The sequence below is a fragment of the Vibrio sp. Vb1337 genome (assembly GCF_033338715.1).
Classification (GTDB): Bacteria; Pseudomonadota; Gammaproteobacteria; order Enterobacterales; family Vibrionaceae; genus Vibrio; species Vibrio alginolyticus.
This window is the reverse complement of record NZ_JAWOTD010000010.1, coordinates 57,672-173,014: the sequence shown is the minus strand read 5'-3', so window position 1 is coordinate 173,014 and position 115,343 is coordinate 57,672. Positions and strand designations below refer to the sequence as shown.

General features: G+C 45.1%; 105 protein-coding genes and 1 riboswitch (2 of these 106 cut by a window edge). Of the genes, 47 read left to right on the top strand and 58 right to left on the bottom strand.

From position 1 onward, the window contains the following. The 3 genes from gloB to R7E42_RS13465 all read left to right on the top strand — a co-directional run. Positions 1-24, top strand: partial view of a hydroxyacylglutathione hydrolase gene (gene gloB, locus R7E42_RS13475; RefSeq protein WP_017636045.1) — the 3' end only. Its footprint begins 735 nt before the window's first position; only the last 24 of its 759 coding nucleotides appear in the window; its start codon lies off the left edge, out of view; it ends in the stop codon at positions 22-24. A gap of 254 nt (positions 25-278) precedes the next feature. Continuing rightward, positions 279-1,862, top strand: a complete 1,584-nt coding sequence (locus R7E42_RS13470) for a LysM peptidoglycan-binding domain-containing protein (RefSeq protein WP_017820746.1) — start codon at positions 279-281, stop codon at positions 1,860-1,862. After that, on the top strand, positions 1,859-2,545 hold the full coding sequence (locus R7E42_RS13465; RefSeq protein ID WP_318072749.1) for a YIP1 family protein: 687 nt from the start codon (positions 1,859-1,861) through the stop codon (positions 2,543-2,545). The genes R7E42_RS13470 and R7E42_RS13465 overlap by 4 nt, the downstream gene beginning before the upstream one ends. Position 2,546: 1 nt before the next feature. Here R7E42_RS13465 and R7E42_RS13460 read toward each other — a convergent pair whose 3' ends face one another. The 21 genes from R7E42_RS13460 to rpsB form a co-directional block, all read right to left on the bottom strand. Beyond that, positions 2,547-3,392 carry an endonuclease/exonuclease/phosphatase family protein gene (locus tag R7E42_RS13460; RefSeq protein WP_213898531.1) on the bottom strand — a complete coding sequence of 282 codons (846 nt, stop codon included), beginning with the start codon at positions 3,390-3,392 and terminating at the stop codon, positions 2,547-2,549. Positions 3,393-3,532: 140 nt separating this feature from the next. Next, complete coding sequence (gene glnB, locus R7E42_RS13455; protein ID WP_005380372.1) at positions 3,533-3,871, bottom strand: nitrogen regulatory protein P-II; 339 nt, start codon at positions 3,869-3,871, stop codon at positions 3,533-3,535. A 188-nt stretch (positions 3,872-4,059) separates the two neighbouring features. After that, positions 4,060-4,374 (bottom strand): c-type cytochrome, encoded by a 315-nt coding sequence (locus R7E42_RS13450; protein ID WP_005391816.1) that lies wholly within the window; start codon positions 4,372-4,374, stop codon positions 4,060-4,062. A 70-nt stretch (positions 4,375-4,444) separates the two neighbouring features. Continuing rightward, positions 4,445-5,755: a tRNA lysidine(34) synthetase TilS gene (gene tilS, locus R7E42_RS13445; RefSeq protein WP_262631819.1), complete on the bottom strand. Its 1,311-nt coding sequence runs from the start codon at positions 5,753-5,755 to the stop codon at positions 4,445-4,447. 107 nt (positions 5,756-5,862) lie between these two features. Next, complete coding sequence (gene accA, locus R7E42_RS13440; RefSeq protein ID WP_005380365.1) at positions 5,863-6,822, bottom strand: acetyl-CoA carboxylase carboxyl transferase subunit alpha; 960 nt, start codon at positions 6,820-6,822, stop codon at positions 5,863-5,865. Between the two features lie 46 nt (positions 6,823-6,868). After that, on the bottom strand, positions 6,869-10,348 hold the full coding sequence (dnaE, locus tag R7E42_RS13435; protein ID WP_006741668.1) for a DNA polymerase III subunit alpha: 3,480 nt from the start codon (positions 10,346-10,348) through the stop codon (positions 6,869-6,871). Positions 10,349-10,429: 81 nt separating this feature from the next. Beyond that, positions 10,430-11,065, bottom strand: coding sequence for a ribonuclease HII (gene rnhB, locus R7E42_RS13430; RefSeq protein ID WP_025768249.1), 636 nt, complete (start codon positions 11,063-11,065; stop codon positions 10,430-10,432). Between the two features lie 9 nt (positions 11,066-11,074). Beyond that, positions 11,075-12,214, bottom strand: a complete 1,140-nt coding sequence (lpxB, locus tag R7E42_RS13425; RefSeq protein WP_017636041.1) for a lipid-A-disaccharide synthase — start codon at positions 12,212-12,214, stop codon at positions 11,075-11,077. Positions 12,215-12,333: 119 nt separating this feature from the next. After that, a complete protein-coding gene (gene lpxA / locus R7E42_RS13420; RefSeq protein WP_005380357.1) occupies positions 12,334-13,122 on the bottom strand; it encodes an acyl-ACP--UDP-N-acetylglucosamine O-acyltransferase in 789 nt (262 codons plus the stop codon). 1 nt (position 13,123) lies between these two features. Then, a complete protein-coding gene (gene fabZ, locus R7E42_RS13415; RefSeq protein ID WP_005380349.1) occupies positions 13,124-13,576 on the bottom strand; it encodes a 3-hydroxyacyl-ACP dehydratase FabZ in 453 nt (150 codons plus the stop codon). A 232-nt stretch (positions 13,577-13,808) separates the two neighbouring features. Beyond that, positions 13,809-14,840, bottom strand: coding sequence for a UDP-3-O-(3-hydroxymyristoyl)glucosamine N-acyltransferase (gene lpxD, locus R7E42_RS13410; RefSeq protein WP_005380347.1), 1,032 nt, complete (start codon positions 14,838-14,840; stop codon positions 13,809-13,811). 6 nt (positions 14,841-14,846) lie between these two features. Next, entirely contained in the window at positions 14,847-15,356 is a 510-nt protein-coding gene (locus tag R7E42_RS13405; RefSeq protein ID WP_005391804.1) for an OmpH family outer membrane protein, read from the bottom strand. Between the two features lie 13 nt (positions 15,357-15,369). Continuing rightward, positions 15,370-17,784, bottom strand: a complete 2,415-nt coding sequence (gene bamA / locus R7E42_RS13400) for an outer membrane protein assembly factor BamA (RefSeq protein WP_005380335.1) — start codon at positions 17,782-17,784, stop codon at positions 15,370-15,372. A gap of 44 nt (positions 17,785-17,828) precedes the next feature. Then, positions 17,829-19,187: a sigma E protease regulator RseP gene (rseP, locus tag R7E42_RS13395; RefSeq protein WP_005380334.1), complete on the bottom strand. Its 1,359-nt coding sequence runs from the start codon at positions 19,185-19,187 to the stop codon at positions 17,829-17,831. Continuing rightward, positions 19,187-20,392 (bottom strand): 1-deoxy-D-xylulose-5-phosphate reductoisomerase, encoded by a 1,206-nt coding sequence (ispC, locus tag R7E42_RS13390; RefSeq protein WP_054574847.1) that lies wholly within the window; start codon positions 20,390-20,392, stop codon positions 19,187-19,189. Before ispC ends, rseP begins: the two co-directional genes overlap by 1 nt. Before the next feature lie 50 nt (positions 20,393-20,442). After that, positions 20,443-21,285, bottom strand: coding sequence for a phosphatidate cytidylyltransferase (locus R7E42_RS13385; RefSeq protein ID WP_005385351.1), 843 nt, complete (start codon positions 21,283-21,285; stop codon positions 20,443-20,445). 12 nt (positions 21,286-21,297) lie between these two features. Next, positions 21,298-22,053, bottom strand: a complete 756-nt coding sequence (locus R7E42_RS13380) for an isoprenyl transferase (protein ID WP_318072748.1) — start codon at positions 22,051-22,053, stop codon at positions 21,298-21,300. Positions 22,054-22,149: 96 nt separating this feature from the next. After that, entirely contained in the window at positions 22,150-22,707 is a 558-nt protein-coding gene (frr, locus tag R7E42_RS13375; protein WP_005380330.1) for a ribosome recycling factor, read from the bottom strand. Positions 22,708-22,807: 100 nt separating this feature from the next. After that, positions 22,808-23,533, bottom strand: coding sequence for a UMP kinase (gene pyrH, locus R7E42_RS13370; protein ID WP_005380329.1), 726 nt, complete (start codon positions 23,531-23,533; stop codon positions 22,808-22,810). Between the two features lie 147 nt (positions 23,534-23,680). Further along, positions 23,681-24,526 carry a translation elongation factor Ts gene (tsf, locus tag R7E42_RS13365; protein WP_005380328.1) on the bottom strand — a complete coding sequence of 282 codons (846 nt, stop codon included), beginning with the start codon at positions 24,524-24,526 and terminating at the stop codon, positions 23,681-23,683. A gap of 132 nt (positions 24,527-24,658) precedes the next feature. After that, the gene (gene rpsB, locus R7E42_RS13360) at positions 24,659-25,387 is read right to left on the bottom strand and encodes a 30S ribosomal protein S2 (protein ID WP_005380327.1); all 729 of its coding nucleotides are present in this window, start codon (positions 25,385-25,387) and stop codon (positions 24,659-24,661) included. A 385-nt stretch (positions 25,388-25,772) separates the two neighbouring features. Between rpsB and map the strand changes: the two genes are divergently transcribed. The 3 genes from map to R7E42_RS13345 all read left to right on the top strand — a co-directional run bounded on the left by map (position 25,773) and on the right by R7E42_RS13345 (position 29,910). Then, on the top strand, positions 25,773-26,651 hold the full coding sequence (gene map, locus R7E42_RS13355) for a type I methionyl aminopeptidase (RefSeq protein WP_005380326.1): 879 nt from the start codon (positions 25,773-25,775) through the stop codon (positions 26,649-26,651). Between the two features lie 108 nt (positions 26,652-26,759). Continuing rightward, a complete protein-coding gene (gene glnD, locus R7E42_RS13350) occupies positions 26,760-29,384 on the top strand; it encodes a bifunctional uridylyltransferase/uridylyl-removing protein GlnD (protein ID WP_017636037.1) in 2,625 nt (874 codons plus the stop codon). 142 nt (positions 29,385-29,526) lie between these two features. Continuing rightward, positions 29,527-29,910, top strand: a complete 384-nt coding sequence (locus R7E42_RS13345; RefSeq protein ID WP_005380322.1) for a DUF3461 family protein — start codon at positions 29,527-29,529, stop codon at positions 29,908-29,910. 90 nt (positions 29,911-30,000) lie between these two features. On the opposite strand, the gene truC is transcribed toward R7E42_RS13345, so the two are convergent. Continuing rightward, complete coding sequence (truC, locus tag R7E42_RS13340; protein WP_005380319.1) at positions 30,001-30,771, bottom strand: tRNA pseudouridine(65) synthase TruC; 771 nt, start codon at positions 30,769-30,771, stop codon at positions 30,001-30,003. A 4-nt stretch (positions 30,772-30,775) separates the two neighbouring features. Further along, complete coding sequence (locus R7E42_RS13335) at positions 30,776-31,090, bottom strand: YqcC family protein (protein WP_213871633.1); 315 nt, start codon at positions 31,088-31,090, stop codon at positions 30,776-30,778. A 76-nt stretch (positions 31,091-31,166) separates the two neighbouring features. On the opposite strand from R7E42_RS13335, the gene R7E42_RS13330 reads away from it, so the two are divergent. Next, the gene (locus R7E42_RS13330; protein WP_005380317.1) at positions 31,167-32,204 is read left to right on the top strand and encodes a DUF3549 family protein; all 1,038 of its coding nucleotides are present in this window, start codon (positions 31,167-31,169) and stop codon (positions 32,202-32,204) included. Between the two features lie 13 nt (positions 32,205-32,217). Next, positions 32,218-32,517 (top strand): DUF3301 domain-containing protein, encoded by a 300-nt coding sequence (locus R7E42_RS13325; protein ID WP_005380315.1) that lies wholly within the window; start codon positions 32,218-32,220, stop codon positions 32,515-32,517. Here R7E42_RS13325 and R7E42_RS13320 read toward each other — a convergent pair. Continuing rightward, positions 32,477-32,962, bottom strand: coding sequence for a GNAT family N-acetyltransferase (locus R7E42_RS13320; RefSeq protein ID WP_005380314.1), 486 nt, complete (start codon positions 32,960-32,962; stop codon positions 32,477-32,479). The genes R7E42_RS13325 and R7E42_RS13320 overlap by 41 nt on opposite strands. Before the next feature lie 932 nt (positions 32,963-33,894). On the opposite strand from R7E42_RS13320, the gene R7E42_RS13315 reads away from it, so the two are divergent. The 8 genes from R7E42_RS13315 (at position 33,895) to R7E42_RS13280 (ending at position 41,059) form a co-directional block, all read left to right on the top strand. Further along, positions 33,895-34,188: a hypothetical protein gene (locus R7E42_RS13315; protein ID WP_005391777.1), complete on the top strand. Its 294-nt coding sequence runs from the start codon at positions 33,895-33,897 to the stop codon at positions 34,186-34,188. Continuing rightward, positions 34,185-34,634, top strand: a complete 450-nt coding sequence (locus R7E42_RS13310) for a YaiI/YqxD family protein (RefSeq protein ID WP_005380310.1) — start codon at positions 34,185-34,187, stop codon at positions 34,632-34,634. Before R7E42_RS13315 ends, R7E42_RS13310 begins: the two co-directional genes overlap by 4 nt. A gap of 194 nt (positions 34,635-34,828) precedes the next feature. Then, positions 34,829-35,818: a ketoacyl-ACP synthase III gene (locus R7E42_RS13305; protein WP_170894013.1), complete on the top strand. Its 990-nt coding sequence runs from the start codon at positions 34,829-34,831 to the stop codon at positions 35,816-35,818. Beyond that, the gene (locus R7E42_RS13300; protein ID WP_065274761.1) at positions 35,815-36,801 is read left to right on the top strand and encodes an NAD-dependent epimerase/dehydratase family protein; all 987 of its coding nucleotides are present in this window, start codon (positions 35,815-35,817) and stop codon (positions 36,799-36,801) included. Before R7E42_RS13305 ends, R7E42_RS13300 begins: the two co-directional genes overlap by 4 nt. Beyond that, entirely contained in the window at positions 36,770-37,633 is an 864-nt protein-coding gene (locus tag R7E42_RS13295; protein ID WP_225466438.1) for an MBL fold metallo-hydrolase, read from the top strand. Before R7E42_RS13300 ends, R7E42_RS13295 begins: the two co-directional genes overlap by 32 nt. Continuing rightward, the gene (locus R7E42_RS13290; RefSeq protein ID WP_225466437.1) at positions 37,621-38,889 is read left to right on the top strand and encodes a F390 synthetase-related protein; all 1,269 of its coding nucleotides are present in this window, start codon (positions 37,621-37,623) and stop codon (positions 38,887-38,889) included. Before R7E42_RS13295 ends, R7E42_RS13290 begins: the two co-directional genes overlap by 13 nt. Beyond that, complete coding sequence (locus tag R7E42_RS13285; protein WP_225466436.1) at positions 38,877-39,989, top strand: ATP-grasp domain-containing protein; 1,113 nt, start codon at positions 38,877-38,879, stop codon at positions 39,987-39,989. The genes R7E42_RS13290 and R7E42_RS13285 overlap by 13 nt, the downstream gene beginning before the upstream one ends. Continuing rightward, on the top strand, positions 39,986-41,059 hold the full coding sequence (locus R7E42_RS13280) for a hypothetical protein (RefSeq protein WP_213868620.1): 1,074 nt from the start codon (positions 39,986-39,988) through the stop codon (positions 41,057-41,059). Before R7E42_RS13285 ends, R7E42_RS13280 begins: the two co-directional genes overlap by 4 nt. Before the next feature lie 106 nt (positions 41,060-41,165). Here the strand turns inward: R7E42_RS13280 and R7E42_RS13275 are convergent, their stop codons facing one another. The 3 genes from R7E42_RS13275 to R7E42_RS13265 all read right to left on the bottom strand — a co-directional run bounded on the left by R7E42_RS13275 (position 41,166) and on the right by R7E42_RS13265 (position 43,371). Continuing rightward, a complete protein-coding gene (locus R7E42_RS13275) occupies positions 41,166-42,752 on the bottom strand; it encodes an AbgT family transporter (RefSeq protein WP_005380301.1) in 1,587 nt (528 codons plus the stop codon). A gap of 229 nt (positions 42,753-42,981) precedes the next feature. Further along, positions 42,982-43,107, bottom strand: coding sequence for a type B 50S ribosomal protein L36 (gene ykgO / locus R7E42_RS13270; RefSeq protein WP_005380299.1), 126 nt, complete (start codon positions 43,105-43,107; stop codon positions 42,982-42,984). Positions 43,108-43,110: 3 nt separating this feature from the next. Beyond that, on the bottom strand, positions 43,111-43,371 hold the full coding sequence (locus tag R7E42_RS13265) for a type B 50S ribosomal protein L31 (RefSeq protein WP_005380295.1): 261 nt from the start codon (positions 43,369-43,371) through the stop codon (positions 43,111-43,113). 123 nt (positions 43,372-43,494) lie between these two features. Between R7E42_RS13265 and tsaA the strand changes: the two genes are divergently transcribed. The 5 genes from tsaA (at position 43,495) to R7E42_RS13240 (ending at position 47,373) form a co-directional block, all read left to right on the top strand. Beyond that, positions 43,495-44,190: a tRNA (N6-threonylcarbamoyladenosine(37)-N6)-methyltransferase TrmO gene (tsaA, locus tag R7E42_RS13260; RefSeq protein ID WP_005380294.1), complete on the top strand. Its 696-nt coding sequence runs from the start codon at positions 43,495-43,497 to the stop codon at positions 44,188-44,190. A gap of 111 nt (positions 44,191-44,301) precedes the next feature. Beyond that, the gene (locus R7E42_RS13255; protein ID WP_213964426.1) at positions 44,302-46,017 is read left to right on the top strand and encodes a proline--tRNA ligase; all 1,716 of its coding nucleotides are present in this window, start codon (positions 44,302-44,304) and stop codon (positions 46,015-46,017) included. 178 nt (positions 46,018-46,195) lie between these two features. Beyond that, positions 46,196-46,864, top strand: coding sequence for a tellurite resistance TerB family protein (locus R7E42_RS13250; protein ID WP_017820764.1), 669 nt, complete (start codon positions 46,196-46,198; stop codon positions 46,862-46,864). A 111-nt stretch (positions 46,865-46,975) separates the two neighbouring features. After that, entirely contained in the window at positions 46,976-47,185 is a 210-nt protein-coding gene (locus tag R7E42_RS13245; protein WP_033905529.1) for a YaeP family protein, read from the top strand. Then, positions 47,182-47,373 (top strand): DUF4250 domain-containing protein, encoded by a 192-nt coding sequence (locus tag R7E42_RS13240; protein WP_033905530.1) that lies wholly within the window; start codon positions 47,182-47,184, stop codon positions 47,371-47,373. The genes R7E42_RS13245 and R7E42_RS13240 overlap by 4 nt, the downstream gene beginning before the upstream one ends. Positions 47,374-47,477: 104 nt before the next feature. Here the strand turns inward: R7E42_RS13240 and R7E42_RS13235 are convergent, their stop codons facing one another. Next, a complete protein-coding gene (locus R7E42_RS13235; protein WP_033905531.1) occupies positions 47,478-48,842 on the bottom strand; it encodes a sodium-dependent transporter in 1,365 nt (454 codons plus the stop codon). Positions 48,843-49,220: 378 nt separating this feature from the next. On the opposite strand from R7E42_RS13235, the gene R7E42_RS13230 reads away from it, so the two are divergent. Beyond that, positions 49,221-51,767 carry an Ig-like domain-containing protein gene (locus R7E42_RS13230; RefSeq protein ID WP_318072747.1) on the top strand — a complete coding sequence of 849 codons (2,547 nt, stop codon included), beginning with the start codon at positions 49,221-49,223 and terminating at the stop codon, positions 51,765-51,767. Positions 51,768-51,857: 90 nt separating this feature from the next. On the opposite strand, the gene R7E42_RS13225 is transcribed toward R7E42_RS13230, so the two are convergent. Beyond that, positions 51,858-52,601: a YggN family protein gene (locus tag R7E42_RS13225; RefSeq protein WP_005380283.1), complete on the bottom strand. Its 744-nt coding sequence runs from the start codon at positions 52,599-52,601 to the stop codon at positions 51,858-51,860. Between the two features lie 61 nt (positions 52,602-52,662). Next, on the bottom strand, positions 52,663-53,142 hold the full coding sequence (locus tag R7E42_RS13220) for a GreA/GreB family elongation factor (protein ID WP_005380280.1): 480 nt from the start codon (positions 53,140-53,142) through the stop codon (positions 52,663-52,665). Positions 53,143-53,218: 76 nt separating this feature from the next. On the opposite strand from R7E42_RS13220, the gene R7E42_RS13215 reads away from it, so the two are divergent. Continuing rightward, positions 53,219-55,144: an ATP-dependent DNA helicase RecQ gene (locus R7E42_RS13215; RefSeq protein WP_005380279.1), complete on the top strand. Its 1,926-nt coding sequence runs from the start codon at positions 53,219-53,221 to the stop codon at positions 55,142-55,144. On the opposite strand, the gene dinB is transcribed toward R7E42_RS13215, so the two are convergent. Both dinB and R7E42_RS13205 read right to left on the bottom strand, forming a co-directional pair. Then, a complete protein-coding gene (dinB, locus tag R7E42_RS13210; protein ID WP_025768236.1) occupies positions 55,141-56,205 on the bottom strand; it encodes a DNA polymerase IV in 1,065 nt (354 codons plus the stop codon). The two genes, R7E42_RS13215 and dinB, sit on opposite strands and share 4 nt — an antisense overlap. 76 nt (positions 56,206-56,281) lie before the next feature. Beyond that, positions 56,282-56,515: a DUF2789 domain-containing protein gene (locus R7E42_RS13205; RefSeq protein WP_005380277.1), complete on the bottom strand. Its 234-nt coding sequence runs from the start codon at positions 56,513-56,515 to the stop codon at positions 56,282-56,284. 187 nt (positions 56,516-56,702) lie between these two features. On the opposite strand from R7E42_RS13205, the gene R7E42_RS13200 reads away from it, so the two are divergent. Then, positions 56,703-57,920, top strand: coding sequence for a response regulator (locus R7E42_RS13200; RefSeq protein ID WP_005380276.1), 1,218 nt, complete (start codon positions 56,703-56,705; stop codon positions 57,918-57,920). 158 nt (positions 57,921-58,078) lie between these two features. Here R7E42_RS13200 and nqrM read toward each other — a convergent pair whose 3' ends face one another. The 9 genes from nqrM to bolA all read right to left on the bottom strand — a co-directional run bounded on the left by nqrM (position 58,079) and on the right by bolA (position 66,123). Beyond that, a complete protein-coding gene (nqrM, locus tag R7E42_RS13195) occupies positions 58,079-58,312 on the bottom strand; it encodes a (Na+)-NQR maturation NqrM (protein ID WP_005380273.1) in 234 nt (77 codons plus the stop codon). A gap of 22 nt (positions 58,313-58,334) precedes the next feature. Then, entirely contained in the window at positions 58,335-59,339 is a 1,005-nt protein-coding gene (locus tag R7E42_RS13190) for an FAD:protein FMN transferase (RefSeq protein WP_005380272.1), read from the bottom strand. Positions 59,340-59,496: 157 nt separating this feature from the next. Next, a complete protein-coding gene (gene nqrF / locus R7E42_RS13185; protein ID WP_005380271.1) occupies positions 59,497-60,720 on the bottom strand; it encodes an NADH:ubiquinone reductase (Na(+)-transporting) subunit F in 1,224 nt (407 codons plus the stop codon). 33 nt (positions 60,721-60,753) lie between these two features. Further along, the gene (nqrE, locus tag R7E42_RS13180; RefSeq protein ID WP_005380270.1) at positions 60,754-61,350 is read right to left on the bottom strand and encodes an NADH:ubiquinone reductase (Na(+)-transporting) subunit E; all 597 of its coding nucleotides are present in this window, start codon (positions 61,348-61,350) and stop codon (positions 60,754-60,756) included. A gap of 7 nt (positions 61,351-61,357) precedes the next feature. Next, positions 61,358-61,990 carry an NADH:ubiquinone reductase (Na(+)-transporting) subunit D gene (locus R7E42_RS13175; RefSeq protein WP_005380269.1) on the bottom strand — a complete coding sequence of 211 codons (633 nt, stop codon included), beginning with the start codon at positions 61,988-61,990 and terminating at the stop codon, positions 61,358-61,360. Next, on the bottom strand, positions 61,990-62,760 hold the full coding sequence (locus R7E42_RS13170; protein WP_005380267.1) for a Na(+)-translocating NADH-quinone reductase subunit C: 771 nt from the start codon (positions 62,758-62,760) through the stop codon (positions 61,990-61,992). The genes R7E42_RS13175 and R7E42_RS13170 overlap by 1 nt, the downstream gene beginning before the upstream one ends. Continuing rightward, positions 62,750-63,994 (bottom strand): NADH:ubiquinone reductase (Na(+)-transporting) subunit B, encoded by a 1,245-nt coding sequence (locus R7E42_RS13165; RefSeq protein WP_005380265.1) that lies wholly within the window; start codon positions 63,992-63,994, stop codon positions 62,750-62,752. The genes R7E42_RS13170 and R7E42_RS13165 overlap by 11 nt, the downstream gene beginning before the upstream one ends. A 5-nt stretch (positions 63,995-63,999) precedes the next feature. Continuing rightward, positions 64,000-65,340, bottom strand: a complete 1,341-nt coding sequence (locus tag R7E42_RS13160; RefSeq protein ID WP_318072746.1) for a Na(+)-translocating NADH-quinone reductase subunit A — start codon at positions 65,338-65,340, stop codon at positions 64,000-64,002. 474 nt (positions 65,341-65,814) lie between these two features. After that, positions 65,815-66,123 (bottom strand): transcriptional regulator BolA, encoded by a 309-nt coding sequence (gene bolA / locus R7E42_RS13155; protein ID WP_005380262.1) that lies wholly within the window; start codon positions 66,121-66,123, stop codon positions 65,815-65,817. Between the two features lie 243 nt (positions 66,124-66,366). Here bolA and R7E42_RS13150 point away from each other — a divergent pair, with 243 nt between their 5' ends. The 4 genes from R7E42_RS13150 (at position 66,367) to R7E42_RS13135 (ending at position 70,092) form a co-directional block, all read left to right on the top strand. Then, entirely contained in the window at positions 66,367-67,521 is a 1,155-nt protein-coding gene (locus R7E42_RS13150; RefSeq protein WP_005385302.1) for a methyltransferase, read from the top strand. Positions 67,522-67,553: 32 nt separating this feature from the next. Next, on the top strand, positions 67,554-68,123 hold the full coding sequence (locus R7E42_RS13145; protein WP_005380259.1) for a YajG family lipoprotein: 570 nt from the start codon (positions 67,554-67,556) through the stop codon (positions 68,121-68,123). Beyond that, the gene (locus R7E42_RS13140) at positions 68,123-68,668 is read left to right on the top strand and encodes a peptidylprolyl isomerase (protein ID WP_005380258.1); all 546 of its coding nucleotides are present in this window, start codon (positions 68,123-68,125) and stop codon (positions 68,666-68,668) included. Before R7E42_RS13145 ends, R7E42_RS13140 begins: the two co-directional genes overlap by 1 nt. A 71-nt stretch (positions 68,669-68,739) precedes the next feature. Then, the gene (locus R7E42_RS13135; protein ID WP_005380257.1) at positions 68,740-70,092 is read left to right on the top strand and encodes an AmpG family muropeptide MFS transporter; all 1,353 of its coding nucleotides are present in this window, start codon (positions 68,740-68,742) and stop codon (positions 70,090-70,092) included. Between the two features lie 63 nt (positions 70,093-70,155). Here the strand turns inward: R7E42_RS13135 and R7E42_RS13130 are convergent, their stop codons facing one another. The 4 genes from R7E42_RS13130 to R7E42_RS13115 are packed head-to-tail and all read right to left on the bottom strand — an operon-like array spanning position 70,156 to position 73,392. Then, positions 70,156-70,815 (bottom strand): ChrR family anti-sigma-E factor, encoded by a 660-nt coding sequence (locus tag R7E42_RS13130; protein ID WP_005380256.1) that lies wholly within the window; start codon positions 70,813-70,815, stop codon positions 70,156-70,158. After that, on the bottom strand, positions 70,812-71,396 hold the full coding sequence (locus R7E42_RS13125) for an RNA polymerase sigma factor (RefSeq protein WP_017636022.1): 585 nt from the start codon (positions 71,394-71,396) through the stop codon (positions 70,812-70,814). The genes R7E42_RS13130 and R7E42_RS13125 overlap by 4 nt, the downstream gene beginning before the upstream one ends. Before the next feature lie 44 nt (positions 71,397-71,440). Beyond that, the gene (locus R7E42_RS13120) at positions 71,441-72,799 is read right to left on the bottom strand and encodes a DUF4397 domain-containing protein (RefSeq protein WP_318072745.1); all 1,359 of its coding nucleotides are present in this window, start codon (positions 72,797-72,799) and stop codon (positions 71,441-71,443) included. Then, a complete protein-coding gene (locus R7E42_RS13115; protein WP_213962821.1) occupies positions 72,796-73,392 on the bottom strand; it encodes an LON peptidase substrate-binding domain-containing protein in 597 nt (198 codons plus the stop codon). Before R7E42_RS13115 ends, R7E42_RS13120 begins: the two co-directional genes overlap by 4 nt. A gap of 323 nt (positions 73,393-73,715) precedes the next feature. On the opposite strand from R7E42_RS13115, the gene R7E42_RS13110 reads away from it, so the two are divergent. From R7E42_RS13110 to csdA, 4 genes are all read left to right on the top strand, one after another. Continuing rightward, a complete protein-coding gene (locus R7E42_RS13110) occupies positions 73,716-74,561 on the top strand; it encodes an outer membrane protein OmpK (protein ID WP_005391741.1) in 846 nt (281 codons plus the stop codon). 108 nt (positions 74,562-74,669) lie between these two features. Then, on the top strand, positions 74,670-75,560 hold the full coding sequence (gene panE / locus R7E42_RS13105) for a 2-dehydropantoate 2-reductase (protein ID WP_270054936.1): 891 nt from the start codon (positions 74,670-74,672) through the stop codon (positions 75,558-75,560). Next, the gene (locus R7E42_RS13100) at positions 75,557-76,156 is read left to right on the top strand and encodes a DJ-1 family glyoxalase III (RefSeq protein WP_213867032.1); all 600 of its coding nucleotides are present in this window, start codon (positions 75,557-75,559) and stop codon (positions 76,154-76,156) included. Before panE ends, R7E42_RS13100 begins: the two co-directional genes overlap by 4 nt. Then, positions 76,156-77,367: a cysteine desulfurase CsdA gene (gene csdA, locus R7E42_RS13095; protein WP_262606832.1), complete on the top strand. Its 1,212-nt coding sequence runs from the start codon at positions 76,156-76,158 to the stop codon at positions 77,365-77,367. The genes R7E42_RS13100 and csdA overlap by 1 nt, the downstream gene beginning before the upstream one ends. A gap of 33 nt (positions 77,368-77,400) precedes the next feature. On the opposite strand, the gene R7E42_RS13090 is transcribed toward csdA, so the two are convergent. From R7E42_RS13090 to R7E42_RS13070, 5 genes are all read right to left on the bottom strand, one after another. Then, positions 77,401-78,321: a diguanylate cyclase gene (locus R7E42_RS13090; RefSeq protein WP_318072744.1), complete on the bottom strand. Its 921-nt coding sequence runs from the start codon at positions 78,319-78,321 to the stop codon at positions 77,401-77,403. A gap of 309 nt (positions 78,322-78,630) precedes the next feature. Then, positions 78,631-79,059, bottom strand: a complete 429-nt coding sequence (gene csdE, locus R7E42_RS13085; protein ID WP_047102627.1) for a cysteine desulfurase sulfur acceptor subunit CsdE — start codon at positions 79,057-79,059, stop codon at positions 78,631-78,633. Between the two features lie 19 nt (positions 79,060-79,078). Further along, a complete protein-coding gene (gene tcdA / locus R7E42_RS13080) occupies positions 79,079-79,888 on the bottom strand; it encodes a tRNA cyclic N6-threonylcarbamoyladenosine(37) synthase TcdA (protein ID WP_005380241.1) in 810 nt (269 codons plus the stop codon). Positions 79,889-79,987: 99 nt separating this feature from the next. After that, the gene (gene mltA / locus R7E42_RS13075; RefSeq protein WP_005391723.1) at positions 79,988-81,091 is read right to left on the bottom strand and encodes a murein transglycosylase A; all 1,104 of its coding nucleotides are present in this window, start codon (positions 81,089-81,091) and stop codon (positions 79,988-79,990) included. Between the two features lie 273 nt (positions 81,092-81,364). Then, on the bottom strand, positions 81,365-81,820 hold the full coding sequence (locus tag R7E42_RS13070; RefSeq protein ID WP_005380234.1) for a DUF2850 domain-containing protein: 456 nt from the start codon (positions 81,818-81,820) through the stop codon (positions 81,365-81,367). Positions 81,821-81,982: 162 nt separating this feature from the next. On the opposite strand from R7E42_RS13070, the gene argA reads away from it, so the two are divergent. Together argA and R7E42_RS13060 are read left to right on the top strand one after the other, a co-directional pair. Further along, complete coding sequence (gene argA / locus R7E42_RS13065) at positions 81,983-83,320, top strand: amino-acid N-acetyltransferase (RefSeq protein ID WP_012841478.1); 1,338 nt, start codon at positions 81,983-81,985, stop codon at positions 83,318-83,320. Positions 83,321-83,737: 417 nt separating this feature from the next. Then, positions 83,738-83,926, top strand: a complete 189-nt coding sequence (locus R7E42_RS13060) for a hypothetical protein (protein WP_005380230.1) — start codon at positions 83,738-83,740, stop codon at positions 83,924-83,926. Between the two features lie 34 nt (positions 83,927-83,960). On the opposite strand, the gene recD is transcribed toward R7E42_RS13060, so the two are convergent. The 3 genes from recD to recC all read right to left on the bottom strand — a co-directional run bounded on the left by recD (position 83,961) and on the right by recC (position 93,601). Next, on the bottom strand, positions 83,961-86,108 hold the full coding sequence (gene recD, locus R7E42_RS13055) for an exodeoxyribonuclease V subunit alpha (protein WP_318072743.1): 2,148 nt from the start codon (positions 86,106-86,108) through the stop codon (positions 83,961-83,963). After that, positions 86,108-89,782 (bottom strand): exodeoxyribonuclease V subunit beta, encoded by a 3,675-nt coding sequence (gene recB, locus R7E42_RS13050; protein WP_318072756.1) that lies wholly within the window; start codon positions 89,780-89,782, stop codon positions 86,108-86,110. The genes recD and recB overlap by 1 nt, the downstream gene beginning before the upstream one ends. Positions 89,783-90,109: 327 nt before the next feature. Next, the gene (recC, locus tag R7E42_RS13045; protein WP_318072742.1) at positions 90,110-93,601 is read right to left on the bottom strand and encodes an exodeoxyribonuclease V subunit gamma; all 3,492 of its coding nucleotides are present in this window, start codon (positions 93,599-93,601) and stop codon (positions 90,110-90,112) included. 252 nt (positions 93,602-93,853) lie between these two features. On the opposite strand from recC, the gene R7E42_RS13040 reads away from it, so the two are divergent. Further along, positions 93,854-95,677, top strand: coding sequence for a DUF3413 domain-containing protein (locus R7E42_RS13040; protein WP_250654376.1), 1,824 nt, complete (start codon positions 93,854-93,856; stop codon positions 95,675-95,677). A gap of 75 nt (positions 95,678-95,752) precedes the next feature. On the opposite strand, the gene R7E42_RS13035 is transcribed toward R7E42_RS13040, so the two are convergent. Continuing rightward, entirely contained in the window at positions 95,753-96,727 is a 975-nt protein-coding gene (locus R7E42_RS13035; protein ID WP_017636010.1) for a TDT family transporter, read from the bottom strand. A gap of 109 nt (positions 96,728-96,836) precedes the next feature. Here R7E42_RS13035 and R7E42_RS13030 point away from each other — a divergent pair, with 109 nt between their 5' ends. The 5 genes from R7E42_RS13030 to dapD all read left to right on the top strand — a co-directional run bounded on the left by R7E42_RS13030 (position 96,837) and on the right by dapD (position 101,738). Continuing rightward, complete coding sequence (locus tag R7E42_RS13030) at positions 96,837-97,763, top strand: LysR substrate-binding domain-containing protein (RefSeq protein ID WP_025768221.1); 927 nt, start codon at positions 96,837-96,839, stop codon at positions 97,761-97,763. Between the two features lie 128 nt (positions 97,764-97,891). Continuing rightward, positions 97,892-98,191, top strand: coding sequence for a YebG family protein (locus R7E42_RS13025; protein WP_005380208.1), 300 nt, complete (start codon positions 97,892-97,894; stop codon positions 98,189-98,191). 156 nt (positions 98,192-98,347) lie between these two features. Beyond that, a riboswitch (Fluoride riboswitch) is annotated at positions 98,348-98,423 on the top strand. Between the two features lie 259 nt (positions 98,424-98,682). Further along, entirely contained in the window at positions 98,683-99,375 is a 693-nt protein-coding gene (locus R7E42_RS13020) for an iron-sulfur cluster assembly scaffold protein (RefSeq protein WP_009707467.1), read from the top strand. 23 nt (positions 99,376-99,398) lie between these two features. After that, complete coding sequence (locus tag R7E42_RS13015) at positions 99,399-100,382, top strand: GGGtGRT protein (protein WP_167415412.1); 984 nt, start codon at positions 99,399-99,401, stop codon at positions 100,380-100,382. 324 nt (positions 100,383-100,706) lie between these two features. Then, positions 100,707-101,738 (top strand): 2,3,4,5-tetrahydropyridine-2,6-dicarboxylate N-succinyltransferase, encoded by a 1,032-nt coding sequence (gene dapD / locus R7E42_RS13010; protein ID WP_025768219.1) that lies wholly within the window; start codon positions 100,707-100,709, stop codon positions 101,736-101,738. A 70-nt stretch (positions 101,739-101,808) separates the two neighbouring features. On the opposite strand, the gene glpQ is transcribed toward dapD, so the two are convergent. Both glpQ and glpT read right to left on the bottom strand, forming a co-directional pair. Then, the gene (glpQ, locus tag R7E42_RS13005; protein WP_025768218.1) at positions 101,809-102,864 is read right to left on the bottom strand and encodes a glycerophosphodiester phosphodiesterase; all 1,056 of its coding nucleotides are present in this window, start codon (positions 102,862-102,864) and stop codon (positions 101,809-101,811) included. A gap of 56 nt (positions 102,865-102,920) precedes the next feature. After that, positions 102,921-104,285, bottom strand: coding sequence for a glycerol-3-phosphate transporter (gene glpT / locus R7E42_RS13000; protein WP_005380199.1), 1,365 nt, complete (start codon positions 104,283-104,285; stop codon positions 102,921-102,923). Positions 104,286-105,182: 897 nt separating this feature from the next. Here glpT and R7E42_RS12995 point away from each other — a divergent pair. From R7E42_RS12995 to R7E42_RS12975, 5 genes are all read left to right on the top strand, one after another. After that, the gene (locus R7E42_RS12995) at positions 105,183-106,037 is read left to right on the top strand and encodes an MIP/aquaporin family protein (protein WP_005380195.1); all 855 of its coding nucleotides are present in this window, start codon (positions 105,183-105,185) and stop codon (positions 106,035-106,037) included. A 59-nt stretch (positions 106,038-106,096) separates the two neighbouring features. Next, entirely contained in the window at positions 106,097-107,614 is a 1,518-nt protein-coding gene (glpK, locus tag R7E42_RS12990; protein WP_005380193.1) for a glycerol kinase GlpK, read from the top strand. Positions 107,615-107,773: 159 nt separating this feature from the next. Then, complete coding sequence (locus tag R7E42_RS12985) at positions 107,774-108,565, top strand: DeoR/GlpR family transcriptional regulator (RefSeq protein ID WP_005380192.1); 792 nt, start codon at positions 107,774-107,776, stop codon at positions 108,563-108,565. A gap of 175 nt (positions 108,566-108,740) precedes the next feature. Further along, positions 108,741-110,300 carry a glycerol-3-phosphate dehydrogenase gene (glpD, locus tag R7E42_RS12980; protein WP_017636005.1) on the top strand — a complete coding sequence of 520 codons (1,560 nt, stop codon included), beginning with the start codon at positions 108,741-108,743 and terminating at the stop codon, positions 110,298-110,300. A gap of 279 nt (positions 110,301-110,579) precedes the next feature. After that, a complete protein-coding gene (locus R7E42_RS12975) occupies positions 110,580-111,533 on the top strand; it encodes a CorA family divalent cation transporter (RefSeq protein ID WP_005380188.1) in 954 nt (317 codons plus the stop codon). 73 nt (positions 111,534-111,606) lie between these two features. Here the strand turns inward: R7E42_RS12975 and R7E42_RS12970 are convergent, their stop codons facing one another. After that, the gene (locus R7E42_RS12970) at positions 111,607-112,791 is read right to left on the bottom strand and encodes an NnrS family protein (RefSeq protein ID WP_167415414.1); all 1,185 of its coding nucleotides are present in this window, start codon (positions 112,789-112,791) and stop codon (positions 111,607-111,609) included. 182 nt (positions 112,792-112,973) lie between these two features. Here R7E42_RS12970 and R7E42_RS12965 point away from each other — a divergent pair, with 182 nt between their 5' ends. Then, positions 112,974-113,525, top strand: coding sequence for a gamma-glutamylcyclotransferase family protein (locus R7E42_RS12965; protein ID WP_042521366.1), 552 nt, complete (start codon positions 112,974-112,976; stop codon positions 113,523-113,525). Between the two features lie 38 nt (positions 113,526-113,563). On the opposite strand, the gene R7E42_RS12960 is transcribed toward R7E42_RS12965, so the two are convergent. Then, on the bottom strand, positions 113,564-114,151 hold the full coding sequence (locus R7E42_RS12960) for an outer membrane beta-barrel protein (RefSeq protein ID WP_005380175.1): 588 nt from the start codon (positions 114,149-114,151) through the stop codon (positions 113,564-113,566). Between the two features lie 427 nt (positions 114,152-114,578). Between R7E42_RS12960 and ebgR the strand changes: the two genes are divergently transcribed. Then, positions 114,579-115,343, top strand: the 5' portion of a protein-coding gene (gene ebgR / locus R7E42_RS12955) for a transcriptional regulator EbgR (protein ID WP_005380173.1). It continues 222 nt past the right edge of the window; the window shows 765 of its 987 coding nt (coding positions 1-765); it begins with the start codon at positions 114,579-114,581; the stop codon falls past the right edge of the window.

Below are 115,343 nucleotides of genomic sequence, written 5' to 3'. Positions count from 1 at the left end.
CGCGAGTGGAAGAACGAATTTTAACCATTTTCTGCTTGTAAGTTTGCAAGACCCCAGTATTATCAGGGACTGATTTTTCGAGAAGCGCCACTGGCGCTTCTCTTACGTTTGGGGTTGATATAAATCTATTTGAATTTCTCCCCATTGCATAATTAGAAGCTCTTTGCCTCTATAAATTAGTTAGTGTTTAAAAGATGTCTATTATCTTGCGACTGCCACGCACATTACGTTGCGCGACAGGCAGGTGAAGATAAACAGGCCCTAAATAGGCTGAATCCATGCGTTTGAAGTATACTTGGGCGTTGGCGTTGTTATTATCTGGCTGTCAATTGACTCAGTCAGATTCAACGTCTTCTACACCAGAAACCAATAAATCTGAGCAGACTGCAAAGCAAAATGCAGTAAAAGCTCAACCGGGCAATAAATCGTCACTAGCAAAAAAATCCGCTAACGACGCGCCTAAAGTTCTCTCCCCCCAAGAACAAGAAGATGTGTGGCAACGTATCGCCATGCAGCTGGACATGGATATCCCAAACCACAAGAAAGTGGACTACTACCGTACGTGGTATTTAAAGCACCCAAATCACCTTTACACGGTATCTAAGCGTGCGACTCCTTTTCTATACATGATCACAAAACGTATCGAAGAGCGCGGACTCCCAATGGAGCTTGCATTACTTCCTGTAGTGGAAAGTTCATTCGATGCCTTTGCCTACTCACATGGTAGCGCGGCTGGGTTGTGGCAATTTGTCCCAGGCACCGGAAAAATGATGGGATTAGAGCAAAACTACTGGTATGACGGTCGCAGAGATGTGGCAGCAGCAACGGATGCAGCGCTGGACTACCTAGTACAACTAAACGAGCGTTTTGATGGTAACTGGGAACATGCAATCGCCGCTTATAACAGCGGTGGAGGCCGAGTTTCTAGCGCAATTCGTAAGAATAAAAAGCTCGGTAAACCTATCGATTTCTTCTCATTAGACTTACCAAAAGAGACCAGCAGTTACGTTCCTAAGCTATTGGCCTTGGCTGACGTTATCGCAAACCAAGACAAGTACGGACTTAATATTCCTGCAATTCCAAACAAGCCTGTTCTAACGCTTGTTGATCCAGAAGAGCAGTTAGATCTGGCTATTGCCGCAGATTATGCCGGCATTAGCGTAAAAGAGTTGCAGAGTTACAACCCAGCATACAACCAGTGGTCGACAGCGCCTGAGGGGCCGCACCAACTTTTGATTCCCGTAGAGAAAAAAGAGACTTTTCTCACCAAGGTGGAGAAAAATCGCGGTAAAGGGATGAAGGTCGCTCGCTACAAGGTGAAATCTGGTGACTCTTTAAGCGTGCTAGCTAATAAATACGGCACAACCACGAAAGTCATTCGACGTGCCAACGGCCTATCGAATAACAACATTCGTATTGGTCAATACCTATTGATTCCGACATCAACAAAAGACGATGCAAAATATGCATTAACGGCACAAAACCGATTAAACAAGACTCAATCTCGTGCTCGTGGTCAACTCAAGCTCACCCATGTCGTTCAGTCTGGAGAAAGTTTGTGGTCAATCGCACGTAACAATAAAGTGTCGTATAAATCGTTAGCTAAATGGAATGGTATGGGCCCTAAAGATCCATTGCGTGTGGGTCAAAAGCTAGTGATTTGGAAAGACTCAGACAAAGGTTCTGTGATCCGTACCGTTTTCTACAACGTTCGCTCTGGCGACACCATTAGCGGCATTGCAAGCAAGTTCAAAGTAAAAACGAACGACATCGTGAAATGGAACTCGCTACACAAGAAAAAATACTTACAACCGGGTCAAAAGCTTAAGTTGTACGTTGACGTAACGAAGGTAAGTGTATGAACCCATCAAGCAATCCACTTGTGATGCTGTTGGACATTTTTCGTTCTCCAACATCTTGTTTTCTTGCGCTTTATCAACGCGGTGGATGGGGATGGCAACCGTTCATCTTCCTGATGCTTAGTCCGTTTTTATTCTGGGGTGCTTACTTTTCGAATGTCGATTTCACGTGGCTCAGTGACCAACTTGCTGCGCAATTTCAGCAAATCGACCCGAAGCAGATTGAGCTATTAGAACCAAACACGCTAATGGCAAGCGCGATCATCAATGATGTATTCAACCGCTTTGCCACCTTACTATTGCTCGCGCTTTGGTTCTTTCTTGCAACAAAGGCAAGCAAACAACAATACGGTTACTGGAAATGGTTTGCCGCATCGTGTGCTATCTTATTCCCAGCAGTATTGGGCGATGTAGCAAGCTACGCGAGCTTGCTACTCAAGCATGGTCAGGTAATGACTTACGCTGCCGATTTAAATAGCCTCAATGGTCTATTAAAGCTGCCTCTTACTAACGAATGGTCTCATTTCGCTAGCTCGTTACCTTTGCTTCTGCCTTGGTACATTGTGCTCGGCTACGGCGTTGTACTGACGTGGACGGAGTTTGAACGTGGCCAAGCTTTGGTGATAGCAAGCCTGCCATGGGTATTATTCTACGTTATTTGGGCACTTTATATTGTGGTAACCTAAGCTAGTTATTTAACGTAAATGACAATAACAATGGGTTATGATCGGAAGCGTCGCTCTGCGGCGCTTTTGCGTACTTAAGCGTCAGACCTCGGTAAAACACATGGTCCAGTGGTAACCCTGTTATAAATTGGACTCGATGATCCGGCAAGAACGTCACCTCTTGTAAGTCCGCAGCCTTTAAGGCCTGCCTCATCGCATTAACGCGAGATTCACTCCAGCTATTGAAGTCTCCAGCAAATAGAATTGGCCCCACATGGTGCTTTAAAAGCATTTCAAGCGCCGTTAACTGCGATACATACTCTTTTGTACCTACGGTGAAGTTAATCGCATGTACATTCACCACTGCGAGTTTCTCGCCATTACTCAAGTGATACTGGCTATATAATGCAGACTTAGGTAAGCGAAGCCACGGCTCTTTAGAGGTGTAAGCGCAGGCTTTTTCTGGTTGCCCTTGAGCAATACTAATTACACCGGCACCGCTACCCAGCGCCTTAAAAGCACTCACTTGATTACTAACCCAGCGACCATCCACCAACCACTGTTTAAATGATGGTGTCATGCTGGCTTCTTGCAATAACAGCAGCTGCTTATCAGCAGAGAATTCATTGAGTGCACTTTGCCAATTCGTTCGGTTCTGTTTGTAGATATTCCAGACAAGTACATTGATTTCACCGCCCTGATCCAAAGCTTTTGAGCCGCTAAATTCGATACACCTAATATCCTGCGTCAACTCTGAGCCTGTTTGAGTAATGATTTGCGGCTGATCTGGTACGGTGAAAATAACCTGGAAGCCGACCAATACCGCCATAATAAGAAAAGCTAACGCCAGAAAAAAACGCTTAAACATACGACAAACCTGAATGTAGGCACCCGAAATCTAGAACAACCAATCTCGGGTTAAATGATTTCACTAATAAGCAAACAACAAAAAAGGAGCCACTTGGCTCCCTTTTAGCATAATAAATACGAAACAGGTGACAAGAAACCTTAGATCGCGTCTTCGTCTTCTTCACCAGTACGAATACGAACCACACGCTCAATATCAGTGACGAATATTTTACCATCACCAATCTTACCAGTTTGCGCGGTTTCAATGATTGTCTCTACGCATTTATCAGCCACATCTTCCGTTACAACGATTTCGAGCTTCACTTTAGGTAGAAAGTCCACCATATACTCTGCACCACGGTAAAGCTCTGTGTGACCTTTTTGGCGACCAAAACCTTTCACTTCAGAGACGGTCATCCCTGTAATGCCAACTTCAGCTAGCGCTTCTCGAACATCATCCAGTTTAAATGGCTTGATAATCGCTTCAATTTTTTTCATGTTCATCCCTTAAGCTTCAATCGATTGCGCTTATTATCGTTTAGCGTTTCGCAACATTCAATGTTTGTCTCTGCTCCACCAGCGAAAATCCAGGCTGAGCAAATTAACATAGCGAATATCGTGAGTTGATATAACCCAATGAGGACTGCTCAATGCCCAATCGTCCAAGCTTTACTTCAGGCTCACGTTTACTTCAAACTTGCGTAGTAAGCCGCTAGGTTAGCGATATCTTCATCAGACAACAATGAAGCTTGAGCTTGCATCACAGCAGCAAGCCCACCTGTTCGCTCTTTATTTTTATAAGCTTTAATTGAACTGATAATATATTGCTCATTTTGCCCTTTCAGATTTGGGTAACCCGGAATGACAGCAATACCATCAGCGCCATGACACGCCGCGCATACTCCCGACTTTGCTTGACCTGCTGTAGCATCTCCCGCAGCTAGAGCTTGCCCACTAAACATGGTTAACGCCACCATTGCACCCATGATTGTTTTCTTCATTGCTTCACCTAATCAATTATTATTTAAGGATTTTTATATTTTATAATCGACATTGTGGCATGAATTTTCATTACCTGCGCCAAATAAGTTCACAATCTTGACCATTAAACGCCTGATCAACGAACAGATCTGCCACAGCAACGACTCGATCTTGATACATCAAAATCGGAATTTGACGACGCAGCCAGCTTGGCACATTGTATTCTTGGAACAACTTCTTCAGTTTTCGACTGTGATTACGCGTGGTTGGATGCGCTGATAAGCCTTCCGGATTAAAGGTCACGCGAAGCAATTCTGGCTGACTCGGAAGCGCAATCGTTGCGTTGCTAGAACTCGTCGTTAAGGTCAGCTCCCCTAGCCGCTCTGGAAGCGATAAAACGGTATCGACTTGAATCGTACTTTGCCACTCAGTGACGTCAGCGATTTCCGTTACCCAATAGAGACGATTTCGAAAACGGCGCACTTCACCTTGTTTAAGTTGTAGTTTGGGGTTGGCATCTTGCTGAGCTAATGCCACTTCATTCCAGATGAGATTGAGTTGTACCTGAGTCGGCATACTAGTATTAAGATTAGCTAGCCACATACGAATCAAGCGCGCACGAGCTAACTCACTGTGCTTAGCCAGCTCTTCAATACTCAAACTTAGATCCGTTTGTAAAGCGCGTTCAAACACCGCGCTCAATAGTTCATCCAATAGCGCTTCTTGTTGAGCACATAAACTTGCACTGCGCTGAACCGCTTGATGGATACTCGGCCAACGACCAGACAATTCAGGAATAACACAATGACGAAGAAAGTTACGATCATAACGGGTATCTTGATTGCTTTCGTCTTCCACCCACTCCAAACCTAATTTAGTAGCGGCTTCTTCGATGGTCTTCCGCTTGATAGTAAGCAATGGTCGAACTAGGGACCCACTAGAAAACGGCATACTCTCCGCCATCGAAGATAACCCTTTAGGCCCGCTGCCGCGCTTAAGCGCAAGGAGAAAAGTCTCTATTTGATCGTCGGCATGTTGACCAGTCAACAGTATATCACCTTCTTGAATGTACTTAGTTAAGGCTTGGTAGCGAGCTTTACGAGCAAGAAGTTCAATACTTTCACCATTGCTGATGTCTAAGCTCACTCGCTCGATCGAGCACGATATCCCCACTTGTTGTGCCCAAAGTAAGCATTTATCGGCCCAATTATCGGCATTCGAGCTTAAACCATGGTGCACATACACAGCGTGACACTCTATCGAATGCGCTTGTTGGTAGCGACTGAGTAATTCGAGTAAAAGACGTGAATCCACTCCTCCGCTAAACGCCAAGACAACCTTAGTGCCTAATTGATAGTAGCGGCCGAGAACTTGAGCAAAATGCGGGTAAAGCGATTCCATAAGCGATCCGATAGGTACAAAAAAAGGGCTGGACTCTCATCCAACCCTTTCTATTTTAACTGTTATCACTTGAGATATCAGCTAACGCTTAATAGCAATCACCGAAATTAACAGTAACCGTAGCTCATTAGACGCTGGTAACGACGCTCACGTAGCGTCTCTTCATCCAATTGTTCTAGATCTTCTAGCTGACGAAGTAGTGTCGCTTTCATATTCGCTGCCATTTGAACATGATCGCGATGAGCGCCGCCTAGTGGCTCTTCAATGATTTCGTCGATCAGTTCAAGCTCTTTAAGACGCGGAGCAGTTAGACCCATTGCCTCTGCCGCTTGTGGCGCTTTGTCTGAATCACGCCATAAGATTGAAGCACAACCCTCAGGAGAAATTACTGAGTACGTAGAGTACTGAAGCATGTTCACGTAGTCGCCTACACCGATTGCTAGTGCACCACCAGAACCGCCTTCACCAACAACGTTACAGATTACTGGCACTTTAAGACCAGACATCACTTTTAGGTTTTTCGCGATAGCTTCAGATTGACCACGCTCTTCTGCGCCCACACCTGGATACGCGCCAGCCGTGTCAATAAATGTGATGATCGGCATGTTGAAACGCTCTGCCATTTCCATCAAGCGTAGAGCCTTACGGTAGCCTTCTGGTTTCGGCATACCAAAGTTACGTTTCACCTTTTCTTTGGTCTCACGACCTTTTTGGTGACCAATGATCATCACAGGGCGGCCTTCAAGGCGAGCCATGCCACCCACAATCGCTTTGTCGTCTGCAAACGCGCGGTCACCCGCTAATTCATCAAACTCCTCAAAAGCGTGTTGGATGTAATCCAGCGTGTAAGGACGTAGTGGGTGACGAGCCAGTTGAGCTGTTTCCCATGCACCTAGGTCACTGAAGGTTTTTTTCTTCAGCTCTAAGCTTTTCTTCTCAAGCTGTTCGATTTCTTTATCCAGGTCAATCGCAGAATCACCACCGTGACGAGAGACATCACGTAGTGCTTCAATTTTCGCTTCTAGTTCTGCAATTGGCTTTTCAAATTCAAGAAAGTTTAGGCTCATCTATGAATCCTTGTTTACTCAGCGTCTAACATATTGCGCTGAATTTTTAGTTAAATTCGAGTTCTACCTGGCTTTTGCCAAGTAACTGTTTTAAATCGTCGAGTAATGTATCACTTGGCGTTACTCGCCACTCGGTGCCCAATGTTAACCGCGCTCTGGCGTCGGCACGCTGGTAGTATACATTGACGGGTACGGTTCCGGCTTTGTGCGGTTCTAAAATACGGCTGAACTGCTCAAAAAACTGATCGTTGATCTGAGTTGCATCTATCGATACCGACAAACCACGAGCGTATTTCTCGCGCGCACTGCCGAGATCCATAACTTCACGCGCCGACATTTTAAGGCCACCGTTGAAGTCATCAAAGCTGACCTGTCCAGAAACGACCAAAATTCTGTCTTTTTCGAGAAGTTCAGCGTATCGATCCAGTGCATCTGAGAACAACATCACTTCCATGCGACCACTTCGGTCATCCAGTGTCATAATGCCAATTCGTGTACCACGCTTAGTCGTCATTACACGAGCTGCAATAACCAGACCTGCCACCGTGACAGATTGGTCGCGGCGAGTGGGCGTTGCGTCTTTTAGTCGACAACTGGTGTATTTGTTTAGTTCCTTTACGTAGGCGTTAATTGGGTGCCCTGTCAAATATAGACCTAGGGTATCACGCTCGCCCTCTAACCACACTTTTTCTGGCCAAGGCGGAACCTGCGTATACTTATGCTCTACTTCTTCAGGTGCATCCGTTAGCACACCAAACATATCCGTTTGACCAAACGCCTCAGCTTGGTGATGTTGACTTGCTGCTTTTACCGCATCATTGAGTGACGCCATCATCGCCGCACGGTGTGGGCCTAGTCGATCCAACGCGCCCGCGTAAATCAGCTTCTCTATCACTCGTTTATTGACGCGTTTTAGATCAACTCGAGCACAGAAATCAAATAGGTCTTTAAAGTGACCACCTTTATTTCTCGCCTCAAGAATCGCATCGATAGGGCCCTCACCAACCCCTTTTATCGCACCAATACCGTAAACAATTGCGCCATTTTCATCAACATTAAAGCGATATAGGCCAGAGTTGATGTCTGGTGGCAGCACGGTAAGCTTCATACGGAAACACTCATCGACCAAGCCAACGACTTTTTCCGTGTTATCCATATCGGCTGTCATTACCGCAGCCATAAATTCGGCAGGATAATGTGTTTTCAGCCAAAGAGTTTGATAAGAAACCAATGCATAAGCAGCAGAGTGCGATTTGTTAAAACCATAACCGGCGAACTTCTCTACCAAGTCGAAGATTTTCATCGCCAACTCGCCATCGATACCGTTCTTTATCGCACCTTCTTCAAAGATAGCACGTTGTTTTGCCATCTCTTCTGGCTTTTTCTTACCCATTGCACGACGAAGCATGTCCGCACCACCTAGCGTGTAACCTGCTAAGATCTGCGCAATCTGCATTACCTGCTCTTGATACAGGATGATGCCGTAGGTTGGATCAAGCGTCTCTTTTAGCGACTCGTGTTGCCACTTTTCATCTGGATAAGAGATCGCTTCTCGACCATGTTTACGGTCGATAAAGTTATCTACCATGCCCGATTGCAAAGGACCCGGACGGAAGAGTGCTACCAATGCGATGATGTCTTCGAAACAGTCTGGCTGAAGTCGTTTAATCAGCTCTTTCATGCCTCGAGATTCAAGCTGGAATACTGCTGTCGTTTCAGAGTTTTGCAACAAACGGAAAGAGGCAGGGTCTTCTAACGGTATGGATTCAATTTGAACCGGTTCTTTCCCTTCTCGCTCTAGGCGTGGGTTAATCAGTCCTAACGCCCAGTCAATAATGGTTAAGGTACGTAAACCCAAGAAGTCAAACTTAACTAGGCCAGCGGTCTCAACATCGTTTTTATCAAATTGAGTAACCGGAAAGTGACCTTCAGCGTCTGCATAAATTGGCGCAAAATCGGTAATTGTTGTAGGTGATATTACAACACCACCAGCGTGTTTACCGGCGTTTCGCGTACAGCCTTCCAAAATATGACACATGTCGATGAGTTCTTTAACTTCCTCATCGGCCTCATACAATTCAGGTAGTGCAGGTTCAGCTTTAAACGCTTTATCTAGCGTCATACCTGGATCGGGCGGGATCAGCTTTGAAATACGATCAACAAAACCAAATGGGTGGCCCAATACGCGGCCAACGTCACGGATTACCGCTTTTGCCGCCATGGTACCAAACGTGATGATCTGAGACACCGCGTCACGACCGTACATTTCCGCAACGTGGTCAATAACCTGGTCACGTTTATCCATACAGAAATCGACGTCGAAATCGGGCATCGAAACACGTTCTGGGTTCAAGAAACGTTCGAACAGCAAGTCGTATTCTAGTGGATCCAGATCGGTGATTTTTAGTGCGTAAGCCACCAAAGAACCAGCACCGGAACCACGTCCAGGACCGACAGGAATTCCATTATCTTTTGACCACTGGATGAACTCCATTACGATCAAGAAGTAACCAGGAAATCCCATTTGGTTGATAACATCTAGCTCTATCTGAAGACGTTCATCATATTCAGGGCGGCGACGTTTTCTCTCTTCCTCATCTGGAAATAGGAACTCTAAACGCTCTTCCAACCCCTCTCGGGATTTCATGACTAGGAACTCAGTCTCTTTCATCCCTTCGGTTGGGAAAGCTGGTAGGAAGTACTCCCCTAAGCGCACAGTCACGTTACAACGCTTCGCTATCTCGACACTGTTTTCTAACGCTTCAGGAATATCAGCAAACAGCTCGCACATTTCTTCTTCTGTACGAAGATATTGCTGCGGACTGTAGTTTTTTGGCCTACGCGGATCTTCTAATGTGTAACCATCGTGAATCGCTACGCGTATTTCATGAGCATCAAATAGGTCTGGACTCAGGAATACAACTTCATTGGTCGCCACTACTGGCAAGTCTTGCTGCTCTGCCAATTCAACCGCAAAGTGAAGATAAGTTTCTTCATCTGGACGACCGGTACGAAGTAGCTCAAGATAAAAGCGATCTGGAAAATGCTGTTTATAGAAATCAACACACCCTTGCACTATTTGACGGTTGCCTTTCAAAAGGCCGCGACCAATTTCTCCGCTTTTACCGCCGGATAATACAATCAGGCCTTCAGACATTTCAGCCAACCAGGCTTTGTCAATCACTGGGTGGTGTTGAACATGTCCACGTAAGTACGCTTTTGATATCAATAACGTCAGGTTCTTATAACCTACATTATCCGCCGCAAGCAAAGTCACTTGTGTCAGCTCTTCACCAAACTCGTCCGACTGCATTTTAAAGTCAGCACCAATGATCGGTTTAACACCACTGCCATGCGCCGTCCCGTAAAACTTCACCAAACCACATAGGTTGGTAAAGTCGGTCAACGCCATTGCGGGCATACCGAGCTCAGCAACTTTCTTTACGATTGGCGGAACTTTGTTGAGGCCATCCACCATCGAGAAGTCACTATGAACACGCAGGTGGATGAATTTGGGATCTGACATTAACAGGTACCGTGTAACTCTATTTTGTTGGGGATTCTAACCTAAAGAGGTTGGGTTTATAACACCAATTAGATCGTTTGATTATTCTATGCTTAACGCTTTTTTTACTGGCTTGAAACTCTTGCGGTGTTCACTGATCACTCCGTGTTGCTCAATCGCTTCAAAGTGCGCTTTAGTTGGGTAACCTTTGTGCTTCGCGAAGCCAAATTGTGGATGAAGTTTATCCAACTCTTCCATCTCTTGGTCACGCACGACTTTGGCAATAATGGAAGCCGCACTGATTTCGGCAACACGTAGATCGCCTTTTACTACAGCTTGAGCATCCATTGGCAGCTCCGGACAACGGTTACCATCAATCAACACCAAATCAGGTTGAACCTGTAACCCCGCCACTGCACGCTGCATCGCAACCATAGTCGCCTGTAAAATATTCAGTTGATCAATTTCTTCAGGAGAACAACGCCCGACCGCCCACGCCAATGCTTTTTCTTTGATTTCAGGAAGCAACGCCATGCGTTTCTTTTCGGTCAATTTTTTCGAATCGTTCAACCCTTCAATAGGATTGTGAGGATCAAGGATAACCGCAGCGGTGACGACGTCTCCCACCAAAGGGCCACGTCCGACCTCGTCGACTCCGGCCACAAGCTGATAACCTTGCGGATATTCAAACGGAGGGAGTTCAACTTTGGTTTTGGTCGCTTTTGGTTTAACAGCCATGATAAATCTCTATTTCTCAATCAGTTTTAGAACTGCGTTTGCGGCTTGTTGGTCCGCATCTTTACGAATCCAATGATGCATTTCCGTAAATTTATCTAACATCGGTTTATTGTCGCTTTCCAATAAGCGAGAAACCTCAGTAAACAAATTGTCTGGTGTGCACTCATCTTGTAGATATTCTTTGACGAGCTCATCATCCGCCAAGATATTCGGCAATGACACATACTTCGTTTTCAATAGACGTTTAGCTAAGAAAGCAGTAAATGCATTCACACGATAACCCACCACCATTGGACGCTTGAGAAGCATACACTCCAACGCTACGGTACCGGAGGCCAACATCACGGCATCGGATGCGGTGATGACGTTGCGTGCGGTGTCATCAACTAACTTGAAGTCCAACTCTGGCGCTAGCTCTTTCCATGCTTGTTCAAACTGCTCACGGCGTTTTTGATTAACAAGCGCGACAACAAACCCCAGTTCTGGAAATTTTTTATGGAGTAACTTGCAGGTTTCAATAAATGGCTCTGAGAGCATTTTTAACTCGCTACCACGACTGCCTGGCAGGACAGCAAGCCACTTTTTATCTTGTTCTAAACCAAGCAACTCACGTGCAGGCGCTTGTTCTGATTCTAGTGGGATGGCATCAGCCAAGGTATGACCAATGAACTCGCAAGGTACATTAAATTTGTCGTAGAACGCTTTCTCAAACGGAAGAAATGCTAGCACCAAGTTCGTTGCCGCTTCTATTTTAAAGATGCGCTTCTGACGCCAAGCCCAAACAGACGGACTCACGTAATGAACGGTTTTAATGCCCGCTTGCTTGAGGTCAAGCTCCAGGCGTAAGTTGAAGTCAGGAGCATCGATCCCGATGAAAACATCAGGCGGATTCTGAGTAAAATACTGAACGAGCTCAGCTTTCACTTTAAGAAGTCTCGGTAAGCGGCCTAAAACCTCGACTAATCCCATCACCGCAAGCTCTTCCATATCAAACAGAGACTCGCAACCTTGGGCTATCATTTTCGGACCACCAATGCCTACGAACTCTGCGTCTGGATATTGTTGCTTTACTGCTTTGATAAAGCCTTCACCTAGCGTATCGCCAGACAATTCTCCGGCAATGATGCCAATACGTAATGGTCTTTCCATATCTACTTCGCTATTTTTCCTGTGCGCTATGGATAACGGTTTGCCTTATCCATAAAACACAAAAAGATCGTAACCTCAAATTTGGTCACGATCTTTTTATTTATTGGTTCATTCGCCAATTAACGAATAATGCCACGTTCCGTCGTTTCCAGAATATCTGAGAAACGCTTCACAGCCGGCCACTCTTGAGCCATTTCAGCCAGAATAGGCTTCACTTCTTCTAGCGTCTTACCTGAACGGTAGATTTCTTTATACGCTTTTTGTAGCGCACGAATCTCTGGTTTCTCAAAGCCATTACGCTTCAAGCCAACAAGGTTCAAGCCGAATGGAGTAGCGTGGTTACCTTGCGCGAGTACATAAGCTGGGACATCTTGCACCACAGCTGAACAGCCGCCAATGTATGCGTAAGCGCCCACTGTACAAAACGGATGAATCGCAGACAGTGCCATCACACCGGCATAGTCATCAACAGTAACGTGACCACCAAGAATCGAGTTATTACCGATATGAGTGTGGTTACCAATAACAACATCATGCGCAACGTGTGCATTCACACACAATAAGTTGTCATCACCAATGATCGTGGTTGCTTTGTCTTGCACTGTGCCGCGGTGAACTTGGACCGCTTCACGAATGACGTTACGGTCACCGATAACCACAGTTGTGTCTTCACCACCGTATTTTTTGTCTTGGTTTTCTTCACCAATGACAGCATGTGGGAAAATACGGTTATCTTTGCCAATAGTTGTGTGACCTTTGATCACAACGTGAGACATCACTTCTGTGCCTTCACCAATTTCAACCGTAGAGGTGATGTACGTAAAAGGACCTACTGTTACGTTAGCACCAATTTTGGCGCCCTCTTCTACCACCGCTGCCGGGTGGATTTTAGCGGTTTCATGAATCATATTAAAACTCTCGACGAGCACACTTCAGTTCTGCAGAACATACCACTTCGCCGTCAACTTTTGCTACACCGCTAAATGCAGCAATGCCGCGACGTTCTTTCAGAAATTCTACCTCAATAACCAATTGGTCGCCCGGAACCACTGGTTTACGGAATTTCGCGCCGTCTACGCTTGCAAAGTAGTACAGTTCATTTTCTGTTGGTGCACCAAATGATTTAAATGCAAGTAAGCCTGTTGCCTGAGCCATTGCTTCTAAAATCAAAACACCTGGGAATACTGGTAGTTGAGGAAAGTGACCTGTGAACTGAGGTTCGTTAACCGACACGTTTTTAATCGCGTGAAGGTACTTCTCTTCTTGGAAGTCTATCACTCGGTCGATCAATAAGAATGGGTAGCGATGAGGTAGTAGCTCTTGAATTTCAGAGATGTTCATCGTTTTCTTTTCAGTAGTCAAAGTCGTCTTCCTATATCAATTTTTTGCCGCCAAGATGGCAAACGTGGCAACAGGTCGTAAAGCCGAATCGCTTTGCAATATACTAGCAAAATACGCACCATCTTGGAGTTAAATCTACTTAGAGCGCGTCATTATAGAAGAAAAAGACCCGCATTTCGCGAGTCTTCGTACAGAATATGGAACTAGAGCCTGTTAGCTTTCACGTTAAATACAGAGCGAAAGATAACTTGTTCTAAATTTCTTCTTTCTGTTCCAGCTGTTTTTCAACCGCTTTCAGGCGCTTATTCATCTCATCAATACGGTGAACTCGAGTTGCAGTTTTACGCCACTCTCTGTTCGTTTGTAGTGGAATACCTGATGAGTAAAGGCCTTTTTCTTCGATACTGCGCATTACCATGCCCATACCTGTAATCGCCACACCATCTGCGATAGTGATATGGCCATTCAGAACAGACGCGCCGCCAATCTGGCAGTACTTACCAATTTTTGTACTGCCCGCGACAATAGTACCACCAGGCATCACGGTACCATATCCGATCTGCACGTTGTGCGCGATTTGAAGTTGGTTATCCAGAATGACATTGTCTTCAATGATAGTATCTTCGAGTGCACCGCGGTCAATCGTAGTACAAGCACCAATCTCAACGCGGTTACCGATACGCACTGAACCAAGCTGAGGAATTTTGATCCACTCGCCTTTGTCATTCGCGTAACCGAAGCCATCAGAGCCAATGACGGTACCCGATTGAACGAGACAGTCATCACCCAATGACACTTCATGGTAGATAGTGACATTAGCCCAAAGCTTGGTGTTATTCCCTAGCTTGGCGTTCTTACCGATAAAACAACCAGCACCAACACTTACGTTGTCGCCGAGTTCCACGCCCGTTTCAATCACAGCGTTAGCGCCGATTGTAACGTTCTCACCCATCTTAACGTCAGCGGCAATCACAGCACTTGGTGCAATATCGTCTGCCGGTTTTGGTGTGGTATCCATCGCTTGAACCACACGAGCAAATGCGACATAAGGGTCTGAAACCACTAGCGCATTTCCAACGCATTGATCTTTATGCTCAGCCTTTACCATAACAACGGTAGCTTGGCACTCAGAAAGGTGTTTTGCGTATTTTGGGTTAGACAAGAAGGTTACGTCACCTTCTTGTGCTTTATCCATTGGAGCAACACGGCTTACAACGAGAGACTCGTCACCAAACAGCTCACCCCCGGTAATTGTCGCCAATTCGGCTAATGTTAATGTCTTCATAACTTCTTATTTTAGAGCTTTAATTACGTCTTCAGAAATATTGTATTCTGGCTTGCCGTACTGCAAAGCAGAGATATCAATCACAAGATCGTAACCATTTTTGTCTGCGACTTTCTTAACTGCATCTTGAATCGTTTTGAAAAGCTTCGCTTTTTCTTCAGCTTCACGACGCGCACTTGCTTTTTCAAGTGCTTGTGCTTTCACTTTGTACTCGCTGTCTAACTTCGCGATATCGATACGTAGCTTTTCAACTTCGTCTTGACCCAAAAGCTCACCGTCACGTTGTAGCTTCTCAATCTTTGTTTTAGCTTGGGCTTGGATTGACTTCAGTTCATCAGCTTTGCTTTTGAAGTCTTTCTGCATTTTTTGTAGTACAACTTCACGTTGAGGAAGAGCTTGAAAAACTTGAGCTGTATTTACGTAAGCAATTTTCTGTGCAGCTTCTGCCGCATTTGCAAACATTGAAGAGCTCAGTACAAGAAGGCCAATCCCAGCCGCTTTGATCATTTTATTCAAAATATTTTCCTCTTTAGAAAGTTCTACCGATAGTGAATGTGAAGAACTCTTCATCATCGCCATCAAATTTCTTAATTGGTTTCGCTAGTGAGAATACTAGTGGCCCCATTGGAGACATCCACTGCAACGCCGCACCGTAAGAAGAGCGGTAGTTGGTTGGATCTGAGTAATCGTAGTAGTAGTTAGCACCCGAAATGTTGCTATTTTCTCGGTAATCAAACTCGGTATCCCAAACACTTGCCATATCAAAGAAGATACTGGTACGAATTTGGTTTTGTACTTCCTCTGATGCGAACGGCGTTGGAACGATCAATTCAATACTTGCTAATGCGACTGCGTTACCACCCACTGAATCATCTGTCGCAATATCTGTACCATTGTTTGAGCCGGATGTATCGCGGTACACCGCTTTTGGACCAACAGAGTTTGAGCCAAAGCCACGAAGCGACGTAAAACCACCGGCGTAGTAGTTTTCATAGAATGGGAACAAGTTATCGTTACCATCCGTTTGACCGTAACCATTACCGTAACCTAAGCGGCCACGGAACAAGAGGGTAAACTCGTGCTTTTTAGTCAATGGCACATACTGGCGAACATCGTACTGCATTTTGAAGTATTGAACGTCAGAGCCAGGTACGGTCATTTTATAGAATGCACGCTGATGGTTACCTGCCGTAGGGAAATAGCCACGGTTTAAGTTATTACGTGTCCAAGAGATATTGAAGTCGAAGTCGTTCGTATTCAATGCCCCACTTGAATCTATATTATCTTTTTGCGCTTCTAAGAACTGCTCTACCTGCAAGTAAGGCGATAAGTTACCGATCTTGTTGTGCGTATAACCGACACCGAATTCAAAACGGTTCAACTCATCGAATGGGAAGCCCCACGTTAAGCTCGCGCCATAGCTTTCGTTGGTATAGTCAACGATATTGGCTTCTTTAGCTTCAAATTCGTTATAGAAAACCTTACCACCTAAGCTTACACCGTCTAAGTTCCAGTACGGATCACGGTAATCAAGACTGATGTTTTTCTGGTAGTCATTCATCATCGCGTTGATACCAACACGGTTACCGCTACCAATAAAGTTATCTTGTTGCAGGCCAACCTGGAAGCTCACACCCGATTCTGTACCGTAGCCAACACCGAAGTTAACGCTACCAGAGTTCGCTTCTTTGACAGAGTAAACTAGGTCAACTTGATCATCACTACCAGGAACTCGAACCGTCTGTACTTCAACATTTTCAAAGTAGCCCAAACGATTTAGACGAGTTTTACCCGTTTCAATCGATTTCGAGTTCAACCAACTGCCTTCCATCTGACGCATTTCACGACGAAGGACTTCATCTTTGGTTGAGTTATTACCCGTGAAGCGAATATCACGAACATAAATTCGGTTACCCGGGTCTACGTTAACGACCAAAGAAACTTCTTGATTCTCGTCGTCAAACTCTGGAATGGTATTCACTTGAGGATAAGCATAACCGGACTCACCAAGCACACGCTTAATCCCTTCTTCCATTGAAGTCACCAACGAGCCGTTGTATGTCTCATTGTCTTCAAATGGCACAAGTCTTTCGAACGTCGCTTCCTCACCAATCAAATCACCACGGAACTTCACGTCCTTAACGGTGTAAACCTCGCCCTCTTCTAGACCAAGAGTAATGTATACCCCTTTCTTGTCAGGAGAGATTGCAACTTGTGTCGAATCAACGTTAAATTTTAAGTAACCACGATCCAGATAGAATGATTTGAGTGCTTCAATATCACCTGCAAGAACTTGCTTTTGATACTTTTCATCAGAAAGGAAATTCCACCACGGCACATCAACATTTAAGTTAAAGCGCGAAAGCAGCTCTTCATCACTGAACACTTCATTACCGATAAAGTTGATTTGCTGAATTTTTGCCGACACACCTTCAGTAAAGACAAACTTAAGATCAGAACGATTACGTGGTAGTGGAGTCACCACCGCTTTTACTGTTGCGTTGTATTTACCTACGCTGTAGTAAAAGTCTTCTAAGCCTTTTTCAATGTTGCTTAGCGTGGTGCGGTCAAGCGCTTCACCTTCACGAACGCCAGACGCGTTCAGGTTTTCTTGTAGCTGCTCGTCCTTGATTGCTTTGTTACCTGAAAAAGAGATGCTTGCAATGGTAGGACGTTCTTTGACTTGAACCATCAGAACACCACCGTCACGCAACACTTTCACATCTTCAAAGTTACCAGATGCATACAGGGCGCGGATAATTTCTGCAACATCGCCTTGGCCAATGGTATCACCGACACGTACAGGCATTTTCAACAATGCAGCACCCAGTGCTACACGCTGCAATCCATCGATTTCAATATCTTGAACTACGAAGTTCTCTGCTCCATTTGCAGATACACTGGTCGCCAGTAAACTTGCAAATAGAATTCGCTTAATCGCCATACTTGTTCTAATTATTCCTTGCTACTGCTTTTGTCTCTGAACTATCACAGACGAGTAAAATCATTAAATAGCGCTAACGCCATGAGCGAGAAGATGATCGCACCACCAATTCTAAAGCCCATTTCCTGCACTTTCTCAGGAACAGGACGTCGAATGACTGCTTCAATTGCAAAAAACAACAAATGACCGCCATCCAACATTGGTAAAGGAACGAGATTAATAATACCTAGGTTAACACTAATTAGAGCCAGAAAACCTAAAAAGTAGACCAAACCATAATCTGCTGTCGCGCCTGCGCCTTTGGCTATTGATATTGGTCCACTCAGATTATTCAGACCAACGTCTCCAACAATCAGCTTCTTAAGCATGCTGATTGTCAAACCAATGACTTGGCCAGTTTTGTCTACTGCTTTACCTATTGACTCGAATACACCAAACTGAAGATCGAAGCGATAACTTTCTGGCCATTCTGCGACTTTAGGTGCAATACCTGCAAAACCAACGACTTCTTTGTTAGCTAGCTCACGGCTACCGGGCGTCAGCGTCAATGTTTGCTCATAACCCTGACGTAACACCGTCAATTCAAGCGGTGTATCAGGATTAGAACGAACCGCTTCAACCACTTGCTTCCATTCGGTTACGCGTTGTTGACCAATTGCGACAACCTCATCACCTGGAAGCACACCGGCTTTTTCCGCCGCTCCACCTTGCGAGACCTGCTCGATAACTCGATACACCTCCGGTGTATACGGAGCAAAACCTAACGACTGCATCGCTGACTGAGTTTCTGGGTCGAACTTCCACTCACGTAAATCGAGCGTTTTCGTTACTTCTGAACCAACTTCATTCGCTGACGTTAGTGTTACCGTCATCAAATCATCGCCAATATGAGAAATCAATCCCATATTTACTGATTCCCAATCCGGAGTTTTGATACCAGATATCGATTTAAGTTCCATTCCAGATTCAATTCCAGCTTCCGCAACAATCGAATTGGGCGTAACTTCACCAATTACAGGCTTAACAGCAGGGATACCAATTAGAAATACCAGCCAATAGGCAAAAATTGCGAAAAGAAAATTAAAGATGGGGCCAGCCGCAACAATAGAGGTTCGCTTCCATAACGGCTTCTTATCAAACGCTAGGTGCTTCTCATGTTCTGGCACCTCATCGACACGACTATCAACCATTTTCACATAGCCGCCGAGAGGGATCATTGAGATGCTGTACTCCGTTCCGTCTTTGCCTACTTTACTCCAAATAGACTTGCCGAAACCGATTGAAAACTTTTCAACTTTAACGCCGCAACGGCGAGCAACCCAAAAATGCCCAAATTCGTGCACGGCAACAAGAATGCCCAGTGCGACGATAAAAGAAATGAGATTCCACAATATACCAGTCATCAGCTACGCTCGCGTATGGTTTCTAGGGCAATAGTTCGTGCCATTCTATCTAGCTCGAGCAAGCTTTCCAAGCTATTCGCATTCTCAGCTTTGCAGCTTGCGTTGATTTTATTCAACACAGACTCATTGATGCGAGCAATATCGGTAAAACCTAGTCTGTTATTTAAAAATGCATCAACAGCGACTTCATTAGCTGCATTCAATGCTGTTGTTGCGTGTTGACCTTCATAACAAGCATCAATTGCGAGTTTTAAACATGGGTAACGAGCAAAATCAGGCTGCAAAAACGTCAGCTCACCAACTTTCGTGAAGTCTAGCGGCTTAACCCCAGCTTCCACTCTTGACGGGTATGACATGGTGAGCGCAATTGGCGTCGCCATATCCGCTTCTCCCATTTGTGCCAAGACCGAACCATCACGATACTGAACCATAGAATGAATTACCGATTGAGGATGAATAACCACCTTCAGTTGTTCGCGAGCAGCATTAAATAGCCACTTAGCTTCGATATACTCAAGGCCTTTATTCATCATCGTGGCAGAATCAACAGAAATTTTTGGCCCCATCGACCAGTTTGGATGAGCAATCGCCTGCGCGGGTGTCACCTGCTCCAGTTCTGCGATGTCAGTGTAACGGAAAGGACCACCAGATCCAGTCAACAAAATATGAGAAATGCCATGTTCTTGTAAATTGCAACGACCTAGATTGGTTTGTACTTGCTGTGGTAAACATTGGAAAATGGCGTTGTGTTCACTGTCGACGGGAAGTAGCTCTGCGCCAAATTCTTCTACAGCATCAATAAAAAGCTGGCCTGACATTACAAGTGCTTCTTTATTTGCCAACAAGACTCGCTTACCTGCTTTCACGGCAGCCATAGTAGGCAATAAGCCGGCTGCTCCTACAATAGCAGCCATTACACTGTCGACCTCGTCCAGCGAAGCAATATGGCATAGCGCATCAACACCACCTAGCACTTCGGTACTTGGTGAAACCGAGTGTAGCTCAGCTTGAAGTTGAGATGCCGCAGCTTTATCTGCCATGACCGCATATTTAGGTTGCCACTGACGACATAGACCGATCATCTTTTCAACGTTAGTGCTTGCCGCTAAGGCAACGACAGAAAACAGATCTGGGTTTTGTTCGACCACTTTAAGCGTGCTTGCACCAATTGATCCAGTAGCACCAAGAATCGTTAACTTTTGCATGTTGTAAGACCGTTAGAAAGCTCAGGAGCGACGACGCCGCTCCTGATAAATTAGAATACGTAGTAAAGAAGAGCAAAAACTGGGAATGCTGCGGTTAGGCTGTCGATACGATCTAGCACACCACCGTGCCCTGGGATAATGTTACTGCTGTCTTTAATGCCTGAGACACGTTTGAACATACTTTCAACCAGATCACCAAGCACTGAAATAACGACAGTCACTAGCGTAATCAGCACCATATGGACAGGGCTAGTGAACTGGATGTCGAACCAATCAGCAAATGCCCACGCTACGATTAATGCCGTGATAATGCCACCAATTAGCCCTTCAATGGTTTTATTGGGGCTTACATGAGGAGCCATCTTACGTTTGCCTAAGCTTTTGCCTGCAAAGTAGGCGCCGCTATCTGCAGCCCATACCAAGAAACAAACGTACAACACAAGCTTTGCGCCGTGGTATGGATCTACAGTGATGTCATACGCTCTGAGAATAATCACACTCCAAAGGAATGGGATTAATGTCAGAAAACCAAATACATGACGTAAAACAAAATTACTTTGCCAAGATTTCGTCGTTTTGGGGTAAGTAATCGCCATTAAGCTAGCAATAATCCACCAAACAAAACCAATACCCAAGACGACATAATGAGGTGTCGTTAAGTGATTGAGGCTATATGCATCAGGCGAGATGTATAGAAAACTAAGTCCGGTAATAATGATTGCCGGCACAAGGGCAGCAATGCGAGAGTTGCTTCCTGTAAACTGAGTCCACTCCCAAAAACCTAATAGCGTTATTGCAGTTAAAGCGGCAATAAAGCCCATTAGCGGTAATTTAAAAATGCCTAAAATAACCAGGGGAGCTAAAATTAGTGCTGTTATTATTCTCTGTTTCAAACTAACTAGTCCTTATTGAGCTGCCATCAATGCCTTTATTTGTTCACCTGTACAGCCAAAACGACGTTCTCGGTTGATAAACCAAGTCACAGCTTCTACCAAACTGTCTTCATCGAATTCTGGCCAGTACTCTGGTGTAAAGTACATTTCTGCATAAGCCATTTGCCACAACATAAAGTTGCTGATGCGGCACTCTCCACTGGTGCGAATTAAAAGATCCACTTCCGGTAGGTCTGCCATGGTCAAATGCTCAGTGATTAGCTGCTCATTGATATCCTCTACACGAATTTCACCGTTACGTGCTTTTAGCGCTAACGTTTTAGCAGCTTCTGTGATGTCCCATTTACCGCCATAGTTGGCTGCAATGTTGAGCACCATACCCGTGTTATCTGCCGTTAGGTTTTCTGCTTCTACAATTTTCTTTTGTAGACGCTCACTAAATCGACTGGTATCACCGATCACGCGCAACCGTAAGTTATTTTTGTGTAGTTTTTTTACTTCACTAGACAGGACCGTGATAAACAGTTCCATCAAAAGACCCACTTCTTCCTCCGGACGACGCCAGTTTTCACTACTAAAAGCAAACAGCGTCATGGCTCTAATGCCTAGTTTTGAAGCAGCAGCCACGGTCTTACGAACGGCACTAACGCCTTTTTTATGACCAAATACGCGAGGTTTTCCTTTGGACTTAGCCCAACGGCCATTACCGTCCATAATGATGGCAATATGCTTAGGAAGGGAATCAGAGAAGGCTTGAGAATTTTGCATAGGGAGTTAATTGAGTTCCATCAGTTGGATAGACTAACATAAAAAAACGCTGAGCTGTGAGCACAGCGTTTTCCAACAGTGATGTGTGTGGGAGTATTAAACTTCCATCAACTCTTTTTCTTTTGCAGCAAGAACTTCATCGATCTTCTTAACTGCAACGTCAGTTAGCTTTTGAATTTCGTCTTGTGCTTTACGGTCTTCATCTTCAGAGATTTCTTTATCTTTTAGAAGCGCTTTAAGATCGTTGTTTGCGTCACGACGGATGTTACGAACAGCAACACGACCACCTTCAGCTTCACCACGAACGATCTTAACTAGGTCTTTACGACGCTCTTCCGTTAGCGGTGGAAGTGGAACGCGGATGATAGTGCCAGCTGACATAGGGTTTAGACCAAGGTCAGACGTCATGATCGCTTTTTCTACTTTCGGCGTCAGCTCTTTATCAAAAACCGTGATTGCAAGTGTACGCGCATCTTCAGCAATAACGTTTGCTACTTGGTTTAGAGGTGTTGCTGCACCGTAGTATTCTACAGAAATACCAGATAGTAGGCTTGGGTGTGCACGACCTGTACGAATTTTAGAAAGGTTGTTCTTAAGCGCTTCAACGCTTTTATCCATGCGCTCTTGCGCGTCTTTTTTGATTTCGTTAATCACAGTTTCACCTTAAAAATGTCATCTTTCCTGAAGAAAGCCTAAAACGGTTGAGCAAAGCAAGCACCACCCTAACGCTTTGGAGTGGCACCTTAAGCCAAGCTTATTCGTTGATGAGCGTGCCTTCTGCTTCGCCCATAACCACGCGACGTAGTGCGCCTGGCTTGTTCATATTAAATACGCGGATTGGCATTTTGTGGTCACGAGCTAGCGTAAACGCCGCCAAGTCCATAACTTTCAGCTCTTTATCCAGAACTTCTGCATAAGATAGCTTATCATACAGCTCTGCGTCTGGGTTTGCTACAGGGTCAGCAGTAAATACACCATCAACTTTCGTCGCTTTTAGTACAACATCCGCTTCAATTTCGATACCACGTAAACAAGCAGCAGAATCCGTTGTAAAGAACGGGTTACCAGTACCAGCAGAGAAGATGACAACTCGGCCTTGGCGAAGCTCACGGATCGCATCAGCCCAATTATAGTCGTCACATACGCCTTTTAGAGGGATTGCAGACATAACGCGCGCATTTACGTATGCACGGTGAAGAGCATCACGCATCGCTAGGCCATTCATTACTGTAGCAAGCATACCCATGTGGTCACCAACTACGCGGTTCATACCAGCTTCAGCTAGGCCTGCACCACGGAACAAGTTACCGCCACCGATAACTACACCAACCTGAACACCCAGTTCAACCAGTTCTTTAACTTCTTGTGCCATACGATCAAGGACCGCAGGATCAATACCAAAACCGTCTTCACCTTGAAGAGCTTCACCACTCAGTTTTAATAGAATACGTTGATACGCTGGTTTAGGGTTCGTAGTCATGGAGTTTACCTTCCAAAGAGAGTTGTTGATTAACAGTCATGAATAGACACAACTTCAGTTATGGCTATTCATCACGGCTAATCGTTCACTGCTCATAAAAAGACCGTAGCCTTGGCTACGGTCTAATCTTTATACAGTCTCTAAGGATTAACCTTTTTGAGCTGCTGCAACTTCTTCAGCGAAGCTCATTTCTTCTTTCTTCTCGATACCTTCACCTACTTCTAGGCGAACGAACGTAGAAACTGAAGCGCCTTTTTCTTTCAGCATTTCGCCTACAGTTTTCTTAGGCTCCATGATGAAAGCTTGACCTGTTAGAGAGATCTCGCCAGTGAATTTCTTCATGCGGCCAACAACCATCTTCTCAGCGATTTCAGCAGGCTTGCCTTCGTTCATTGCGATTTCAACTTGAACCGCTTTCTCTTTTTCTACTACGTCAGCTGGTACGTCTTCTGGGTTAACGAACTCTGGCTTAGAAGCAGCAACGTGCATTGCAACGTGCTTAAGAGTTTCTGCGTCGCCTTCACCAGCAACAACAACACCGATTTTCTCACCGTGACGGTAAGAAGCGATTGCAGTGCCTTGAACGTATTCTACGCGACGGATAGTGATGTTTTCACCAATTTTAGCTACTAGAGCTACACGTGCGTCTTCGAATTGTGCTTGTAGTTCTTCAACAGAAGCTTTTGAAGCTAGAGCTGCAGCTGCAACTTCTTCTGCGAATGCAGTGAAGTTACCGTCTTTAGCAACGAAGTCAGTTTGGCAGTTAACTTCAAGAAGAACAGCAACGCCGTTTTCTTCTTTGATGATGATTGCGCCTTCAGCTGCAACGTTACCAGCTTTCTTAGCTGCTTTCGCTGCGCCAGATTTACGCATGTTTTCAATTGCTAGTTCGATGTCAGCGTTTGCTTCTACAAGCGCTTTCTTACATTCCATCATGCCAGCGCCAGTACGCTCGCGAAGTTCTTTAACTAGAGCAGCAGTTACAGTTGCCATTCTGTCTTCCTCGTTTGATTCGAAATAAGGTAAAAAACAGGGGCCTAACATTGTCGGCCCCCATTGCTAACTATAACTTAGTTTATGCTACACAAAGGTTTCACATAGACCAAGTGTGACACAGAGCCGCTATTATTCAGCTTCTACGAAACCGTCTTTTTCAGCAACTGCAGCTACGTCTTTGTTACGACCTTCAGATACTGCTGAAGCAGCAGCGTTCAGGTATAGCTGTACAGCGCGGATCGCGTCGTCGTTACCTGGGATTACGTAGTCAACGCCGTCTGGGTTAGAGTTAGTATCTACCACAGCGTATACTGGAATACCTAGGTTGTTAGCTTCTTTAATTGCAATGTGTTCGTGATCAGCGTCGATTACGAATAGAGCGTCTGGTAGGCCGCCCATGTCTTTGATACCACCAAGAGATTTCTCTAGCTTCTCCATTTCGCGAGTACGCATTAGAGCTTCTTTCTTAGTTAGTTTGTCAAAAGTACCGTCTTGAGATTGAGTCTCTAGTTCTTTTAGACGCTTGATAGACTGACGAACTGTTTTGTAGTTTGTAAGCATACCGCCTAACCAGCGGTTGTTTACGTAAAACTGGTTGCTTGCGATTGCAGCTTCTTTAACAGCTTCAGATGCAGCGCGCTTAGTACCTACGAATAGAACCTTACCTTTCTTCTCGCCAACTTTAGCTAGTTCAGCTAGAGCGTCGTTGAACATTGGTACAGTTTTTTCTAGGTTGATGATATGAACTTTGTTACGAGCGCCAAAGATGAATGGCTTCATTTTTGGGTTCCAGTAACGAGTCTGGTGACCGAAGTGAACACCAGCTTTTAGCATATCGCGCATTGATACAGTTGCCATTTTAAAATCCTCTATGGGGTTAGGCCTCCACATTCCCCATAACTCCGACCAAGCTTCTGCTCAGCACCCCGGAATATGTGACGGAATGTGTGTGATTTAAAGATAAAAGGTTATTCGGATGAAGCTTGCTTCGCCGCTTAACTTTGCTAAGCGAAGAGAACAGTCCTCTATTCCGGCGCGCTTTATACCATATTTTAGCTCACTGTGGCTAGTAAAAATTATTTCTTCACCGTGCCACTTTCTCTTATTTTATAAGCAAAACTTTAAACATATGATCGAATTAAGAATGATGCATATTCCTATCTAACTTGGGTTAACGCCCCGATGTCTGATAGAATGCGGCCATTCGCACGTTTACGTGCTTAGGAATAAGTAGAGAAAGCCAATGTCAATCAAGATTAAAACTGCTGAAGAAATAGAACGCATGCGCATTGCGGGCAAGCTAGCCGCAGAGATTCTAGAAATGATCGAACCACACATCAAAGTTGGTGTGACGACAGAAGAGTTAAACAAAATCTGTCATGAGTACGCTCTAGAAAAAGGCGCATACTCTGCTCCGCTTGATTACCATGGTTTCCCTAAGTCGATCTGTACTTCAATCAACCATATCGTATGCCACGGTATTCCAGCGGAAAAAGACGAAATCGGTAGCAACGGCCAAATGAAGCCAGCGGTACTAAAAGATGGTGACATCTTAAACGTTGATATTACCGTAATCGTTCCAAATGATGAGAATGCCGATCTGAGCGTGCGTCCTCAGGGTTACCATGGTGACACTTCTAAGATGTTCCTAGTCGGTGATGTTTCGCCTGCAAACAAACGTCTATGCATGGTAGCTCAAGAAGCACTGTATGTTGGTATGCGTACCGTTAAGCCAGGTTCAACAGTTGGCGACATCGGTACAGCTATCGAGAAGTACATCAAAGAGAACAACAAGAACAATCCTCGCAACAAGTTTTCTATTGTAAAAGACTTCTGTGGTCACGGTATCGGCGATGAGTTCCATGAAGAACCACAAGTGGTTCATTACAAGAACAAAGACCGCCGCGTATTAAAAGAAGGCATGTGCTTTACTATTGAGCCGATGATTAACGCTGGTAAATTTGGTTGCTCTGTTGATGCACAAGATGACTGGACTGTTTACACGGGCGACGGCAAGAACTCTGCGCAATGGGAACATACCATTGTTGTAACAAAAGAAGGTTGTGAAGTACTGACGCTTCGTAGCGACGATACGATTCCTCGCCTAATGAAAAACGCGTAAAGCTGACGACCACTCGTTGTTTACTATATCCCTGCTTCGGCGGGGATATTTTTTATCTGCCGCAAATTTGTTAGATTGTTATTAGATTAGCTTGCACGGATGGCAAATATGACACTTCAGTCCCCTCTTACCTTTTCCGATGAACAAATCAATATCGGTGAACTCAAACAAGAATTAGAGAAGTTTAGCTCTAATCAAAACCAAGAGTTTCTCAATCATCATCCGGTAACAAGCTTGGTTTTAGCCAGAGCTGAATATATGGATCTGCTTCTCAATCGTTTGTGGCAACATTTTGGTTTCAAGGATATTTACAACATTTCCCTAGTTGCCGTTGGTGGCTACGGACGCGGTGAGCTGCATCCACTCTCCGATATCGATATTTTGATTCTGTCGAACAATAAACTGCCAACCGCGTTAGAAGCAAAAATCAGCGAATTCATTACGCTGTTGTGGGATTTAAAACTCGAGGTCGGACACGCTGTTCGCACCGTTACTGAATGTGCTGAAATTGGTAAAGCCGATCTAACGGTCGCGACAAACCTGCAAGAAGCGCGATTGCTGTGTGGAAGCGAGGACACCTTTCAGGCACTGAAGAAAGTCGTGTTATCAGACTCCTTCTGGCCAAGTGAGACGTTTTACCGCGCTAAAATTCAAGAGCAGCGCGAACGCCATGCACGTTACCACGACACGACCTACAACTTAGAACCGGACATTAAATCAACCCCTGGCGGGCTACGCGATATTCATACATTAAGCTGGGTCGCTCGACGTCACTTTGGTGCGACTTCATTGTTGGAAATGAGCCGATACGGATTTTTAACTGACGCAGAATACCGAGAATTAGTTGAATGTCAGGACTTCCTTTGGCGAGTACGTTTCGCTCTGCACATGGAGCTTCGCCGCTATGACAACCGCTTGACCTTTGCTCATCAAGCACAAGTTGCGGAAAATCTAGGCTACGTCGGAGAAGGCAACCGAGGCGTAGAAATGATGATGAAAGAGTTCTACCGCACGCTTCGTCGTGTGGCAGAGCTCAATAAAATGCTACTCAAACTCTTTGACCAAGCGATCATTAATGGTGGGGCGACAGAAAGTGCCGAGATTCTCGATACGGACTTTCAACGTCGCGGTTCTTTAATTGAAGCGCGGAAACCCGCATTGTTCCAAGCTCGCCCAGAAACTATTCTGGATATGTTCTTACATATTGCTAACGACTCAACTATTGAAGGGGTGAGCCCACCAACGCTGCGTCAACTGCGCACCGCTCGCCGTCGGCTCAACAAGTTTTTGCACACTATTCCTGCTGCACGTGAAAAGTTCATGGCGTTATGTCGTCACCCTAATGCTCTGCACAAAGCATTCAGTCTCATGCACCGATTAGGGGTTATGGCGGCCTATTTACCGCAATGGAGTCAGATTGTTGGTCAAATGCAGTTTGACTTGTTCCATGCCTACACAGTTGATGAACACAGTATTCGCTTACTTAAACACATCAACACTTTTAGTGACCCAGAAAATCATGCGAAGCACCCTATTTGCTGTGACGTCTACCCACGGATGCAAAAGAAAGAGCTGCTGATTATTGCCGCTATTTTCCATGATATCGGGAAAGGTCGTGGCGGCGATCACTCGATTATCGGTGAAGGAGAAGCGTACGACTTCTGCATTGAGCATGGTTTATCGAAGCCCGAAGCGAAACTTGTCGCTTGGTTGGTAAGACATCATCTATTAATGTCTGTCACCGCACAGCGCCGAGATATTTATGATCCTGATGTCATTACCGAGTTTGCCAAAAAAGTCAGAGACGAAGAATCTCTCGATTATCTTGTATGCCTGACAGTTGCAGATATTTGTGCAACCAACCCAGAACTTTGGAATGCTTGGAAACGAACTTTACTTGCGGAGCTGTATTACTCCACACAACGTGCTTTACGTAGAGGCCTAGAGAACCCTGTCGATGTGCGTGAGCGAATTCGCCACAATCAACAAATGGCCTCCGCAATGCTGCGCAAAGAGGGGTTTGCCGCGCGCGAAATTGAAGTATTGTGGCAACGCTTCAAAGCTGACTACTTCCTTCGTCATACCCATACGCAAATCGCGTGGCACTGCGAACACTTACTTCGCATGGAAGATCCGACTAAGCCTTTGGTGTTGATCAGTAAAAAAGCCACTCGTGGCGGCACTGAGGTGTTTGTATATACGAAAGACCAGCCTGCTTTATTTGCGACAGTCGTGGCGGAGTTAGATAGGCGTAATTTTAATGTACACGACGCGCAAATCATGACCAGCAAAGATGGGCACGTGATTGATACCTTTATGGTACTCGATCAACATGGCGAAGCGATCGATGAGTCTCGTCACGCGGCGGTGATTAAACACCTCACCCATGTACTGGAGGCGGGCCGACCAACCAAGATTAAAACGCGCCGTACTCCGAACAAACTTCAGCACTTTAATGTGAAAACCAAAGTCGACTTCTTACCAACCAAAGGTAAAAAACACACTTTAATGGAGTTTGTCGCGCTAGACACACCAGGGCTGTTGGCCAAAGTAGGCCGTACGTTTGCTGATTTAAATATCAACCTTCACGGTGCCAAAATCACCACCATTGGTGAGCGAGCAGAAGACTTGTTTATTTTAACCAGTGATGCAGGAGGAAGATTAAGTGAAGAACAGCAAGATGAGCTAAGAGAGAGATTGATCGAAAAGTTATCTGATGAGGTCGCAGCTTAGATAAAACCTGCCAATCTTTTCGGTTCAGGGCGAGAGCGATCTTGCCCACAAGTTAAGCATTTTGGCTAAATATCAGCTATCTAGCTCATACATAGGCTGCTACAGTTATATCAATATCAATTCGATGTAATAGAGGTAGCCTATGTATCCCCACCTCACTGGTTTGGGTATTCACGACCCTAAGCAGATTGAACGTTATTCCCTACGCCAAGAAGCACACAAAGACGTACTCAAGATCTATTTCCACAAGCAAAAAGGCGAACTATTCGCTAAAAGCGTTAAATTCAAATACCCACGCCAAATCAAAAATGTTCTTGTTGATAGTGGCAGTCACAAATATAAAGAAGTAACGGAAATCAACCGTAACCTCACATTAGTCATTGATGAACTGAATAAAATCACTAAGCCAACGAAACAACCTGAGGTTGATGTCAAAGAGAAAATTCTCTCAGACCTTCGTCATTTAGAAAAAGTCGTTTCGAGCAAGATCGCAGAGATCGAGGCGGATCTCGAAAAACTAAAGTAAAACGTTAAGTCTTAAATATTAAAAAGGGTTAGCATTGATGCTAACCCTTTTTATTTGTACCCAATCATTATCTAGATCTAACTGCACCGATTATCGGTTAATCATCGATTCATCCCACTCAAATCGAGTAAACAATTGCTGCCAAGTTTCATCAAGATTGGCCGTCATAACAATCTCTTGATCGGTAAATGGATGGACGAACCGTAACTCTGAAGCATGCAGTAGCAGACGATGAGATTCAAACTCTGTGCGATACAGCTTGTTGTGCTTTCCATCCCCGTGCGTTGTATCACCCACGATCGGATGGCGTAGATGTGCCATATGACGACGAAGTTGGTGCTTACGCCCCGTTTTAGGTTTCATCTCAACTAAGCAATAACGCGTTGTAGGAAATTTACCCGTCGAATAGGGAACCTCCACTTTAGCCAGCGGCTTATATTCCGTCACCGCTTCTTGCGCTTCTTTTTCTTGTGAAGCGAACTTATCAGCAATCTTGTCTAACTCGACTTTGAGCGCGTAATCCAATACGCCCTCTTCCTCAATCCAACCGCGTACTATTGCGTGGTATGTCTTTTCCATTTTATGTTCAGCAAACATCGGCATGACTTGTGATGCGACTTCACTCGACAACGCAAACACAAGCACACCAGATGTTGGACGATCCAGACGATGCAATGGGAACACATGCTGACCAATTTGGTCGCGCAAAGTTTGCATGACAAACTGAGTTTCGTGTTTATCTAACCAACTGCGATGCACTAACATGCCTGCAGGCTTATTGACCGCTACAAAATATTCATCCTGATAAACGATCTCCAGCTCAACTGGTTCTGAAGATCGCGTTAGTTCTTGTTCTAGCATTCGTTTACTTACACAGTTCGTCAATGGTTCGGATTGTAACAAGCAGCTCGGCGAACTGCGGTTCCTGCTTCCACGCTTCTGAAAAATAGGGCTCGAGAGAAAACCCTCTTGGCAGTGGTTGGTTATTTTTCACTAGTGCGTGCATTCTGGCTATAAAAATCCACTGCAACCATTCATGAGGGTGCAATGTATCAATCGCAAATGGCTCTGTACTTTGTAAGGCTTGCTCTGAAGGCATAGTATATTGCCATAAGTTATGCTCTCTAAGCTGCGCTTCAAGTTGGTGAAGTAAGTCGACCAATTGAGTATTTGTTACCATTAATTCTATCTCGAACCTTGAATTAGCCGAGAATGATACCATTTCTTGTGAAAAGAACGTTAGGACGTCGTATTTAATGGAAAACATTCAAACCCTCACTCAACTGTTGAACAACAGCCACTGTGATTATCAAATCTTCGATCTTGGTCGCCGTATCAAAACCATCGCTAAGAAAGAGTTTACCGATGTAGAAAAAGGTCAAGCACCTTACCCATTTCCAATGCAGCGTAAAGCACACCTTGCCATCGCTTATTGGAATGAACAAAAGCAACCTTGGATTTGGTTTCTAAAGTTTGAATTGGACGAGCGCGGTTTGTTAAAGCAAGCGGATATCGGCAATTTCATTAAATACGTCGTGGAGGCTATGGGAACACGCCTCAATGATGATATCACTGAAGAGCAACAACAAAAGCTGTCTAACAACCCATACACTTTCAAACCTTCCGAAGATAAAATGGCCGTGTTTCATAGCCAGGTCCGCGCAAACCTCAATCTTCCTACCAGCCAATATTACGAGCATACCCAGCATTACTTCTCTGGAGGTTTAGGCTGGGATAATTGGCAAACTGTAGGTCTGCAAGGTATCACAGACATAGCCGCTCGCCTGGACAAAGAGCAAAACGGGGTAATGATACGCAAAGCGTTGAACCACCTACCAAATGAGCCACTTTATGCCCTATTAGGTGCGCTTGAGCACGTAGAGCTTCAAGAGCGTTTAGCAGAACGTATCGCGGAAAAGGCACAGCAAGAAATCGCAAGTAGCGAACCTGATCTCTTCCTACTTTCAGCACTTATCCGAGCCCTTGCTGGTGCACCAACAGAAGTCGCCTCTCCAGTATTAGATGCGATATTGCATAGCCCTCGTTTAAGCCATCAGGAGGTATTGATTGGTGTGGCGGGTCGCGCTTGGCACTTACTCGCCAATGAAAAGGTAGCAGAACAGTTTTTGCTGCGTTTAGCTCAAACCGGTAATCAAGCCCTATTTAATCAGTTATTTGCCGATTTAGTGATGCTGCCAGAGTTAAGGATGGTGTTATTGCCTTTACTGCATTCAAATCCATCAGAGGAACTAGCAAATGCGCTAGTAAGCTTACAACAAACAACAAAAAGCTAAGAAAGGTTCAGGAATGATTGGTGATCTTTTAGCAATTTTAGGGCTCTGCTTTTTCTGTTACCTGTTTTGGCAACAGCGTCGCCAAGCCGAACTCGCAAAAGCGGCCATCACGCGTAAATGTGAGCAATTGGATCTCCAATTAATCAGCATCGCCTTTGGTGCCCATAAACTAAAAACGCCAGACGGAGTCTGGCGTTGGCATACGGTGTATCAATTTGAGTTTTCATCTCTTGGTGACGATTGCTACCAAGGAGAGTTAACCATGGTCGGTTTCAGGCCGCAGAACTTTCACCTACCACCGCATCGCTTGTAAATTCCATTTCAAAGTAAGGACCATATATATCCTTACTTTCTTTTGTTTCAACAAATCCCAGCTTTTTCAGTACTGCCATAGAAGCTTGATGATTGCTATTCACGTTAGCTTTCACCTTATTCAAGCCCAATTCACGGCACGCTTTGGGGAAAAATGCTTTTAGTGCTTCTGTTGCTAACCCTTTACCCCAATATGATTTATCAAAAATAAACCCTAATTCAGGTTCGGAATCGAGATTAGCAATGAACACGTGCCCCATATAGTCACGACTGGTGCTCTCTAGCACTGCCATACTATAAATGTTCTCATCATCCAGTATTTTCTCAAACATCTGTTTGGCAGACGCAACTGTATACGGACCATTCAATTCAGCACGGTTTTTCGCACAGCAATTCAGCATGACGAATTCTAGTTGCAACGACTCATTGTAGGGTAGAAGAAGCATTCTTCTGGTTACTATGGCCACATCTGTTCCTTGATTACAACAAACTTAATCTATCCGCAGATCACAAACTCGATGAGCTGAACATGCTCAATGATTGCGGGCATAACACCTTGTAGAGAAGCCGAAAGTTAAACCAACTGGTTGGAAAGGATATTGATCTGAGTTGTTTTTTATTAAGTGTTATTAGGAATTTATATATTTTGTGATATTGATATCCCCAAGTAACATCGAGATGCTTAATTCAATGAGAACACTGGATATCTTTTTTGTATAAGAAAGACCCCGACACATAAGTATCGGGGTCATGGTCTTACTCGCAGCAGTCCGGCTACTAAAAGTGCTCCATGCATCATCCATAATAGTGGCTGATTCCGTCAGCTTATTCCTTACGTCGCCGTCCTAGCGGTGTCCTTATCATCCTGACTGCTAACATTCCTCGTTAGCACACGTCACTTGTTCCTTGAGCGGTGTCCCTTGCATCTTCCTGATGCTGTCCGTAACCTCAATCCTAGAGGGGTCCATTGTCTATCCTTAGTCATCAACATCCTATTGATGATCGTATCCTTACAATGTCCTACGCTCCATGCTTGATTAATCATCCTGACCAACCAAATCGTCTTCCTGACGATAACCAAATCCTTGGTGCTTTCCTGTTCCATGTCTGCTTCCTGCTGACAACTCTCAATTTACGCCTTTTCCAAAAATAGACAATCTATCTAAGATAAATATTTGGCTCTCACATTGGTTAATAAGTTGTTAAATCATTATTTATCATAAACTTAAGCTCTTTATCTTCTCTTTTTCCGCTTACGAAATCGTTTTCTCTCACAACCTATGTAAGAGATCTCTCACACTACACTCTCCAAAATGCCATTCGCCAAATCAGCGCACTCAACGTATGATGATAGATATATCGTTGTTAAGGATTAAAAATGTTAACTCAAGACGTTACTAAAGAATTAGAAGCGGCAATGGAACAGTTGCAACAACAAGGAAAAGAGCCAACCGTAGCGTTAGTGAAAGCACGCTTGAAAACGCCAGTTCCAATGCCAGCATTAATCACCGCAATAAAAAGTTGGAAGAGTGCTCAACGCGTACCCAAGGTTGAAATCGCAGCACAACACCACACCGATAATGATCGTCTTGAAGCCCTAGAGCGCACCGTAAAAATGCTAGCCATTCGTATTGAAGAGTTAGAAGCGAAACTCAGTGAGAAATCATCATGAAGTTATGGGTAGATGCAGACGCGTGTCCAAAAGTTATTCGCGAAACCATTGTGCGTGCCGCCGAGCGTACGGGGATTGAATGTACGTTTGTCGCTAACCACGTTGTCCCTGTGCCGAAAAGAGACAACATCCACTCGCTGCAAGTCCCTGCGGGATTTGACATCGCAGACAACGAAATCGTCAAGCGTGTGGAAGCCAACGATTTGGTGATCACGTCAGATATTCCGCTTGCAGATGAGGTTATCTCTAAAGGCGCTCAAGCCCTCAGTTCTCGTGGCGAGCTCTATACAAAAGACACCATCAAAGCTCGCCTAAATATCCGCGACTTTATGGAAACCATGCGTTCAAGCGGAATTCAGACAGGTGGGCCCGCCGCGCTTTCTCAAACCGATCGACGCGAATTTGCAAACCATTTGGATCGTATTTTGGCGAAATTTAAGAAGTAACCCTCACTCTATTCATATTGAGCCAGCAAATCAAAGCCTGGCTCATTCCTGAAAATTCATTCTCAGCATTGCACCCAAAGCGTGCTCTTACTCCCATTTGTTTTGTTCTGTTTATTTTTCATCTCGCTCGCCATAGCTTCAATATGCAACGTGGTTTATTTTGAACGACGTTTTTAATAAGTGTATAGAGAATAATGGGCTTTAACATCGTTTCCAGTGGAAGCTACCTGCCAACGAATCAATGGTCTGATCGAGAGATGGATCGCTTCCTAAAATTAGCGCCAGGGACCAGCCGAAATAAATTCGACGTTGAATATCGTCATGTAGCCAATACAAAAGAGACCGCTATTTACATGGCGGTGCAGGCAATAGAGCAGTGTTTAGGAAACACACATACCTTAAGCTCCGTTGATCTTCTTATCTACGCTAGCGGCACACACCACCAGTCTCTACCCTACGACGCCTCAGCGGTTCTCGCCGCGTTAGACGCTCCAACATGGCTAGAAAGCTTTGATTTGAACAGCACCTGTTTATCCTTTCTCTCTGCGCTTGATCTTGCTCAGAGTCTATTCTTAGCAAAACGGTACCGTCGGATTCTTATTGTCACCAGCGAACTCGCCACTGGCATCACACTGAATCGAAATTTTACGCTCAAACCAGAAGTTGCAACCTTATTCGCGGACGGTGCCGCCGCATTTTTGCTCGAAGAACACAACGATGATGGATTGCTCACCAGTCACTTTGAAACGCATCATACCGGGTATTCATTTTGTCAAATTAAGGGCGGAGGCAGTCATATCAATCCGCATACCTCCGAGCATCAAGCCTATTTAAAAAGTTGCCAGTTTGAGATGGAGGGCAAAGCACTCTTTAAACATGTGCGTAAAGCCTTACCAGCGTTTCTAAAAAAAGGGTTTGACGCCTCTCCGGTAACATTCAGCGATATTGATTATTTTCTTCCTCATCAAGCCAGCGCGCATGGATTAAAAAAACTGCCTTCACTCACCGGGCTACCAACAGAGAAAACCGTTAATCACTTTTCGACTTTGGGAAACCAAGTCGCCGCCTCACTCCCAATTAACTTACACTGGCTGCGTAATCAGCCAGAAGCCGCAGGAAAACATGTGTTATTAGCTGGCACCGCCGCAGGGTTGTCACTAGGGATGGGAGTGCTAAAACTATGAAGATATTGGTCACTGGTGGCAGCGGGATGTTGGGTAGCGCAATTCTGAGAATGTTTCACCAGCAGCATGAACTGCACTTTACAGCACGAAATACAGTCATCGCTAAACAACTCGCCGAGCAATTCGATGTTATCCCCCATATAGTCGATTTAAGAGACCACTCAGCAGTTCATGCGGTATGCCAAGGTATGGATGCAATCATCCATTGTGCCGCTCTCTCAAGCCCATGGGGAAAGTGGCAGGCGTTTTATCAAGCCAATGTAGATGCCACCAAAAACCTCGTCAATGCGGCTAATACCCATCAAATCTCGCGTTTTATCCATATTTCCTCCACCAGCGTCTACTTTGACCATCAAGACCGTTGGAATATTCGAGAAACCGACGCCATAGCTTCATACTGGTGTAATGATTATGCACACACAAAATACCTATCGGAAATTGAAGCCGTAAAAGGCCAAAGCAAAGCGATCATTTTAAGACCGCGTGGCATTTTTGGACCCAATGATCGCGCGATTATCCCAAGAGTGCTTAAGGCGATAAAAAACAACACTCTGCTTCTGCCATCAGGTAGAAATCCTGTGGTTGATCTGACCTATGTCGACAACGTTGCCCATGCAGCGATGCTCGCTTGCACTCAGGCAGACCAACTTCAGCATGGTGATGTGTTCAACATTTCCAACAACGAACCAATGCCAATTGAGACTGTTCTGCAAGCTTTATGTGAGGGGTTAAACCTAAAAGTAACGTTACAATCATTACCATACGGTGTGGTATCACCATTATTAAAGCTCAGTGAGCAAATACGAAGGCACTTACCACATCAGCCAGAACCAAGGCTCACCTCATACAGCGCAGGATTGTTTAACTATCATCAAACTCTGGATATCAGCAAGGCTAAACAAACACTGAATTACCAACCGCTTTTTTCAATTCAAGAAGGAATACAGCAGTATGCAAACTGGTCTAAAAATAAAAATCTTTGAGGCTGGACACTGCGTACACCCAGGCTTTGTTGTCAAACCAGGCTCTGGTATCAAGCCTAGAGCATTTCCGGCAGCCGTTGCGTTAATTCAGCACCCAACGCAAGGCAACATCCTGTTCGACACGGGATATCACGAGCATTTTTTTAGCGCGACTCGTCCCTTCCCTGAACGTTTTTATGCTTGGACAACACCTTGTCGCTATAAAAAAGAACACGGAATTGTTGCGCAGTTAGCAAAAGAAAGTCTCAAACCTCATGATATTGAACACTTAGTGCTCTCCCACTTCCATGCTGATCACATTGCTGCCGTGTCTGAGTTTTCCCACTCTCAATTGCATTGCCAACAAAAAGGGGTAGATGCAATTACTAAAAGTGGTCGAATTGGAGGCGTAAGAAAAGGATACCTAAAAGCTCTACTTCCTCCACAGCTTGAACCTAACTTATTCATTCATAGTAATTTTTCCGTACCAATCAGCCAAATTCTTCCTCAGTGCCAAGGTGTTAATTTGCTCTGTAAAGACATGTTCGACGACGGATTCATTTATATGGTTAGCTTGCCAGGCCATGCAGCTGGCCAAGTGGGCTTGCTGGTTAAAAGAGACCAAGGTTGGCTATTCTTACTCGCCGATGCATGCTGGTTAATCGAGAGCTTGAGTGAAAATATTGATCAGCATTGGCTGGCGAACATGCTTTGCGATGACACAAATGCCTATAAAAACACCCTCTCCGAATTGAGAAGTTGCTACCAACAAACCCACCACTTTGTTCGCTTCGTGCCTTCACATTGTCAGGAAACTATCCAGCAGCTAATCAAAGAAGGATGGATGAAGTGAGAACGCTTATCTCAGAATTCTGGCGAACCCGCTACCGCCCCTTCGGCTCAAGGGAACAAGTCGAAACATGGCAGCAACGACATTTAACGCAACACCTAGATTGGGTATGCTGTCATTCACCGTATTACCGCTCACTTCAAGGTGCAGCACTTAGTGATTTCCCTATCATGAATAAGCAAACCATGATGGAGAGCCTCTCGGAGTTGAATACGAAAGGCCTAGATGCTGAACAGCTAATGCAACAAGCACTCGAAGCAGAACAGTCACGCAACTTCGCCGCTTCGAAAGTTGGCGATGTTACTGTTGGGCTTTCTTCGGGCACATCAGGCATGCGCGGGTTATTTCTTGCTGACAAACAGGAAACGCAACTGTGGGCTGGCAATATATTGGCTCGCCTGTTGCCCAACCTATGGCAAAAGCACCGAATTGCGCTAGCCTTGCGCGCCAACAGCCCACTGTATAAATCCGTCGCGAAAGGGCCTGTAACATTTTTTTATGCCGATTTAACCAAACCTTACCAAGAATGGATAAAAGAGCTAGATAAGTTCCAACCCACGCTTTTGGTTGGTAGTGCGCAAGCTCTTCAGCTCTGCGCCCAGTTCAGCGGTCAATTTGGTCAACCCGCAATTCAACCACAGCGGATCATTTCTGGTGCAGAAGTCCTAACCGAGAGTGACCGTCACTTTATTTCTCAACGGTTCGACAGCGAACTCCATGAAGTCTATCAATGTACTGAAGGTTTTCTTGCATGTACGGATCAGCATGGACAAATGCGCTGGAATCAAGATGTTATTTACATCGAAAAACATTGGCTGAATACCGAACGTACTCATTACAGCCCAATCATTACGGATTTTCGTCGTAAAACTCAGCCAATTATTCGTTATCAGCTCGACGATATTATTGAGAATAAACAGGATAATGGCGTATTTGAACCTCTTGGCGCAATTGCCGGACGATGTGGTGATCGCCTCACGCTAAACGCAAACCACGTCCCAGTGACGGTGTTACCAGATCTCATCTACCGCGCTATAACACTATCCGCCCAAAGTCGCGTGGATTACCGAATCACCCAAACAGGGTCACAAGCCATTCAAATTGAAGCGGATGTTCACCACCATCGGGTTATACATCAAGCCTTGATAAAGTTGTTTGACCAATTGCGGCTTGATCCTGTCAGATTTAGTTACCGCCCTGCGCCTATTTGGACGCCAATGAATAAACAACGACGTGTGGTGAACATATGCGGGTCTTAATCACCGGAGCCCGATCACCAGTTGCACTAGAGTGGGCAACCATGTGTATGCATCATGGACATGAAGTAATTCTCACCGATTCGCTAAAAAAACCTCTAGGATCGTTTTTGCGAGGCATCGAGTCTTATATCCCCACCGCTTCACCTCGATTTGCGTTTCCCACCTATCAACAGCAGATCCTAAAAATCATTACTCAGATGCGTATTGATATAGTGATACCCACTTGTGAAGAAGTGTATTACTTGGCTCATGTTGCCAAACAATGCCCAGAAGTAGATTTTTTTCTGCCCAATGTGGGACTACTCAATGCCCTGCACAACAAGTTGACCGTCTTTGAACAGCTTCAAAGTTTGCCAGAAATCACACTTCCAAAAACTCGTTTGGTCGCTGATAAAAGTGAGATTGAAATTAATAAGAGAACCGTTCTAAAGCCCGTTTACTCTCGGTTTGGCGGGCAAGTCATAAGAGATGTGACGACTCAGTCTATTTCTGCCGCCACGATATCGCCCCTTTTCCCTTGGGTTCAGCAACAAAAAATCCATGGGACTCCGGTGTGTAACTATGCCATTTTTGAACATGGTGACCTTAAAGCACACCAAGCTTATGTGCCGAAATACTGTGTAAACGGCTCGGCCGCCAGTGCTTTTCAGCCGATCTCGTGCGAACGACTAGATAGATTTATCGCAGCTTTTGGTAAACGTCATACTTATCATGGGCAAGTGTCGTTTGACTTCATCAAATCACAAGATGAACTCTACGTGATTGAATGTAACCCAAGAGCCACCAGTGGTTTGCACCTACTCTCGTCTCGATGCAACCAACTGCTCCCTAATATGGAGTTTACCAGTCCTTCCGAGCAGCGATTGCATCATTTAGGTCCAATAACACTCATCGCTGAAGGCGGGTTATCCCTATTTAAGGCTCGAACTTGGCAAGATTGGTGGTCTGGAGTGAATGTGATGCAACAGCATAACTTACCGGTCGGGAGCCAAATCCGGAGTATGTTTGAATTACTCCGGTTAGCTAGGCAGAACAAGACGAAGTGGAGCGACGCTTCTACCGTTGATATTGAGTGGAATGGAGAGGCATTGAACTCATGACACTTTCCTCTCAAGAATGGCATCAAACCTTTATCACTCTTATGCAGTCAAATCCTATTGATGAATGCACAGCAAGCTTTGGTTGCTACTATATCGATGATGTTGCCATTCCTTACTCCGTAACACCAAAAATACCAAACAACTGTTATTCAGTCTCCCCTATGACACTGCTTAGTGGCTACGCCGCAGAAGAGCTTCACAAAGTCAAAAATATGGCTGTTCGATGGGTATGTAAGTTACTTATTAATATGACTAAACCAATCTTATCATTGGCTGGATTGGATCAAGTCCAAACGCTCAACAATCAGTGCTTGTCCACCAATATGTATAGCGAACAATGGGCAGCCTTAAATCTCGATGAACTGCGTCGCGTCGCACTCGATAAATATCCCACCTTTCCCTTGGTACTTCGCTCCATTAACCAACGTCAACAATCACGCTTTATTCAGCGATTAGAGCAGCAGCAATGGCAAAGCTTGGTAACACGACAAGTGTATTTACTTGATGATTGGCAAGCGTTCAGCTTCAACCGAGATTTAACGAAAGACTTCAAACTGCTTAATGATAAAGATTGGCAGTTTAGACCACTTACCACTGATGAAGAGTTTCAGCGTGCCAAAGAGTTATATGACATGCTTTACCTTGATAAATACAGCATCAATAACATCCAGTTTTCAACCCAATATTTAAAACAGGCGAGCCAGAACAAATTAGTAAAGTTAGTGGGACTGTTTTATCAAGAAGAGATGCTGGCTACGTTAGGCATTGTAGAAATTGATAATGATATGACTTGCCCAATTTTTGGCTACGATACCAATAAGCCACAACGCCTCGCATTGTATCGTCGAATATCGGCCTATACCATCCGCCACGCAATGATATTCCAGCGTCGCTTTAATATGAGCTCAGGTGCTCCGGCTTTTAAACGCAACAGAAAAGCCCAGCCAGAAATTGAATTTAGCTATGTGTATATTGCGCACTTACCCTGGTACAAACGCATAATTTGGAAAAGCTTGTGCTGGCTCACTCAGCACTTTTATCGCCCTTTGTTGATACGTTTTCAGCTATAATCCGACATCTATAATCAGGTAAGCCTGCGTACACAGTCTCAATCGATAAAAAAGCCTGCGACGTTCGCAGGCTTTTTATAATGGAGCTGTGTGAGGTAACCGTTTTCTACGGTGTGTAGTATGTTGCTGCGCCAGGGCCTACTGGTAAACCAAATACGAATACCCATAGGTAGAACAGCACACTCCAACCTACAATGAAGCAGATTGAGTAAGGTAGCATGGTCGCGATCAGCGTACCGATACCTAAGTTCTTCATGTAACGAGTCGCTACGGCAAGAATCAAACCAAAGTAGCTCATCATTGGAGTAATGATGTTTGTCGTCGAGTCACCAATTCGGTAAGCAGCCTGAATCGTTTCCGGTGCATAACCAACAAGCATCAACATAGGAACAAAAATCGGAGCCGTTACTGCCCACTGTGCCGATGCCGAACCAATCATTAGGTTGATAAATCCACACATCAGGATGAAGGCAAAGAACAACATTGGGCCAGTTAAGCCAATTTCTTGCAGGAAGCTAGCGCCAGCAACCGCGAATACCTGACCGAAGTTAGTCCATTTAAAGAAAGCAACGAACTGAGCCGCAAAGAAAACTAATACAATGTACATGCCCATAGAAGACATAGATTTCGCCATTGCATCAATTACATCGCGATCCGTCTTCATCGTGCCAACAACTTTACCAAACACAAAGCCTGGAATAGCAAAGAACACAAAGATGAATGCCACGATACTTTTCAGGAATGGTGAACCTGCAATTGTACCTGCATCAGAACGTAGAATGCCGTCTTCTGGAACAACCGTCCAAGCAAGCAGCGCTGAAACAACCAGTACAGCAACACCTGCTAGTTTTAGGCCTTTCTTCTCAATGTCTGTTAAGCCACCCATTTTGTCGTTCGACAAATCTTCTGAGGCTTCTTCTTCACTGTATTTGCCAAGCTTTGGCTCAACAATTTTTTCAGTAACAAACGCACCTGTGATTGCAATGAAGAATGTCGACACAAACATGAAGTACCAGTTAACTTCTGGACCAACAGTGTAAGTTGGGTCAATCATTTGCGCCGCCGTTTCAGTAATGCCTGACAACAGCGGGTCAACCGTACCAATAAGTAGGTTTGCTGAGTAACCACCAGATACACCAGCGAACGCCGCAGCAAGACCGGCAAGTGGATGACGACCTAAAGAATGGAACAGCATTGCAGCCAGTGGAATAAGTACCACATAGCCAAGCTCTGATGCCGTATTTGAAATGATACCCGCGAAAACGACCGTCACTGTTACCATGCGTTGAGATGCACCCATGACTAAGCCACGCATTGCTGCAGATAGCAAGCCTGAGTATTCAGCAATAGCAACACCCAACATCGCAACCAATACCGTACCCAAAGGTGCAAAGCCGACAAAGTTTTTCACTAGATTGGTAACGATTAGTTCAAGGCCATCAGCGTTAAGCAAGCTAACGACATGAATCATGCCATCCGCGGCACGACCTTTTGCACCCTCAGGACGAGGATCAACTACGGAAACTTCGAAGTATCCTGCAATACCCGACATCACCAGAATGGCTAAACAGAAAATGGCAAATAGTGTGATCGGGTGGGGTAATAAGTTCCCCAAATATTCGACAGTATCCAAAAAGCGCGTAAACAGCGGCTTCTTAGGCGAGTTTTGTTTAATTGAATCAGATGAACTCATCTGTTCCCTCCTTGTTTTTATTCCTATGCAAATGTGACAAAAATGTCAAAAAGCGTGCGAAGGGTACTTGAGTAGAAGGTCAAATAAAAGCCCTAAATGTTACAAACTGTGACGAATAGAGGCATTTATAACCAACATTGAATAAAAATGTAGATATTTCATCCATGTAAGATAATTAACTCAACATTATCAATTAAACAAAACCATAAGTTAGATATATGCAGGCTGATTACTTTTGCACAGCTTTGAATCTCGGGTTCGTTTTACAAATGACATAAAGACGCCCTCTCCGTTTTACAATCTGACAATCCGGATGACGACTTTTTGCACTTTTTAATGATTTTACTACCTTCATGATTTATTCCTTTTCGCTCTTAAATTGACCAAAACGACGGTTGAAGTTCGCAATGCGACCTTCGGTTTGTACAACGCGCTGTTTACCGGTGTAGTACGGGTGAGAAGCTGACGACACATCTAACGTAAAGTAAGGGTAAGTTTTGCCATCTTTCCATTCGATGGTTCTCTCCGTTTTCAACGTAGAACCAACGACAAAGTACTTATCTACACTGGTGTCGTGGAACACCACAGGACGATATTCAGGGTGGATTCCTGGTTTCATAATACTTTTCCTTTTAACTAAATTGTTATGTTATAACATTTTAATTAATAATCATTATCAACAAGAAAAGCAAGAGAAATTTGTGATACTTTTCATCTCAATGAATTCTTAAAGATGTCCACCATGTATTCCATCGAACCCATCGGCGTCATTGAGACACCGTACAAAGAAAAGTTTGCAGTTCCGCGCCAACCACGCTTAGTACCAGAGGCTAAAGCACGCGTAAAACTGTTAGGTGCAGCAAATAGCCCTGAAGCAGTGCGTGGGCTAGAACAGTTCTCTCACGTTTGGTTGTTGTTTCTATTTGATCAGAACCTGGAAGCTGGTTGGAAACCAACTGTACGTCCGCCACGATTAGGCGGCAATGAACGAATTGGTGTCTTTGCCTCGCGCTCGACTTTCCGTCCAAACGGAATCGGAATGTCAGCCGTTGAAGTGAAAGGAGTCACTAAGCAAGGCGATCAAATCTATCTTGATTTAGGCAGTGTAGATCTCGTGGATGGGACACCGATTGTGGATATTAAGCCTTATATCCCCTATTCGGATTCTATTTCGGAAGCACAAGGCGGATACGCAGACCAAGAGCCAGAAAAGTCACAAGTCACCTTTTCTGCTCAAGCATTAGCAACGATAGAAAATCGATCCGATACTGACTATGTAAGATCAGTCATTGAACAAGTTCTGGCACAAGATCCTCGCCCTGCATATAAGAAAAACAAGCCGGACGACAAAGAATATGCGGTAAATTTGTTCGACTTGAACGTAAAGTTCACAGCAACAAGCAACTTAATAACGGTTACCGCTATTGAAAGCTTTTGACAAACGCAATTGGCTGATATTATAGACGGCTAACAAATTTCCCTTTCGGGAACTCCCATACTCCTGCTTATTCAAGCTTGAGTATCTAACTTAAATAAACGGATAAATTTAATGCGTACCAGTAATTATCTTCTTTCTACTCTGAAGGAGACTCCAAACGACGCAGAAGTAGTGAGCCACCAGCTCATGCTACGTGCAGGTATGATCCGTAAGCTGGCTTCAGGTTTATACACCTGGCTACCTACTGGTCTACGTGTACTGCGTAAAGTCGAAAACATCGTTCGTCAAGAAATCGACAATGCAGGCGCAGTCGAAACTTTGATGCCCGTTGTTCAGCCGTTTGAACTATGGGAAGAGACAGGCCGCAGCGAAAAGATGGGTCCTGAGCTACTTCGCTTTACTGACCGTCATGTTCGTCCGTTTGTACTTAGCCCAACCGCTGAAGAAGTGATCACTAGCCTTGTTCGCAATGAAGTGAGCTCTTACAAACAGCTTCCGCTAAACCTGTACCAAATCCAAACTAAATTCCGTGACGAACGACGCCCACGTTTTGGCGTAATGCGTTCACGTGAATTCTCAATGATGGATGCGTACAGCTTTGACATTGATAAAGACGGACTACAAAAGTCATACGACGCAATGCATGATGCTTACTGTAAAGCATTCGATCGCATGGGTCTGGATTACCGTCCTGTACTTGCAGATAGCGGTGCTATCGGTGGTAGCGGCTCTCAAGAGTTCCACGTACTGGCTGAAAGCGGCGAAGATATCATCGCATTTTCTAGCGAGTCAGATTACGCGGCAAACATTGAAAAAGCAGAAGCACTAGCTCCAGCCTCTGAGGCTGCGGCACCAACACAAGAAATGACGTTGGTTGATACGCCAAACGCGAAAACAATCGCTGAATTGGTTGAGCAGTTCGAACTACCAATTGAAAAAACAGTGAAAACACTGTTTGTGAAAGCATCTGACGAAGTTGATGCGCCAATCATCGCGCTTATTATTCGTGGTGATCATGAACTGAACGAAGTGAAAGCAGAAAACCTTCCTCAGGTTGCAGCTCCACTGGAAATGGCATCTGAAGAAGAAATTCGTGCGCTTATCGGTGCAGGCCCAGGTTCACTTGGCCCTGTTGGCCTTAAACTGCCGTTCATTGTTGACCGCAGCGTTGCGGTAATGAGCGACTTCGGTGCGGGCGCGAACATCGATGGTAAACACTACTTCGGTATTAACTGGAGTCGTGATGTAGAGCTTGGCCAAGTTGAAGACCTACGTAACGTTGTGGAAGGTGACCCAAGCCCATGTGGCAAGGGCATTATCCAGCTTAAGCGTGGTATCGAAGTTGGCCATATCTTCCAACTAGGTAACGCTTACTCCGCAGCGATGAACTGTGGTGTACTGGGTCCTGATGGTAAGAACGTCATCCTAGAAATGGGTTGTTACGGTATCGGTATCACTCGCGTAGTAGCGGCTGCTATTGAACAAAACCACGACAAATACGGCATCATCTGGCCAGATGCAATCGCACCATTCCAGGTAGCGATCGTTCCAATGAACATGCACAAGTCAGAAGAAGTGAAAGAAGCCGCTGAGAAATTGTACGCTGAGCTAACGGCAATGGGCATCGAAGTGCTATTTGACGACCGAAAAGAACGCCCAGGCGTAATGTTCTCTGACATGGAGCTTATTGGTGTACCGCATACCATTATTATCGGTGACCGCTCAATGAAAGAAGGCAACTTCGAATACAAGAACCGTGCTACTGGTGAGAAAACAGCAGTCGCAATGACTGACATTGTTGAGCACGTAAAAGCTCAACTAAAGTAAGCACTCGACGAGTTCGCATTTGAAGTAGTTTCAAATAGTTAAAAAGGGTTGGCTTCGGTCAGCCCTTTTTATTACAGCTCAACGCCCTCCCTCGACCTTTTTCGAACTATTCACTTTGTTAATCTTTGGTTCAGCTTCTTGCTATTAAACTGATTTCATCATCTAAAGGAGGTCAGTTATGGATTTAAAAAGTCTTCTAAACCAAGCACTCAAATCAGACTTACTTAAGCAAGGTGCAGATGCATTGGGCAAACAAACCAACAACATCAAATCCTCATCAAATTCAAGTAGCCTAAAAACGCTAGGAGCAGGTGCTGTAGGCGGAGGCCTCATCGGTATGCTGATGGGCTCAAAGAAAAGTAAAAAAATGACTAAAAAAGTAGGGTCAAGCGCATTAAAAGTCGGTGGCGCAGCTGCGCTTGGAGCCTTGGCCTACAAAGTGTATAACGACTGGCAAGCCAAGCAATCCGGTCAAGGTGTTCAAGAAACCTTTGACCCCGATGACAGTAAACACAGTGTCTTAATTTTAAAAGCAATGATTGGAGCTGCAAAAGCTGATGGTCACGTTGATGAAGAGGAAATGGCTCGCATTGAACAAGCTCTCGCGGATATGGGCGCAGATGAGCACGTTCGTCACCTCGTTCAGCAAGAGTTAAACAAACCGCTTGATCCTGCTGAAATTGCTAATCAGGCGACCTCTCCTCAACAAGCGTCAGAAATTTACCTGGCGTCTTTGATCGTCGCTGATGAACAAAACTTTATGGAAAAAGCGTATCTGCAAGAACTAGCAAAACAACTTCAACTTTCACCAGAAGTCACCCAGCAGTTAGAAGCACAAATGCAGTGATTAAATCTCGCTCAAGCAAACCTTCAACTTGAGCCAAAACAACTCTGTACTTTGAGTTTCAAATCCGCTGTGTGTATATTGAGATAAGTTATCATTTAGTGGAAAGAAAACATGCAAGTATACGGCTGTTGTGAACTGGTTCGTGAGCTTTATGCTCAGATTGGTAGTGGCGATCAAGCTTATATTCCCCAAGCAATTTCATGTGCAGTTAAAGCACTGAACGATGTTGCAGCGGATGAGTCCCTGCCTAAAGAAGTGCGTGAAAAAGCGGCATTTGCTGCGGCAAACCTACTGATTTCAGATTTTGAGGATAAGTCATGAATCTAACGAACTTTGAATCCATGGATCCTGTCATGCTGATGAGCATTGTGAATATGAAGCTACGCGACGACTTCGGTGGTGACTTAGATAAACTGGTGGCTTTCTTCGATATCGAACGCACAGCACTGGAGACAAAACTGGCTTCTGCTGGTTTTGACTTTCTTCCAGAAGCAGGACAATTCCGTTAATCAACACCATTCTTGGCGGATAACCGAAACGAGAATAACCAATATGAAAAAGGGCTTGATGAGTTACCATCAAGCCCTTTTCTTTTATTCGATAGGCGTCTCGGTTAGCCAAATGAAGCCCAGATGACTGTCGCCACAAGAATTGGACATACAAACTTCACATACGCAGGCCATAACTTACCAAACCAACCTTGCGTAAACTCCGGGCAACCTTGCTCAAGCTCTTTGATTTTTGAGTTGCGATTCCATACCCAACCACCAAATAAGCAGAATAAGAGCGCAGCGGTTGGTTGTAGATACTGAGTAGCAACCGTCGCGACCATACCAAACAGAGCGCCAAAGTTATAAACAATCACCACACTGAACAAGGCAATGAGACCACCTAAAACCCAGCTCGTTGCGCTGCGCTTAGTATTGAAGCGCTCACTCACTAAAGCCACTGGACACTCTAACATTGAAATGGAGGACGTTAGCGCCGCAATCGTCAGCAATAAGAAGAACACAATAGAGAACAATTGACCAAGCAAACCTAAGCTATCAAACATCAATGGCAATACGGTAAATACCAACGTATCAGAGCTTAATAGAGAGCCATCTTCTGCATAGATTTGAACGCCCTTTTGCATTGCTACAAACATCGCTGGCATCACCACTAACCCTGCAATGAAAGCAACGGCAGTATCTACCATGGTCACGTTCATCGCCATCTTTGGTAGGTTTTCTTTCTTACTCAAGTAAGACCCGTAAATCAACATTGAGCAGCCACCGATCGTAAGCGAGAAGAAGCCCTGTCCCATTGCAGCAAGAATCAACTTGCGGTCCCATACCTTTTCAAAATCCGGCACTAGGTAATGTTTCAGACCTTCCATCGCACCGTTTTGCGTCATGATGTAAGCAAATAGCAGAGCAAACAGAACAAACAATGCTGGCATCAAACGTGTGGACCACTTCTCAATACCTTGTTTTACGCCACCTTGTACGATGAGAATCGTCAGTACATAAAAAGTAATGGTTCCGAACAAGTTACGTTCAACACTAAAGCCCTTTAGCCATTGAGTTGCAGCTTCTAACCCCATTAGATCTGTGATTGCACCCAGTAAAAAGCAGATCAACCAACCACCAACAATTGAATAAAACGCTAAGACAGCGCTTGGTACGCTTAAACCAATCCAACCCACAATGCCGCCGAGTTTTTTACCGGTAGGGTTATCTGTGATTGCACGCATACTGTCTACAGGGTTGGCTTGACCATGGCGACCAATCGCCATTTCAACCACCAGCATCGGAAATGCGACGATAAGAATCATCACCAAATAAACTAATAGGAAAGCACCGCCACCATTACTGGCTGCTTGAGTTGGGAAGCCCCAAATATTGCCAAGGCCAACTGCGGCACCTGCGGCAGCTAAGATGAACCCGAGACGAGAGCCAAAATGCTCGCGAGGCTGAGAAGAGGTTTGCTGTGTCATACTACTCACACAAAAATATCATTGAACTAGCTAACTAGTACACTATAGCAATATTCACTATTCAACAAGAGTACCTCGGTTAAATCCTCGACAGTTGAAGTAATTTATAGTCATTCAGCTTGTAAATTTTAACGTACATCTCATATTCATCGCTCAAAAGCCTCGTGACTGTTGCTCGTTTCACGTGGCTGAATTTTACCAATCCTTCTGCCGTGAAGTGAGCCGAAAAATAATGAGCTCTGGTGTAAGGGACGAACTGTTCCTCGTGATACTGTGTCGAAAAGCAGAATATTGTGCTTCGCTTTTTCCCCCTAATGTCTATTTATCAGCTAGTTATTACTCTGTTCTCATTTATACCCATGATTCAAGGAGAGGAAAATGAAGGTCACCCTACTTCACGGAGCGATGGTTGTAGCACTCAGCGCCAGCTACCAAGCTCAAGCCTATAACTGTCAAAGTCTACCCGACTGGGACAGCACTGCGACTTATACATCGGGCGCTTTAGTAAAAACGCAAGGAGCCGCTTATGAGGCTGCATATTGGACGCAAGGCAATGATCCCGTGACCAACTCAGGATCTTGGGAAGCATGGAAAGCGTTAGGGCAATGTGATGGTGGAAGCAACAATTTATCACCAACGGTGTCGTTCTCCTCTCCAATAAACAACGCACAAATTCCCGAAGGCAGTGCGATCACTTTGTTAGCCAACGCAGCTGACGAAGATGGCCAAATCACACAAATTGAGTTTGTTGCAGGCAACCAAACCGTTGCTGTGGTAACTCAAGCACCATTCGAAGCTTCTTGGACAGCTATTGAAGGGATCTCGCAATTGACCGCAATTGCGACAGATAATGAGGGAGCTGTTAGCACCACGACGATTTCTATCCAAGTTCAACCACAAGTCGAATTACCGCCACCAAGCATTTCATTGACAAGCCCAGTAGGCACAGAAGTGCTTAATGTAGGCGATAACCTAACCGTAGCCGCTCAAGCTGACGATATTGATGGTGTGGTCACACAAGTTGAGTTCTTCGTAAACAATCAATCTGTCGCCATTGATACTAGCGCACCTTACGAATATCAATGGACCGCTAGTCCAGGTACATACTCGTTCAAAGCACAAGCGACTGATGATACAAACCTCGCAACGATGAGCCAAGAAGTAGCGCTGGTTATTAGTAATTCAGAAACCGGAACGGGCGGATGTGCAGATGCAGTACCTTATGTGGCAGGCACAAGTTATCAAGCTGGCGACCTGATTTCTCACTTCAACCAAAAATATCGTTGTGATGTTGCTGGTTGGTGCTCCTCGGATGCGACATGGGCTTACGAGCCTGGTGAAGGGCTATACTGGCAAGATGCTTGGAGTGGCCTAGGTGCTTGTTCGACACCACCGCAAGTTACCATTACGGCACCAACGGATGGACAAGTCGTGCTCGCTGGCAGCAATAACGAAATCACGGCAAACGCAAGCGATGCTGATGGCACAGTCACGCAAGTTGAGTTTTTTGCGAACAACACCAGCTTAGGGGTCGCCACTCAAGCGCCATATTCCGTTACTTGGAACGCCACACTTATTGGCGCTAACCAGCTTAAAGCCGTCGCAACCGATAATGATAACAACACGTCAGAGTCCCTGGTTGGTGTGGAAGTCAGCGATAAAGATTTGGTCGTCTCTCTGACTTCACCAAGCAGCGGTCAAACCGTCGGATTAGGCAAAAGTCTCGCATTAAGCGCCGATGCAACGTCTTTAACTTCAGGCATTAAACACGTTGATTTCATGATCAACGGCTCTATTGTTGCAACCGATACCACAGCACCTTACACAGCCAACTGGACACCAACTGCACTTGGTAACTTTACAGTTAGCGCCCAAGCTGTGGATTTGTCAGGAAGCAATGCACTGTCTGACGCCGCAGCAATAACGGTGGTTGAGCAAGTAGAGAAACGCCATAAACTCATCGGTTACTGGCACAATTTTGTAAATGGTGCGGGCTGTCCAATTCGTCTAGCAGATATGGCAGATGCTTGGGATGTGATTGATATTGCCTTTGCTGAAAATGATCGCAACAGTGATGGCACTGTGCACTTTAATCTATATTCAGGCGATATTTACAGCGATTGTCCAGCACTCGATCCAACACAATTCAAGCAGGACATGGCAGCGCTTCAAGCTAAAGGTAAGAAGTTTGTTCTCTCTCTTGGCGGCGCAGAAGGCACGATTACGCTGAATACCGACCAAGATGAAGCCAACTTTGTCTCTAGCCTAACAGGTCTTATCGCTGAGTGGGGCTTTGATGGTCTAGATGTGGATTTAGAGAGTGGTTCTAACTTAGTTCATGGCTCGCAAATTCAAGCTCGCCTTGGTCGTGCTTTGCTTCAAATAGAGCAAAACATGGGTGGAGATATGTACCTAACCATGGCGCCTGAGCACCCTTATGTTCAAGGTGGTTATGTGGCTTACAGCGGTATTTGGGGGGCGTACATCCCTGTGATTAACGAGACACGCAGCACGCTCGACTTGCTTCACGTCCAGTTATATAACAACGGCGGTTTGCCAAACCCATACCTGCCAGGCAGTGCACCAGAAGGCTCTGTGGATATGATGGTAGCGCAATCTAAAATGCTTATCGAAGGTTTTGAGTTGGCCGACGGCACTCAATTTGCACCATTGCGCGATGATCAAGTCGCAATCGGTTTACCTTCAGGTCCTAGCTCGGCAAATTCAGGGCAGGCTCCAACACAGAATATTATCAACGCACTAGATTGTTTAACCAAAGGCACTTCATGTGGCACCGTTAAACCAGCGTACCATTACCCGAATTATGCAGGAGTAATGACATGGTCTATCAACTGGGATCAGCATGATGGCTTTAACTTCTCAAAACCTGTCGGCGATAAACTCACCGAGATGAATGCGCAATAAGCTATCAAAGAATAAGCGAGTAAAACGCAAAGAGAGCACAATAGTGCTCTCTTTCTTTATCTCATCGAGTTTTTGCTTTTTAATGAGTAATTAAATCGTAAATACTCGGTAATCTTTTAGCTCAGGGATTTTCTTCAACAGATCGTTTTCTTGCCCTGCCATGTCATCCAGCGAATCGCACAAGTCTTCTGCTTGTTGTTCTACCTCTTTCGAATGCTCGGCTAAACGCTCTTCTACTTTCGCGCTGAGTTCAGCCATACTCTCTGATAATGCAGTGAGGTTTATCCCTCCCTCTTCCTTCATTTTTTTCGATAAAGCATCCAACGAACTGGCTAAAAACTCTTTATTGAAGATCTCTTGTGCTTTTGCAAAGTCTTCAGTCCACCCTTGTGTCATAGACTCAAAACTCTCCGCAGGCAGGATGAAATCACCATCTTTGTAGTAACGTGATTCAACATCAGCGAAAAAGTCCTTTACTGCGACTTTTACATTATCAAACGCACCAGGTGCATCGAGGCTTTCCGCAACATCATCAATAATATCATTCGCAAGCGCTAAACCATCACTCGCCAATTGCTTTGCTTGTGGAATATACGCGTTCATTTTTTCGCGATAGTCTTCAATTGCCGCTTTTTGGTCGGCATTGAGTTCAATTAGCTCACCTTTGATGAAGAGGTTGTTATCCTCATCCACGACAGCTTTATCACCTGTCGTTTGGCGAATTTCCAAGCTTTGCCCATCCATACGGACTTCATTATTGATGTCCACACGACACTGCGCTGCATAACCAGTAGCACTGACCATCAGCAATGAGAGTGTAAAAAGCTTTTTCATGTCATTCTCTTTTATTTAACATTACTCGTGTTAAACATAACACTGAGTGATACATGAGATGTCAGCAAATCGTCACGACTTCGTAACAAGTTGTTTTATCTCCTATTTTCACGTCAACCTCATCACCCTCTTCTTTCCCGAACAACGCTCGACCCAGAGGAGATTTGGCTGTTAAGACAAAGACTTCCAGAGTCTGATATTGAACAGTCAAACCACCAGAGCAAGGGCCTACAAAGAAGTGCTTTTCGATCAAATTCTCATCTGCGAGAACAACGTAAGCACCAACACCAACAGGCGCATTCTTAAAGTTACGAGTCACTAAAGAACGATATTGACGCAACTCCTCTTCACTATCTTGAATTCGCATGGCTTGTCCATGAGCAAGATACGCGGCTTCAAGTGCCAATGTATCGTACTTGTGCTCGGGAACAGTTTCTTCATCTGTGGCGGCATCGATAGCTCGCTGAGCCGATGAATGGGCAACTTGAAGTTTTTCTTCCAGATGTTGGATGATAATTTGGACTAAGTCAGCTTTGTTCATACTTTTAGGACGCGCGTTTAGTATTCGGGGTGTGTTAATGTAGCCAAGTTTACCATCAAAGAAAGGTTTCCCTATTATGCAAAGTGACTCGCTGCATCAAACACTTCAATCTGTATTTGGTTTTGACTCATTACGCCAAGGTCAGCAACCCGTTATTGAAGCCGTTATGAATGGTTACTCTGCTGCGGCAATCTTTCCTACAGGCTCGGGGAAGTCACTCTGTTATCAACTACCTGCAACCATATTACCCAACCTTACGTTGGTGATCTCTCCGTTGTTGGCGTTAATGAAGGATCAACTGAGCTTTTTACAAAGTAAAGGAATCGCGGCCGCTTCTATCGATAGCAGTCAAAGTAGAGAAGAAGCACAACAGGTCATGGCTGGCGTGAAGAATGGACAAATCAAAATCTTGATGATTTCTGTTGAGCGACTAAAAAATGAGCGTTTTCGTGAATTCATTCGCCAAGTACCGATTTCTTTGATGGTCATTGATGAAGCGCACTGTATTTCCGAATGGGGGCATAACTTTCGTCCAGATTATCTCAAACTACCGCAATATCAACGTGAACTGAACATCCCACAGTCTTTACTTCTCACCGCAACGGCAACGCCTGCAGTTATTGAAGACATGCAAAAAAAGTTCGATATTTCCAGTGAACATATTACCGTTACAGGCTTCTACCGCTCTAATCTGGATATCTCGGTGATCCCGTGTGAGGAAACAAAGAAACAAGAACAGCTCAGTGAGATCATCGCCTCTTCACCTAAGCTTCCGACCATCGTATACGTGACGCAGCAGCAAACAGCAGAACGAGTAGCAAAGTCATTAATCCATATTGGCATTAACGCTCACGCATACCACGCTGGCATGAAAAGCGACGTTCGTGAACAAATCCAACAGCAGTTCATGGATGGCCAAATTGACTGTATTGTTGCAACGATTGCATTTGGTATGGGGGTCGATAAATCTGATATTCGACGCGTCATTCACTTCGACTTACCCAAATCAATCGAGAACTACGCACAAGAGATTGGACGTGCAGGCAGGGACGGGCAACGCTCGGAGTGCATTCTGCTAGGCAATACGTCCGGCCTAACGGTGTTGGAGAATTTTGTCTATGGTGACACACCAGAATTTACGTCAATTAACTATGTAGTCGAGCAAGCGAAAGAACATGCTCCACAATGGGAGGTAGTGCCACTGCGTTTGTCGCGTGAAAGTAATATCCGCCAATTGCCACTCAAAACCTTGTTGGTTTATTTGGAGCTACATAACGTCATTGAAGCAAAGTACAGTTACTTTGCGGAATATCGGTTTAAGTTTTTGCACGATCAGCAATTTATTGTGAATCAATTTCAAGGCGAGCGACGTCAATTTGTGGAGGCTATTTTTTCCTGCTCACAAAAAGCCAAAGTGTGGTGCCAAGTTGATCTAGAAGCGCTATGGATGAACTATCAATCGGAACGCAGCCGAGTTGTCGCAGCGCTCGACTATTTTCACCAGAACGGCTGGATAGAACTAGAGAGCAAACAACTGACGGACGTGTACTCAGTTATGCCAACCAAACAGAGCTCGGATGTTTTAATCCAACAACTGTATGAACTGTTCCAATCCAAAGAAAGCAAAGATATCGAAAGAATCCACACCATGCTGCACTTGTTCCAGTCCGAGCACTGTTTGAGCTCACAATTGGCGAACTACTTTGCGGATCACGATGCACCAAAGCAATGTGGTCACTGCTCCGTGTGTCGTGGTCACGTCGCCACATTCACAGCACCAGAACCTGAAGATATTGAACAATCTCAAGTATCGATATGGGCGCGGGAGTTTATTCAGCTTTCCCCATCGGCCATCAGTAATGATGCCGTTGCTCGCTTCTTGTGCGGAATCAGCACTCCTTTGATTAGCCAGCTAAAAGCCTCAAAGCTAGCAGGTTATGGTGCAATGGCAAATGTAAGTTTTGAGCAGGTATTAACGCAGGTAGAAACGGTAAGGGCCTAAAAAAAGCTCAATTGACGCGCTTGGTCTTCGGGCTTGAGCATCACGTTCAAGCCTAAAAGGCGAATTTCCCGTCCATTTTGGCGTTTAAGAATATCTCTTAGCAAGATCTTGAAGTCCTCAAGCTCTAATTGCGGATGGATGTGCTCAATTGTTGTCAGTTGAAAGTCGGCAAATTTGACTTTAATACCTTGTTTAATAATCGACTTATCTGGGCTTGCACGCTCTAAACGTTTCTCGAGTTCAGGATAAAGTTTCTCCTCAATCACTTGCCAACATTCATCATAGGTTGCGATGTTCTGGCTGAATGTCCTTTCCACACCGACGGACTTTCTCTCGCGCTCAACAACGACTTCTCGATTATCAATTCCATGGCTTCGCTGCCATAAGGAGGCACCCTGACGACCAAACTGCCTCAACAACTCTCGATAGTCACTGTTTTTAATGTCCTCACATCGATAAAAACCGGCTTGGTGGAGCTTCTCAAGACTCACCTTCCCCACGCCAGGAATATTCTCTAACGGAAGACTATCGATAACCTCTTGGACTTTCTCTGGCGGAATCACAAACTGACCGTTGGGCTTGTTCATGTCTGACGCGACCTTGGCAAGAAACTTAATCGGAGCAATGCCCGCCGATGCCGTCAACCCAAGTTCACTCCAGATATCACGGCGAATTGACTCTGCGATCAACGTTGCGGAGCCACGGCAAGCTGTCGAGTCCGTGACATCGAGGTATGCTTCATCCAATGAGAGAGGTTCAATGATAGGCGTATAACGCTCAAAAATAGCACGAATCTGCTGAGAGACTTGCTTATATACATGCATTCTACCGGGCACAACCAACAAATGAGGACAGAGTTGCAGCGCGCGCGCCGTTGACATTGCACTGCGAACACCATATTTACGCGCATCATAATTACAGGTGCTAATCACTCCACGCTGCTTTTCATGTCCGCCAACAGCGAGTGCAATGCCACGGTAACTGGGGTTATCTCTCATCTCTACGGCAGCATAAAAACAATCCATATCGACATGAATAATTTTTCTAATTCGATCTGACATAGCCATCAAAGTACTGTTCAAAAAAACAGTATAAATCAAATCTACCTGAAGAGAAATGGGCGTGTTTAAGCGAACGTCAATCTCGAAGCATTACGTCCAATTGATCGACTAATTCGGCCCAATCTGCATCTTCTTCGATGGCTTGTTTTAGAAAGTTCGCCTGTGACATCGTCCAAAAGCTAGCTTCATGTAAAGGCGCAGAATCTCTTTTGTGTCGATGTTGATTAATAAAATCTTTCATTTCTTGAGGAGAGCTACCGAGGCCCAGTTGTTGAAATAGCTCAGCCATACCATGTTGATGCATTTCCATACTACTTTCTCCCTACGTTAGCTAAACATAATTATATAACTAAGACAGGAATAATGATGTGATGTTAACGGATGCGTGTCAAACATTTGAGTAGTTGTTCTACTTTTGGTTGACATGTGTTTTTTGATGGCGATAAGTTTAATTTTAGTTATCATTGATTTTAAACAATTAATTTTGGGGACTGCGCTTGAGTAATAAGATTCTGGTTGTTGAAGATAGTCGTGCATTTAAAAACTTTCTTTGCCAAACAATAAGCCAAGCTGGTTATGAGGTCATCGCAGCGGAAAGCTACGCGGAGGCAAAGAACTTGTTATCTTCAGCACAGGACCTCTTCTGTGCGGTTTTAGACTATTGTTTACCGGATGCTCAAGATGGCGAGATTATTGACCTCGTTTTGGAACATGGTCATCGTGTCATTGTTTTAACGGCTCGATTTCAAGAAGACACTCGCGAAAAGATGCTTGCAAAAGGTGTCCTCGACTATATTTTGAAAGACAGCATGGCGTCCGTTTCCTATCTATTACCACTCCTCAAGCGACTAACCAACAATCAACAACACAAATGTTTAGTCGTTGATGATTCACACACCGTAAGAAGACACATTGCCCAACTTTTGGAGCATCAATATATTCAGACGTTGGAAGCTGACAATGGGCAAAAAGCCCTAGAGCTTGTCGAGCAAAATCCAGATATCACTCTCGTTTTAACCGACCATGATATGCCCGTTAAAGATGGCATTACTATGGTGCGTGAATTACGTCGGAAGTGGGATAAAAATCAATTAGCCATTCTCGGCTTGTCGGGTAGTAACTCTAAGACCATGACGGCTAGGTTTCTAAAAGCAGGGGCCAATGACTTTTTATACAAGCCATTTAATCAAGAAGAATTTTTTTGCCGTATTCACCAACTGTTAGATATCAAAGACGCAACATCTGAACTGTTTAAAATGGCAAATCAAGATGCGCTAACGGGCTTATGGAACCGCCGCTTTCTGTTTGAGCAACCCCATGTAGAAAACGCTCAAAGAAACATCGCGATGCTTGATATCGATTTCTTTAAGCAAGTAAATGATACACACGGACATGAGGGCGGCGATGCAGTGTTAGTCATGATAGCGAATATTCTAAAAATCTATTTTCCAAATGATATTGTCGCTAGGCTTGGTGGCGAGGAGTTTTGTATTCAAGCCAGTGGCGACTATGACGGCTTTCTAACACGCTTAGAACAAATGAGACAGCGCATAGAAAAAACGCCAATAACTTATTTGGACAAAAACATTCTTGTGACCGCGAGTATTGGTGTAAGCAACATCGAGGGGGAGCTGGAACAACAAATAAAAGTGGCGGATGAGCGACTTTACATGGCCAAAGAGAACGGACGTAACCAAATCATTTCTTCGTCCTAATGACTATCAGTGTGGTCTTGCTCTGTAACATGAGAGAAAGAAACAACAAAACACGGTATTGGGCTCTTTCTCGGACATCTGAGCTTTGGTTAGCTGCCTAAAAATAAAGCTCAGCAGAACGCTGAGCTTTATCACTTTCTTAGTACGATTAACCAATACTAAGCAATTCTATCTTTTTCCCACGCCGCCAATTTCTCAGCACGCGCAGCCTCGCGCGCTTCACGTTTTTTACGCGCATCGCAGGGTTCTGGACAATTACACACTTTTTCGATGCCAACTGCCCCTAAGCCACCACAGCTACCTTTCACGACTTTCTTTTGGAAAATGTATCCGACAGCCATTGCAGTGATTACCGCGACAAACACAGCAAAGGTAATTAGAAATGTATTCATAAAAACATGCTCACTTCTGTTGTTATTTCTTCATGAATGGCTTGTATGCTTCCGAAGCCAACTCTTTAAAACCATCTTCCGTTTTCACAATCATGAAAACAGGAATATTATTTTCGTTCGCAATTGCCATGCCTTTGTCTTCACCTAGCACCATAAGACCAGTTGCAAGACCATCAGCAGTCATCGACGATTTATCTAATACCGTTACAGACACCACTTTATGATGAATTGGTTTGCCTGTTCGTGGATTAATAATATGAGAGTATCTCACACCATTACTCTCAAAGTAATTACGATAGTCACCACTTGTTGCAATTGCCATGTCGCCTGGTTCAATAATTTCTTGAATTGAACGTTCATCAACGGTCGGTTTTTCAATTGCGATACGCCAAGGCACACCTTCACGATTGACACCTTTGAGACGCATTTCACCGCCAACTTCGACCATAAAGTTCTGTACCCCTTCAGATTGAAGGTAGTCAGCAACCACGTCAACCCCCCAACCTTTCGCAATCGTCGATAGGTCGACGTACAAGTTAGGAAGGTCTTTGGACAGTGTATTACCATCAACAGATAGGTGGTGAATACCGGTATTTGCTTTGCGAGCAGCGAGTTCTTCATCGGTTGGAACTACATCTGGACGAGCTTCTGGACCAAACCCCCACAGGTTAACTAGAGGGCCGACCGTCACATCCAATGCACCTAAAGTAAGACCGTTAAGGCGAATTGCTTCTTTCACTACCGTTGCAGTTTGTGTCGAAACTGTAAATGGCTCGCTCGTTTGATGCTGATTAAAACGACTTAACTCTGAGTCGTCACGATAGGTCGACATTTGGTCATTAACCTCTTCCAATAAGCGATCAATTTCTGTCTGCATCGCTTTTGGCGTTGGAATACCATCTTGCTCGATATACTTGATGTTGTAAGAAGTCCCCATGGTAGGGCCACTTAAATGAATTTGATCGGCAGGCTGCTCACAGCCAGCCAAAATCAATAGAGAAGCAAATGCAACAAGCCACTTTTTCACTTGTTAACTCCCAATGTTGTTGAATTGATATGGGAAATAGGATCAATCCTTTCAATCCGATTACCTATATCAACTGTTGAGTATCAGTTTTATGTCTATAAAAAATAATGGCTAGCTCTCTTGGAGAGCTAGCCATAGATTCAATCACTTGGAGGAATTAACCACCGAAGTCATCTAGTAGGATGTTTTCATCCTCTACACCTAGATCTTTTAGCATGCCGATTACAGCAGCGTTCATCATAGGTGGACCACACATGTAGTATTCACAGTCTTCTGGCGCTTCGTGATCACGTAGGTAGTTCTCGTAAAGAACGTTGTGAATAAAGCCAGTGTAACCATCCCAGTTATCTTCTGGAAGTGGATCAGACAGTGCACAGTGCCATACGAAGTTGTCATTCTCAGCTTGTAGCATATCGAAGTCTTCTACGTAGAACATTTCACGCTTAGAACGTGCGCCGTACCAGAAAGACATCTTACGCTTAGAGTGCAGACGCTTAAGTTGGTCGAAGATGTGTGAGCGCATTGGAGCCATACCAGCACCACCACCAACGAATACCATTTCTGCATCTGTATCTTTCGCAAAGAACTCACCAAATGGACCAGAAATAGTACACTTGTCGCCTTCTTTTAGAGACCAGATGTACGAAGACATGATGCCTGGTGGTACGTCTGGGTTGTTCGGCGGCGGAGTTGCGATACGAACGTTAAGCATGATGATACCGTGCTCTTCTGGGTAGTTAGCCATAGAGTATGCACGAATGGTCTCTTCATTAACTTTAGACTCGTAACGGAAAAGGTTGAACTTCTCCCAGTCTTCACGGTATTCCTCAGGAATATCGTAGTCTGCGTATTTCACGTGGTGAGCAGGAGCTTCAATCTGGATGTAACCACCAGCACGGAAAGGTACTGATTCGCCATCTGGAATTTGTAGCTTAAGCTCTTTGATGAATGTCGCTTTGTTATCGTTAGAGATAACAGTACATTCCCACTTCTTAACGCCGAAGATTTCTTCAGGAAGCTCGATATCCATGTCAGTTTTCATTGCAACCTGACACGCTAGACGCTCACCTTCACGCGCTTCACCTTTAGTAATATGGTCAAGCTCGGTTGGTAGGATGTCGCCACCACCTGATTTAACTTTTACGCGACACTGACCACATGAGCCACCGCCACCACAAGCAGAAGATACGAATACGCCAGCACCTGCTAGAGCACTCAGTAGCTTACCACCTGGTTGTGTAACGATCGCCAGAGAAGGGTCATCGTTCACAGAAATTGTAATGTCACCTGTTGGTACAAGCTTAGACTTAGCGAAAAGAATCACTAGTACTAGTGCTAGTACGATCAGAGTAAACATCACTACACCAAGAATAATGTCCATTGACTATTCCTTAATTGTTGCGGTTTACCCGACTTACAGTTGAACACCAGAGAAAGACATAAAGCCTAACGCCATAAGACCTACAGTGATAAATGTGATACCAAGACCACGTAGACCTGGAGGTACGTCAGAGTACTTCATCTTCTCACGGATACCTGCAAGAGCAACGATTGCTAGCATCCAGCCCACACCAGAGCCGAAACCGTAAACGATCGATTCAGCAAAGTTGTAGTCACGTTGTACCATGAAAGATACACCACCGAAGATTGCACAGTTTACTGTGATCAGCGGTAGGAAGATGCCTAGCGCGTTGTACAAAGGTGGGAAGAAACGGTCTAGGACCATCTCTAGAATCTGTACAAGTGCTGCAATTACACCGATAAAGGTGATGAAGTTTAGGAAGCTAAGGTCCACGCCCTCAACTAACGCGTTCTCTCTCAGAACTAGGTTGTATACCAGGTTGTTCACAGGAACAGCGATAGTCAGAACTACCACAACTGCAACACCTAGGCCGAAAGAGGTCTTAACCTTCTTAGATACGGCAAGGAAAGTACACATACCTAGGAAGAAAGACAGAGCCATGTTTTCGATGAAAATCGATTTAACTAACAGACTAATGTAATGTTCCATGACGTCCTTACTCCTTCGCTTCTACTTGTTCTGGTTTCAGAATACGGATTACCCAGATAAGGAAGCCGATTAGGAAGAATGCTGATGGTGCTAGTAGCATTAGGCCGTTAGGCTGGTACCAACCACCGTTGCTCACTAGAGGTAGAACTTCTAGACCAAATAGTTTGCCTGAGCCAAATAGCTCACGGAAGAAACCTACAGTGATAAGAACGAAGCCGTAACCTAGACCGTTACCAATACCGTCAATAAGAGATGGTACTGGCGCAGACTTCATTGCGAATGCTTCAGCACGACCCATTACGATACAGTTAGTGATAATCAGACCAACGAATACAGATAGCTGTTTAGAGATATCGTATAGGTAAGCTTTTAGCACTTGGTCTACCACGATTACTAACGATGCGATGATTGCCATCTGAACGATGATACGCACACTGTTAGGAATGTGGTTACGGATCAATGAAACAGAGAAGTTAGACAACGCAGTTACAAATGTTACCGCTAGTGTCATTACAAAAGCTGTTTCTAGTTTAGTTGTTACTGCAAGAGCAGAACATACACCAAGAACTTGTAGCGCGATTGGGTTGTTATCCAACACTGGCGCTAGGATGCTCTTTTTAACGTTTTGTGCACTAGACATTAGTTAAGTTCTCCGTCACGAACTTTTGCTAGGAAAGGACCAAAGCCCATATCACCTAACCAGAAGTCAAATGTGTGTTGAACACCATTACTAGTGAGCGTCGCTCCTGATAGGCCATCAACACCGTGCTCAGAACCTTGCGGTGCGCCGCCTTTCACGACCTTAATCGCTGGCTGGTGATCTTCATTGTACAATTTCTTGCCAATGAATTGATCGCGCCATGAAGGGTTCTCTACTTCACCACCAAGTCCAGGAGTTTCACCTTGCTCGTAGTAAGTAATAGCAGACACAGTGTTACCATCAGTTTCAACGGCTACAAAGGCATACATCATCGACCATAGTCCTTTACCGTGCATAGGCAGGATAACTTTTTGGACTTCATCTTGATCTTTTACAAGGTACACCACTGCTGTATTCGCGCGACGACGGATATCAGCTACGTCTTCTTCTGGTGTCAATGCGATTGAACGTTCTGCATCTTTTGATGCTTCACGTTGATCGTACGTAGATGCATTACCCTCAGTAAAGTTACCTGTTTCAAGGTCTACTAGACGAGGTTCGATGTACTCAGCAAATAGCTCTGGTACTTTCTTACCGTTTGCGTCAATGCCTGCAACTTCAACGATCTTTGATTGCTTATCTAGGACAGCGTTAGCTTTTTGCTTATCACGCAGACCTACTGCTGCTGTTGATACGATGATTGAACAAACAAGGCTCAACCCGATAACAACACCCAGCGTCTTTTTAATGCTGTCGTTATTACTTGCCATAGCGTGCTAGTCTCCGCTTGATGTTCTTCTCAATCACTACATGGTCGAACAGAGGTGCGAATAGGTTCGCGAATAGAATCGCCAGCATCATACCTTCTGGGTACGCTGGGTTAACTACACGGATCATCACACACATTGCACCAATCAGGATGCCGTACCACCATTTACCTTTGCTAGTAAATGACGCTGATACTGGGTCCGTTGCCATGAAGAACATACCGAATGCAAAACCACCTAGAACTAGGTGCCAGTGCCATGGCATATTAAACATTGGATTAGTGTCAGAACCGATCACGTTAAACAGAGTCGATACTGCGATCATACCGATCATCACACCCGCAATGATGCGCCATGAAGCGATTCGCATGTAAACGATCATCGCTGCACCGATCATTAGAGCTAGAGTCGATACTTCACCAATAGAGCCAGGGATGTTACCGATGAACGCGTCCATCCAAGTGATAGGAGCGCCAGTTACTGTGTTAACTAGAGCACCGTTACCACCTTGAGCCCATTGGCTAAGAGCAGTTGCACCAGAGAAGCCGTCAGCTGCAGTCCATACTACGTCACCCGAAATTTGCGCTGGGTAAGCGAAGAATAGAAATGCACGACCTGCAAGTGCAGGGTTAAGGAAGTTACGACCTGTACCACCGAAGATCTCTTTTGCTACAACAACACCAAATGTGATACCTAGTGCCGCTTGCCATAGAGGTAGCGTTGGTGGAACGATAAGTGCGAATAAGATAGAAGTTACAAAGAAACCTTCGTTAACTTCGTGTTTACGCACCATACAGAACAACACTTCCCAGAAGCCACCAACAATAAATACTGTTGCGTAGATTGGCAGGAAGTAAGTCGCACCTAGTAGCATCTTACTGCCAACACCCGCTTCCGCACCGATAGTGCCGCCAAGCATTTCTGTTAGCCAGTAGTGCCAGTTACCTGCGATAACTGTCGCTAGTTGGTCACCAGCGTACATGTGGTTAAGTGCTGCAATAGCTTGGCCACCTGCGTTGTACATACCCCAGAACATTGCTGGGAATACCGCAAACCAAACCATGATCATGATACGTTTTAGGTCAACGCTATCACGAACGTGCGAGCTTTTATTTGTTACGATACCTGGCGTGTAAAAAACTGTTGCTACAGCTTCGTACAGGGCAAACCATTTTTCGTGTTTGCCACCAGGCTCAAAATGATGCTCGATGTCTTCAAGAAACTTTTTAAGAGCCATGAAAATTACCCTTCCTTCTCGATAGTATCTAGGCATTCACGAAGTAACGTACCGTACTCGTACTTACCTGGACATACAAAGGTACACAATGCTAGATCTTCTTCATCCAGTTCAAGCGCACCCAGTGCTTGAGCACTGTCTGTGTCGCCGGCACATAGATCACGAAGCAGCAAAGTAGGCTCCATATCTAGAGGCATTACGCGTTCGTAGTTGCCAATTGGAACCATTGAACGATCACTACCATTGGTCGTCGTTGTCATATTGAACAACTGACCTTTGAATACGTGACCAAGGAAAGAGCGAGTTACCGAGAACTTATTCTTACCAGGCATTGCCCAGCCAAATAGTTCTTTTTCACGGCCTTCACGTAATACAGAAACCTGTTGATGGTAACGGCCAAGGTATGCGTGTGGACCAGTTGCATGTGTACCTGTTAGTACTGAACCAGAGATCACACGAACTTCGCCAGGCATCAGCTCGTTATCTGTTAGGTCATCTAAGCTTGCACCCATTACGGTACGAACTAGACGAGGGTTATTCACAACTGGGCCAGCTAGAGACACAACACGATCTGTGCATAGCTCACCAGTTAGGAACAGCTTACCGAACGCGATAACGTCTTGGTAGTTGATGCTCCATGCCACATTCTCTGCATTTACTGGGTATAGGAAATGCATGTGGGTGCCAGCAAGACCTGCTGGGTGAGGGCCATCGAAGACGTGTTCTTCTACGTTAGACTGTGAAGAGCGTGGCAAGCTAGTGCCAGATTTACATACGTAAACCTTGCCTTCTGTCAGGGCTGAAAGAATGTCTAGACCAGCAATGAATGCTTCTTGTTTCTCATTAATGATCAACTCAGGCTTAGCTGCTAGTGGATTAGTATCCATTGCAGTTACGAAAATAGCCTTAGTAGAAGACTCGATTGCAGGAACCTTGCTAAACGGACGAGTACGTAAAGCGGTCCATAAGCCAGAGTCAACCAACTGAGTCTTGATCACTTCACGATCTAGACCTGAAAGTTGAGCGGCTTCGAACTTATCAAATGTCACCTGCTCTTCACCTGCCACTTCAATCACTACAGATTGAAGGACACGTTTAGCGCCACGGTTAACTTCGATCACTTTACCGGCTGCTGGTGCAGTAAATTTCACGCCTGGGTTCTTTTTATCTTCAAAAAGAACTTGCGCTTTTTTCACTTCATCACCAACGCGGACATGCATGGTAGGTCGCATGCCAACGTACTCTTCGCCAAGCAAGGCGACTTTTTTGATGGTCTTACCATCATTAATCACCTGGGATGGAGTTCCTGCGATAGGAAGATCCAAGCCCTTCTTTATTGTAATCATACGCACTTGCACTACTTTTATCGGGAAAAAGATTCTTTTGATTGCGTAACTTTTAGACACGACATCAGTGTCCGGTTTTGATGTTGTTTTAAACATCAAAATCGCAACATCCTATTAAAAATCTCGTCACAAGGAATACGCGAGATTTATCAGGTGCCGTAGTCTAGCATTTTTTAGGAACTTGATGCCATGATCAATCATTAGAATAGAGGGGTTATTTCGGTAGAATCAGGTCTAAAAGGTCAAAGAATAGTCATAACTTTGACCCATCGCACAAATGCCATATTCCATACATATCTTATGGAAAAGTGATATTCATCGCCTGAAATATTCTGCAATTTCCATTCATTTGTTGAAACACTGTTAACACATTTTTTAACCAGAATTTGTTCCACGTTAACGTCCCTTAAGAATGTAAAACGAAAAAAGATGGCCTTAAGCCACCTTTTCTCTGCACCTTTATATCTTGCGTTTTTAGTGACCACCACCCATACACATCGGGCTATCAGGGGCGCCATCTTGTTCACGCTTCCACTCTTCATCAGTGTATGTATGAATAGCTAATGCATGAATGTGGTTGTCCAGTTCATCTGCCAAAATTTGATGAACTTGACGATGGCGCCCAATCAAACGCTGTCCCGCGAACGAATCACTCACAACAATCACTTTGAAATGACTCTCTGAGCCTGGTGGCACATTATGCATGTAGCTCTCATTAATGACTTTGAGATAGCTGGGTTGCAGCTCACTGTGTAGTTTCTTCTCTATGATTTCTTGGATCATATTCGTTCCTCATTGATGCGAATTCCATAAGTATATACCTAAGTAAAGCAGACATGCATCACTCAAACGTCACTCTCATTATTGACGCACTTTGTAGACATATTGTCTCAAGGTGCTTGACTCCACGAACATGTCTAAAGAGCAGCCATCACTGAACTCGTAAAATTTGACAGCTTTTTGTATCTCGACACGTCATCATTTGCGACAATAACACTTAATTTCTAAATCAACTTACATTTAGCTATGAAAACCGAACTGAACCTTCACGAGCGAAGCTTAACACTTCATCGTTTCCCAAAACGAAGTAACGAAACGCTACAAGCGTGGGATGCCGGTGATGAGTATCTTATTAATCATGTTGAAGAGCTTGCTTTGCCAGACAATCAAAACATCCTCGTGATTAATGACAGCTTTGGTGCCCTCTCCTGCTGGTTTTCGGAAAAGCACCATGTAACGCTAATGAGTGATTCATTCATCTCACATAAAGGTGCACAGCAAAATCTCGAGCAAAACCAGTGCAATAAAGTAGCGTTTGCCACCACGATGGACCTCGTTCCTGCCAATATTGATCTCGTCTTGCTGCAACTGCCCAAAAGTAACCGCCATCTAGTGTGGATACTAAGCCAATTAAGAAAGGCGCTACCGGCTTCCTGCCCCGTCATTGCAGTCAATAAAGCGAAAGACATTCACACTTCGACGCTAAAACTGTTTGAAAAATACTTAGGCGAAACAAAAACATCTTTGGCCTGGAAAAAGCACAGATTGGTGTTTTCTCAAGCAACAGTTGAGCCTCCGATTGAAGTAATGCCTTTCACGACTTGGCGCGTTGATGGCGAAGATATCGAACTCAAGAACATGCCAAATGTCTATTCAGGAGAAAGTTTAGATTTAGGTGCACGCTTTATGCTGCAGCACCTGCCTCAAGACCCTTCGATAGACAATGTCATCGACCTCGGCTGCGGCAATGGTGTTCTGTCTGTTAAATTTGGTCAGTTGAATCCAAATGCTCGGCTAACATGTGTTGATGAAAGTTTTATGGCGCTTGAGTCGGCAAAACAGAACCTACGCGACAACCTTGGTGAAAATAGAGACATACAGTGCATAGCGAACAATTGCTTGGACGGTTTTAAACACAGCAGCAGCTCTATGGTTATGTGTAATCCACCGTTTCATCAACAACAGGCAATCACCGATCATATTGCTTGGCAAATGTTCTGCGATGCTAAACAAGTATTAAGTGAAAATGGCCGTTTACTGGTTATCGGAAATCGTCACCTCGGGTACGACGCAAAACTCAAACGTCTGTTTGGCGATAAAAATGTGAAACTTATCGCTTCCAACAATAAGTTTGTGATTTTACAGGCTACAAAAAATCCTGCTAAATTAAGCGCAAAATAAGCTTTAGCAAAATAGTTAAAAGGAATAATAAAATGAGAAAATTGGTACTTGCGGCTTCGGTTGCGTTGCTTGCTGCGTGTTCAGCCCCTCAACAACCTCAGCTGAACCTGATGCCAGAAAGCACATTGAGCACCAATCCAATTGTTCAAGGCAAGACTTACAGTTTGACCAGCAAAGATGTACGTGCAGCGCAGTACGTGGCGTTGGTGGATAACGGCCGTTCGAACATTCTTCCTCTTCATGCTAAACAGAATTTACGTATTGCGTTAGAAGAAGCATTAGAGAAGCAATTCTCATCTCAAGGTTTCCATGCGGATCTAAACAGCAACAACGCGATTGAATTGAGCGTTCAAGAAGCGTTGGTCAACGTGAAGCATTCGGTGATGGAAAATGAGATGGATGCTAAAGTTGTGCTGGAAATCACAGCAGAGACACCTGAGGGCAAGCTAGTCAAAACTTATACAGGTACAGCAAAGCGATCTGGCACATTGAGTGCTTCTGATGCCGATATTGAAGAGACATTGAATGATGTGGTGACATTGACGCTTAAAGAGATTGCCAATGACCCTGAGCTTCGTCAATACATGCAGGAGCGTTTCTAATGTTACGCAAAGCGATTCTGTCTTTAGCATTACTCAGCTGCAGCGTTTGGGCTGGGCCAAAAGTAGCGTTTGAAACGACCCTTGGTTCATTTACGGTTGAGTTAAACGAAGAGAAAGCACCTATCACTGTCGCTAATTTTCTGAAATATGTAGAAGATGGGAGCTACGAAGGTACTATTTTTCATCGTATTATCCCAGGCTTTATGGCGCAAGGTGGCGGCTTTAACCAAGATATGCAGATGGTGAAAACATACGCGCCAATCAAAAACGAAGGAAATAATGGTCTAAACAATGACCGTGCTACCATCGCCATGGCACGAACTAATGCACCAAACTCTGCAACTCGTCAGTTTTTCGTCAACTTAGTCGACAATGACTTTCTCAACTATGGCGCTCGACCACCAGGTTATGCTGTATTTGGTGAGGTTACTGAGGGGTTCGACGTTATCCAGAAAATGGCTCAGCAGCCGACCACGACAGTAGGCCGAATGCGTGATGTACCAGAGACGCAAATCGTCATCACCAAAGCTACACTACTTAAATAGCCAAAACGATAAGCCCTTTGAATAATCGAAGGGCTTTCTCTTTCAACGGCTTCATTTTATTGGATTGATTTATGTCTTCATTACCTTCCATCACTTGGTTGGAAACGGTAAAAAGTTACCTCGATAAACGACTCATGTGGGTTTTCATGCTGGGCTGCTCTAGCGGCTTTCCGTGGGTTCTTATCGGTTCAAACATGTCAGGTTGGCTAAAAGATGCCGGCTTGACCCTCTCCGCAATTGGCTATTTTGGTAGCGTTTTTGCGGTCTATGCGATCAACTTTCTGTGGGCACCTCTGGTTGACCGCGTGAAGCTGCCAGTCCTCTTTAGACTGCTGGGGCAAAGACGTAGCTGGATTTTCTTTTGCCAAAGTATCGTACTCGTCGCTACCCTATTTATTGCCGGCGTTAATCCAGCGGAAAACTTGGTGTTTGCGTCACTACTCGCCTTGTGCATTGCAACGGCTTCAGCGACACAAGACATCGCAATTGATGCTTTTCGTATTGATACTTTCCCAAAGTCAGAAGAGTCTAAACTGCCTCAAGCTTCTGCAATGGCGGTCATTGGCTGGTGGACAGGTTATTCACTACCGGGTTATTTAGCGTTTGTTAATGCTGACAGTGTCGGTTGGAATGGTGTGTACTACGGGATGGCGGTGATAGTCGGCATTCTAATGGTCTTTACGATTTTAGTCGGTGAACCGAAGACTCAACGCGAACAACTTCAGTCTGCCGCTGAACAACGCCACAAAGAAGTGGTTGGTTCAAAAGTCGTAGCTTGGTTTACCGTGACTGTTGTAGAACCTTTCCTTGATTTCTTTAATCGCAATGGCGTCCGTGTCGCGATTACTCTGTTGCTGTTCGTTTTCCTATTTAAAATTGGCGAAGCGTTTTTGGGCAGGATGTCGATCGCGTTCTATAAAGATATTGGTTTTAGCAATGAACAAATTGGCTATTACTCCAAACTGATCGGTTGGGGAGCCACCATCTTCTTTACTTTTGTCGGAAGCATGTTCAACGTTAGGTTTGGTATTGTACGTGGATTAATGATCGGCGGTATTGCTATGTCTGCCAGTAACTTGATGTTTGCTTGGATTGCTTCGGTAGGCCCAAACGAGCACTTGTACTTAGCCACGATTATTGTCGATAACTTTACGACTGCTTTCTCAACTGTCGCTTTTGTTTCATTTTTGACGATTCTAACCGGGCAAGCATTTTCGGCAACTCAGTATGCGTTGCTTGCCTCTCTAGGAAACTTCGGACGGACGACTCTTGCTTCTTTCAGTGGCGAGCTAGTGGATTATCTTAATGATTGGAGCACATTCTTCGTGCTTACCGCTGTCATGGTCGTGCCAAGCTTGATTATGTTGTACTCGCTACGACATTACTTTGATGCTCTATTGGAAAAAGCACGTCACAAACATTAACGAAACATATAAAAAACCACCGAATTCGGTGGTTTTTGTTTTGCGAGATATAAGATAAGAGGTCTATGGGTATAACCCTTTACCAAACATATTAAATATACGTGCCACGCCTTGAGTAAAGATCATCGGCTCAGTCAATACGGTTAAACACAAGCAGTCTTCTCCGGCCTTAGTGTAAGGGCTGTGCTTCACTGATGCGTCTCTAATCATCAAATCGCCTTCTTCATATTGGCCATCCTCGTCACTAAATCCACCATGTAGGATCAATGTAGACTCCAGGCCTTTGTGCGTATGTTGAGGAATTTGCACATCTTCCCCGATGTACATTAAGCTGACACGAGCGTCTTCCCCTAGGTCAATCTGAGCACTGAAAACCTTGCCTCCGTAACTTCTCCATGACCCTACGAGGTCAGAGAAACGCGCTAGAGTTTTAGGAAGAGCGAAACTTTTTCCTGCCACATTAACAGCAGCAGAGTCGCGGATCACGATATTATCAGTCGCTGGCTCCGCATTGATGATGTCATTAAACATGTCGTCAAATTCAGAAACATACTCAGAAGGTATGTCACTTACGATGTTCGCTTGACTTGCTTCGACTTGGTTCACATAAGCTCGGCACTTGGTGCATGTTTCTAAATGGGTTGCGACCACAAGACCAGAAACTGCATCAATGCTTCCCGAAGCGTATGCTTCTAACAAGCTGTTATCTGGGTGTTTGTTCATAGTTGCTCCGTATGCATTGAATGCCTTAGCTTTTCTACTGCAAGCCTCAGCCTGGATTTTACGGTACCGAGGGGTATATCAAATAATTCCGCGACCTGTTGATGAGGTAACTCTTCAAGATATACCGCTTGTAAAACATCTCTCTGGTTTTTCGGTAATATATCTAAAAACTTAACCACCTGTTCTTTCAACATATCTTGTTCTGGTGAATAGTGATCAACAAGATCAGGTGGATAATACTCTGACGGCCAAATGTCATCAGAATGAATGTGTAATTCCTTACCTTTCTGTTTTCTCAGCAGATCAAAACAAAGGTTTCGGATTATGGTATATATCCAAGTCGATAACGCGCTCTTTTCACCATCATAGAGGTGCGCTTTCTGCCAAACTGTCGCCATGGTCTCTTGCACCATCTCCATAGCAACTTGCTCATTACCAACATGTTTGTAAGCGAATTGCTTCAGCTTGGGTGCGTAAAAACGGAATACAAAAGCGAACGCATCTTTGTCTCGATCCTTCACTTTATCCATGTAATCGTTCCAATCACTGCGCCCCAGTTTTTTCGGGCTATCACTCATCATAATCGGCCTTAATTTGTGGGAGGAGTTTCCTCCTCCCATTCGTCCTAATCGGTCACGTCATCGACCAACAAGTTGAAACCACCGTTGTTCCCATCATCAATGGCAACGACTTGGTACACAACACCGTTCATTACATTGACTGGTGCTGAGTCAACCGCAACAATACTTGGGTTACCAGCCACTGTTACCGTTACATAATATGTACCTTCAGCGACATATAATCCTTGTACGCTATTTTTATACGCAAAATTAGCGATGGTTGGATCACTTCCATCTATTCCTGCACTCGTAGTGAGGTAAATATCCACCATTTCCGCTATAGGATTAGCCGCCGCGTGTGTCACATTCAGCGTCGCGCTAGTTGCCACTGCACGTCTCATGTCTTCAACAACCAGAGCTTCGATATCAATCGCTGGGCTAACAACACCGACTGCATAAACACTGTAATCCATTCCACCTGCAACCATTAACCCGTCAACATCTATGATCGGATTGGTTGTTGTGCCATCCACGTAAACGTCAATATCGTAAGCGCCAGCATCGAGATCCAAATAACCACGAATCTCTTTGAACGCTAAGTCGGCAAGAGGAGCGAAGGCCGCCCCGTTAACGTTAACATCGACGACTGGCGCTCCATCGACAAGGTGTCCGACTCTTACTTCAGCTTGGCTGCCCATATCTTCAATTATAGAAGAGCCCGAACCGTCCAACACCAAGAGTTTGACAGGTGACGTGCTATTCGAATCTCCTGTGCCGATAGCGGCAATCGTCAAGTTGGAATTAGCCGCAAGAGATACTGTGCCCGAGTCAAAAGCAACGCTGTCTCCTACGGCAAGTCGAACTTGATACTCACCAGCTGGGATGTTCAATACGTCGGTAGAAGCTTTGTAAGCAAGGTTAGTTATTGGAGTCGCGCTAGCAAGAGCAGCACCTGGCTCAGTGACATAAAGATCAACAGCAGGAACGCCTGAAGCTGCATGAACAACTTGAACATCTAGACTATTGGCATCAGCCATTGAATCGGCGCTGCGAGTCACAACTAAAGGCTCAACTGGGTTTGGCGAACCATCGGCATCGCCAACAACGAACACGTTATAATTGAGGTCGGAATCAAGATCTAGTTCTGTTTTAGGTATTACGGTCGCGGTTTCATTACCTGGGAGCTGAACATCGACCTGAATCGAATTCATCCCCTCTCGCAATTTAACGTAGCCAGATCCCACACCATAATCAACATTCGTTAATGATGGTTTATCGTTGATCCACACATTTGCAAGCGGCGCATCAGAAGACGCGTGCACTGCTTGTAAATTGGAATACTCGATAGTGTCACTGTCGGAGCCACACGCCGCCAGTCCTAATGTCGCAACAATAGTTAGCGCAGCTTTATTAAATCCTTTCATATCCTTGCCTCTTTGTTAGTCGGGGCTTCTATGGCTTCTGTCAGAAATTGCAACGCAGAAATACAGTCCTCTGCGCCGACTAGCTGTTCGAACAGATTGCAGTCTAGGGGTAGTAACTCAAGCCAACGCTGAGTAACCCAAGCAGAGTCATCGTAAAAACGATGCTGGTAGAGGCTTCCAAGTTGAGGAAACTCTTCATAAACATGGGATAACTGCTGGCTTAAAAAGAATAAATCTGGTGAGTTGTCTAGATGTTGCCAATTGTCTAACCATTCAACCTCTGCATGACGTAAGCCATCCGCATCTGCACGGACGCGTTTGACAACAAAGCGTTGCTCACCAGCAACTGTAATACCAAGAAGGCCATCACTGAGTGTTTCAAAATCAACGATCCTGACCAAAGTTCCGATAGATGAAACGTTACCCACGTCTTTAGGGTCACCTTCACTTCCTACTAGGCAAACTCCAAAACCCACATTTTGTAGGCTGCATTCCTTTACCATTCGCTTATATCGTGGCTCAAAAATGCGCAGATTCATTTTACCTTCAGGGAGTACAACTGAAGTGAGTGGGAATAACATGACTTCTTTCATTCAAACGTCCTCTTTGATTCACGGATACATACGAATCCCTTATCACTCCGATCACTAACGATTTATGTTGGTTAATCGACTGGCTTAAAAAGTCATAAAATCGCTTACGCAAACGATCTAAATCACATATTTACTGCAATTGAATGCAACAAACAAAAAGTTCCGTAAATAAAGATAATTTCGTGACACAACTCACCAAAAACGTTCAATTTTGCACCCTTTATCACTTTCATTTGGGATTTTTATCGCTATTATTCCCGCCAATTGGAAAGCGCAGCACAGATTGCGTGTTCTGAATCATTACAAACATAGAGAGTCCCCTTATGCGTAAATCACTTTTAGCTCTTAGCCTTCTAGCGGCTACTTCAGCTCCAGTTATGGCGGCAGATTACTCTGACGGCGATATCCACAAAAACGATTACAAGTGGATGCAGTTCAACTACATGTACTCAATTGATGAAATGCCACGAGTTAAAGGCGCTGACGACAACGCTCACGATTACCTAGAAATGGAATTTGGCGGTCGCTCTGGTATTTTCGACCTATACGGTTACGTAGACGTATTTAACCTAGCGACTAAAGATAACCAAGATAAGTCAATTGAGAACGGCGCTCCTGACAAGATGTTCATGAAATTTGCACCACGTATGTCTCTAGATGCCGTAACTGGTAAAGACCTATCTTTCGGTCCAGTTCAAGAGCTATACATTGCATCTCTAATGGAATGGGGCGGTAACAACGGTGGTGTAAACAACCAGAAAATCGGTTTAGGTTCTGATGTAATGGTTCCTTGGTTAGGTAAAATCGGCCTAAACCTGTACAGCACTTACGATGGCAACAACAAAGGTTGGAACGGTTTCCAAATCTCGACTAACTGGTTCAAACCATTCTACTTCTTCGACAATGGTTCATTCATTTCTTACCAAGGTTACATTGATTACCAATTCGGTATGGATGATGATGCTGGTAACAAATTTGGTACTACCGCGTCAAACGGTGGTGCAATGTTCAACGGCATTTACTGGCACTCAGATCGCTTCGCGGTTGGTTACGGCCTGAAAGCATACAAAGAAGTATATGGCGTAAAAGACGGTCTACAAGTTGCTCCAGGTGTTGAGCTAGAATCGACTGGTGTAAGCCACTACCTAGCTGTAACTTACAAGTTCTAATTGAACCACTAAGTTTGCTCAAAAATGGCGCCTTTCGGCGCCATTTTTATTTGCTTTCCTTTTTTCCCTCATTATCCTTGCAGCAAACCTTTTTAATGAGAGCGTTTGGTGAATATCCTTATCCTCGGTCCAGGTGCGGTGGGCTCACTCTGGGCAACAAAATTTAAACTTGCCGGGCACAATGTTTCATTGTGGGGAAGAAGTTCAGAGAGACAACAATCACTTCAGTTGGATGACACACCCGCAATCGTATTCAGTAATCAAGATATTTCCTCCGTAAATCAAGCGGACCTCATTTTGATCACGGTAAAAGCTTGGCAAGTGGAAGACGCCATTCAGCCTTTGCTCCCTCATATCAACGCAGACACGATTATCATGCCGATGCACAATGGTATGGGTACCGCCTCTGGCGTGGAGAAGGCTCTGCCAAACAATCCTATCGTGCTCGCCACAACGACGCACGGCGCATACAAACCAGATAACCAACACGTACTGCATAGCGGTCACGGAACAACGCAAGTGGGTGGTTATAATGACAAAGGAATGCAGTGCGCTTTTCTGCAAGATGTTATGCATCATGCTCTTCCAGAGGCCATTTGGAATCCACACATCCAATCTGCGTTATGGACTAAGTTAGCAATTAACTGCGCGATTAACCCACTGACTGCGATTCAGCAGTGTAAGAATGGTGAGCTTGCGCAGCCCGAGTTTAAGATACAACTCGAAAGCATCACTCAAGAACTGGTTGAAGTACTGAGTAAAGAAGGTATTGCTATCGAGTTTCGCTCTCTTTTCGATACGGTACTGCAAGTGGTGAACGCCACAGCTGAGAACTATTCTTCAATGAGACAAGACGTATTCCATCAGCGTCGAACGGAAATTGATTTTATAACCGGATACTTGTTAAAGGCTGCCGAGAAACATCGCATCAATACGCCTGAGAATTTAAAACTTTACCAACGCATCAAACAAATAGAACAAAGCTGGACAGAACAATGAGTAAGAAAATCTTAGTGCCAATCGCTCCGGGCACCGAAGAAATGGAAGCCGTCACCGTTATCGACATGATGGTTCGCGCGGGTTATGACGTTACGGTAGCGAGTGCTGCTTTTGATGGCTCATTGACGATGAAAGCTTCTCGCGGAGTCACACTAACAGCCGATTGTAAACTGGTCGATATCGCTGATGATGAGTTTGACGCCATAGCGCTTTCTGGTGGTGTTGGTGGTGCAGAAATTTTTCGTGATAGTACGGTGATGATAGAAATCCTTAAGCAGCACATCTACGAGGGAAAATTGGTCGCAGCTATCTGCGCAGCACCGGCGTTGGTATTGCAACACCATGATCTTTTCTCACAATCACTGATGACCTGTCACCCGAGCTTTCAGTCACATATCCCGGAAGAGAAGTGGCGCAGCAAACGCGTGACCTTTGATATCAACCACAACCTGATCACTAGTCAAGGTCCGGGTACAGCTTTAGAGTTCGCAATGGAAGTAATCATTCAACTCTCAGGTAAAAAACACGCATGGTCAGTTGCTGAACCAATGATCCCTCTGCCTACTCTGCACTACCACAAGCTTGGTGAAGAATAATGTTTGACGTAAATGCTGTACGCGAGCAATTTCCTGCTCTAAACCAATCCGTCAACGATACGCCCTTAGTGTATCTAGATAGCGCAGCGACAACGCAAAAACCGCAATGTGTGATTGATGTCATCAGTCATTACTACAGTGCGCAAAATGCCAATGTTCACCGCGGCAGCCATAGTTTAACGGCTAATGCCACCAGCCAATTTGAAGCGGCACGAGAACGAGTGGCAAGCTTTATTGGTGCAAACAGCTCTAAGGAAATCATTTGGACACGGGGCGCAACCGAAGCACTGAACTTAATTGCTCAAACCTACGCCCGTAGCACGTTACAACCAGGTGATGAGATCTTGATTAGCGAGATGGAGCACCACGCCAACATCGTGCCTTGGCAAATCGTGGCAGAGCAAACGGGTGCTAAAGTCATTAAAGTTCCGATGACATCAGATTGTCAGTTCGACATAAGTGCATTTGAGGCGCTTCTGTCTGACCGCTGTAAAATTGTTGCTTGCGCACAAATAACCAACGTAACAGGCACACGCCAACCTATAGAAAAAATTACTGAACTGGCGCACAACGTTGGCGCGGTTATTGTAGTTGATGGCGCGCAAGGCATCGTACATGAGCAACTTGATTTATCGGCATCAGATATCGATTTCTACGTTTTCTCAGGTCACAAACTTTATGCACCAGCAGGCATTGGGGTTTTATACGGCAAGCTTGAACTTTTGGAAGCCATGCCTCCATGGCACGGCGGCGGTAAAATGGTTGAACGCGTTTCTTTCGAGAAAACGACGTTTTCTGCACTTCCTGGTAAATTTGAAGCGGGCACACCAAACGTTGCGGGCGCAATTGCTCTAGCGAAAGCCATTGAGTGGTACCAAGGTTTTGACCATCACGAAGTAGAGGATCATCTCCATGCGCTTCAGGATAAGGCCTACCAAGCACTAAGCGCGTTGGATGACATCCATATTCTAGGCTATCAGCTGAATGCCTCTGTACTGACGTTCGTCATGGACGGCGTTCATCACCAAGACATGGCGACGCTGCTCGATCAACAAGGCATTGCGGTACGAGCAGGACACCACTGCGCTCACCCATTGATGGATGCGCTAAACGTTAAAGGCACGGTACGCGTTTCTTTTGGTATTTATAACACGGCTGAAGATGTGGATAGACTCATCGCCGCCGTAGAAAAAGCCGTCGACATGCTATAACGCCAACAGTTTGATTTGGAGTAACCAACAAGGTTACTCCATCTGCCTATCCAGAGTCGCCACGCAATTTCTGCCATTTCTTTTCGCAGCATAAAGCGCTTTATCTGCATGCGCATACAAACGTTTGGTGGTTTCATTTCTGCCTATTTCCACCACGCCTACACTCACCGTGACCGGAATTTCAATCTTTTCAAATTCGAACTGACAATTTTGAATGTGGGAACGTACTTCCTCTCCTACCTCTTTCGCCGCCGACAGAGAAGTTTCTGGCAAAATAATCGCAAACTCCTCCCCTCCGACTCTTGCAAAAATTTCGTCTTTGACGAGTAAGTGAGAAACCAAATCAGCTAAGGTCTCTAAGACATAATCCCCCGCATCATGACCACGTTTATCATTGATGACTTTAAAAAAGTCCAAATCAAACAATAACAACGCGGAGTGATAGTTCGGCTCTTGAGCTTTAATGACCTCTTCTGTGAGCTTTTCGAAAAAGACACGTCGATTGTAGATGTTGGTAAGAGCATCAATTTGGCTTTGATGGCGAAGAAGGGTTTCAACTCGGTGGCGATTGGAGATGTTGCGTGTAAGAATAAGGACAACGCGACGACCTCGGTATTTTATAGCGAGTGGGCAGATCTTGCCTTCGTAGTATAGGTCGCCTCTTGGCCCACTGTTAGCATCTATTCCCTGAATGCTGTCGGCGCACATCTTGTACTCGACCGTCACAATACTGTCTTGTTTCAGTGATCGATTGACCTGCTCGATAAACCAGTCAGCTTTATCTTTCTCGAGTACGCTGTGCAGCGTCTCACCTATCAAATTGCTTCCATCGTGATAGGCTTTTTTATCTGTTCCTCCAAAAACATCAATATAGATACCATCTTCACTCAGAATAAAAGTGGGGTCTGGCATTCCGGATAACACGTCTTGCGCATGTTCCAAGGTGAATTGCATATAGGGAGGTTCCTAGCATTTGTATCTAAGTAACCCAATCGCTTCCAAGTGTGTTTCCACATTGGGGAATAGGAGCGAGTGGGGCATATGTCTATTATCTAATATAGACAAATTTTAAATACAATTGAGTTTATAAAAACCAAGTGGGCAATATAATGAACCAGGATCAATAGAATGGTTAATTAACGCTAAAATAGTCGACCATTTGCATATTTTTTATCCATTTGCAAAAAATATCTCAACTCAGATACAAAAAACGCCAAACAGCTAGGCTATTCGGCGTTTTTTAAGAATTGGGAAAATGACTCGTTACACGGCGGTTTGCTTAATCTGCTCTACAATAGCTTTCAAGCCATTACCACGTGACGGGCTTAAATGGGAGACAAGCCCCAGTTGTTCAAAATAAGCATCAATATCAAATGCTTGAATTTGATCGGCCGTTTTACCGTCATAAGCTGCCATCACCAAGGCAATCAATCCACGGACGATACGCGCATCGGAGTCCGCACAAAAATGCCAAACGCCATCTTGCTCTTTGCTCACTAACCACACCAAGCTTTCACAACCCGAAACGGTAACTTGTTCTGATTTCAGCTCTTCTGGCATTTGTGGCAGCTTTTTACCCCACTGAATAACCTGACGGTAACGATCTTCCCAGCCTTGAAATTGCTGCATAGTCGCTACAATGTCTTCGCTGGTGATATCTGTACCAAATGGAGAAACGGGAAAATCTGTCATGATGCGCTCTTCTTCTAGTTTACTTCTTATATTTTGAAATCAACTTCTCAACGATTCGCGATACCGCGACAAAGCCAAACGTTGCAGTTACAACAGTCGCCGCACCAAAACCGCTAGCACAATCCATACGTTTTGGGCCTTCCGCTGTCGACTTCACACCACACACTGAACCGTCTGCTTGAGGGTACTTCAGCTGCTCGGTTGAAAACACGCAATCAATACCAAACTTACGAGCCGGATTCTTAGGGAAGTTATGATGACGGCGCAAGGTGTCTTTGATTTTCTTCGCTAGAGGATCTTGGATCGTTTTCGTTAAATCAGCGACCATGATCTGCGTTGGGTCAACCTGACCACCAGCGCCCCCCGTAGTGATCACTTTGATCTTGTTGCTGCGGCAATACGCCAACAAAGACGCCTTCGCTTTTACGCTGTCAATCGCATCTAGCACGTAATCAAACTCTTTGCTTAAGTACTCATGTTGATTGTCTGGCGTGATGAAATCATCAATCAGATTGACTTTACACTCTGGGTTGATCAATTTGACACGCTCGGCCATCACTTCAATTTTGCTTTGGCCAACGGTGCCCGTCATCGCATGAATTTGGCGGTTAATATTCGTGACACAAACATCGTCCATATCAATCAGAGTCAACTCACCGATCCCCGTACGAGCCAGCGCTTCCACCGCCCATGAACCTACGCCACCAATACCAATCACACAAACGTGTGCAGCGCGAAGAATGTCTACTTCACTGTTGCCATAAAGACGACGAGTGCCGCCAAAGCGTTGATTGTAGCTGTCAGATGCTGGGGTATCGAGTTCACGCATATTGAAGTCCAGATGATCGATAGAAAAACAAAGAGTGCGATTTATACGCACTCTTTGATGAAATGTCTAGATAAGAGAGTGTTCCTCTTTCTTGGATGGCTATTGTAGCTTTTCTGGCGGCAAAGCCCAAGGCGCTTGAGTTGGTGAGTTTTCCAGCCCAAGTTTCCAAACTCGACCAAAATGCTTGTAGTGCCCTGCTTCCGTTCCTGCTCTCGCACCAATGCCATGATACAGATCCAAATGGTTCTGTTTTACCGCACCACCAGTATCTAAAACGATCAGCATTCGCAGTTGATGAGCACCGCTCCACGTACCATCCGCATTCAGCAATGGTACTTCCGCCAAGATTGGTGTGCCCATTGGTAAGATAGAACGGTCACCCGCGACCGCGGCCATTGGCAACAAAGGAATACCAGCCGACCCCGTTACTGGCGCTTCCGCTTTTGGCGCAAAGAAGACGTAAGAAGGGTTTTGCTCCAACAACTCGCGTACTGTTGCGTCGTCGTTGTCCATTACCCACTCTTTAATCGCTTTGAGAGACATTTTTTCACGCGGCACTTCACCACGTTCAATCAAAATGCGGCCAATACTAACGTAAGCTTTATTATTTTTCCCTGCGTACGCGAAGTACTCCAACGTATCATCATCTTCAAAATGCACATAGCCACTGCCCTGCACTTCCATCATAAATGGGTCGATACGATTAGGCGCGTAACCTAGCACCAAACCTTGGCCATCTAATGCCCCGTTGTAGATCTCCGCGCGAGTCGGACAATCTGATGAGCAGTTTGGCTTGCCATAAACTGGGTACTTAAAAATGTCGTTTGGTGTATGACGCAGCTCCATCACGGGAGAAAAGTATCCGGTAAACAGCACATTACCTTTTTTATCACCACCACCCAATTGCGCGGCTTGAATGCCAAACGCACTCAACGCACTGGTGTCTCCGCTCTGTTGCGCCCACTCACTTAATCGTTGATATAGCGGTTGGTATATCTTCGCCATGGATGGTGACTTTATCACCACTTGCTCAGCTTGCTTGTTAAATTCAGTAAAATCGCGTGGTTTGTTAGACTCAACCACATCCACTTGATTGAGGATCTGAGGAAACTCACCATCAAGATATTGCTGAGCACGATCATTTTGTTGAGCACAGCCAAAGAGTAGGCTCAAAGAGATAATAGGAAGGAGTTTTTTTAACACGTGTCTTTTCCGTAAAAGAGAATAGCAAAAGGATGGCAAACAAATGCATACGGTGCAATTGAAAAGCAACGACAAAATGTTTCAACGCTAAGCCAATCCGTTTACTCGTTGTGAATTCATTCAGTTAATACAACATGATAGCAGCGGAAGAATTACGGAATTGTCCGGATTATGTTTGAAAGTAAGATTTACTGATTGAGAGATGAAATTGTGATCATCCATGTGACTCACAGACGAAAAAGCTGTCAGCTTAAGAGACAATAATAAAAACGACTATCTTACCGCAATCCTTGCACGCCCCTCTAAACGGAATACAGGTAGATAATGTGCATTGGCATCCAGCTTCATTTCTGCATGCTGCTTACCCACAAAATTGAAGTGCCGCTCATTTGAACCCACTCGATACGAAAACGAATCCCCATCGAATTCAAAACTGGTCGCCACTGTAGAACCATTTACGGTAACACCGCGCTCACTCAACACAAATTCTTCACGAGCATAAGGCGCAACATCTTGCTCAACCCAGCGACCATAAATTGTCGATTTGGGAATGGGCGGATTAATGGTTCGAGTAATCAAATCACTATACAGCATGCACACGACAACGGTTCCAACTATCGCTATAAGCATGAGAGAACGCTCTAGCCACTTACGAAGCATTGATTTAGATGACGTTTTTGACAGATTTGAAGCAGTGATCGCAGCATTCTTATTAACAGCAGAAGACATGAGGTTCACGTATTGAGGAAAGACGCCACCATTGTAACCTTCCCTCTTAACGGGACCAAGAACCTACCTCAATATGTTTGTGCTTTATTCCAAAATTTCACCTTGCCACCAAGTGAATAAAAAGGCATTATTTTAACATAATTAAACAAAGGAATGGCTGTAGTGAAAATTCGTAGTACTGCTCTCGTAAAAGGATTCCGTCAATCAACACCTTATGTCAATGCTCACCGCGGAAAAACCATGGTGATCATGCTGGGCGGAGAAGCCGTCGCACACAAAAATTTTGGCAATATTATTAATGATATCGCACTCATGCACAGCCTCGGAATCAAAGTCGTGGTGGTGTATGGTGCACGTCCTCAAATTAATCAGCTGCTAGAAAAACAAGACCTCACTACGCCTTACCACAAAAATATCCGCATTACGGATGAATCGGCTTTATCTGTTGTTATGCAAGCTGCCGGACAACTTCAACTTGCGATTACTGCGCGCCTATCAATGAGCCTCAACAACACTCCGATGGCAGGCACCCAGCTCAATGTCGTTAGCGGAAACTACATCATTGCTCAGCCACTCGGCGTTGATGATGGTGTGGACTATTGCCATAGTGGACGCATTCGCCGCATTGACACCGACGCGATTAATCGCACGCTCGACCAAGGCTCTATTGTGCTACTTGGCCCCATTGCTAGCTCTGTGACTGGCGAGTGTTTTAACTTACTTTCTGAAGAAGTCGCGACACAACTGGCGATAAAGCTGGGTGCGGATAAGCTGATTGGTTTTTGCTCCGAACAAGGTGTCATTGATGACAACGGCAATGCTGTCGCCGAATTACTGCCAATTGAGGCGGAGCATGTCATCAAAACGCTCTCTGAAAATACGTCTCCTGATCTAGATTACAACACAGGAACACTGCGCTTTCTTAAAGGCTCTATTGCCGCTTGCCGTGCCGGAGTACCTCGTAGCCACTTGATCAGTTATAAAGTAGATGGCGCCTTAATTCAGGAGTTGTTCTCTTTCGACGGCATCGGAACCCAAGTTGTTATGGCGAGTGCTGAACAAGTGAGGCAAGCTAATATTGACGATATTGGCGGTATCTTAGACCTCATTCGCCCGTTAGAAGAACAAGGTGTACTGGTTAGGCGCTCTCGAGAGCAGCTAGAGCAAGAGATTGGAAAATTTACCATCATCGAAAAAGACGGCTTGATTATTGGCTGTGCTGCCCTTTACCCATACCCAGAAGAGCGTAAAGCTGAGATGGCTTGCGTAGCGATTCACCCTGACTATCGTGATGGAAACCGAGGTTTGTTACTGCTCAACTACATGAAACATCGTTCTAAATCCGAAACCATTGATCAGATTTTTGTCCTCACGACACACAGTTTGCATTGGTTTAGAGAGCAAGGTTTTTACGAAGTCAGTGTCGACTATTTGCCTGGAGCCAAACAAGGGTTATATAACTTCCAGCGTAAGTCCAAAATCTTAGCGTTAGATTTATAGCTTAACCTTAAATCAGGGAGCGAAACTTAACGTTCCACTATACCAACTAACCTCAAAGGGCAGGATTTAGTTCATTAACGCTCAACCCTGCACATCGAGCTTGTTTAGGAACGAGTTTGTTTAGGAGTAAGGCCACACATAACCCCTACTCCGGACTAGCGGGTCATCATGTAAACCCAACTTAGATATGCGCAAACCATTGCTTGATTTTTGTTCCAATTTTATCTTTTAAATATACATTTGGTTGGCTATACTCTGCTCGCTAGTGATTGGTTTTTAACCAATACGAATGGATCTAGGTGATGTAATGTAGCCTTCACCCTAAAATACTGGGCAATTGAAAAACTAGTTAGCTCCGTATTGCACACCAAGGACAGTTGTTAATCTGACTTTAAATAAGCCGAGACGAGCACTGTTATGAGAACAATCATTTGTAATTCGCTTCAAAGCTTCTGGGATATGGCTGACAATCAGTTTTTAGAAGGCCTAGACGTCCACTGTGTTTTCCCCGTAAATGACGCTATCCGAGATTTTATTCTTGCTTATCAACAGCAATACAAAATACGCAGCGTGTCTTTTACCAATGCGTTTGCAAAACATGCATAAAAGAAGACCGAGCCATAAGCTCGGTCTTCTTGTTTTAGTTAGTAAGCCGCTGTACTAACCCACTCGCACGAGTGGTTTTCACCTTAATGCCTCGCTTCAGAACATTAAGTTCGGCGTAAAGAGCTAAACGCTTTTTCGCGCGGGTAATGCCTGTGTAAATCAACTCACGGGTTAATATCGGGCTAAAGTCTGGTGGCAAAATCATAAGGGTGTAATCAAATTCACTGCCTTGCGATTTATGGATGGTCATGGCGTAAGCCGTTTCATGTTCAGGTACTCGGCTTGGCAAGACCGATTTCACACTGCCGTCAGGTAACTCGAAAAAGACTTTCAAACGCGGTTCTTCTTCACTGTCATCTCGCATACAAATACCAATATCACCGTTATACAAACCTAAACCGTGATCATTACGCGTAACCATGACGGGTCTGCCGTGATACCAAATTTCATCCTGAACTTGAATTAACTTGCGCGCCGCAAGCGCTTTCTCGATGCGTTGGTTTAGCCCAGCCACACCGAAGTCACCTTCACGGATCGCGCACAGCAGTCGGCATTGGTTGAAGGTATCTAACACCGCTTTGGCTTTGTGCGTTAGCGACTCTGGCTCTCCGGTTTTAGGATCAGTTTCCTGTTGTCCAATGCGTTTGAGGTAACGACCGTATTCCTGCACCAACGTCTGCATCATTTGGTTGTAATGTTGACTACTTAGTGCGAAATGTTCGATATCGGAAAAGTCACGCGCCCAGACATTATCTACACTCGCAGCAGAACCGGAATTGACCGCTTTTGCCAGCTGACCAATGCCTGAGCGAGCATCAAATCGGTAACTCTTTTGCAGCATACACAGGCTATCGGCAATGCTGGAGGCACTGTTCCCCGTATGGGCTAAAGTATCGAAACCCGTCAGTTTTGCGATGGCTGACGCCTGCTCTTTGCCATAACCCAATGCATGGAACGAACAGATATCACCCAACACAGCCCCTGCTTCAACTGAGGCAAGTTGGTCTTTATCACCTAACAAAATCAGCCGCGCATGCTTCGGTAAGGCATCGACCACTTTATACATCATTGGTAAATCGACCATCGACGCTTCGTCGATAACCAAAATATCCAAATGCAGTGGATTTTGCTTGTTGTGACGAAATTCTGCGCTATTAGGAATCGCGCCCAGCAACCTATGTAAGGTACTCGATTCAGTCGGAATTTTGGCTTTTAGCTCCGGAGAAACTGGCAGCTCTTGCACTGCTTTACCAATGGACTCGGTTAATCGCGCCGCCGCTTTCCCCGTTGGGGCCACCAGTTTGATGGTTAGATTTTTTTCGTGCGTCGCCTGTTCAATCAAAGCAGCAAGCAATTTGGTTACTGTCGTCGTTTTACCCGTACCAGGGCCACCAGAAATCACAGCAAATCGACGAGTTAACGCAACCGCCGCCGCGACTTTTTGCCAGTTCACGCAAGCCGAGAGTGGCACGAGTTCATCCAGTGTTTGTAAATCCTGAACCTTGCGCGCATTGCTAAGTACGGAATCAATGGCGTGCCAATCCAACGATTCGCTTACGACCACATCAAGGTGATCACATACCAATTGCTGGCGCAACACTTGGTTGCTGCTTCCCGCTTCTACTGCTTTGCCTAACGCGTTAAACAGAAAATGGTATTGGCGTGCAAACAAATGGTTGAGCAACTCGGATAATCGCACAAACTCTTGTGGTTGCAAGTTAACTGCGGCGCCCAACTGATTGAGCTTTTCCGCCAGTGTCACTTCATAATGCCAATAGCGGTGCAGATACAGACGCTCGCCATCGAACATCAGCGGCAAGGCTTCTCCTTGCGCGCCGACCACGGTGGAATTTTTTAATACTTGAATCCAGTCTATGTCTTGCAACTGTGTGTTGAGCGCCAATGCCGACTCACCAAACAGCCCTAGCTTACTGGCTAAATCCGTAGATTGCCCTTGTGCATCGAACAGAGACAGACAGATATGTCCTTTGCCAAGCTCACTACTGACAACACCCGCGATAAACGCCAATGCTTGACTGTCCGACTGTTCATCATGCGTTTGAGAATCAATAAAACAGGCGAATTGGTAGTCGAGCTGACGAATAGCACCTTTGTGCGCCAAGCGTTCCAGCACTACCAATAAACTATCTTGGCCAGAATGAAGATTGTGATTTGTCGTCATTAAAGTAGCTCCATCTGCCCGGCTTGAGTTGAGCGCGTTTCAAGTACTTGACCATCAATCAAACGATCCATCTCTTGTAAGAAGTCTAAGGTTGGTTTCGCAGCAAAAATGCCGTGGTCACTCTGCCCATCCATGCCGCGTAAGAACAAGTAATACACGCCACCGAAGTGCTGCTCATATTGATAATTCGCCAATCGGCTGCGTAGGAAACGATGCAGTGCTAACGCATAAATCTGGTACTGCAAATCGTAGCGGTGATCCGCCATCGCCGATTTCAGAGCCTCACCATGGTAGCTCGTCACATCGTCGCCAAGATGATTCGATTTCCAGTCAAGCACGTAGTATTTACCTTGATGTTCAAACACCAAGTCGATAAAACCTTTGAGCATGCCTTGCACGGTTTGGAAACCTAAATCCCCCGCTTTCGCCGACAACGGATCGTGACGTTGAATGACTCGGTTTAACGCCGGTGCAGACAAAACTTCAATCGGCAGCAAAAACTCCATCTCCACCAAACGTTGCGACGGTGCTTTTTGATTCAGCAGCAAAGACTTACCATCCAACGGCGTTGCGAGTACGGTATCAATCAATTGCTGTAAAATGGGCAACCACTCTTCATCGAGCTGTTCGCTTTCCATCAAGCCAAGGATGATTTGTGTATTCTCTTCCGTCGTGGCTGGCTGAGTAAATTCAATTTCCTCAAACAGGCTGTGCAGGAACGTACCCGGACGCGCACCACGAGGGAAGGTAAAAATCGAACGCTCTGGCTCCACCAAATCCGCTTCGTCTTGTTCTTCAGATGAGTCGATATCGAAACCTGTAATCTCAATCGTGGCATCATGCTCGGCGTGATGAGAGCCTTGCTTGACCAAGCCAGAGTAACTGGTGATGCGCCAGTTTCTGTCGATAGGGTTTTGCAGTTCTTTCGCACTAAGATCGTGTACTTCTTCTTGTGGCGCTACGTACTTCTCTTCGAGTTTCTGCGGCGGATCGGCCACGACGACACAATCAAGCTCGTCTTGTTGCTTTGTTAAACCTTGGTGCAAATCGTTAATGCCACCTTCTTGACCATTCTGAATCAAATAGCCAATCGCACTGCGGTGTACGCCAGTTGGCTCTTTGGTCGAACGGCCATTACGCAACGGTGAGGCACCGATAAAACACGCATACACAGCTCGCGTTAATGCCACGTATATCAAGCGTAAGTCTTCCGCCAAACGCTCTTTATCCGCTTGCTTCATGGACGCATCGTTGCCAGTGATATCCAGTACCGTGCGGTCATTGGCTGCATCGTAATATTTGGCTTCACTGGCTTCTCGATAGCTGAACACAAACGGTAGAAATACGAGGTCATACTCCAAGCCTTTTGATTTGTGAATAGTCACGATCTGTACTAAGTTACGTTCCGATTCTAAACGTTGGATTTGGTCATCACTGCCGCCCAAACCGTTTTCCGCATCACTGATAGACTGAGCGAGCCAACGCAGCAGACCGTGATCGCTGTCCAGTTCATTACTGGCTTGTTGAAGCAGTTCACCGATGTGCATTAAATCGGTAAGTACTCGCTCACCATTTTCACCCTGTGAGCTTGCACCCTCTTCTAGTAATCGCTCAGCAATATGGCGTTTGCTGATCACTGCGCGCAGCATCGGTAGCACACCACGCTGAACCCAAAGTTTGCGATACTCTTTGAATTCGTTAACAGCGTTTTCCCACACGACTTCATCGTTATTAAGCGCATCCAAACTTGCTGCATCGAGGGCAAACAGCTCAGAGGCAAGACTTGCACGCAGCGCACGATCATTTTCTGGAGTCAGCACCGCTTGCAGCAAACGCTGTAAATCCTGCGCCACTGAACTGGTAAACACACTGTCTCGGTTAGACAGGTACACGCTGGCAATGCCTTGGTTTGCCAGGGCTTGTTTGACCATTCGACCTTCACTACCTGTTCGAACCAACACCGCGATATCGCCCGCTTGAACCGCTTTCTGATTTTCGCCATTCACCAGACACGCTTGCCCCTGTTGAGCCTGCGTCAAAATGGTTTGGATTTGGCTTGCGGTCGCCTCTGCCATTCGAGTCAAATACTTGCCTTTTGGTAGCGGTTTATCGTCCGCTTCTTGCAACCAATAAGTCAGCGCTGGTTGCTTTTGGCCACCCATAGTCCAAATGCGTTTTTCGGCATTGGGACTGTACTTAACGGGTAAGAACGGAATATCCGAATCGTAGATAAATGGACTGTCTGGCAAAGCAAATACTTGGTTTACCGCCTGCACCATATCTGCGCTAGAACGCCAGTTGGTTCCTAACGTGTAGTGGGCACTTACTTGGTTACGCGCTTTGATATAAGTGAAAATGTCTGCGCCACGAAAGCCATAAATCGCCTGCTTGGGGTCCCCGATCATAAACAAACCACATTCCGGGTTGTTCAGATAAATACGGCTGAAAATACTGTATTGAAGCGGGTCGGTATCTTGGAACTCGTCAATCATTGCGACAGGATACAAAGTACGAATACGCGCCGCTAAAAGCTCGCTTTCGTCCGTATCGATAGAAGCAGAAAGTTGTGTCAGCAAATCATCGAAAGAGAGCCACTGTTTTTGATTTTTCGCGTTGGCCAGCATCACACGACAATGCTCAATCGCATGAGCAAGCAGTGGCGCTTTTAAGCTGATTGGGTTAGCAAGAAATGTTTCAATGGCTTCAAATACCGCGTGCTGCGGCGCACTGCCTTTCGGTGTTTTTTCCAACAAGACGTTTTGCGCGAATTTCTCCAGCTTGTCTGGATAATCGTAACCTGTGGTTTCCGTTGCTGCCCAAGCGTTTACCGCCTCCAACCACGTCGGCAGAGACTTTTTGGTGTAGCTGCGTTTGCTAATATCTGAATCTGAAATCAGCGTCAAGAAGTCATCTTGGCTTTCTCGCCACTGTGCTTTTAATTCATCAATTTTTTTCAAATTTTCAGTATGAAGATCAGCCAAACTGCCTTTCATTGCCGGAACAGAAAGGCTTAACGGCACACCAGTTAAGTAATTGCTGATGTCAGACAACAACGCAGATGGAGAGCCCCATAGCTGGCGAATTTCTCCAGCCAAAGTAAATGGCAACGGGTAGAAATTGCGGCGCCAGTAATCGGCTACAACTTGCGCTTTTAGGTGACTTTCATCGGTCACAAACTCGTTATTAAATCGGCTGCCAGATTCAAACGCATTTTGCGTTAGCATACGTTGGCAAAAACCGTGAATGGTGTAGACTGCCGCCTCGTCCATCTGACGCTCTGCCTGCAATAAAATTTCTGCGGCTTGCTTGTGATCGTCAAACTCATTAAGCAAAGGTTGGATCACCGGATCGGAACTCTGTCCACGCGCAAACGCGATTCGCGCATCATGGATTCTTGCCCTGATACGATCGCGTAATTCCGCAGTTGCCGCTTCGGTAAAGGTTACGACCAGAATTTGGTCGACCGTAAGCGGTACGCGATGTCGAGTTTCCGCGCTGCCGTGACCAAGCAAAAGGCGCAGATATAAACCTGCAATAGTGAAGGTTTTACCTGTACCTGCTGATGCCTCGATTAACCTCGCACCATGCAGAGGAAACGTCATCGGTTCTAGTGGCGTTGGTTGAGGTTGCTCTGTGCGGTCTAATGTATGTAGAGGACACTCTGCACCTGACATTTGATCCATAACGCTGAATCTCTCCGGATTATTTACTAGGACGTATCACCTAATAAATGTGATCTATAGTTAAAAATTCTATTAATATGTTTAACAAGTTGGATAATTTAGAGCTTTGTGAGATCTTTCTCACGGTTATCCATAAGACGTACCGTTAGTATGCGCCCCACGAGATAAGCCAAACCTTTTTGGCGGCACAACTCAAATGAATTAAACAAAAGTATCATGGTCCCTCTGACCTTGTGGCCGTACAGCGAACGCCCTACAAAAAATAATGATTTTCTGGCGGCCACCCTACTCTTCCTTCTCTTTATCCAGCTGTCTTTATTACGCTTTTACATCATCAGCGTCTTGAACTGCTAAGCGCGCACCTTGCAGTACTAATGCTGTCAGCAAACGAACTTCTGAGGCCAACTCATCATTCCAAGCAGGCCAAATTCGAGAGATGTACGCATTACTGCCTTCGCCCGGGCTCATGAAGCCATCATTGAATGCGTCAGCCATTTTCTTCAAAGATTTCTCTTCGTCATCGACCCACTGACCGCGGCTAAAGCCCGCTTCAACACAAGCCAACGCCGTTTTCGGGAAATAAGGCAAAGGCTTAGTCATGCCTTCGAAAAATAAGCGAACTAATTCAGTCAGTAGCTGTTTGGCATACTGCGCATCGGCAATTTCTGGGTAGATCAAATGCAGCGCGCCTTCTTTACGATCGTAACCAATGATGTGAGTTTTCTTAGCATGACCCGACGCCGACATGGCAAGGTGATCGATCCACGCTGCAAGGTAATCCTGCGATCGAATCTTACCGCTTCGATAGCGAATCAAACCGGATTGGTAGCATTGAGTTAGCCAACCTGTTAGGCGAACGTTTTTCTCTTCGCCTTCATTTCGCTCAAACAAGGAATCAAACGTCAGGTCGATTTCCAAATCGTCTTGAGGCGCACCAGATAAAAACGCCAGTTTATCCACCAGCTCTTCCGCCTGAACTCGGTTGGTTTCAAATTCGATATCACCAAACGCCCCCACCGGCAGTTTGCCTTGCGCGCGCTGTTGACTCATAAAGTGTTTAAGCACCTCTGTTTTTTTCTCTGGCGGCATCAATGTCGCTTCAAGCAAGGTTTCTAACAGCTCATCACGCATTTGATAGCTTTCCAAACCACCTAAAACAAAGAGTTCGTCGTCTTCCATCACCGGTAGTGGCGGTTCAAAGATTACTTTTAAACGACGATTGAAAAAATACTGCACTGGTAAACGCCAGAAACGTTGCAACTCGACTAAGTCGAGCTCAAGCGGGAACGTCGCTCCTAACAGATAGTCGTCTAATGCCCGATTAAAATCACGACGAACATAGCCTTGCGATTGACTACTTTGAGTCAATGCCGCTGGAATCCACTCTTTCGCGTAGCTGGCGTGCATGCCTTGGAACGCCCTTGGGCTAAACGGCACCATGGCGTGGGTATTCACCAACGCATTTAATAAGTTGTCGCCAGACTCATCAACGGGCAACGCTTCATCACCACTTAAACAATAGTTTTGGTGACAGTATTCCATCAGCTCAGAAACCAGAACCGAAGGCACTCGCTCGGTGTTGTCTTGGATTGAACGGCCAACATAACTGATGTAGAGCGTTTGCTGTGCAGACAACATCGCTTCGAGGAATAGGTAACGGTCATCATCTCGGCGCGAACGGTCGCCCGGCTTGGTTCTTCCCGTCATCAAGTCAAAGCCTTCTGGTGGCATGGAGCGTGGGTACACGCTGTCATTCATCCCCAGTAGACAAACGGTTCTAAACGGAATAGAGCGCATCGGCATCAGAGTACAAAAGTTCACTTGACCAGCAAGGAAGCGCTGGCTGACTCGTGTGCCAGATAATTTGTTTTGAAGGTATTGGCTGATGATCGACGGCGATAACGCATCATCAAATGCGGCATCAGCTAATTGCTCTTTGAGTTGGCTGAGCGTATCGCGAATGGATTTGAGCGCCATTTCGCCTTCTAACTCAACAGAGAAGAAATCATCCAGCAGTGAAACCAAAGTCTCTCGCCAACCATCGATAGTTTGAACATGAGAAAGTTTGCTTCGATAAGTGCTAATTTGTTGGATAAAGTGTGCCAACTTGCCCGCCAGCTCTGCGCCCATGCCTTGCACTTCGTTGTACGGAGACAAACTGCCTTGCTCGGTTTCAAACAAACCAGCGGATTCTGGCATCGCGTAGCCAAGCAACATTCGTTGAATACCAAATTGCCATGTGTTTTGACGAGTTTCCGGCAGTTCAAATTCGCGTCCGGTATTGGCATCCAACCCCCAGCGAATTCCCGATTCCTCAACCCATTGTTTGGCTTGTAAGAAATCATCTTCGCTGAGTTCAAAACGCTTTAATATCGCTGGAGTTTCCAGAAGTTCGAGTAGTTCTGATGCCAAACAGCGCGTATTGGGTAAGTTCACCAACTGCATAAATGCAGCCAGAATTGGGCTCTCTTGATCGGCGGTTCGGTCAGAAATCGAATATGGAATAAAACGCTCACCCGGCGCGTTACCAAAGACCGCCTGAATCGCAGGGCTGTAAGCGTTGATGTCCGCGACCATCACGATAATATCGCGCGGTTTTAACGTTGGGTCAGCATCGAACATCGCCAACAGTTGATCATGCAGCACTTCAACTTCGCGCATCGGGCTGTGACAAGCGTGTAGGCTCAGTGATTTATCACCCAAGCGAACCACTTGTTTGTGATGACTGTTTTCAATCTGTTGATCATCTTGATGTTCTTCAAGATTGAGAATATCCGCTTGCAATTGATGGAGCAGACTGTCGCGCTCAACATCAACAAAGGCTTCGATTTCATGAGATTCCAGCTGAGACAACAGATACATATTGTCGCGCCCGAGTTTACCCATGGATGCCAACAGACTGTTTCCGACCACATCGGTGTGCAGCTCATCGATCACATTATCTTCCAGTGATCCTTTCAGTTGCTCAGTTTCACCTTGCACTTCCGAGTGATCGTCCTGCCACACAACGTGCTGACGATGTTTCGCCGCCAAACGAGCCAGATATTTGCGATCTCGAACTTCACCCCAGTAATAACGACACGGGTTGGTGAACATCAGATGCACGTCGATGTGTTCACCAATTGCTTTTAGCGCATCCATATAGCGAGGCGGCAACGAAGAAATGCCAAAAACAAACAAACGCTTGGGTAAATGGTCAAAATTGCCGTTAAAACTCTCTAACGTGTCGATAAAGTGCTCATAAAGGTTGGCACGGTGATATGGAGACTGTCCTAATGACACAGTGTGATCATACAACGCTTGCCATAAGATCGGCTGCCACGGATGCTCATCTTCCAGCTCTGGCACACTCTGCCCTGCTTCCCAACTTGCGATCCACTCCGGACGATACACCAAGTAACCATCGAAAATATCGGCAATTTTCTCAGCCAGTTGATACAGCTTAGAGTGATCACTGTCATCTTTGAGGTACTGCGCTAACGGCGAAAACACGTCTTGGTTGAGAAGCCCCGGCAGCAGATGCATCAACTTCCAAGTCATCGCTTCTTTGTTAAACGCACTGCGTTTTGGCACGTCTGGCAACACCTGCGTAAACATTTCCCAAATGAAGGTAGCAGGAAGCGGAAAATAAATGTTCGCGGCAACACCAAACTCTTTGGCCAATTCCATTTTTAGCCACTGGGACATGCCCGGACTTTGAACCAGAATTTGTTCTTTTTCGAACGGGTTTTCCAGCGGACTGATTCGAATCAGTTCGACAAGGAGTGATTTAAGAACGTCAACTTGGTTGGAGTGATAAACAGTAAACAAATTGGGAATACCGAGCGCCGATTGAAACTGTTAGCTAGCTTAGCACAGCCCCATTTAAACCCGCAGTGATCTCGCGTTCGGAAAAAACAAAAGGTTATATATCACTCAAATAGAGTATGAATCTTCTGAATTTTCACATGTCAATCAAGTCTGACACTTCCATACAAAATGTGACATTCGTCGCAACTATTCCATAATAAAAAACACTGTTTTATACTCCCTCTACCCATAATTTATAAACAAACAAAAAGTATGTTTCGCAAACTGTCTTCCAACAGCGCTTGGCTGATTGCTTTTTTTGCTTGCTTTACAGTGTACCTGTCGATCGCTTGTTATCCTTTTGTGTTGTCTAACAATCAGAATGAACCACTAACCTTGTTGCAAGGTTACTATTTGGTTTCGACTCAATATGGCTGGCTGGGCTTGATCGCTCTTCCATTTATGTTGTTGAGTTTATTGCTCTCTTTTCTACCGACTCGAGCATTCAAAGGCATCGTGATCGCTATCGCGATCTGTCTATTGATTATGTTTAAAGTCGATATCCTCGTTTTTCAGCAATACAAACTTCACATCAACGCTCTATTAATCCGTATGTTTTTCGAAGGTGGTGATGATGTCTTCGATATTTCGTGGATGAGTTGGCTAATCTTCATCAGTGAAATTGCCGTTCTGGTGATCGGGCTCGCTTGTACCGTTTGGGTAAGTAATCAACTGGCACAAAGCCGAGCTAAGTTCGTTTTGATCAGCGTCTGGTTTGCTGTATTGCTTAGCACGCAGATGATTCATGCGTACAAAAACGCACTTTACGACGATGAAGTCAGTCAGTTTTCGAATAACTGGCCACTTTACTACCCGCTGACGGCTCGTAAATTTATTTACAAACACGACCTAGTGGATGAGAACATTGCATCGAAGAACCGCGTAGAGTTAACCAACATTGAACGTAGCTCACTCAACTACCCGCTTGCGCCGATTCAAGTGCAAAGCAAAGAGAAACAGCCCAATGTCTTGTTTATCTTGGTTGACGCGTGGCGCTACAGTGATGCGACGCCGGAAGTCATGCCAAATGTCAGCAAGTTCGCCGAAAAAACGGTGAATTTCACACAACATATGAGCGGCGGCAACTCAACTCAAGCGGGTATTTTCAGCCTGTTTTACAGCTTGCCAGCGACCTACTGGGAAAGCTTTTACGCAAGTCAACGCTCTCCTGTTTTTATGGATACGCTGCAAGCAGAAGGCTACCGCATGGGCATTTTTGGCTCAGCACCGCTCACCAGTCCGCCACTCTCTCGCACGGTATTCAAAAAAGTGTCGGACTTGACCCTGAAACAAACTGGGGAAACAGCTGTCGAGCGCGATCAGCAGATAACAGACAAGTTCATCGAGTTCCAAAAGCAGGACAGCGACAAGCCGTACTTTGGTTTTCTGTTCTACGATGCCGCCCACGGCACGGTGTTTCCTGAACCTGAATTTGCGAAATTCAAACCATACTGGGAACGCGTTGACCACATTTTGCTCAACAACGATTTTGACGCTTCGCTTTACCACAATCGATACAAGAACTCGTTGTACTACATCGACAGCTTGATTGGTGATGTGCTGAAAAACGTCGACTTAGACAACACCATTGTGGTGATTTCATCAGATCATGGTGAAGAGTTTAACGACCATAAGATGAACTATTGGGGCCACACGGGTAATTACAGTGACGTTCAAGTGCATGTGCCTCTTTACGTGTACATGCCAAATCGTCAGCCAGAGCAAGTTGATTACCGCACGACCCATTTTGACGTCGTGCCAACCATGATGAATACGCTGTTTGACGTTCAAGGCACAACGAGTTCATACAGCGTTGGTCATAACTTGTTTGATAGCTCTGCCTCTCGCGATTGGTATATTGCAGGCAGCTACTACAACTATGCATTGGTCGGCAAAGAACTGATGCTTGTGGTAAACCCTGGCGGGCACTCTCAGCAACTGAATCGCCAGTTAAAAGTCGAGAAAGAACAGAAAGTTCCTGTCGATATCATTCGTCATTCTCTGGATGAGATGTCGCGATTTTACAAAAAAGGCTAGTGTCCAACATCGACGCCGATTGAAATAAAAAAGCCTCTTGGTTGTAAGACCAAGAGGCTTTTTCCTATCTGCTATTTAAGCGTGATGAGCGTGCATCAAGCGTGGCTGAATCAATAAGTTGTTGATGTATTGTAAAGCCACATAAGAGACAACAAATGTTGCCACAATCAACTCAAGACCAGCTAAGCCTCGCACTTGTTGAACATAGTGCGCAGCCAATCCTTGCAACTCCATCCAATTCGCCATTTTAAACAGCGCCGTCGCACCGATCACCATCGGGAAAGTGAACGCCGCATAGCCTGGGCTAAATGGCAGTCTAAGCAATTTAAAGAATGCGAGGTAAATGATGGCTGTCATCAATACCGCGATACCAAATAGCATAGCGATGATCACTGGTGATGGTGTCGCAGTGACCGTTAAGTACCCTGCCAATGATAGACTTGCTGGCGCTGCCATGATTGCCATTGTTGGTTTCGCTGCATCCGGAATTTCATGGGTGAACATGAAACGGTAAATCATCATCGGCAACATGATCGCGTACGCCACCATACCAAACATCAATGCACCTTGTGCCACTGGTGCTAACATCGGGTTGCCAGAGAAAGACACATCCGCAACGATAATACCCACAGGCGGTACAAACCAACTAGGAACCATGTGGTGCAATTCAAAATCTTTGGCGCGATGGTAAACAAAGCTCACCAAGAACACGATGTGCAAAACCACCGCAATCAGCCAAAGCGCATCGCCAGCTAATGGGTAAAAATGGCCGAGAGAATTTGAAACCACCATGGTTCCCATCGCAAATGTCGGAACCACGCTGCCCACAACCGGATGAGCAAGATCTTGTCTCAATAGATGATTATGTAGCAAAAACTTGGTTGCCAATATAGCCAATAATATGCTCGCGATACCCGCACTAATCCACTGTCCGTAGCCATGTAATTCGGCGAAGTTCTCCCAACTCCAGCCCAAGCTTGCAATACCAAGAGCCAAACCCGCCATTGGAGTTGGTGCTCCCATTACTTTTGCTTTTGTTCTTTGAATCATAATGACCTCAACCAGACTCACTCTTGATGGGACGTATAATACGCTTGCACTTCGTTCCGATATATCTAATTATTTAAAACAAACGTTCAGAATTACTTAACGGTGGGGTATGGCAAGTCACATTTCTCTTAAACAACTGAAAGTGTTTACGACGATCACGCAGCACAAAACGCTCACAGCAGCTTCTGATAGTCTCTTTTTATCGAAAGCCGCAGTGAGCATGGCACTCTCAGAATTAGAAAAACAGATCGGCCATCACTTGTTTGATCGTGTTAATAACCGACTGATTTTGAACCAAGAAGGTCAAAAACTGCTACCACTGGCGGATGAGTTACTCAACCGAGCCAAAGACATCGAGAGCATTTTCGATGGTGACCAAGCGCTATCGGGCCAACTTCGCATTGGTGCCAGCGACACCATTGGCAACCAAGTCGCGCCCTATTTGCTTAGCGAATTTCGTCAGCAAACGAACCATCGTTCTCAAAGCCTGTTCATTTCTAACTCCGCACAAATCTGCGACATGCTGACCGATTACGAGTTAGACATAGCCCTCATTGAGGGCAAAACACTTCACCCTGAATTGCAGTCTACCCAGTTTAGCGAAGATGAAATGTGCGTGATTTGCGCGCCCGATTACCCAGCCGCGCACGAAGGGCCAGTAAACTTAACCGAGCTAGAAAACAGTGAATGGATATTGCGAGAGGCAGGATCTGGTTCACGCGAATTTTTTATGCGCGTTGTCGCGCCGCGCTTGGAACATTGGCATGAAGCTTTTCAGCTCAATACCACCGAAGCGCTGATCAACTCAGTATCGGCAGGGTTAGGCTTAGGTTGCTTGTCACGTTTGTCTGCAGAACCTGCTATTCGTGACGGCCGCGTAAAACTGCTCGACATGCCTTTAGATATGAAACGTCGCTTCTGGTTACTGGTTCATAAAGAGAAATATCAAAGCCCATTGCTCAAAACGTTTATCGAATTTTGCCAAGATTGGGAGCGACCAACAAACCTTCCTTTGGCGGACAAATCCGCAAAGTGAAACCAAGATAGTTTAAATGCTAGTCAGTTAGTTGTACGTGTCTCTCATTCTGAGGCTTGTCGCTAGACTTGATTGGTCAAAAACTGTATAAAAAGCCAGTATCAATACACCAAATTAGGGGACCAACCATGGCTGTAATCGTCAAGTACGTGGTAGAACGCAATGGAGAAGAGAAAATGACTTTTACCTCTAAAGCGGAAGCTGACGCATACGACAAAATGCTGGATATGGCAGACGAGTTATTCTCACTGCTGGGTAAAAGTGAACTTCTAGAAGACGAAGGTAAGCAAGAAGATCTTGCAATGTTCCTTGCGCAAAACAAAGAAGAAGTGCTTTACGCTCTGGGTGCAAAACGTAAACCTGCACCAAAAAAAGCAAAGAAGCTTGAAGCTGTTGAAGAAGATAGCGAGCAAGAAGACGCTGCATAAGCCTCTCATTTGTTTAGAAAAAACGTCGCATTATGCGGCGTTTTTTTATTCCTTCCGTTTATCTCCATATATCTCTGAGAATATAAAGAACCGATTTAATATCCCAAATTGCTCTAAATTTCATGTTGCAGATTAGTGTGACTTAGATCTAGTCTAAATGGGTTCGGTGATGGGGTACCACCGGAATCGAAAGATTCGAACCGCTGTTAAAGCTAATGACTCCTACAGAAACGAAAACAGGTCAGCCCTGTTGGAAGTGCTTTCGCTTATGTTGTGAAAGCAAGAGTTCTGTAGTGAGCAATTCAACTCTTCTCCAACCCCGCTCCTGTTTTCTCAAAAATTAAAAAGATATCCAAAATAGTTGTTAACTCAACAAGGCGACAAACGCATGAACCTCCTGAACATAGTTTTCTATTTGATGGAGCGAATAAGAGCAGTCAACGCCGTTGAGTCTGACAAATAGGCTGGATATCGTACACTGGGAAAACATTATGCAATATTCACACGAAATCCAATCAATGTGCCCGATTCAACGCGGCGATCTTCATGCATCTGCACCGATCCCTGTTGAAGGCGCAATGATCAATCCAAAAGACGTTATCGCGATTTCTGGTCTTAGCCACGGCGTTGGTGCTTGCGCTCCTCAACAAGGCGCAGCAAAACTGACCCTTAACGTCAAAAACGGCATCATCGAAGAAGCTTTGATCGAAACGATCGGCTGTTCAGGCATGACTCAATCAGCAGCGATGGCCGCAGAAATCCTAACCGGTAAAACCATTCTTGAAGCACTGAATACCGATTTGGTATGTGATGCTATCAACGTCGCGATGCGCGAAATCTTCCTTCAATTTGTTTACGGTCGTACTCAATCTGCTTTCTCTGAAGGCGGCTTGGAAATTGGTGCGGCACTGGAAGACCTCGGTCAAACTCAACGCAGCCAAGTGGGTACTAGCTACTCAACCAAAGCAAAAGGCGTGCGTTACATGGAATTGGCTGAAGGCTACGTAACAAAACTCGCACTAGACGAAAACAAAGAAGTGATTGGTTACCAATATCTCAACCTAGGCAAGATGATGAAAGCCATCAACGAAGGCGTATCTGCAGCAGAAGCCGCAGACAAAGCAACGGGGACTTACGGTCGTTTTGACGAAGCCGTATCTACCATCAACCCACGCCAACAATAATTGCCACCAAGAGGAAAGAGATTATGAACACTCCAATTACTGAATCTGTACGTCGCACATTAGACGAAATGCAACTTTCTTCTCTGGAAGAGGCTTACCAATACTGTATGGATCGTGGTATCGACCCTAAAGCGCTGGTGATGGACACTCAACCTATCGCGTTTGAAAGCGCTGCCGATGCCTACACACTGGGTACTGCTTTGGCGATTTTCCGCGGTGCAAAAACAGCAGAAGAAGCTGCAAACATCATCGGTGAAGGCCTTCAAGCCTGCACAAAACTTGGCAGCGTCGCAGAGCAACGCCAAGTGGGTATCGGTCACGGTGCATTGGCGGCTCGTCTACTGAATGAAGAAAGTGGCTGTTTCGCTTTCCTTGCAGGTCACGAGTCATTCGCAGCGGCAGAAGGCGCAATCAAAATCGCATTGAACGTCAACAAATCACGCAAAAATCCGTTGAAAGTGATCCTGAACGGTTTGGGTAAAGACGCCGCTTACCTAATCTCACGCATCAATGGTTTCACTTACGTACGTACTCAATACAACTACCAAACTGGTGAGTTAGTGGAAGTAGAACGTCGCCGTTTCTCCCAAGGTCCACGTGGTGAGATCCTTTGCTACGGTGCAGACGATGTGCGTGAAGGCGTGGCTATCATGCATAAAGAACAAGTGGATGTGAGCATCACAGGTAACTCAACCAACCCGACTCGCTTCCAACACCCTGTAGCAGGTATCTACAAAGCGGAACGTAACCGTGAAGGCATGCCTTACTTCTCAGTTGCATCAGGTGGTGGTACTGGTCGTACTCTACACCCGGATAATGTGGCGGCAGGTCCTGCATCCTACGGTATGACCGATACCATGGGTCGCATGCACGCCGATGCGCAATTCGCGGGTAGCTCTTCAGTACCTGCACACGTAGCAATGATGGGCTTCATCGGTATGGGCAATAATCCAATGGTAGGTGCAACGGTTGCACTTGCAGTAGAGGTCGGTGAGCTAAGCCTCTAAGTCGATTTATCGCTTTACTACCCAAAGCCAGTAAATCCAACAAACCCAGTGTAGGGGGAGTGACTTCGGTCCTCCCCTTATTTTTTGCGATGCTCCCTTCTCCCACTTCACTTTGTCTTTACCCCAAACCGGTCTGATAAGGCTTTTGCGACACATTTCTCATCAGACAAACATATCTCTAAAAAGACAAAAGGTATCCATCTACGGACTTTCTCCATTTCCCCTCTTTAAACTCCCCAATACTCTCTTTATGATGACTGACAACTTAATTATTTCTTGTCAGTGAACAGACGAGACACAAGACTCAACACATGGAGATCAACTATGGCTTTCTTCTCTCTAGCCTTTGGTACGGCAACTAAAAACCGCGACGGCAAAATCATCGAAGCGTTTTTCCCAAACCCAGTTCTTAACCCAAGCGAAGCGCTTGTTAACGCACTAGCAGCAGTAGCAGGTTACGAGCAAGGCAACCAAGCTATCGAGATCTCTGCAGCACAAAGCGCAGAACTGGCAGCAGCATTTGAAGCAAACGGCGATGCGGCAAACGCATCTTTCGCAGCAAAAGCAGCAGAATCAGCACAACCACTTGTACTGGTTATCCTTGCAACTGACGAGCAGCCACAAAGCGTTGCTGAAGGTTTCCTAAAACTTCAACTTATCTCTAACCGCCTAGTTCAACCGCACGGCACGGTACTAGACGGCATCTTCGGTCTACTACACAACATCGCATGGACTAACGAAGGCCCAATCGACTTACCTGAACTAGCAGAGCGTCAAATCGAAGCTCGCCTAGCGGGTCGTGCACTAAGCGTAGATTGTGTAGACAAGTTCCCTAAAATGGTGGACTACGTGGTACCAACTGGCGTTCGTATCGCTGACACTTCTCGCGTACGTCTTGGCGCACACGTTGGCGAAGGCACAACGGTAATGCACGAAGGCTTCATCAACTTCAACGCAGGTACAACTGGCGTGAGCATGGTTGAAGGTCGTATCTCTGCTGGTGTAGTGGTTGGTAACGGCTCTGACATCGGCGGCGGCGCATCTATCATGGGTACGCTATCTGGCGGCGGTAAAGTTGTGGTTTCTATCGGCGAAAACTCTCTACTAGGCGCGAACGCAGGTCTTGGCTTCCCAATGGGTGACCGTTGTACTATCGAATCAGGTCTGTACGTAACTGCTGGTTCTAAAGTACGCATGCTAGATTCTGACGGTCAAGAAGTCGAAGTGGTGAAAGCACGCGATCTTGCTGGTGTTTCTGACCTACTGTTCCGTCGTAACTCTGTAACAGGTCAAATTGAGTGTCTTGCAAACAAGAGCGCGGTTGAACTGAACAGCGAACTGCATAAAAACAACTAATAAATAGTTAAGAAAAATCCCCCAGCAGGAAACTGTTGGGGGATTTTTTAGCTTAAGTCAAAATGCGTGATTACTGATTTAAAAAGCTGACCGCTTTATCTGGGAAATCAGTAAACAAACCATCCACTTTTACTTGGTTGTAGTACACATCCATCATGCCTTCAAAGCTGTCAGTGTACGCTGGAATGCGTCCTGGATCGGCGCGGAACGTGTATGGATGCACTTGCAAGCCAGCGTCTTTTGCAGCCTTCATCAACGGCTTGATGATGATATTGTCTTTGGTTGACTTATCATCCACCAGCATCGGCTTCCAAGGTCCAATTCCTTCCGCGTAACTCGCTACTTTCTTCATTCCGTCGGCTTCGAACATCCAGTCATAACTGTATGGTGTTGCCTTGTCGCCTTTGTACACCATAGTTTCGTTCCAGTCCGTGTAAGCCATAAGCTGAACGAGCTTTAAGTCCATGTCCATTGCAGGCATGAGTTCACTGTTGATGCGTTGAAGTTCATTCGCATCAAAACACTGAAGGTAGACTTTGTCGTCTTGAGAGCCGTAACCGTACTGCTTCAAGACTTTAAGTACTGCTTTAGAAATGTCCTTACCTTCATGACGATGGAACCAAGGCGCTTTAATTTCTGGGTAAATACCGATGTCATAACCCAGCGTTTTGTTTAAGCCTTGGATCAGCTCAATCTCTTCAGCAAACGTCGGCACGGTGAAATCAGATTTCCACATAGGGAATCGGGTTGGATAGCCCGCTACTTTGTTGCCTTTGTCATCGATATTAAAGCCTTCAGTTACTCGCAAGGATTTGATTTCCGCCAGAGTGAAATCAATCGCGTAATAACGACCATCTTTACGTGCACGATCAGGAAAACGCTCCGCAACATCCGTTACGCGATCGAGATAATGGTCATGCAACACGACCAACTGGTCATCTTTCGTCATTACCACATCTTGCTCTATGTAGTCAGGTTTCATTGCGTAAGCAAGTGCTTTGGCTTCTAGCGTGTGCTCAGGCAAGTAGCCCGATGCGCCACGGTGCGCAATGACAAGCGGCTTCGCAATCGCACCAGCAGAGAGGCTAAGTGCTAAAAAAGTAAGACATACTGACTTTGTTTTCATTGTTATTTCCTTGATAAAGCGAAGAGGCAGTATTCCACTGCCTCTTTAAACAAATATTACGCTAGCGCTTCCTTCTCGCGCTCTTTTTGCTCGTGGTGCGCACGCTCACCTAAGAAGGCGTACATCAAACACACGATAGAAGTAATACAAGAACCCACTAAGATGATAAAGCCACCATCCCAGCCAAAGTGGTCTACGGTGTAGCCCAAAATCGCGTTTGCGGCAACTGCCCCACCCAGGTATCCAAACAAACCAGTAAGACCAGCGGCAGTACCTGCGGCTTTCTTCGGAGCGAGTTCAAGTGCGTACAAACCGATCAGCATAACCGGACCATAGATTAGGAAACCAATTGCAATAAGCGCCATCATATCTACTGTTGGGTTGCCCGCAGGGTTAAACCAATAAACCATCACTGCAACTGTCACTAGCACCATAAATAAGATACCAGCAGGTGCACGACGACCTTTGAACAATTTGTCAGAGATCCAGCCACACAATAGTGTTCCGGGAATGCCAGCCCATTCGTATAAGAAATAAGCCCATGACGATTTATCTACCGAGAAATCCTTCGCTTCTTTTAGGTAAACAGGTGCCCAGTCCAGTACGCCGTAACGAATTAGGTAAACAAATGCGTTTGCAATTGCAATCGACCAAAGAAGTTTGTTGTTGAAGACGTATTTGAAGAAGATTTCCTTCGCTGTCATTTCTTGTTCATGGGACTTGTCATAGTCATCTGGGTAATCGTCTTTGTATTCTTCAATAGGAGGCAGACCACAAGACTGAGGGGTATCGCGAACCGTCATCCAAACAAACACAGCAACCAACGTGGCGAAAAATGCAGGAACATAAAATGCAGTGCGCCAATCATCGTTAAATGCCCATAGGCCAAGAATAAATAGTGGACCAATCAAACCGCCACCCACGTTGTGCGCCACGTTCCAAACCGAAACGATCTCACCACGCTCTTTACGTGACCACCAGTGCACCATGGTTCGGCCACAAGCAGGCCACCCCATCCCTTGGAACCAACCGTTCAAGAAAAGCAAAATGAACATCGCAGTGACGCTACCAGTCGCCCATGGCATAAAGCCAAAGCAAAACATCACTAATGCAGACATCAATAGGCCGCCACTAAGGAAATAGCGAGGGTTGGAGCGGTCTGAAACGCTGCCCATTAGAAACTTAGAGAGACCATATGCAATGGAAACAGCTGCCAAGGCGACACCTAAGTCTCCGCGGCTAAAGCCTTGCTCGATAAGATAAGGCATCGCCAAACTGAAGTTTTTACGAACTAGATAGTAACCGGCGTAGCCAACAAAGATACCGATAAAGAGTTGCCAACGGAGGCGAGAGTAGGTGCTATCGATGCTGCCAGGGGACAGACGATCAATGTGCGCCTTAGGTTTGAATATTCCAAACATAGGAACCTCATTATTTTGTATGCGATGGTAAAAACACAAAAGGAGCGAACGAAACAAAATAAATCTTCGTTCGAAAGTTCATGAATTGTATGGAGTTAGGATTTTATTTCTGTGACAAATGTTGCACATGGATTAAATATAAGTAAATACAGTAAATTATATGAGCATTAATTAGATCATCGTTCAACTTTACTCAAGATTCGTTAATATGAAACTGATATTCAAACCTCTCACTTGAGCATTCCAATTCGAAACCTTTGAAACAAAGGCTCGAATTAGAACATAAACTAACCGTAAAAAGGGCGATTTACGCCTGCCCTACTCGCTCCGAACCAACTAATAACTAAAAAGCTGAAAAACGATCACGTTTAGCATCAAACGAAATAAAAAAAACAATTTTTATTTGAATACAAGCCGAAGCAATGATTCACAAACACAAGACATTAACAGCGTTTATTCTCTTCTCAACTCATCCTATTGGTATCAATGGGATGACGATTTTTTCTAAAAGTCCAAACATGACAGCGTATTTTTTTATATCACTGCTAGCCCTTGATACATTTGACATTCTCCTACTCCTTTAGGGTTAACTGCTACACAAGTTCTGTGTAATAAATCTCCAAGCACGTAGCAGCTTCACAAAACTCCTCTTACCAGTTGTGCATTCTTTTTCACATCGGTAATTTGAGCGCTCTCAACACTGACCTCGTGACAAATAAATTATTTTCGTTGTGTTCTTTTCCGGTTAAAAGATGCGCCATTTAACAAAAACGAAGACTTTGATTAACAAATTTATGCTCAAACGCTCATTTTTAACGCTCGTTTGTTTTCGCAAACGTTTATATATGCACAATAGTATCGTGCTAGACAGGCAAAAATGATCAAAGGACTTTTAACATGACAACGAACAAACACCCCTCTCTGCTCGGAGAATGTTTGGCCGAGTTTATCGGTACAGGACTACTTATTTTCTTCGGCGTAGGCTGTGTTGCAGCCTTAGTTCTAACAGGCGCATCATTTGGACAATGGGAAATCAGTATTGTATGGGGCTTCGGTGTCGCCATCGCTATTTACTGTACGGCTGGCGTCTCTGGTGCACACATCAACCCTGCCGTTACCATCGCACTTGCTATGTTCCATGGTTTTGATAAGGCGAAAGTGGTGCCATACATTATCGCTCAAATGCTTGGGGCATTCTGTTCTGCTGCATTGGTATACAGCTTATACAGCAACCTTTTCACCGACTACGAAATCGCTCATAACTTCGTTCGCAGCAGCCAAGATGCACTAGCAACTGCTGGTATCTTCTCGACTTATCCGCATGCCTCTCTCTCTTTCTTTGGTGCTTTTGCTGTGGAATTCGTTATCACTGCTGTACTGATGTTTGCGATTCTGGCTCTGGGCGATGAAAATAACGGCGCGGCACGTGGCGCAATGAACCCTCTATTGATCGGTATTTTGATTGCCGTCATCGGTGGTTCACTTGGCCCACTAACAGGCTTTGCTATGAACCCTGCTCGTGACTTTGGACCGAAGCTGTTCGCTTACTTCGCAGGTTGGGATTACGCTCTGACAGGTGCTAAAGACATTCCTTACTTTATCGTGCCTTTACTTGCTCCGATTGCAGGTGCGTGTTTTGGTGGTTGGTTGTATCCAAAAGCGATTGCAGCTTACCTTCCACAACAAGGCCACGGTTGTACGATTCCAAACCAATGTGAGACGGAAGAAGAAACAGAAGAAGCTAGAGCTTAAAACTGACGTAACTCGAACATTTACTAAAATATAAATAACGAAACAAAAGGATTCTTACCATGACTGAGCAAAAATACATTGTTGCCCTAGACCAAGGTACAACAAGCTCTCGCGCTGTGATTCTTGATCATGATGCGAACATCGTAAGCGTCGCGCAACGCGAATTTACTCAGATTTATCCAGAAGCTGGTTGGGTTGAACATGATCCAATGGAGATCTGGGCAACACAAAGCTCTACCTTAGTAGAAGCTCTAGCTAAGTCTGGCATCCGTAGCGACCAATTAGCGGCTATTGGTATTACTAACCAGCGTGAAACGACCATCGTCTGGAACAAAGAAACCGGTAAACCCGTTTACAATGCGATCGTATGGCAATGTCGCCGTACTGCTGATATCTGTGAAGATTTAAAAGCACGCGGTCTCGAAAACTATGTACGTGACAACACTGGTTTGGTGCTTGACCCTTACTTCTCCGGTACCAAAGTTAAATGGATTCTGGACAATGTTGAAGGCGCACGAGAAGACGCAGAAGCAGGTAAGCTGTTGTTTGGTACTGTCGATACTTGGTTAGTTTGGAAGATGACTCAAGGTCGCGTTCACGTAACCGACTACACTAACGCATCGCGTACCATGCTGTTTAACATCAACGATCTATGTTGGGATCAAAAAATGTTAGATGAGCTTGGCATCCCAGCATCTATGATGCCAGAAGTGAAGCGCTCATCGGAAATTTACGGTAAAACCAACATCGGTGGTAAAGGCGGTACTCGTATTCCTATTTCTGGAATCGCAGGTGACCAACAAGCGGCGCTTTACGGCCAAATGTGTGTTGAAGCGGGTCAAGCGAAAAACACTTACGGTACGGGTTGTTTCTTGCTAATGAATACGGGCCAAGAAAAAGTCACTTCGACACATGGTCTTCTAACAACTTTGGCTTGTGGTCCTGCAGGCGAACCAGCTTATGCACTTGAAGGTGCCGTATTCATGGGAGGAGCTTCTATCCAATGGCTACGCGATGAATTGAAAATCCTAAACGGTGCAGAAGACTCTGAATACTTCGCGACAAAAGTGGATACATCAAACGGCGTTTATGTCGTGCCTGCATTTACTGGTTTAGGCGCTCCATACTGGGATGCCTACGCACGTGGCACGATTGTCGGCCTTACTCGCGGTGTGAATTCAAACCATATCATCCGTGCAACATTGGAAGGCATCGCTTATCAAACTCGTGACGTACTGGATGCGATGCAAGCTGACTCAGGCATTAAGCTTGCGAACCTTCGAGTCGATGGTGGTGCAGTAGCGAACAACTTCCTAATGCAATTCCAATCCGATGTATTGAACACAGAAGTACACCGCCCTCAAGTAACTGAGGTTACCGCTCTTGGTGCAGCCTACCTTGCCGGCCTTGCAGTTGGTTACTGGGATAGCATTGATGAGTTGCAGAATAAAGCGGTACTTGATCGCACCTTTGAGCCACACGATGATGAAGAAAAACGCAATCGTCGTTACAAGGGCTGGAAACGTGCAGTGAAATGTGCACAAACCTGGTCTGAACTTCACGACGAAGAAGATTAATCTCATCTCCATAAGAAAAAAAGAGCGCCATTTGTGCGCTCTTTTTGCGCTTTATCCCCGATTCCTGAACTCGCTTACTTCTCACAACGAGCAAATTCGAGCACAATAGAGCTTCGAATTTGAAGCATTGGCCGTTACCAATGCACAAGGGAGTGGTAAGTGAAGCAAATACCTCGACACCAGCAGATTGTTGAGCTGGTGAAAAAACAAGGCTATGTCAGCACGGATGAGTTGGTAGAAAGATTCAATGTCAGCCCACAAACCATCCGACGCGATCTCAATGAACTCGCCGATGACAACAAAATTCGTCGTTATCACGGTGGAGCCACTATTCCTCTCAGTTCTGAAAACACATCTTACAACACGCGTAAAGCGCTCAACTTCAATGAAAAAGATGTCATTGCAGACGAGGTAGTCAAACACATTCCAGATGGTGCCACACTATTCATCGATATCGGCACCACACCAGAAGCAGTTGCGCGAGCGCTCAATAAAAACCATAAACAGTTGCGTGTTGTCACCAACAACATCAATGTTGCGACCATTCTTTTCCCTAACCCTGAAATCAAAGTCATTTTGGCGGGTGGAGAAGTCCGCAGCAGAGACGGCGGTATTGTTGGCGAGGCTACCCTCGATTTCGTTAAACAGTTCCGTCTCGACTTTGGTATTCTCGGCATTAGCGGTATCGACTTCGATGGCTCGCTATTAGACTTTGATTACCACGAAGTCCGGGTCAAACAAGCGATCATTGACAATAGCCGTAGTGTATTTCTGGCCGTAGACCACACCAAGTTCGGGCGCAATGCTATGGTGAAACTAGGCAATATTGCACAGCTCAACATGATCTTTACCAATAAGCAGCCACCAGAAGAAATCTTGTCAATTTTGAAGGAAGCTTCTATCCCACTTGAAGTGGTTGAAGCTAACGAATCAAACTCCGAAAACGAGTAACATCAATCGTATAACTCCCCTCAAATGACCTCTGTCTTAATTAGACAGAGGTTTTTTTGTGTCTAAATCACACAAAACGCTCACAAACGAAAATAATAGATGATCACAAACGAAACCTGAGCTAGGATTACATTATGTTCTAAAATGCTCGTTCGCTCACCAAGAGGTCAAATTTATGAGTATACAAAATAATGCTTCCACTACTAGCTCATCCACTACCTTAGACTTGATCGTAATCGGTGGCGGCATTAACGGAGCTGGTATTGCAGCAGACGCAGCTGGCCGAGGTTTGAGTGTTGGCTTATACGAAGCAAATGACTTCGCATCTGCGACTTCTTCAGCAAGTTCTAAACTGATACACGGCGGTTTACGCTACCTTGAACACTACGAGTTTCGTTTAGTTTCGGAAGCGCTCGCAGAGCGTGAGGTTATTCTTCGTAAAGCACCACACGTCGCACTACCAATGCGTTTCCGTTTACCGCATCGCCCATTCCTACGCCCAGCTTGGATGATTCGTTGTGGCCTTTTCCTTTACGATAACTTGGGTAAACGTACGACGCTGCAAGGCAGTAAAACCGTCAACCTTGCGAAATCTGGCTTGCTAAAACCAGAAATGAAAACGGGTTTCGAATACTCTGACTGTTGGGTTGATGATGCACGTTTAGTATTACTGAACGTTCTTGCGGCTCGCGAAAACCATGCTGAAGTGCGCAACTACTGCCGCGTGGAAAAAGCACACCGTGAAGGTGGTATCTGGCATGTTACTATTCACGATGTGATGACAGACCAACGTTTCGAACGTAAAGCGAAAGCGTTAGTCAATGCTGCGGGGCCTTGGGTAAAACAGTTCTTTGATGATGGATTAGAGCAAGCCTCTCCTCGTAACATTCGCTTAATCAAAGGCTCGCACATCGTTGTTCCTCGTATCCACAACGAACCGCAAGCCTACATTCTTCAAAACAAAGACAATCGCATCGTATTTATGATTCCTTACTTAGATAAGTTCTCAATCATTGGTACAACAGATGTGGAATACAAAGGTGACCCACGTGAAGTGTCGATCTCAGATGACGAAGTCGATTACCTCATTGATATCGTAAACCAACACTTTGTCCACCAGTTGACTCGCGAAGATGTAGTTTGGACATACAGCGGTGTTCGTCCTTTATGTGACGATGAATCTGACTCTCCGCAAGCAATCACACGAGACTACACGCTAGAGCTCGATGCGGAATACGACCATGCACCTCTGCTTTCTGTTTTTGGTGGTAAGTTAACGACCTACCGTAAGTTAGGTGAAGCAGCAATGAAGAAACTTGCTCCGTTCCTACCTGAAATGGGTAAAGACTGGACGGCCAACCAAACCCTTCCTGGTGGTAACTTCAGCTGTAGTCGTGAACAATTAGCTAAACAAATTCACGCTAAATACACTTGGGCGCCAGAAGCATTGATTCTTCGTTATGTCACACAGTTTGGTACCCAAACCTGGAACTTAATGGAAGGCACAACAAGTGAAGCTGACTTAGGACAAACGTTCTCGGCACAAGCAGGTGGTGTTTACCAACGTGAGATCGATTACTTAATGAACCATGAAATGGCAATGACCGATGAAGACATTTTATGGCGCCGTACTAAGCTTGGTCTTTACATGAACGAGGAAGAAAAACAGGCCTTAACGGACTATTTAAAGAAAAAGCTACAACAGAAAGTGGTTAATCTTTCTCAAGTTGGCTAACAGCTCCCCTCCCTCCCTCCCCCACAATAAAGCCTGCTTAGTTGTAGGCTTTTTGTTTTGTTGTTTAAGCACAACACCTTGGTGCGCTCCACTCGATTGCAAATAAGAACAACTATTCATAGACATTTGGCGTTAAATACAATCATACTCATTTGAAAAATAATGCATCAATGACTTCAGAGTACCGTACTCAGAGTATTGCCTCTGTATGGCAATGCAATTCTCGCGAAAGAAGTATCTTGAGGTTATTTTGGTATCGGCTCAAACAAGGAAAAGAAAATGGGTTTTATGATTGAACATTGGGACTTCTCAACCCCAGAAGCAACTCAACAATCCACCACGGCAGAGCAAATTCAAGCTAAGCATTGGTACCATTGCGAACGGCTGCATCCTGATATTCGTGGTTGGCTGGAGCAGAACCAAGTGCCTCGTGCAACGGTTGATCATCTATTAGCCGACGAAAGCCGACCATCTTTCCATCCTTTAGATGACGAGAACTTCATGTTGATTTTACGAGGCGTCAATATGAACGGCAATGCATCACCAGAAGATATGCTTAGTATTCGAATTCTCTACTTTCAAGGCGCACTCATTTCAACTCGTAAAATTCCATCACGCGCGATCATGGAGATTCGCCAAGCATTAGCGGAACACAAAGGCCCAAAAAGTCTTGCCAGTTTACTTCATCAGATCATTGAAGGATTAAACAGTAAAATAGACATTTACCTTGATACAATTGAAGAAACACTAAACCAGTTCGACGTGAATGATGAGTCGACGTACAAACATATGGCGACTCAAAAAGCACTGATTTCTATCAAGCGTTTTATTCGCCCTCAGCAGTACGCTATCCGTGATCTTGTGGAGTCAGAATCAGAATTGATTGCTTTGAGACCTCATCAATATCGCTTCGCACACAATAATATTACGCGCATAAATGAAACACTTGAGTTTTATCTTGGAGAAGTGGCGCTTTTCCAAGAAGAGATCAAACATCATCGTGATGAGAAAACCAATAAAAACAGTTACCTGTTTACTTTGGTAGCAACGATTTTTCTACCAACCAGCTTCTTAACAGGTTTACTCGGTATCAATGTTGGTGGAATGCCAGGCGTGGATTCCACCATGGCATTCACCTGGTTCTGCATCGCCTTAATTGTCATTTTTGGTCTAGAGTGGTGGCTATTTAAACGCTTGGGACTCACGAATAAAGCGGACGACGAAGACGAATAAACACTAAACCTATAAAGAACAAAAACCAAAAGAGGAGCACGCGGCTCCTCTTTTCTCTACTCACATTAGAATCTTATCCGGGGTGACCATCCACACGAGGGGTCACAAGCATCACACCAAAGCGCCACACAAATAGCCCAAACGCAACAATCCATAATCCGCCGCTGATATCAATCCACAGCATCATGTTCGCTGGGTCAAAGATCACGGCGAAACTGCGAACCAAAGCTGCCGCGGTAATCGCTGCAAACGCAAGGCTCATGTTTGGTCCTTTGTAGATCATGCGACCAGTATGTCCCATCGTCACCCGTGCAATCATCGCTAAAATCAAACCGCCTAACGCACCTATCGCAAACAGGTGAATGAGGTTATGGCTGGCAAATGCATCTCCCCAGACGCCTCGCAAAATTAAGCTTAGTGGTAAACACAAATACGCAGCATGCAGCGACCACACTAAAGGCTCGCTCAGGGTTAACCAAGGTTTCCAGCGAACAAAACGCACCAACTGAGCAACACCTGCAAACAACATCAAAGGACTACCTAGTTCTGCAAACGTCACAGGGAAAAAGCTCAGCACAAATAGCATTACCAATGGCAAGTTCGCGAACCACTCTAACCAAGCCAATGGTTGCGCTTTTTCGAAATTAAATCGACGCGCAGTAAAAAATGGAATCACACGTCCGCCCATCACTGACAACAGCAAGGTAAACCACCACAGCATTGCTTGCCACACCGCTGAAGAGCTAAAGGGCGGCATACCTTTTATCGTTGCGTAGCTTGCAAAGTTCGCAAAGATGGCCAAAAGAAACAGTGGAACGAAAAACAAATTACGCCAACCTTTGGCTCGATACACACGAATGCCCACCTCATAGGCGACAAACAGTAAAAATACCGCTTCGATACTGCTGGTTAACCATAACGGTGCTGGTGTCCAAAGCAATATGCGGGGCACTAACCACAAGCCAAATAAAGCCAGAAGCATGTAATGCTTGGTACCATTAATGCCAGTCCAGTTTTGTACCGCGGTCAGTACAAAGCCAACTACAATGGCCATTGAAAAACCGAACAACATTTCATGTACGTGCCACCACAATGCAGGCACGGCCAATGCGCTTGGCGGCCCACTTTGGAACATCCACACCCATAACGCAATCGCAACAATGGCGTAAATCGACCCAAACAGAAAAAACGGCCGAAAGCCTAATCGCAGCCATGCGGGGATTTTTTCTTCTACTTTTTTATCGGTGATATTCAGCATTATCTTGCCCTCAAGCGTCTCTCGATGCTGGTTAACTCAACTACATATTGATGCTATCATAAACATGTATAGAAAATACATGTTTATAATTAAGATTATACTTAAGAGGTAAAGTTGTGCTTCAGATGCGGGTTAGGTATAAACATGAGAGGCACAACTATCAGTTAAGGGATGCAACGACAATGTACATATTTGGCTATGGCAGTTTGATTAATTCTGCGTCGCGTAAGTTAACCGGACAAACGGGAGAAGCCATTCCCGTCATAGCACATGGGTTGGTTCGCTACTGGGGGAAGATTGACGACAGCTACAGCCTCTCTCCATTAGTGGTGAACCAAGGCGATGGACAGGTTAATGGCGTTTTACTCGAAGTGAATAAAGAAGCGCTCGCAGAATTCGACCGCCGTGAGCGAGGTTATCATCGTATTCAACTTCAGCCAGATCAAATCGAAACAGATGCGAGTTTTAACCAAGAACATGACATTTGGGTTTACGTAAAAGACGAGCCACTACCACCATGCGCAAAGAGCCCAATCATGCAAAGTTATGTTGATACCGTGCTGGCAGGTTGCTTGGAAGTTTCCCACGCGTTTGCAGAGCATTTTGTGCGTCACACCATTGGCTGGCAACACGCGAAAGAAAATGACCGCCATCAACCCAAATATGGCAACCTTGCAGGCGTACAAGATCACCATTATGAGTTGATTGATAATCTGATCAAAAAAGGAGCCTAACGGCTCCTTTTTAGTATCTATGTTTTGCTTACGCGAGCTTAAAACTTGTAATCAACACCAACGTACAGGCTGTCAAAATCAAAATCTTCGCTGCCACCGTTTTCGGCATCAATACTTACCGAAGAAGCACGGTAGCCACCAGATACAACCAAACCTGAAGCGAACTCATAACCAGCCTCAACACCGTAGTTAAAGCCTACATCACGACCATCATCGGTAACAGTGCTAGATGATTTCACTTCATAAGAAACACTCATTACACCAAGGCCAGCAATCGCACCAACATAGAAGCCTGTACCTGCAAATTGGTATTTAGGCTTCGCATTGAAATTGAACGCAGAAGCATCAACACTAAATTTAACCGGCCACCCCATGTAAGAAAATGTTTCTTCAAAGTCGCCAAAGTATATGTACTCACCTTCAAAAGCTAGTTTGAAGTTTTCTGAATATTGAAGCTCTTTACCTACAGCAAAGCTAAGACCTGTCGCAGAAAAATCTTTTGACAAGCTTTTAACTTTAAGATCTGAATTTACCAAATCAGCACCAACATACCAGTTACCTTTTGCTTGAACTGATGCTGAAGCAACCACTGCACCTAAAGCCAATAATGGCAATACTTTTTTCATTATAATTTCCTAATTTTTCATACTGTTAGACAGCTTTTAAAAGCGCGGAGATTATAAATAGAGTTGAATACTTTCCTATTGATTTGTTTATAAAATGAGACACAAAACATAAACATGAACAATAAAACGTTTGCTTGATTAAACTCTAAACAGCTCGAGTCCTATTAAGTACTAGAGTTACCACAAGTAGCAAGTTTCCAAACCAGTCGCGTTTTTCAGTATTTTTACAGCAATATAATCCTTACGTTTACGGCTTTATTTATTACTCAATAGAGTGTATTTCATGAAAACAAGTTGGCTTGATATGCTGATTTAAAGTGTTTAGGACTGTCTTACTAAAGGTTTGTGCATCTCTAAGTAGCTGTTTAAAATAGTCAGATTATTGAGCTCACACTTGGGCAGTGAGCAGTGCCGACGGGAAATTTACATGGCAAAGCTAAAAGATATCGCCATTGAAGCGGGCGTCTCACTTGCAACCGTATCGCGGGTTTTGAACAACGACCCAACGTTGAGCGTTAAAGAAGAAACCAAATACCGCATTTTGGAAATTGCAGAAAAACTGGAGTACCGCACCAGTAGCTCGAAGAAAGGCATCAAAGAAGTTAAGCAAAAACATCACTTTTTAGCCTTATATAACTACAAACAAGAAACAGAGGTGAATGACCCTTACTACTTATCAATTCGTCATGGGATTGAAACGCAATGCGACAAATTAGGTATTACGCTAACCAATTGCTATAACAGTGAAATTGATGTTGAAACGAAAAAGATAACAGGTGTCCTTTTAGTCGGAAATGTCGACCAAAAGGTAGTAGATAAATTACCTAAACGTCTAGCCGATAGCATCTGCTACATAAACTTTTCAGATCCAACCTGCCCTTATGATTGCGTTGATGTCGACCTTATTCGAATCAGTAGGCAAGTAGTTGATTTCTTCGTACAACGAGGCTACCGCCGCATCGGTTATATTGGCGGTCAAAACAAGCCCGACGCAGCTGACACTCGTGAAAATGTGTTTTTGGACTATGGCTATCTAAAAGGCGTGGTCGCAGAACAAGATATACACTATTGTGCCTGCTCTAGTTTGTCCGGTTATAACTTAGCGAAAGAGATGCTAGCCAAAGGTGACTTCCCGAAAGCAGTATTCATTGATTCAGACTCCATCGCGATTGGCATAGTACGTGCAATCCAT

What these genes read in the sequence shown, in the direction of transcription:
- R7E42_RS13470 (WP_017820746.1), top strand. Translation starts at nt 279, where the DNA reads ATGCGTTTGAAGTATACTTGGGCGTTGGCGTTGTTATTATCTGGCTGT.
- R7E42_RS13465 (WP_318072749.1), top strand. Translation starts at nt 1,859, where the DNA reads ATGAACCCATCAAGCAATCCACTTGTGATGCTGTTGGACATTTTTCGT.
- R7E42_RS13460 (WP_213898531.1), bottom strand. Translation starts at nt 3,392, where the DNA reads ATGTTTAAGCGTTTTTTTCTGGCGTTAGCTTTTCTTATTATGGCGGTA.
- glnB (WP_005380372.1), bottom strand. Translation starts at nt 3,871, where the DNA reads ATGAAAAAAATTGAAGCGATTATCAAGCCATTTAAACTGGATGATGTT.
- R7E42_RS13450 (WP_005391816.1), bottom strand. Translation starts at nt 4,374, where the DNA reads ATGAAGAAAACAATCATGGGTGCAATGGTGGCGTTAACCATGTTTAGT.
- tilS (WP_262631819.1), bottom strand. Translation starts at nt 5,755, where the DNA reads ATGGAATCGCTTTACCCGCATTTTGCTCAAGTTCTCGGCCGCTACTAT.
- accA (WP_005380365.1), bottom strand. Translation starts at nt 6,822, where the DNA reads ATGAGCCTAAACTTTCTTGAATTTGAAAAGCCAATTGCAGAACTAGAA.
- dnaE (WP_006741668.1), bottom strand. Translation starts at nt 10,348, where the DNA reads ATGTCAGATCCCAAATTCATCCACCTGCGTGTTCATAGTGACTTCTCG.
- rnhB (WP_025768249.1), bottom strand. Translation starts at nt 11,065, where the DNA reads ATGGCTGTTAAACCAAAAGCGACCAAAACCAAAGTTGAACTCCCTCCG.
- lpxB (WP_017636041.1), bottom strand. Translation starts at nt 12,214, where the DNA reads ATGGAAAGACCATTACGTATTGGCATCATTGCCGGAGAATTGTCTGGC.
- lpxA (WP_005380357.1), bottom strand. Translation starts at nt 13,122, where the DNA reads ATGATTCATGAAACCGCTAAAATCCACCCGGCAGCGGTGGTAGAAGAG.
- lpxD (WP_005380347.1), bottom strand. Translation starts at nt 14,840, where the DNA reads ATGAAGACATTAACATTAGCCGAATTGGCGACAATTACCGGGGGTGAG.
- bamA (WP_005380335.1), bottom strand. Translation starts at nt 17,784, where the DNA reads ATGGCGATTAAGCGAATTCTATTTGCAAGTTTACTGGCGACCAGTGTA.
- rseP (WP_005380334.1), bottom strand. Translation starts at nt 19,187, where the DNA reads ATGACTGGTATATTGTGGAATCTCATTTCTTTTATCGTCGCACTGGGC.
- ispC (WP_054574847.1), bottom strand. Translation starts at nt 20,392, where the DNA reads ATGCAAAAGTTAACGATTCTTGGTGCTACTGGATCAATTGGTGCAAGC.
- R7E42_RS13380 (WP_318072748.1), bottom strand. Translation starts at nt 22,053, where the DNA reads ATGCAAAATTCTCAAGCCTTCTCTGATTCCCTTCCTAAGCATATTGCC.
- pyrH (WP_005380329.1), bottom strand. Translation starts at nt 23,533, where the DNA reads ATGACTACGAACCCTAAACCAGCGTATCAACGTATTCTATTAAAACTG.
- tsf (WP_005380328.1), bottom strand. Translation starts at nt 24,526, where the DNA reads ATGGCAACTGTAACTGCTGCTCTAGTTAAAGAACTTCGCGAGCGTACT.
- rpsB (WP_005380327.1), bottom strand. Translation starts at nt 25,387, where the DNA reads ATGGCAACTGTATCAATGCGCGATATGCTAAAAGCTGGTGTTCACTTC.
- map (WP_005380326.1), top strand. Translation starts at nt 25,773, where the DNA reads ATGTCAATCAAGATTAAAACTGCTGAAGAAATAGAACGCATGCGCATT.
- glnD (WP_017636037.1), top strand. Translation starts at nt 26,760, where the DNA reads ATGACACTTCAGTCCCCTCTTACCTTTTCCGATGAACAAATCAATATC.
- R7E42_RS13345 (WP_005380322.1), top strand. Translation starts at nt 29,527, where the DNA reads ATGTATCCCCACCTCACTGGTTTGGGTATTCACGACCCTAAGCAGATT.
- truC (WP_005380319.1), bottom strand. Translation starts at nt 30,771, where the DNA reads ATGCTAGAACAAGAACTAACGCGATCTTCAGAACCAGTTGAGCTGGAG.
- R7E42_RS13335 (WP_213871633.1), bottom strand. Translation starts at nt 31,090, where the DNA reads ATGGTAACAAATACTCAATTGGTCGACTTACTTCACCAACTTGAAGCG.
- R7E42_RS13330 (WP_005380317.1), top strand. Translation starts at nt 31,167, where the DNA reads ATGGAAAACATTCAAACCCTCACTCAACTGTTGAACAACAGCCACTGT.
- R7E42_RS13325 (WP_005380315.1), top strand. Translation starts at nt 32,218, where the DNA reads ATGATTGGTGATCTTTTAGCAATTTTAGGGCTCTGCTTTTTCTGTTAC.
- R7E42_RS13320 (WP_005380314.1), bottom strand. Translation starts at nt 32,962, where the DNA reads ATGCTTCTTCTACCCTACAATGAGTCGTTGCAACTAGAATTCGTCATG.
- R7E42_RS13315 (WP_005391777.1), top strand. Translation starts at nt 33,895, where the DNA reads ATGTTAACTCAAGACGTTACTAAAGAATTAGAAGCGGCAATGGAACAG.
- R7E42_RS13310 (WP_005380310.1), top strand. Translation starts at nt 34,185, where the DNA reads ATGAAGTTATGGGTAGATGCAGACGCGTGTCCAAAAGTTATTCGCGAA.
- R7E42_RS13305 (WP_170894013.1), top strand. Translation starts at nt 34,829, where the DNA reads ATGGGCTTTAACATCGTTTCCAGTGGAAGCTACCTGCCAACGAATCAA.
- R7E42_RS13300 (WP_065274761.1), top strand. Translation starts at nt 35,815, where the DNA reads ATGAAGATATTGGTCACTGGTGGCAGCGGGATGTTGGGTAGCGCAATT.
- R7E42_RS13295 (WP_225466438.1), top strand. Translation starts at nt 36,770, where the DNA reads ATGCAAACTGGTCTAAAAATAAAAATCTTTGAGGCTGGACACTGCGTA.
- R7E42_RS13290 (WP_225466437.1), top strand. Translation starts at nt 37,621, where the DNA reads ATGGATGAAGTGAGAACGCTTATCTCAGAATTCTGGCGAACCCGCTAC.
- R7E42_RS13285 (WP_225466436.1), top strand. Translation starts at nt 38,877, where the DNA reads ATGCGGGTCTTAATCACCGGAGCCCGATCACCAGTTGCACTAGAGTGG.
- R7E42_RS13280 (WP_213868620.1), top strand. Translation starts at nt 39,986, where the DNA reads ATGACACTTTCCTCTCAAGAATGGCATCAAACCTTTATCACTCTTATG.
- R7E42_RS13275 (WP_005380301.1), bottom strand. Translation starts at nt 42,752, where the DNA reads ATGAGTTCATCTGATTCAATTAAACAAAACTCGCCTAAGAAGCCGCTG.
- ykgO (WP_005380299.1), bottom strand. Translation starts at nt 43,107, where the DNA reads ATGAAGGTAGTAAAATCATTAAAAAGTGCAAAAAGTCGTCATCCGGAT.
- R7E42_RS13265 (WP_005380295.1), bottom strand. Translation starts at nt 43,371, where the DNA reads ATGAAACCAGGAATCCACCCTGAATATCGTCCTGTGGTGTTCCACGAC.
- tsaA (WP_005380294.1), top strand. Translation starts at nt 43,495, where the DNA reads ATGTATTCCATCGAACCCATCGGCGTCATTGAGACACCGTACAAAGAA.
- R7E42_RS13255 (WP_213964426.1), top strand. Translation starts at nt 44,302, where the DNA reads ATGCGTACCAGTAATTATCTTCTTTCTACTCTGAAGGAGACTCCAAAC.
- R7E42_RS13250 (WP_017820764.1), top strand. Translation starts at nt 46,196, where the DNA reads ATGGATTTAAAAAGTCTTCTAAACCAAGCACTCAAATCAGACTTACTT.
- R7E42_RS13245 (WP_033905529.1), top strand. Translation starts at nt 46,976, where the DNA reads ATGCAAGTATACGGCTGTTGTGAACTGGTTCGTGAGCTTTATGCTCAG.
- R7E42_RS13240 (WP_033905530.1), top strand. Translation starts at nt 47,182, where the DNA reads ATGAATCTAACGAACTTTGAATCCATGGATCCTGTCATGCTGATGAGC.
- R7E42_RS13235 (WP_033905531.1), bottom strand. Translation starts at nt 48,842, where the DNA reads ATGACACAGCAAACCTCTTCTCAGCCTCGCGAGCATTTTGGCTCTCGT.
- R7E42_RS13230 (WP_318072747.1), top strand. Translation starts at nt 49,221, where the DNA reads ATGAAGGTCACCCTACTTCACGGAGCGATGGTTGTAGCACTCAGCGCC.
- R7E42_RS13225 (WP_005380283.1), bottom strand. Translation starts at nt 52,601, where the DNA reads ATGAAAAAGCTTTTTACACTCTCATTGCTGATGGTCAGTGCTACTGGT.
- R7E42_RS13220 (WP_005380280.1), bottom strand. Translation starts at nt 53,142, where the DNA reads ATGAACAAAGCTGACTTAGTCCAAATTATCATCCAACATCTGGAAGAA.
- R7E42_RS13215 (WP_005380279.1), top strand. Translation starts at nt 53,219, where the DNA reads ATGCAAAGTGACTCGCTGCATCAAACACTTCAATCTGTATTTGGTTTT.
- dinB (WP_025768236.1), bottom strand. Translation starts at nt 56,205, where the DNA reads ATGTCAGATCGAATTAGAAAAATTATTCATGTCGATATGGATTGTTTT.
- R7E42_RS13205 (WP_005380277.1), bottom strand. Translation starts at nt 56,515, where the DNA reads ATGGAAATGCATCAACATGGTATGGCTGAGCTATTTCAACAACTGGGC.
- nqrM (WP_005380273.1), bottom strand. Translation starts at nt 58,312, where the DNA reads ATGAATACATTTCTAATTACCTTTGCTGTGTTTGTCGCGGTAATCACT.
- nqrF (WP_005380271.1), bottom strand. Translation starts at nt 60,720, where the DNA reads ATGGACATTATTCTTGGTGTAGTGATGTTTACTCTGATCGTACTAGCA.
- nqrE (WP_005380270.1), bottom strand. Translation starts at nt 61,350, where the DNA reads ATGGAACATTACATTAGTCTGTTAGTTAAATCGATTTTCATCGAAAAC.
- R7E42_RS13175 (WP_005380269.1), bottom strand. Translation starts at nt 61,990, where the DNA reads ATGTCTAGTGCACAAAACGTTAAAAAGAGCATCCTAGCGCCAGTGTTG.
- R7E42_RS13170 (WP_005380267.1), bottom strand. Translation starts at nt 62,760, where the DNA reads ATGGCAAGTAATAACGACAGCATTAAAAAGACGCTGGGTGTTGTTATC.
- R7E42_RS13165 (WP_005380265.1), bottom strand. Translation starts at nt 63,994, where the DNA reads ATGGCTCTTAAAAAGTTTCTTGAAGACATCGAGCATCATTTTGAGCCT.
- R7E42_RS13160 (WP_318072746.1), bottom strand. Translation starts at nt 65,340, where the DNA reads ATGATTACAATAAAGAAGGGCTTGGATCTTCCTATCGCAGGAACTCCA.
- bolA (WP_005380262.1), bottom strand. Translation starts at nt 66,123, where the DNA reads ATGATCCAAGAAATCATAGAGAAGAAACTACACAGTGAGCTGCAACCC.
- R7E42_RS13150 (WP_005385302.1), top strand. Translation starts at nt 66,367, where the DNA reads ATGAAAACCGAACTGAACCTTCACGAGCGAAGCTTAACACTTCATCGT.
- R7E42_RS13145 (WP_005380259.1), top strand. Translation starts at nt 67,554, where the DNA reads ATGAGAAAATTGGTACTTGCGGCTTCGGTTGCGTTGCTTGCTGCGTGT.
- R7E42_RS13140 (WP_005380258.1), top strand. Translation starts at nt 68,123, where the DNA reads ATGTTACGCAAAGCGATTCTGTCTTTAGCATTACTCAGCTGCAGCGTT.
- R7E42_RS13135 (WP_005380257.1), top strand. Translation starts at nt 68,740, where the DNA reads ATGTCTTCATTACCTTCCATCACTTGGTTGGAAACGGTAAAAAGTTAC.
- R7E42_RS13130 (WP_005380256.1), bottom strand. Translation starts at nt 70,815, where the DNA reads ATGAACAAACACCCAGATAACAGCTTGTTAGAAGCATACGCTTCGGGA.
- R7E42_RS13125 (WP_017636022.1), bottom strand. Translation starts at nt 71,396, where the DNA reads ATGATGAGTGATAGCCCGAAAAAACTGGGGCGCAGTGATTGGAACGAT.
- R7E42_RS13120 (WP_318072745.1), bottom strand. Translation starts at nt 72,799, where the DNA reads ATGAAAGGATTTAATAAAGCTGCGCTAACTATTGTTGCGACATTAGGA.
- R7E42_RS13115 (WP_213962821.1), bottom strand. Translation starts at nt 73,392, where the DNA reads ATGAAAGAAGTCATGTTATTCCCACTCACTTCAGTTGTACTCCCTGAA.
- R7E42_RS13110 (WP_005391741.1), top strand. Translation starts at nt 73,716, where the DNA reads ATGCGTAAATCACTTTTAGCTCTTAGCCTTCTAGCGGCTACTTCAGCT.
- R7E42_RS13100 (WP_213867032.1), top strand. Translation starts at nt 75,557, where the DNA reads ATGAGTAAGAAAATCTTAGTGCCAATCGCTCCGGGCACCGAAGAAATG.
- csdA (WP_262606832.1), top strand. Translation starts at nt 76,156, where the DNA reads ATGTTTGACGTAAATGCTGTACGCGAGCAATTTCCTGCTCTAAACCAA.
- R7E42_RS13090 (WP_318072744.1), bottom strand. Translation starts at nt 78,321, where the DNA reads ATGCAATTCACCTTGGAACATGCGCAAGACGTGTTATCCGGAATGCCA.
- csdE (WP_047102627.1), bottom strand. Translation starts at nt 79,059, where the DNA reads ATGACAGATTTTCCCGTTTCTCCATTTGGTACAGATATCACCAGCGAA.
- tcdA (WP_005380241.1), bottom strand. Translation starts at nt 79,888, where the DNA reads ATGCGTGAACTCGATACCCCAGCATCTGACAGCTACAATCAACGCTTT.
- R7E42_RS13070 (WP_005380234.1), bottom strand. Translation starts at nt 81,820, where the DNA reads ATGTCTTCTGCTGTTAATAAGAATGCTGCGATCACTGCTTCAAATCTG.
- R7E42_RS13060 (WP_005380230.1), top strand. Translation starts at nt 83,738, where the DNA reads ATGAGAACAATCATTTGTAATTCGCTTCAAAGCTTCTGGGATATGGCT.
- recD (WP_318072743.1), bottom strand. Translation starts at nt 86,108, where the DNA reads ATGACGACAAATCACAATCTTCATTCTGGCCAAGATAGTTTATTGGTA.
- recB (WP_318072756.1), bottom strand. Translation starts at nt 89,782, where the DNA reads ATGTCAGGTGCAGAGTGTCCTCTACATACATTAGACCGCACAGAGCAA.
- R7E42_RS13040 (WP_250654376.1), top strand. Translation starts at nt 93,854, where the DNA reads ATGTTTCGCAAACTGTCTTCCAACAGCGCTTGGCTGATTGCTTTTTTT.
- R7E42_RS13035 (WP_017636010.1), bottom strand. Translation starts at nt 96,727, where the DNA reads ATGATTCAAAGAACAAAAGCAAAAGTAATGGGAGCACCAACTCCAATG.
- R7E42_RS13030 (WP_025768221.1), top strand. Translation starts at nt 96,837, where the DNA reads ATGGCAAGTCACATTTCTCTTAAACAACTGAAAGTGTTTACGACGATC.
- R7E42_RS13025 (WP_005380208.1), top strand. Translation starts at nt 97,892, where the DNA reads ATGGCTGTAATCGTCAAGTACGTGGTAGAACGCAATGGAGAAGAGAAA.
- R7E42_RS13020 (WP_009707467.1), top strand. Translation starts at nt 98,683, where the DNA reads ATGCAATATTCACACGAAATCCAATCAATGTGCCCGATTCAACGCGGC.
- R7E42_RS13015 (WP_167415412.1), top strand. Translation starts at nt 99,399, where the DNA reads ATGAACACTCCAATTACTGAATCTGTACGTCGCACATTAGACGAAATG.
- dapD (WP_025768219.1), top strand. Translation starts at nt 100,707, where the DNA reads ATGGCTTTCTTCTCTCTAGCCTTTGGTACGGCAACTAAAAACCGCGAC.
- glpQ (WP_025768218.1), bottom strand. Translation starts at nt 102,864, where the DNA reads ATGAAAACAAAGTCAGTATGTCTTACTTTTTTAGCACTTAGCCTCTCT.
- glpT (WP_005380199.1), bottom strand. Translation starts at nt 104,285, where the DNA reads ATGTTTGGAATATTCAAACCTAAGGCGCACATTGATCGTCTGTCCCCT.
- R7E42_RS12995 (WP_005380195.1), top strand. Translation starts at nt 105,183, where the DNA reads ATGACAACGAACAAACACCCCTCTCTGCTCGGAGAATGTTTGGCCGAG.
- glpK (WP_005380193.1), top strand. Translation starts at nt 106,097, where the DNA reads ATGACTGAGCAAAAATACATTGTTGCCCTAGACCAAGGTACAACAAGC.
- glpD (WP_017636005.1), top strand. Translation starts at nt 108,741, where the DNA reads ATGAGTATACAAAATAATGCTTCCACTACTAGCTCATCCACTACCTTA.
- R7E42_RS12975 (WP_005380188.1), top strand. Translation starts at nt 110,580, where the DNA reads ATGGGTTTTATGATTGAACATTGGGACTTCTCAACCCCAGAAGCAACT.
- R7E42_RS12970 (WP_167415414.1), bottom strand. Translation starts at nt 112,791, where the DNA reads ATGCTGAATATCACCGATAAAAAAGTAGAAGAAAAAATCCCCGCATGG.
- R7E42_RS12965 (WP_042521366.1), top strand. Translation starts at nt 112,974, where the DNA reads ATGTACATATTTGGCTATGGCAGTTTGATTAATTCTGCGTCGCGTAAG.
- R7E42_RS12960 (WP_005380175.1), bottom strand. Translation starts at nt 114,151, where the DNA reads ATGAAAAAAGTATTGCCATTATTGGCTTTAGGTGCAGTGGTTGCTTCA.